Origin of the sequence: Actinopolymorpha rutila (assembly GCF_013407855.1) — a bacterium.
Lineage (GTDB): Bacteria > Actinomycetota > Actinomycetes > Propionibacteriales > Actinopolymorphaceae > Actinopolymorpha > Actinopolymorpha rutila.
The window spans coordinates 1-115,343 of sequence record NZ_JACBZH010000001.1; the positions used below are offsets into that span (position 1 = coordinate 1).

Genomic DNA, 115,343 nt, shown 5'->3' on the forward strand with positions numbered 1-115,343 from the left:
GTCTACGAGAAGTACGGCCGCTACAACGCCGCCCAGGTCGCCAACGTCATCACCTACCGGCCCAAGATGGCGATCCGCGACATGGCCAAGGCTCTCGGGCACAGCCCCGGTCAGCAGGACGCCTGGTCCAAGCAGGTCGACTCGTGGGGCACGACCGCCACGGTCGAGAGCGACATCCCCCCACCGGTGGTGTCGATGGCCGAGCAACTGCTGACGTTCCCGCGCCACCTCGGCATCCACTCCGGCGGCATGGTGCTCACCGACCGGCCGGTGGGCGAAGTCTGCCCGATCGAGCACGGCCGGATGGACGGCCGCACGGTGCTGCAGTGGGACAAGGACGACTGCGCGTGGATGGGCCTGGTGAAGTTCGACCTGCTCGGGCTGGGCATGCTCGCCGTCCTGCACTACACGATGGAGGGCGTCCGCGAGCACCTCGGCGAGGACTGGACGCTGGCCACCATTCCCAAGGAGGAGCCGGGCGTCTACGACATGCTCTGCCGGGCCGACTCGGTCGGGGTGTTCCAAGTGGAGAGCCGGGCGCAGATGGCGACCCTGCCCAGGCTGCGACCGCGCCGCTTCTACGACCTGGTGATCGAGATCGCCCTGATCCGCCCGGGCCCGATCCAGGGTGGCGCCGTCCACCCGTACATCCGCCGCAAGCTCGGCCAGGAGCCGCCGACACCGCCCCATCCCACGCTCGCCCCCGCGCTCGAACGCACCCTCGGCGTCCCGCTCTTCCAGGAACAGCTGATGCAGATCGCGATGGAGGTCGGCGGGTGCACCGGCGACGACGCCGACCTGCTGCGCCGGGCGATGGGCTCCAAGCGCGGGCTGGAGAAGATCTCCTCGCTTCGGCAGAAGCTGTACGCCGGGATGGCCGCGCGCGGGATCACCGGCGACACCGCCGACATGATCTACGAGAAGATCGAGGCGTTCGCCAACTTCGGGTTCGCCGAGAGCCACTCGATCAGCTTCGCGCTGCTCGTCTACGCGTCCTCGTGGTTCAAGCTGCACTACCCCGCGATGTTCCTGGCCGCGTTGCTGCGAGCCCAGCCGATGGGGTTCTACTCCCCGCAGAGCCTGGTGGCCGACGCGCGCCGGCACGGGGTCGAGGTACGCGGCGCCGACCTGCACCTGTCCGGGGTGCACGCCGACCTCGAGCTCCTCGACCCGAGTTCTCCGGCCGAGCTACCCAGCGGGGGGCCGACCGGGGATCCGGCGTGTGTGGAGACCTACCACCCGCCGGTCGGGGAGTTCGATCCTGAGGCGCCCATCGACGACGCCCGGCACCGGCGCGACGGGAGGCACGCCGTACGCCTCGGGCTGGCCGGCATCCGCTCGATCGGCGCCGACCTGGCCGGGCGGATCGTCGACGAGCGCACCGCGCATGGGCCGTTCGCCGACCAGGCCGACCTGGTCCGGCGGGTCGGCCTGACCTCGGTGCAGATGGAGGCAATGGCGACAGCGGGCGCGTTCGGGTGCTTCCGGATGTCCCGGCGGGAGGCGTTGTGGGTCGCCGGCAGCGCCGCCCAGGAACGCCCCGATCAGTTGCCGTCCGGTGGCACGTACGCCAAGCAGGGCAGCGGTCCGGCCGCGAAGCCCAAGCAGGGAAGGGTTCCCAGGCCCGCACGTGGCGGCGTCCCCGAACCCGCCGGGTCGTTACGCGAGGAGCGGCACGAGCAGGTCCCGCTGCTGCCCGACCTGAACCCCGCCGAACGCGTGATGGCCGACCTGTGGGCCACCGGCATCTCCCCCGACGACTACCCCACCCGGCACGTACGCGACAAGCTCGACGAGCTCGGCGTGATCCCGGCCGCTCGGCTGCGCACCACCGAACACGGCCGGCGCGTACTGGTCGGCGGCGTCGTCATCCACCGCCAGCGACCGGCGACCGCCGGCGGGGTCACGTTCCTCAACCTCGAGGACGAGACCGGGATGGTCAACGTCATCTGCCCGCAGGCGGTGTGGAACCGCCACCGCCGGGTCGCCCGCGACTCCCCCGCCCTGCTGATCCGGGGCCGCCTCGAACGCGTGGAGGGCGTGACCAACGTGGTGGCCGAGAAGTTCAGCCGGCTGCCGCTCACCATCGCCACGATGTCCCGCGACTTCCGCTGACGTCCCGCGACGTCCGCCGACGTGGGATCATCGCGGCCGTGCACCAGTTGACCTTCGACGCGCTCCTGTGTGACCTGGACGGCGTACTCCGGATCTGGGACGCCGAGGCCATGGCCGACCCCGAAGCCGCCAACGGCCTGCCCGCCGGAGCCCTGGCGGCGGCCGCGTTCGCACCCGACCGGCTGCTCCCCGCGATCACCGGCCTGGTCAGCGACGAGCAGTGGCGGGCAGGTGTGGTCGACGACCTCGCCGAACGCCACGGGGGACGCGCCCGGGCCCAGGCGGCGGTCGACGGGTGGTCGGCGCCCGTCGGCCGGGTCGACCCCGGGGTGCTCGACCTGCTCGTCGCGGCGCGTACACACGTTCCGGTCGTCCTGGTCAGCAACGCGACGACCCGGCTGGAACGCGACCTCGCCTCGCTCGGGCTCACCTCGCACCTGGACGCGGTGGTCAACACCTCGCGGATCGGGGTGGTGAAACCCGACCCGCGCGTCTTCCGGTACGCCGCGGCGGTGGTCGGCGTGGACCTCTCCCGCTGCCTGTTCGTCGACGACCAGCCCGGCAACGTCGAGGCGGCCCAAGCCCTCGGCATGCAGGGGCTCACCTACACCGGCCCGGACAGCCTGCGTGCGGCACTGGGCGACGCTGCCCAAGCCCGCAAGGGAGGTCAGCCGGGCGAGGCGAAGGTGGCCGCGCAGGTGCAGGTGCCCGGCTCGACCTCGGTGTAGCCGGCGTCGCGTACCGTCGCGGCGGCCACCTCGCCGTCGACGATGTGGCGCCACCGCTCCGGGGTCGCCGTCACGACCCGCAGCGGGAAGTTCGCGGTCGCCCACCCGGCGACGGTCTGCTCGTCGAGTTCGAGAAGCGCGAGGTGGGCGGCGTGCCCGACCTGGGCGCAGCCCTTTCCGGTCGACATCCGTACGCCCGGCGCGAGCACGATCGACAGCACCGGCCCACCGGCCTGCTCGGCGACCCCTGCCTCCTCGACCCCACCGAGCCGCTCAGCGTCGGCGTCCTCGGTGTCCTCGGCGTGCGCCAGGTCCAGCCCCTCCACCTGCAGCTTCGACACCTCCACCGGCGGCCGCGCCACGGGGTGCGGAGCCAGCGCGCGTACCTCCGCGCCGCCGGAACGGGCGGTGATCCCCGGCAGGCGTTCCACCTCGGTCCACCGGATCCCGCGTGCACGGCGTACGACCTTGCGGATCCGGCCGTCCATCCAGCGTTCGAGGTCGGCGTGCCACGGCCCGCCCGGAGCGCTGTCGCGGTCGGCCAGCAGTCGTACGACCGCCAGCGCCGACGCCGCCAGCGCGTCCTCGTGGGTCGGCATGCTCGCCTTCTCCACCCGGACCACCAGCGGCAGCGCCCACGGCTCGTCGTCGTCCCGCTCCGCCTGCCCGATCCACGCGAGGTTGCGCCAGTGTTCTCGCCACCAGTGCACCGCGGCCATCGGGTCGGGAGCCTCGTCAACCCCACCTTGCGCGGGCAGGCCGGACTCACTGGGCTGGACGGGTTCGGTCACCGGGCCAGTATCCGTGCGGCCGCGTGGCGCACGTCCGGGCGGGTACGTTGGAACGCCGAAACGCGCCGCCGACAAGGAGGTCTCGATGAGCGAGCAGCCGGACTTCGCGCCCATGCCCACCGACTGGCAACGCTGCCTGGCGATCGTCGCGCACCCCGACGACCTGGAGTACGGCGCGGCCGGTGCGATCGCCGGCTGGACCGCAGCCGGCCACGAGGTGAGCTACCTGCTGGTGACGCGAGGCGAGGCGGGCATCGACACCATGTCACCCGCGCAGGCCTTGCAGGTCCGCGAACGCGAGCAACGCGCCAGCGCCAAGGTCGTCGGGGTCGACAGTGTGGAGTTCCTGGACCACACCGACGGCGTCATCGAGGAGGGCACGCGCCTGCGCCGCGACCTCGCCCGGGCGATCCGCCGGCACCGGCCCGAACTCCTGCTCACGCTCAACCACCACGACGGCTGGGGAACGCCGGGCAGCTGGAACACCCCCGACCACCGCGCGGTCGGCCGGGCCGTGCTCGACGCCGCGGGCGACGCGGGCAACCGGTGGATCTTCCCCGAACTCGTCGACGAGGGCCACGAACCCTGGAACGGCGTCCGCTACGTCGCGGTGGCTTCCTCCCCGTACGCCTCGCACGCCGTCGACGTCACCGACACCCTCGACCGGGCGGTGGCCTCGCTCGCCGAGCACCGCGCCTACATCCGCGCGCTGGACGACCGGGATCCGGTGGAGTACGCCCGGGAGCACCTCACCAGCTACACGCAGGGCGCGGCGGAGCGGTTCGGCGGCCGGTCGGCGGTGTCGTTCGAACTGTTCAGCCGCTGACGGTTCAGCCGGGTCAGCCGCTGACCGGTCGGCCACCGACCTCACGGCGTACGGCGGACACGGCGGCGCTCACCCGGGCCGCGCGCGTCGACCCGGGCCCGGCCTCGGTGACGTACCCCACCAGATGCCGAAGGTGTGCCTCACCCACCTGGTCGGCGTCGATGCCCGCGCGGGCGAGGGCGGCGGCCAGGTCGGCCGGTACGTCCACCCGGCGCCGGCCTTCCGGCAGGACGAGCGTGCCCTCCCAGGACTCCGGCAACCAGTCCGAGTCCGGCGAGGCGTCCACACCGTCCGCACCGTCCGCACCGTCCGCACCGTCCGCACCGTCCGCACCGTCCGCAGCGTCCGCACCTCTCGCGGCCAGCAGACAGACCAATGTCACGTCGTCCAGGGTGAGAACGCGGACCCGCACTGCCCGGCACGTCAGCCGCGTCGACCCCACCGACGTCTCCGACGGTTGCGACTCGGTGAGCAGCAGCACGGCCGGCCGGTAGCTGTCGTACCCGCTGAGCCGGCGGTCCAGCACGTACGCCGTCGCGCCCGCGTGGTCGTGCCTGCGCCCGCGGACAGCGATCCGCGTGGACTCGTTCGTCGGTGTGGACCCGTTCACCCGCGTGGACTCCCTCATCGGCACGGTCCGGTCAGCGGCCGGCCCGCGTACGTCGAGTACCACAGCGGCCGGTAGCACCGCCATCGCTGCGGCACCAGGCCGCGCGGCGCGGCGGCGCGTTCGATCTCGCGCCGGATGTCGAGGTAGTACGCCAGCTCACCGGCATCCTCGGCGCGCAGCAGGTCCATCAGCGGCGTGTGTGACTGGTACACCTGTACGGACGGGAACACCGTGCAGTGCGGGAGCAGCGTGCGCAGGAAGTCGCGCATCAGCGGATACGGATCCAGGCCCACGACGTAGGTGAACGACGTCCGCAGTCCGGCCGCCCGCGCCCGGGCCAGCAGGCCCGGCATCTCCTCCGGTGTCAAGCTCGCCTTGCTCGCCTTCAGCAGGACGTCCCGCCGTGACGCGCACTCGGCGGTGAGGAACAGTAGGAACGGACCGATCTCGCGGGCGATCTCGTCGAACGCCTCCCGGCTGCGCAGGACCGAAGTGAGCAACCCGATCCGGGGCGTGAGGCCGTGTTCGGTGAGCACCCGGCGCACCGTCCGCAGGTGGTCGAGGGCGGCCTGTTCGGTGTGGAAGCAACCGGTGGAGATGGTCACCTCCGCCAGGTCACGAAGCGTCCCGCCGGGCGGCAACTGCGCGGCCAGCCCGGCCAGCAGGGCGGCGATCTCGTCCTCCAGCCGCAGCCGGGGATCGACCGCGTCCTCCAGCGTCGTGGGGCAGAACGCGCAACCGGTACAGCGGCTGCGCGCGTTCGGGTTGAGCGTGGCGGCCCGCCAGCGCCGGCCGTCCCAGCAGCGCAGGTATCCCGGCACCGCGTCGTCCACGGCCCGGCGTTCGACCCGGGCAAGCGTCCGGCCGTCGACGCACAGCCGGTCCTCGACGAGCTCGAACGGCGAGTCCGGGCGGCCCGCGGGTACGACGACCACGCGGGACTCCCGCTCCCCGGCCACCCGCACCAGCAGCCGGATCCGGGCGCCGAGCGGAGTGCGGATGCCGTACAGGTTGACCGCGACCAGGACCAGATCGTTCCAGGCCACGCCGTGCTCGCGGGCGAGGCCGTGCCACCTCGTCAGGGGCGGCGTGTCGACGAGTGCCGTCATGGCAGACCCATTTCCACCGACGCGCCGTGGCCGAACGCCGGTGGCGATTCGTGCGACAATTTCCGCCGCTCATGTGAGGAGTTCACCGTGCCCGACACTCGCAGCGTCCTGGTCACCGGAGCGACCGGCAACCAGGGCGGCGCCACACCGGTGTCGACCACTTCGAGACCAAGGCCGAGGTCGAACGCCACATCGCCCGGCTGGAGCTGCCCGCGACGGTCCTGCGGACGGTGTACGAACAACCTGCTGCACTTCGACGTGGCCGACGACGAGCGCGTCGTCAACCTGCCGTTGCGTCCGGACCGGCCGCTGCAACTGGTCGCCGCCGACGACATCGGCTGGTTCGCCGCCGACGCCTTCGACCACCCCGATGCCTACCTCGGCCGCCGGTTCGAACTCGCCGGAGACCAGCTCACCCTGCCCGAGATCGCGGCGGCGTTCGAGCAGGTGACCGGCGCCCGCACGCGTTACCACGCGGAGCCGATCACGTCGCGCATGTACGAGTGGTTCGCCGAGGCGGGCTACCAGGCCGACATCGCGGCACTTCGAGCGCGGCACCCGGACATGCTGACGTTCACGGAGTTCCTGACCCGGCACCTTCCGCGCTAGGCAGGCGGTCGGAACGCAGCCGTACGTCATCGCCGGTCGGCGGCCGGTCGCGGTGGGCCAGGCACCAGCGGACCAGCCACACCAGGATCGCGATCTGCACCAGCGGCGTCACCGTGTCGCGGATCCGGTCGGTCACGAAGCCGACCGCGGCCGGCAGGTCGACCACCCGGCCCGGCACGTACGCCGCGGCCATCATGGCCGTGCGGGCGAGCACCATCGAGTCGAGCCGGCCGGCGACGAGTCCGGCCAGCGGCGCCCAGGCGAGCAGGTCGTACCACGGCAGGCTGTACTGCGTGGTGAACACCCAGGCCAGGCAGAGTACGGCGGCCACCCGGACGGCCTCCGGTGTCGGATCTGACGTCGGATCCGACGTAGCGTCATCTGCCGTGCGCCCGCGCCCCCGCCCCCGCATCGCCTCCGCCACCGGCTCGCGCACCGCGGGCGGCACGACCCGCCACAACAACGCCGCGAGCAGCACGGTCGTCACCGCGGAGGCGACGGCGATCACCGCACGGGCGGCGGGCATCGGCAGCACGAACAGGTACAGCGGCCCGAACAGCAACCGCCACGGCGTACCCGACGACACGAAACTCGGCGCCGCCAGCACCCGGTCGAACACGTGCGGCCCGGCGAACACGTACGTCCCGACGAGCGTGAGCAGCGACCCCGCGCACAGTGCCGCCGTAGCCCGCGGAGACCGGCGCAGAGCCCACAGCAGCGCCAGGCCGTACAGCCCGACGGTGAGCTTCACCGCTCCGCCGAGGCCGACCAGCAGCCCGGCCGCGAACGGCGACCGGCGGACCACCACCAGCGCCGCCACCGCGAACACCACCGCCTGGGCGTCGTTGTGCCCGCCCGCGACGACCAGCCAGGCCAGGACAGGGTTGGCGAGGACGCACAGCACGGCGCGGGCCCGCGCCCGCGGCGTCCGCCCGGCCAGCCGTACCGCCAGCAGCCCCACGGCGACGAACGCCATCGAGTTCGTGACCTGCAGGCCGAGCACCGTGGCGTGCGTGGATCCGCCGCCCAGCCAGGCCGCCGCCTGCTGCAGCCAGGTGCCCACCGGGCCGTAGACGGAGGTCGCGGTCTGCCAGGGCCGTTCGGTCGCCGCGACCACCGGGTCGGCTCGGTGCAGCACGTACTCGGCCGGTGCGGTGAGGTACGGATCCCCGCCGCGCGCCGCGATCCGGCCGTACGCGGCGTACATCAGGACGTCTCCGGACGCCATCGGCGGCACCAGCGTCAACGCCGTCACCCCGGCGACCCCGAGCGCCATCAGCCGGCGCGGAGCCGGGGTCCACCCGGCGGACAGGGCGCGCAGACCGGCGTACACGCCGAGGGCACCCACGGCCAGCCCGGTCAGCGCGAGCGTGACCACCAGCCAGGGCGGGGGATGCGCGTCCCACCAGTACGGCGGCCGCCACGCCGCCCGCTGGGGCAGGGTGAGCGCGACGACGGACGGGCCGAGCAGCCCGGTGACGGTGAACAGCGCCAGGCTCGCGCCCAGGCTGACGACCGCGAACCGTCCTGCCCGGCTCGACCCACCGGCTCGGCTGGACCCGCCTGCCCGGCTCGACCCGCCGGCCCGGTCAGTTCGTACGTCGGTCACGACGAGGAAGCGTGGGAAGGGTCGGAAGGGGTACGACACCCCGCCGGGCCAGCGCCTCGGCGACGTGCAGCCACTGCCGGCCGCGGTGGAGCTGACCCCGCCAGTCGGCCCCGGTCACCCGGTGCTGGAAGTCGACCGGCACCTCCGCGACCCGGAAACCCCTGCGCAGCAGGTCGATCGTCATCCCCACCTCGACCCCGAACCCGCGGGCGAGCGGGCTGACGCCGTCCAGTGCGGGCCGGCTCAGGCACCGCTGCCCGCACAACGGCTGGGTGGCCTGCCACCCGGTCGCCCGGTCGATACCTGCGCGGGCGAGGCGGACGACGAAACCGTGCCCGCCACCGGGGCCGTCGGTCTGGGGCGGCATCACCGCGATGGTGACGTCGGCGGTTCCGTCCAGTACCGGGCGAACCAGCGACTCCGCCCGGGCCGCACTCTCGGCCAGGTCGGCGTCCAGGAACAGCAGGTGCCGCGGATCGGTGGGGTTCTCCCGCGCCTCGATCGCCGACACCGCCTGCGCACCGGTGGCCAGCGCGGCCGCCTTGCCGCGTGGACGGTGGTGGCCGACGACCACCGCACCGGCCTCCTGGGCGTGCGCAGCGGTGGCGTCCCGGGAGCCGTCGTCGACCACGACCACCAGGTCGACGGCGGTCACCTTCCCGGCCGCGCGAACGGTCGCGGCCACCCGTGCGGCCTCGTCGCGCGCGGGGATGACGACCGCTACCCGGGCCGCCTGCGGAGACGTAGGAACGGACACGGCACGAGCCTAGGGGGTGTTACGAAGTGGGCGCCGGTGAAGCGAGCGGCTGTCCGCGCGGGCAGGCGACGAAAAGTGAGTGCGCGGCGCGCGTCAGGTCCGGCTGGTGCCGGGCGTCAGGTCGAGCACGGCGTACACGGTGGTGGTGCGGTCGCCACGTCGTACGCCCCACCGGGCGGACAGGTCGTCGACGATCGCCAGCCCGCGACCGCCCAGCGCGGACGCCGGCAACTCCAACGGGCGCGGCTCGGTCGGCCCGCCCCCGTCGGTGACGCTCACCTCGAGCCGGTGCGGATGCCGCCTCCACGTCACCCGCAACGCACCGGCGGGAAGGGGACGCGCGTGCCGGAGGGCGTTGCCGACGAGTTCACTGAGCACGAGAACCGCGTCGTGCACCTCGTCGGACGCGATGCCGGCAGCACGGAGGTCGGCGGCCAGCCGTCGCCGTGCCGCCCGGGCGCTGGCGACCTCGAACGGCAGCACCAAGGCAGTGGAGCTCGTCGAACTCTCGACGGATACCACAGTCACGCCTTCTCCTTAGACCTCCGCTCGCCACACCTTTGTGCCGTGCCATCCCGCGTAGGCATGACGCTTTGCTTCCCGCACCGACGGGGGTGGAAACCCTCGCTCGCCCGGGCAAGGAGTTGTCCGGGCAAGCGCACGCGGGGTCACAGGCGGTGGTTTTCCGGATGTGGCCAGGGAAGACGGACGCTCGGACCACCACGCCGGACGATCGAACGGACGACTGTGGATGGCTGTGGACGGCTCCACCGATGCACCTGACGACGCCCGGTAACCTCGCCCACTGTGACGTGGGCGAACGGCAGGACCGTGCGAGCAGCGGGCATCCTACCCGCGCTGGCGCTCGCGCTCGCCACCATGGTTCCGGCGCTGACCTCGCCGACGTCGGCGGTCGCCGCGCCGAACCCCACGCCCACGCCCACGCGTACGCCCGCTCCTGGTCCTACTCCCACTCCCACCGACACCGCGGATCCGGGCGACGACGCCGGTGCGGGAAACGCGCCGGTCGACCCCAGCCGCTACCTGAACAACGACTGCCGCAACCAGTACGCGGGTCCCGCGTCGACCGCCGGGCAGCCCTGGGCACAGGACCGCCTCCAGCTTGACCGGCTGAACTCCTTCGCCACCGGGCGCGGCGTCACCGTCGCCGTGGTCGACACCGGCGTCGACTTCCGCAACCGCCAGCTCACACCCGCGCGCGCACCCCACGCGGCCAGCTTCGTCCAGGACGAGGACACCCCGATCCCGCCGTGGCGCGACTGCGCACCCAGCGGGCACGGCACCCTCGTCGCGGGCATCATCGCCGCCCGGCAGACGGCGGGGTCCGGCCTGCGCGGCGTAGCGCCACTCGCCGACATCCTGACCGTACGCGTCGCTCCCGGACCGGAGCAGGGTTCGGCCGCCGCGCTCGCCGACGGCATCCGCTACGCCGCCGACAACGGCGCCGACGTCATCAACGTGTCCGTCGTCACCGGCAACGAGTACGACCCGCTCGGGCAGGCCGTGCGCTACGCCCTGGACAAGGGCGTGGTGGTGGTCACCGCCGCGGGGAACACCGGGGGCAACCAGGGCAACGCCGAGCAGTGGCCGGCGGAGTTCGCGGCGGAGAAGGGGTACGAGGGCCTCATCGTGGTCGGCGCGGTCGACGAACAGGGCAAGGTCGCCGACTTCAGCACCACGTCGGTTCCGGTGTCCGTCGTCGCGCCCGGCACCAACCTCACCAGCACCGCCCCCGTGACGAACTACCAGCGAGGCCAGCAGGGGACGAGCTTCGCGGCGCCGTTCGTCTCCGGCCTCGCCGCCCTGCTGGTCGAGAAGTACCACCACCGACTGACGCCGGTGCAGGTCAAGCAGCTGATCGAGGACACCGCCGACCATCCGGGCCTGGACCTTCCGGACCGAAGCTACGGCTACGGGATGATCAATCCGTACGAGGCGCTGACGCAGCTGCTCCCCGAGGCGGGCACCACACGGCGGCCACAGACCGGTCCGGCGATCGCCCCGCTTCCCACGCCCGACGATGCCGACTCGACGCCGCGTACGGTCGCGCTCGGCGTCGGCGGGGCCTCGGTCGCCCTCACCCTGCTCGTACTCGCCGGGGTCGCGGTGGCCCGGCGGGGCCGGGCGCGCGGCTGGCGACCCGGCGCGGACGCGAACGCCGAACGATAGGTCCCGTTCCGAAGCCCCCGGCGGAACGCGCGGCTCATCCGCGCGTGGCCGGCAAGCGTCAGGGGAGCGGGTGGTCGGCCGAGCCCTTGACGTACGCCGTCTGGATCAACCGTGTGCCGAGGCGGCGGCTCACCAGCGTGCCGCGTCCGGGTGGCAGCGGTGCACCCCGCACGCCACCCCACAGCTGGCCTTCCTCCCTGGTGCCGGACATGATCAGGCCCGGGTTGCCCATGTCCCGGATGCGCTGGACGATCGGGTCGTACATCGCCCGGCCCGCGCCGCCGAAGCCACGGGCGAGGATCACGTGCAGGCCGATGTCGCGGGCCTGGCTCACCAGGTCGGTGATCGGCGCCAGCGGGTTGCCCGAGGAGGTGGCGACCAGCTCGTAGTCGTCGACGATGAGGTAGAGGTCCGAGCCCTTCCACCAGGTTCGGTTGCGCAGCTGCTCCGACGTCACGTCCGGACCGGGCAGCCGCTTGCGCAGCGCCGCACCGACGTCCTTGAGCAGCGACGTCGCGGCGTCGGAGGACGCGGCGAAACCGATCAGGTGGTCACCGCTCACCGCGTCCAGCAGCGCACGCCGGTAGTCGATGATGATCAACCGCGCCTCGCTGGGCGGGTGCCGGTCGACGATCCCGCGGGCGATGACCTCGAGCAGGTTGGACTTGCCGCACTCGTTGGCGCCCAACACCACGAGGTGCGGCTCCTCGTCGAGGTTGAGGTAGACCGGCGCCAGCTCGTCCTCGTCGATGCCGATGGGGACGCCCGGCCGCGGGTCGGCACCCGCCTGCGGCAGGCTCAGCAGCGGAAGCTCCTCCGGCAGCAGCCGCACCGGCGGCGCGGCCGGACCCTGCCAGGCGTCGGCGACCGCGGCGACCATCGCGTGCACGCCGTCGGCGACGTCCTCGGCGTCCTCCACCCCGTCGATGCGGGGCAGCGCGCCGAGGAAGTGCAGCTGCTCGGGTGAGAGTCCGCGCCCGGGGCGGTTGGCGGGGACGTTGGCGGCGGCCCTGCGGTCGATCTCGGAGTCGTACGGGTCGCCGACCTTGAGCTCCAGCCGGGTCTGGATGAGGTCCTTGATCGCCATCCGGAACTCCGACCACTTGTTCGCCGTGGCCACCACGTGGATGCCGAACCCGAGCCCTCGGGCGGCCAGCGTGGTGACGGCGGCCTCGACGGCCTCGTGGTCGGCCCGGACCGTGCCCCAGCCGTCGACGACGAGGAACACGTCGGAGGCGAACCGGTCGGGCTGGATCCTGCCCTGCCGGCGCATCCGGCGGTAGGTGGCGATCGAGTCGACGCCGGCGTCGGTGAAGGCGCGTTCGCGCTGCTCCAGCAGGGCGGTCAGCTCACCGACCGTACGCCGGATCGCGTCCGCGTCGAGCCGGGTGGCCACCCCGCCGACGTGCGGCAGCCCGAGCAGGGCCGACAGCGTGCCGCCGCCGAAGTCCAGGCAGTAGAACTGCACCTCGTCGGGCCGGTGGGTGAGGGAGTACGACGCGATCAGGCTGCGCAGCAGCGTGCTCTTTCCGGACTGCGGTCCGCCGACGATGCCGACGTGGCCACCCGCTCCGGCCAGGTCGAGCCACATCGGGTCCCGGCGCTGGTAGTAGGGCTTGTCCACCAGGGCGACCGGAGACTGCAGCCGCCCACGCCCCTCCCAGTCGACGCTCAGGCCGTTGTCGGGGCTGACCGTGAGCTGGCCGGGCAGGAGCGAGTCGAGGGTCGGCGGGGTGTCCAGCGGGGGGAGCCACACCTGGTGTGCGGCCCGGCCCATGGTCTTCAGCTGGTCGACCACCAGATCGATCAGCACCCGGGGCTCGGGCCGGTCCTGCTGGGCGTAAGCCGGCACCTCCGCGGGCTCCGGCTCGAGCTCCTCCGGCGCCTGCACGATCTCGGGCTCGACGTAGTCGGTGGTGTAGGCGGTGATCCGCGGCACCCAGCGCTTCTCGCCCGGCTTCGGCGGCGGCTTGCGTCCCGGTCCGGCAGCCGGCCCGGACGGCTCGTAGGTCCCGCCGACATAGGCGGCCTTGAAGCGGACCAGGCCTTCCGTACCGACCTTGAGGTAGCCGCCACCAGGCTCGCGGGGCAGCTCGTAGGCGTCGGGAACACCGAGCACGACCCGGCTCTCACCGGCCGAGAAGGTCCTTAGGCCGACGCGGTAGGACAGGTGCGTGTCCAGGCCGCGCAGCTTGCCCTCCTCCAGCCGCTGGGAGGCCAGCAGCAGGTGCACGCCGAGGCTTCGGCCCAGCCGTCCGATCATCACGAACAGCTCGATGAACTCCGGCTTCGCCGACAGCAGCTCGCTGAACTCGTCGACCACGATCCACAGCGACGGCATCGGCTCCAGCGGCTTGCCCTTGGCGCGGTCGTCCTCGTAGTCGCGCAGCGAGCCGTAGTTGCCGGCCTGCCGGAGCAGCTCCTGGCGACGGTTCATCTCACCGGCCAGGGCGTCCTGCATCCGGTCGACCAGGATCAGCTCGTCCTCGAGGTTGGTGATGACCGCGGAGACGTGCGGCAGGCTGTCCAGGCCGAGGAACGTCGCGCCGCCCTTGAAGTCGACGAGGACGAGGTTGAGCGCGTCGGGGGAGTGCGTGACGGCCAGGCCGAGCACGAACGTGCGCAGCACCTCGCTCTTGCCCGAACCGGTGGCGCCGATGACCAGTCCGTGCGGGCCCATACCGCCCTGGGCCGACTCCTTGATGTCCAGCTCCACCGGCTGACCGTCGGGGGTGAGCCCGAACGGGATGCGCAGCCGGTCGTGACGCGGACGCGGCTGCCAGATGACGTCGGGGTCGAGGTGGTTGGCGTCGGGGATGCCGAGCAGGCTCATCAGCTCCAGCTCGTACTGCGGCTTCTCCTCCTCCACCTCCGCCTGCTCCTCGATCACGCCGGTCGGCCCCACCAGCGCCGACCGCAGCGGGGCGAGCTGGCGGGCGAACGACTCGGCCTGGGCGACGGTCAGCTCGTCGGGCCGGCCGAGCAGGCTCTCCTTGCCGCCCGCGTCCGGGTCGTCGTCGGCACCCGCGGGGACGTGGAACACCTGGTCGGCGGTGACCCGCAGCCGCATCACGCCGTCACCGAACCGGCGGACGGCGTTGCCGGTGAGGTCGATCACCGTCACGCCCTGTGGCGGCGCGCTGAGGAACCGCGCGTCGGTGCTGGCGTGCCCGCCGTCGACCAGGACGACGACGTGCGGCTGGTCGGTGAGCGGCTTGCCGTTGGCGGAGAAGAACGGGCGGTTGGCCAGCTCGGGCGCCAGCAGGCGTTCGAGCTCGGCCAGCGACGAGGTGACCAGGCGCACCTGGCCGGCGCCGTCGGTGGCGGTGGGATGCAACGCGTGCGGCAGCCACTTGAGCCAGTCCCAGTCGGCCCGCCGATCCGGGGCCAGGCAGGACGCGACGACGAACTCGTGCGGCGCGTGGAAGGCCGCGAGGTGCGCGACCATCGCCCGGGCCAGGCCGCGGACGGCCTGCGGGTCGCCGTCCATGCGTACGTGCGCGAAGCCACGCAGGGACACCGCGACGGGCACGTCGGGAACGGTGCGGTAGGTGGCGATGAACCGGCGCAGGGCACCCGCGGCGACGGGTTCGAGATCCTCCACCGGCTTGGTCTCCGGCGCGATCAACTGCAGGACGAACCGCTGGACGCCCTTGGCGACGCGTACGTGGCCGAAGTCGCGGTCGGCGGGCCGGCGTTCCCACAGCCGCCGGCTCAGCGGCAGCACCCACAGGCTGTCGGGCTCGGGGTAGCGCCACTCCAGCGCCTCGCGCTGCCGGTTGGCGGCGGTGCGGACCCGTCGGCGGAGCTGGCCGAGGTAACGGAGGTAGTCGCGCCGGCTTCCGTCGACCTGGTGCTTGCGCTCGCCGTTCTTGCCACCGCTGCCGAGCTGGCTGATGTACATCCCCACCATGGACACGGCCATCGTGCCGCTCATCAGCAGCCGCATGGAGTTGTTGCCGGTGGAGCCGCTGGACAGCATGAACGCCATCACCGCGCCGCCGCCGAGCATGGGCAGGATGCCGAACATCTTCTGCATCGCCCCGCCGGGGGTGGCCTCGGGCAGCTCCGGTGGCGCCTCGAACAGCACCTCGCCCTTGGGCATCGCCGGTGGCTGCCGGCGACCGGGGCGACGGTAGAGCACCGTGCTCACTGCGCGGCCCCCTCTCAGCCGGACCGTCGGGTGCGGTGGATGTGCGGTGTCGGTGGATGTGCGGTGTCGATGGATGTGCGGTGTCGATCGGTGTCGATCGGTATCAGACAATGGCAGACAATACGACCCGGCACGGACAGGACCCTGGGCGTCGGCACCGGCCCACCGGTTTCAGGCTGCCCCAGCGCGATGAGGAGATCAACTGTGGACGCGAACAGCGGCGTGGAGCTCTGTCGCGTCACCGTCGTCGCCCCACGCACCCGGATGGACCTCGCCCTGCCCACCGACACCCCGCTGGCCGACCTGTTGCCGACCCTGCTGCGGTACGCCGGGGAGAACCCCGACGACCCGGCGTTCCTGCGCGGCGGGTGGGTGCTGCAGCGGCTCGGCGAGTCGTCGTTCGACCCGTCGCTGCACCTGTCCGGCCTGGGCGTACGCGACGGCGACGTGCTCCACCTGCGCCACCGCGAGGGGGCCATCCCGGAGTTCGCGTTCGACGACGTGGCCGACGCGGTCGCGGTGGCCACCCGGGAGCGGCGGGCCGCCTGGCAGCCGTCCGACGCGCGGACGACGGCCCTGTCGGTGGCCGGCACGTTCTTCGCTCTGGGCGCGCTGGTCGCGCTGGCCACCGGCCCCTCCTGGCTGCTCCAGTCGGTGGTCGCGCTGGTCGCCGCGGTCGGCCTGGTCGGCGGGGGTACGGCGATGTCGCGGGCCTTCGGCCAACCGGATGCCGGCGTGCTGATCGCCGCCGCGGGCGTCGGCTACGCGGGCGTCGGCGGCCTGCTCCTGCTCGGCGGCGACCACCGGCTCGGCGACTTCGGCGCGCCGCAGGCACTGGTCGGGTGCGCGCTGGTGCTCGTGCTGGCGACTGTCTCGGCGTTCGCGGTGGCGGCCGGCTGGGACGGCTTCCTCGGCGTAGCGGCGACCGCTCTGGTCGGGGCGCTCGCCGCGGCGGCGGTGCTGATCCTGTCCGCCTCGGCCGGTGTCGTGGCCGCCGCCACGGTGGCGCTCGCCCTGGGTGTGATGCCGTTCCTGCCGACGATCTGTGCCCGGCTCGCCCAGCTCCCGCTGCCCCAGCTGCCTACCAGTTCGGAGGACCTGCGCCGGCAGTCCGGCGTACTGCCGGGGCCGACCGTCCTGCAACAGGCCGTCGTCGCCGACCGGCTGGTGGCCGCGCTGGTCGCCGCCACCACCACGGTGTGCGCGGTGGGCGCTGTCCACCTCACCCGGCAGCCGGGCTGGTTCGGCACGGCGCTGGTCGGCGTCACCGGACTGGCGTTGTTCCTGCGCTCGCGTCACTTCCGTGGCCGTACGCACCGGCGGTGGCTGGTGTGCGGCGGGGTGGCCTGCGCCGCGCTGCTGGTCTGGCGACTGGCGACCGGCGGTTCCGGGGCCACCACGGTGCTCGCGGTGGGGATCCCGTGCCTGGTCGTGGCCGCCGCGCTGGGCGCCTGGGCGGTCAACGCCCCCGGCCGGCGGCTGTCGCCGTACTGGGCGCGCTACACCGACCTGTTCGAGGTGCTCGTCCTGCTCACGGTCGTGCCGCTGGCGTTCGGCGCGATGGGTGTTTACGACGCGATCATCGCCCTGCTGTCCTGACGGAGGTCCTGACAGCTCTGACGAGCGGACTCCCCGGCCCGGCGTCGCTCAGCGGCCGCCGAACAGCCGTTGCTCCATCCCGCTCAGCCCGAGCTGACCGAACGCCAGCTGGCCGGCGGCAGCCACCGCGACGACGTCCGACGGCATCTGGGTGAGCCAGGAGGCGCGGTCCCGGGCCAGGCCGAACCCACGCCGGGCCACGTCGGCGGCGGCCGGCTCCACCCGCTGCGCGATCAGCAGGTCCGAGGACCGCAGCCGCTGCTCGTCGGTGGGTTCGAGGTCGGTCTGCACCGACACGAACGTCTGCCAGTCACCCTGCTCCCACCGCGGCAGCGCCTGGTGGTCGCGGGTGGCGTCGATGACCAGGGAGGGCCGCGCCACGCTGCCGGTGGCGCTCACCCGGGCACCCGTCGGCAGCACGGTCAGCCAGGCCGGCCCGCGCGGAACGGCCGACACCAGCCGGCCCCACGCGGCCACCGCGTCGGTGACCACGGTGACGTGGGCGCCGACCGCGATCGCGCGGTAGGCGACGAGCTGGGCCAACTGGCCGCGGGACACCACACAGATGCGCACCGGGTCGCTGCGGAACAGTCGTACGACCAGCGCGCCGGCCTGCCCCGAACCCAGGACCAGCCCGGCCGGCGGCAGGGTGAGCGAGGTGTCGTCCAGGTCGTCCAGCCGGGTCTCGTGCGCCTGCACCTGGGGCAGGTGGGTCCGGTGCGTTCGGCGGCTCACCGGGCGCCGCCGCCCATCGGGATCGTGGCGATCAGGCCGGGCAACTGCTCGCCGTCCAGGCGTACGACCCCGATCCGCGCCCGGCCGCCCGCCTTGGTGAGCTGCCGGAACGCCGTGCGGGCGAGCTTGGCGTCGTCGGCGACGACGCGGACGAACGTGGTCGTACGAACGGTCCGGTCGGGCGCCCAGGTGAGCGCGAGCGACGCCACGGCGGACCGCACCTGCAACCCGGCCATCGCCGCCAGCAACCGGGACATCGACGGAATCCCCGCCCGCGGCCAGCTCCGCAGCCAGCCGCTGACGTGGGCGACTCCGTCGCAGCTCCAGCCGCGCCACGACTCGGTGGTACGGCGTTCGCGGCGGGCGCCGGTCGCGTGCTGCGGGTCGACGCCGAGGGTGAGGTCGAGGACCTCCCGTAGCTCCGCCTCGTCCAGCGGACGGCAGGGCAGCCCGGACGAGGACAGCACCTTGGTGGCCCAGCCGACGGTGGTTCGCAAAGCCCGGCTCACCGCTTCGACGTCGGAACCGTCCAGCGTCACCGACGTGCCGTCCCGGCCCGGCTCCAGCCGCAGCGCGATCCACCAGGACGTCGCCGCCGGTGTCGAACCACCGCTGATCTCGGCGTACGACGCACCGAGCTGGGCTGCGTAGGCACCCAACGTCGGCGCGGGCGCGGGGAGTGTGCGGACGAGCAGTTGCGCGGAGGCGAGCCGGACCCCTTCGGCGTCGCCGACGCTGGCCAGCGCACCCAACGGGACGCGGACGGGGTCGGCGGAGGCGATCAGGTCGTCACCGCGCGGGCCGAGTACGACGACGTAGCCGGTGCCGTCGTGGGCGACTCCGGCCGGGCGTTCACCGCGTCGGCCGGCAACCGCCGACAACTCGAACGCCGGCAGCCACTCCCGCAGCGGTGCGAGCCCCGGATCGTGCGGCGGGGCCGGTGCGGCCTGCGCGTTGCGCCGGCGAAAACGCGTCCACACGCCCAGCCAGCGCCACAGCGGCCGGCCGTTCCACCACACCGCGGTGCCGAGCGCGACGGCGAGGAACACCACTCCGCCGAGCACCAGCAGTACGCCACCGACGGCCACTCCGGCGGCGAGCAGACCCACCGCGACCTGCCACGCGACGAGCGTGGCGACGGGGAGGGCGCCCAGGTGGCGTCCGGGATAGGAACGGCGCAGCCGGCCCGGTCGCCGCGAACTGCCGGCCGAGCCTCCTCGCCGGTCGTCGCGGCCTCCTCGCCGGTCGCGCCTGCGGCCGTTCGCCGGGGACGATCCGGTGCGAGCGGTTGGTTGCGGGGTGCGGACAGCGGACACCGGACCCCTCCTCCCGTGGACCGAGGCACACCGTCGGGTGTCACCTGCGCGGGCTGCGCCGCTGTGGTCGCGGCTCGCCGGAATATCGTAGTGTCGCCGACTCGGGAACCGCCGGGGGCGGCGAGGCCGATCCACCTGCGACCGCAGTGCCCCACGAAGTATCCCGGCAAGCAGTGACCGCGCAGCGCCCTCCGCGAGGAACACCACCACGATGCAGACCCGACGCGACCAACTCCAGGCGTACCGCTACCTCGTACGCCGGGTGCTCGCGGCCATGCTCGGCAACGACCCGGAGGCGATCGAGCAGCCGATGCGCCGGGTCACCACCTCGACGTTCGCGGGCATCATGGTCGGCGCGCTGGCGTGCGCGGGAGTGGCGTTGTACGCCTGGCTGGGCAACAGCTCGTCCACCCGCTGGAAGAACGACGCGGCCTCCTCGGTGATCGTGGAGAAGGAGACCGGCGCGCTCTACCTCTACTTACCGCGGTCGGCCGTCGAGTCCGGCGGGTCCACGACGCAACAGCTCGGCCAGACACCTCAGTCGCCTCAGTCACCGCAGTCGCCGGGGCAGCCCGGGCAGGGCGACGACGCGAACATGATCCTGGTGCCGGTACGCAACACCACGTCCGCGCTGCTGATCCGGGGCAGCGGGATGAAGAAGGTGTCGGTGAGCCGGGAGTCGCTCGCCGGGATCCCACGCGGACCCGAGATCGGGATCGCGCAGGCGCCCACGTCGGTACCCCTGGCCACCAGCATCCGCTCCGCGCCGTGGGCGATGTGCGCGACGGCGGTCGCCGGTGTGGGTAGCGGGGGCGGCGACGCGGCGGGCACGCCGAGGGTCACGGTGCTGATCGGTACGCCGGAGAAGTCGGTCGGCGGCCGCCAGGTCGGTGATGCGGCCCTGCTGGTCCGCGGCCCGGACGGCGGCCACCACCTCGTCTGGCACGGGCGCAGGCTCGCCGTCGGCGAACGCCCGCTGGCGAGCCTGGGCTACTCCACCTCGGCCGCCGTACCCGTGAGCTCCGCGTGGCTGCGGGCGCTGCCGGCCGGACAGGATCTCGCCGGCCCCGTCGTACCCCGCCGCGGTGAGCCGAGCCCGGTCTCCCTCGGCGGCGAGTCCGCCACGATCGGCCAGCTCTTCCACACCCCTGACCCCGACCGCTACTACGTGATGACCGCCGACGGGTTCGCCCGGCTCAGCGAGGTACAGGCGAAGATCCTGCTCGGCACCGGTGCGGCCAGCGCCGGGGGCGGCCAGGCACAGAGCACGTTCACCGAGATCGCGTTCAGTGTCGTACTCGCGCACACCTCACCCACCGACGACGACCTGCAGGTGAAGGACCTCCCGCCGACACCGCCGCGGCTCGCGACCACGTCGAGCCCGGACGCCCCGCTGTGCCTGTGGTACGACAACGACCAGTCCGGCGACCGCGCCCGGATGCACCTCACCACCGGCGGAACCCTCCCGTCGGGCGCCGGCTCGGCCGGGTCGGCTGGGTCGGACCAGCCCCGGGTGCTCGTGCCGCCCGGCGGTGGCGCGCTGGCCGCGCTGCTCCCGGCTCCGGGCGTACGGCCCTCCGGCTACTACCTCGTCACCGAGTCCGGAGTGAAGTTCCCGGTGCCCGACACCGACACCCTGGCCCGGCTCGGCTACGCCGACGCGCACCCGCTGCCGGTGCCGCCGACGCTGCTGAACCTCATACCGCCCGGTCCCGCGCTGTCACAGCAGGGCGCCTACCGCTCCGAACACTTCGCCCCGGAGCCCGGCAAGTAGTGGAGCCGACCGTCCCGCGTGTGCCATGGGGACCGGATCGTGGATTCTTCCGCGGAAGAATCCGCGGGTGAGGAAACGCTGCCCCGGCAAGGGCGAGGTCCGGCTTTCGGCGCGGGCGGACGGGGTGACGTGTGTGAGGACCGGGTGGTCAGAACCCCTGTAGGGCTTCACACTTCCAGTTCCGGCCGGGCTTCCTTCCTGAAGTGGTGAGACCTACGGGGGCTGTGACACCCGTAGGTCTTCACACTTCGCCGCGCACCCGGGTTCGGACCGCTCCCGGCCGCATCGGCCTCCGGGCAACCTCGGCCTCCCGGAGCCCCCCGAGTACAGCGGCGCCTCGGGATCGTCGACAGGTTGCCGGACGGAGGAGTTATCCACAGCTGAAGATTTCCCGCTCCCGGCCAAACCTCGTTTCGCGTTAGCGTGTTCTCGCGTCGGGTGCCAACCCAGCCGACGATCTCCCGGCACCGCGGTTGACACGGGGACTGCGGTCGAGCGGACTCACGGACGCACGCGACATCCCGGATCGGCGCCACGAGGCGTCGGCCGACAACACCGCCCGGCACGACCGGGCTGACGGAGGAGGTAGGTGTGGGAGGAGCAGCGTCGCAAGACAGAGCTGCGATGGCCGAGGCCGCCCAGCGTGTGGGCGACTCGTTCGACGTCATCGTCGGCATCAAGGGCAAGCTGCAGGACTACAGCAGGGAAGCCGCCGGTCAGTGGGAAGGCAACGCCGCCACCACCTTCACCCGGGTGATGGGCACCTTCGACGAGAAGTTCCTGACCGTCTGCGACGCCCTGAACGACCTGCGGGAGAAGATGGGCGCCGCGCGCATGAGCTACGAGGCGACGGAGCAACAGCAGGAGGAAGGCGTCAACAAGATCGACCAGCTCCTCAACGGCCTGACCTGATCGCGGCCCTGATCCGACGCACTTCCGACGAAGTTCAGCACGCCCTACCTGCACGGGAGGTTCACGTTCATGAGTGATTTGACCAGATGGAACAGCCAGGCGCTGCTCGACCTCCAGGCCAACCTGCGGCTCGCCTACCGCGGCGTCGAGGACGAGACCAACGACCTGGAGAAGAGTCTCGAAGCCAAGCTCCAGGAGTGGGACGGCGACGCGAAGAGCGCCTACTGGGACGCGAAGGCCCAGTGGGAGAAGGCGATCCGGGAGCTCAACGGCGTCCTCGACCAGCTGCACGTCGCCGTTCAGAACGTCCACGACAACTACACCGCGACCGAGCGCAGCAACACCACGATCTTTCAGTAGGCCGCTCGTGTCGGCCGCCGTACGGCAGCGACGATTGTCCCGGTCACCGCACCAGGTGGCCGGGACCTTCGCTGTCCGGGCCGGCCTGGCTCCGCTCGGCACCTGAACCCGCCCGGCCGGTCGCACTGGTAGCCCCAGTCACATCGCTGCCGGTCGCGTCGCCGCCGGCAGCGGTCCGCCGGCCGTGCCGGCGTACGACCACCAGTGCCCACGCGGCCGAGCCGGCGAGGAGTACGCACCCGAGGCCGAGGAGCACGTAGCCGGTGGCGATCCGGCCGGTGTCCTGGCCGGCGTGCAGGACCAGCGCCGCAGCGATGACGACGGCCGCGGCGACCGTGACGATCCACCAGGCCGGGCCCCAGCGCACCGGTCGCGACCGGCTCGCTCGGCCGGCGCGACTCGCCCACCAGCCACCCAGCACGGCCGCCGCGAGGGTGCAGAATCCGAGCGCGGTGAACAGCACGAGGTTGGCGCCGTCGCTGGCCACCGCCTCGGCACGGTCCACTCCGGCCGGATCGGCGGCGAGCGCGGCGAAGACTCCCCGGCGAGGGCCGAGCGAGAAGACCGCGTAGACCACCGCGAGCACGATCTCGACGGCGAGCAGGACGACGAGCACCCGACCGAGGGTGTCCGGCCGCCCGGACACCGCTCTCGGTGGCTCCGCCGCGAAGGGCGGACCGCCGGTCGTCGCGGACGTCGCGGCCGGTGTGTCGGTCGCCGGGCGGTTCGGCGGGGTCCCTCGCCGCGGTGGAGTCTGCCAGGGTGCGGCGTCGACGGACCCCGACCACGGTGGCGACTCGGCCGGCGCTTCGGCCGGTCGTCGCCACGACGGCTGGATGTGGGACGGGCGCGCCTCCTCGGCCGGGTCGGACACCTCGCGCGCCCCGGGGTCGCCTGCCGGATCCCCTACCGGATTGCCCACCGGGTCGGACGAATCGGCCAGCGCCAACCCACACCGCGCACACGTCCGAGGGTTGTCGGGGTTGTCGTAGCCGCAACGTGCACAGCGCATCTACGGGAGCCTCGTCATCTCGTCGTGCCGCCGTCTTGCCGGACGGCCGCGAGCCTACCCGGACTTATGTGTTCGACGGGCCGAGGATCGCGAAGCCCTCATCCGGGCGTCCTCATCGGAACCACTCGTCGGGGACGCACAGCTCGGCGGCCGCACGCATGCAGCGTTCGGCGTCCTCGCCGATGGAACGCACCACCTCGTCGGCTCGGCGTTCGTCGCGCACCAGTCCGGCTGCCTGCCCGGCATAGACCACCGCGACGTCGTAGTCCTCCGCCTTCGTGGCCGTCGTCAACCCCTCCTTGACAGCGGCCAGCTTCTCGGCGGATTCCGGGTCGGACCCCTCCGCCCACTCGGCGAGCTCGGCCTCCCGTGGATGCCAGGTGCGGGCGAAGGAATTGTGCAGGGCCCGGCCCGGATAGCGTTCGGGCCAGTCGATCCCGCCCACGAGGTCGAACACCCTGGTGTGGATCGTGTCGGTCTCCTTGGCCGAGAGCACCGCCATCTTGGCCAGCAGCGGGCTGTGCGCCTCGGGGGTGGCGAGGAACGCCGTGCCGATCCAGCCCGCGGCCGCACCCGCCGCGAGCACCGCGGCCAGCCCGCGGCCGGTGCCGATCCCGCCACCGGCGAGGACGAAAACGTCGTCGTGCTCGAGCGCCTCGAGCACCCCCTGCAGCAGCGGCAGGGTCGCCACCTGACCGGCATGGTGGCCACCGGCCTCCGCACCCTGCACCACCACCACGTCGATTCCCGCGTCGACCGCCTTCCGCGCGTCGGCGACCGTGTTGACCTGCGAGGCGGCCAGGGCGCCTGCGCGATGAACCTGGTCGATGTAGGGGCTGGGATCACCGAACGACAGCGAGACGATCGCCGGCCGGGCGATCTCGATCTCGTCCATCACGCCGGGCTGGTTCGGCAGGGCCCACACCTGCACACCGACCCCCCACCGCTGCTGCCCCATCGAGGAGGCGGCGTCGAGCTGACCACGGACCCACTTCCGCGTCGCGCGGCTGCCCACCCCGACCATGCCGAGGCCGCCGGCCCCGCTGACGATGGACGCGAGCCGGCCGCTACCGGGCCCGGCCATCGGCGCGCCGACGATGGGATACCTCAGACCGAGGAAGCGGGAGAAGTTTGTCTGCAACATGGCGGACGACCTCCGAGGTGCCGGGTTGGGTTCGCGTCGCCAGTCTGCCGGGAACCTCCCCAAGGACCCGGGAGGACGCTCAGGCGTGCTGGGAACGCAGGAACGCGCCGAAGTGCGGGACGGTGAACGCCACCGAACCACGCTCCGCCGCGTACACCAGGCCCTTCTTGATCAGCCCGTCCCGCGCCGGCGACAGGCTCTGCGGCTTGCGGCCGAGCAGCGCCGCGACGTCCGCGGTGGGCACCGGACGGTCGGCGCGTTCGGCGCCGAGTTCGGCCATCGCCCGCATGTACTCCCGCTCGGCCGGAGTGGCGCGTTCGTACCGCGAGCCGAAGAAGCCGACCGCGAGCTCCGCCTCCGCCTCCGGTGCCGCGACCTTCACGTCGTCGGCGCAGATCGGACTGCGCGGCGCGACGTCCCAGGTGGCCTTGCCGAACGCCTGGACGAAGTACGGATAGCCGTCGGTGACGTCGTGCAGCGCGTCCAGCGCCGCGGATTCGAACTCCACGTCCTCGGTCTGCGCGGGAACGGTCAGCGCCCGGTCGGCGGCGTCGCGGTCGAGCCGGTCCACCGAGACGTAGCGGAAGAGGCGTTCGGCGTAGGACTTGCTCGCCGACAGCGCGGTCGGCAGGTGCGGCAGCCCGGCGCCGACCACCACGAACGCCACGCCGCGCTGGCTGATCTCGTGGCAGGCACCGCACAACGCGGCCAGCTCGGCGGACTGGATGTCCTGCATCTCGTCGACGAAGACCGCGACGCCCACGCCGAGATCGCGGGCGAGTTCACCGGCGGCGGTGAAGAGTTCGGTGAGGTCCAGCTCGAGGTCGCCGGAGTCGGCCCGGCCGCGGGTGGCGGGCACGTCGTACGGCGGCCGCCAGCGCACCCCCTTGCGGTCCTTCACCGTCGTCTCCAGCGCGAACGCCTTGAGTACGCCGAGGAAGTCGTCCACGCGTTCGGGGTCGCGGTGGCGGGGGGTGAGCTCCCGGCTGGCCGCGTGCAGCGCCTGCGCGAGCGGTAGCCGGATCGACCTGTCGGGACGGGCCTCGACCTTTCCGGTGCCCCACGCCCGGCCGAGGGCCAGCGAGCGGAGGGCGTTCAGCAGGACGGTCTTGCCCACGCCGCGCAGTCCGGACAGGACGAGGCTGCGTTCGGGCCGGCCCGCTGCGACGCGTTCGAGCACCACCTCGAACTGGCGTACCTCACGGTCGCGGCCGGCCAGCTCGGGAGGACGCTGGCCGGCGCCGGGTGCGTAGGGGTTGCGCACGGGGTCCACGCTCAGACTGTATGGGCTCGTCTAGCCGTGACCCTAGATTTGGTTAGAGGTCGCTAGTGGCGTGTCGCGGCCGGTGTGGGTCGACCGCGGCCGCCACTGCGGTCACCGCAGGACAGCGGTCAGGACCAGCGGGGCGAGCAGGATCGCCGCGAACAGCGCCAGGCCCTTCGGGTTGCCGAAGTTGACCGTCCACCCGATGCCGAGCCGCTTGGGCACGAACATCGCCGGGTCGTCGCGGTTGACGTAGATGCTGGCGGCGGTCCAGTACTTGTCGTCGTCCCGCTGCACCACCCCGGTGTCCTCCTCCGCCGTCCCCGCACCGGGCTCACCGTCCGCCGGGAGCCGGCTGCCACCCTGACCGGTCCGGATCGCCGACCCGATGACCATCGCGGTGCCCGCCAGGATAGGCAGCAGCACCACCCCGGCCGGCAGCCGCCCGCCGCCATCCCACATCCGCCAGGCGATCACCAGCATGGACACGTTGACCAGCGCGGACAGGACGAGAACGGCCTTGGCGGTCGCGACGATGAAGCCTCTGTGCTGGTGGGCCGAGGCGGCCGGCGCGGCCGCGTCGAGGTCGGGCCGGAACCGGATCGACGCCCACATCAGCCCCACCAGCAGCGCCGTCATCGCCACCTGGACGAACACCAGCGTGAACGCACTGACCACGGTGGTGGGCACGGTCCGGTCGGGTGCGCCGTCGAGATCCCAGTGCGTGACCAGGGTCGGCGGCAGGTCCGGATAGCGCAGGATGCCGAGGACCGCGGTCGCCACGCACAGGAGCACCGCGGGCGCCGCCCACAGCCAGGGGAAGCGCACCGGCTCCGTCCGCAGGGAGGTGTCGGCGGCGACGCCCTGCCGCAGGCCGGCGTACCAGCCCTCGCGTTCCTTCACTGCACTGATCTCCCGGCGAGCCCGCAGGAACGCCGGCAGCCACACCGCGACGACCGCGAACAGCGCGATGCCCTGCGCGACCGGGATCGGGAGGAGGTACGTCAGCGCGACGGTGGCCACCACGACGACGACCCCGGCGCCGAGGATCCACCGGCGATACCTTCGCAACTGCTCCGCGATGACGGGTGCGTCGACGTGCGCGGCCGGAACCCTGATCCCGAACGGCAGCGTCCGGCGGTTCATGGTGGGCAGCAGCCACAGCACCACCAGGCCGAGCACCGGCCCGAACAGGTTCACCAACATCAACTCGGCCATCACTCGGCCCCCTCGTGGTTCGGTCGGTCATTCGGTTCGTGGTTCGCTTCGCGGCTTGTTTCAGGGGTTGTTTCGGGGTTCGGCTTGAACGAGGTGAGCACCGATCGGCAGTGCTCGATCACCTCCGGGCCCCACACTCCCTGCGAGACCGCCTCGGCGAGCAGAGTGCGCAGCCGGGCCTCCCAGTCGTCGACGAAACCGGGTCCCGGTGGACCGGACTCCGGGTCACGGACGACGACCGCCCCGCTCTTGCGATTGAGCCGGAGCAATCCCTCGTGGCGGAGCAGGTCGTACGCCTTGTTGACGGTGTGGAAGTTGATGCCCAGGTCGACCCCGAGCTGGCGGGTGGACGGCAGTGGACTGCCTTCCCGCAGGTCGCCGGTGGCGATGGCCTCGACGACCCGGTCCCGGATCTGCTGGTAGATCGGGACCTCGCTGGCGAGGTCCAGGGTCACGATCATGTCACCTCCCGGCGCTCTGTTATAGAAGTTATAGAACAAAGCGCAATGTCGCGTCAACTCGATCCGAGGCGGAGCTTCAGGTGGGGGGCGGGGCGAGGGGCGGACGCGGGCGACGGACCCGGGCAGAGGGGCGAACCCCGGGCGAGAGGTGGCCGCCGGTCGAGCCCAGCGCGCCAACATGAAAGGCGTATCGGGTCGTATCGAGATGTCTAGTCGTTGCTAGTGCAGATCCTAGATTTCCCTAGAACCCACGAGAGAGCCGAAGAGACTGTTCGGCCGGCTTGAGCTGAACCACGGTTGAGGCCCGAGGCTGGGCGCCGTGCCCTACCTCTCCGCGTACCGGCCCCTGCTGACCGATCCCAGGCTGCGCCGCCTGCTGGGCGCGTTCGGCGTCAGCGACCTCGGCGACGGGATGAGCGTCGTCGCGGTCCCCCTCCTCGCCATCGAGATCGCCGCACCGGGCCAGGCGGGGATGCTGGTCGGCGCCTCGGTCGCCGCGTACGCCCTGCCCGGCGTCGTCGGCGCTCTTGCCTTCGGCCGATGGCTGCGACGCCTGCCGGCCGCGTCGCTGCTGCTCGCCGACTCCACTCTGCGGGCGGCATGCCTGTCGGCCGTGGCGCTCGCGTGGGCGTTCGGTGTTCTCCAGCCGGCGGGCTTGGTCGCCCTGCTCGGGCTCTCCTCGCTGCTGCACGCCTGGGGATCGGCGGGGAAGTTCACCCTGCTCGCGGAGTTGCTGCCGCCGGACCAGCGCCTGGCGGGCAACTCCCTGGCGAGCTCGACGAGTTCGCTGGCGATGATCGTGGGGCCGGCGGTCGCGGGCGTCGGCGCGGCGCTGGCCGGGCCCGGCTGGGTGATCGGCGCCGACGGGCTGTCGTTCGTCCTGCTGGCGATGGTGGTGTGGTCGGTCCACCGGGAGGTACGCCGTGACCCGCACAGGGCCCGGCCGGCAGACCCTGCCGGTACGCGCGGCTCGACGTCGGGGCTGCGCTTCCTGCGCGGGCGGCCCACCCTGCTCGGCCTGCTGGTGCTGACCTGGGCGTTCAACTTCCTGTTCGGCCCGGTGGAGGTGGCGCTCCCGCTGCACGTCACCGGCGGCGACAGCGGCCACACCGAACTGCTGGGCGCGTACTGGACGGCGTTCGGGATCGGGGCGGTGACCGGTGGACTCACCGTCGGCGCGTTGCGGCGGCTCTCGCCCGCGCCGGTGCTGCTGGCCATCGTCGGATGCTGGGGACTGATCCTGCTGCCGTTCGGGTTCGGTCCGCCGACCGCGGTCGAGCTGGTCTGCTTCGGGCTCGGCGGGATGATCTACGGACCGTTCCCCGCCGTGTCGTACACCCTGCTGCAGTCCCGGACGCCGGCCGTCGCGCTGTCCTCGGTGCTGGCGGCCCGGTCGGCGGTCCTGCTCACCGCGGCACCGGTGGGTACGGCCATCGGCGGCCCGCTCACCAGCGCCTTCCTGCCCGCGCACGTGCTCGCCGGATCCGGTGCCGCGACATTGCTGCTGGCCCTTGCCGCCGTACTGGCCTGGCGAGGCCGGAGGGTTCTCGACCGCCTCAGCGGGCCGGATCGACGTCCGCGACGGGAACCGGCGACTCCTCCACCCCGGCACCCGGCGGCTCCTCCGCAGCGACCGGCCGAGGAGGGCCGGCGGCCAGCCACGGCAGCGCACACCCCGCCACCAGCATCACCAGGGCGCTCGCGGTGAGCGTCACGGTGAACAGGTTGTTGGCCATCCCCTGGAAGAGGAACGCCAGCACCGCCACGCCGATGCCGAGTGGTTCGCCCGCGGCCGGGCGGCCGGCGGCGGACAGCCGACGTGCCCGCCGGATCACCGCCACCGCCACCGCGGCCAGGACGACGTTCAGGATCAGCGCACCGAGCAGGCCGAGGACGCCGTTCTCCGCACCGGCCAGCAGCACGGTGTTGTGTGCGTTGTTGCCGGCCACCCCGAACGTCGTCGTCCGGTAGGTGGCGGGATCGGCCGCGGTGAACGCGGCCTGTTCGCCCGGCCCGACCCCGGCCAGCGGGTAGTGGAGGAAGACCCGGAGCCCGGAGGTGTAGAGCGCCATCCGGTCGGTTCGGTCGTGCGCGATCCGCTCGAACGCCGGTGGCACCAGCACCAGGACGCCGACCAGGACCGCGGCACCACCGACCAGCCAGCGCAGCCGCCCGCGCAGCGCCACCAGGGCCGCCGCGGCGAGCACGGTGACCGCGAGCGAACTGCGGGTGTAGGTGAGGACCAGCGCCACCATCTGCACCAGGACCGCGGCCGACCACCACAGCCGGGTCCGGCGGTCCGCCGCGTCCAGCGCGATCCCGAGCGCAACCGGGATGGACAGCACCAGCAGGGCGCCGAGGAAGTTCGGGGACAGGTCCAGCGTCCCGGTCACCCGGCCCGGGATCTCGCCCACCAGGCTGGTGTTGCCCTCCGCCGGTTGCAGGCCGAACCCGCCGGGCAGGCCCACGAAGTACGCCACGATGCTGAACGCCGCCTCGAACGCGCCCACCCCGGCGAGCGCCCGGGCCACCACCCAGCGGGTGCGGTCCGGCGGTGACTGGGCGAGCACCACCAGGACCATCGCGACGTACAGCAACAGCCGCCCCGGTCCGCGGAACAGCAGGTCAACCGTTTCCGGCAGGGTGTCGGCGTTGACGAACGCGGACACCGACGCACCGGCGGCGAGCAGGCCCGCGCCGAGCACCAGGCCGCGGCCGAACGGTACCCGGCCGAGGGGGCCGCGCCGCCAGGCGTACGGCACCAGCAACGCCAGCCCGAGCAGGAAGAGCAGGTCGTCGACGCCGACCCCGGCCGCGATCGTCTGGTGCGGGGGCACGACCGTGAACACCGCGACGAGCAGCCCCAGCGCCGGCGGCCAGGAACGCAGCCGCGGTACGCGGCGCCACACCAGCACCGCCGTGACCACGGACGCCGCACCGAACGCCAGGGTGATCGCCGCCCTCATCGCCGGCCCACCTGACACGGGCAGTCCGGGCTGGCGGGGCCGGGCGGCAGACGGAATCCGTGCCGCGCGTCGGCGGGGATCAGGTCCTTGTCGAGCACGTTGTGACGAACGAAGTGGTCGACGCTTATGTCGACCGCACCCGGCTCCACCCGGACCGCGTGCACGGCGCCGACCACCATCAGGTCGTCGATGCGGACGTGCCGCGACCGACCGGACAGGCAGAGGGCGTCGCCGTTCTTCACCGTCACGGCGTAGTCGTGCGGCGACGCCCGCCCGCTGCGGAGATAGAGCCGCCCGTCGGACCACCAGGCGGCCTCGTGGGCGTAGTCGCCGGGCGGCTCGGCGTAGCCGGTGAGCGCGATCCCGCCGATCTTGACGAACCCGAAGTCGGGGTCGCCGGTCAGCCGGATCCGGTCCGGCCAGGGCGCACTCCAGGTGCGGTGTTCGGGCGTGGTCTCCCGCAGGGTCCACGGCCCGGTGACGGGCGTGTCGGTCGTGAGCACCACCGGCCGCAGGATGTTGGTGTAGACGTTGCGCCGGATCACCACGGGCCGCTCCGCGGTGCCCACGACGGTCGGGCAGTGCACGCCGGTGCCGAGGTAGGGAAGCTGGTCGCCGTACCCGGCCATCAGGATGTCGGTGCCCGGACGGGCCCGGCGCAGCGCCTCGGGCAACGTCGCCAGCGGCTGGTCGGGCAGCGTGCCGGGCATGCCGTCGTCGCCGATCCGGGAGTCGACGTACAACGTCTGCGGTGCGCCGGCGCTCGCCGGCGGGAGCGCGCGGTCGGCGGCCAGGCTCACCACGAGTACCGCGACCGCGGCCACGACGACGCGGAGGATGGTCCGGCGGGTCAGCATGGCTACCTCAGCCCCTCGCCCCTGTGGCCAGCGGCGCCGACGCGGCCAGCAGGTCGGCGTACACGTCGATCGTCGCGGCCGCCGTCACGTCCACGTCGTGTGTACGGGCAACGGCGTCGCCCGCGGCCACGAGCGCGGCGTGCCGGACCGGGTCGCGGACGGCCTCGCGCGCGCGGACCAGCGCCGAGGCCAGCGCGGACGGGTCCTCCGGCGGGCAGCTGAAGCCGGTCACGCCGTCGGTCACCGACTCGGCCAGCCCGCCCACGGCGGAGGCGACGGGTACGCAGCCGGCCGCCATCCCCTCCAGGGGGGCGAGGCCGAGTGCCTCCTCCCGCGAGGGGACGGCGAGGAGGTCGGCTCGGGCGAGCTCGCCGACCACGGAGCGCTGCGGCAGTGCTCCCGCGAAGTCGACCGGCAGGCGGGCGGCGTCGGCCTGGCGCCGCAGCCGCTCGCGTTCGGGGCCGTCGCCGACGACGCGCAGCCTCGGGACGGGGACACCTCGCCGGTGGAGTTCGGCCAGCGCCGCGAGGAGCACGTCGAGGCCCTTGCGGTGCACGAGGTTGGCGACGAAGAGGAGTTCGTACGGACGGGAACCGGCCCCGGCGGCCTCCGAGGCGGCCCGGGCCGCGGCCAGGTCGGCGTACCGGATTCCCGGCGAGACCGTGACGATGCGCTCGGCCGGACGGTGGAACCGGCGGGTGACCTCCCCGGCGAGAAAGCGGCTGTTGGCCACCACGAGGTCGGCGCGCTCGAACACGAACCGGCACACCCGGGCGTCGACCCACGAGCGCCCGGGCAGCCTGAGCACGTCCGACCCGTGGGCGAACAACACCAGCGGGGCGCGTAGCCGGGCGGCGAGCGGCCAGGCGAACGCACCGGACGGGTGCGCGATGTGTGCCTCGACGACGGTGCCGTGCTCGGCCGACCCGACGCGGTCCGTACGTCCGGAGCGGACGGTGGGTGTGGCGGCCCGGTCGGCGCGGGCGGCCCGGGCCACGCCGGCGAGCAGACTGGCGTACCGTGCCGGCGCGGACTGATGGTCGCGGACCGCGACGACCTCGACGTCGTGTCCCAGCCGCTCCAGCGCCTCCACCCGGTTGGCCACGAAGGACCCCCAGGCGGGCCGGCGCGGGCTCGGCCAGAGATTGGTGACGACGACGACGTGCAGCGGTGGCTCCTCGCTCGGGCGGGCGCCTGTGCGGGGTGCGCCGGACCGCTCGGACCCGATGCGACCGGCGACCTCGACCGCCTGATCCCCCCAGGCTCCAGGGCGTGTTTCGCGAATCCCTTAGGGTCGGTCCTCGCAGACCAGGACCTTGGGGTGTGTTGCGAAGGACTCGACGGTGCCGAACGATACCCTGCCGAACCCGGACGCCGATCCGGCTGCCGGTTCCCCTGTGGACAACGGCTCCGGTGTCGGTCCGGACGGCGAGCCCGCGCCGGTCCCTGCGGACCCGAGCGACGCGGACGCCCAGGACGCCCAGGACGAGGAGGCGGCCCGCCGCCGGCTCACCGGCCGGCTGGTCCGCGGCACGTTGTGGTCGATGCTCGGGATCGCCGCGCTCGGTGTCACCCGGCTGGTCTACACCGCGCTGATCGGCCGCACCGGCGATCCGGCCCGGCTGGCGGCCGTCAACTCCCAGGTGTCCCTGGCGTTCCTCGCGACGTTCGCCACCGCCGCCGCGACCGGCGCGGGTGCGGCGAAGTTCCTGCCGCTCACCGCCGCGCGGTCCGGGCCCGCCGCGGCCGCCGCCGTCCGTCGCCGGCTCACCCGGTGGACGGTCGCGGCGACCGTGGCCGTGGTCGTGGCACTGACCGGGTTCGGGCAGGTGTTCCTGCCGGACGCGGACCGGGCGGACGTGGCGTGGGTGTGCGCGCTGGTCACGGCGTACGGCGCGTACTCCTACACGAAGTCGGTGCTGTACGGCCACCACCTGCCGCACCGTTACGCCGTCCTCGAGGTGGCCGCCGACCTGGTGATCCTCGTCCTCACGGTGGCGGTGGTGTGGTGGGTGCCGGACCGGCTGCCGGGCCAGGCACCTGGCCTGCTGCTGGCGCCGCTGGTCGTGGGGTACGCCGCGTTCGCGGTGGCCGCGGCCCGGTCCGTGCCGCGCGTCCGGCCCGGCGAACTGCCCGCGCTGCGCGGTGAGCTCGGCGGCTTCGTTGCGTACACCGCGGTCGGCATCGCCGCGGGACAGGGCTTCTTCCAGGTGTCGATGATCGTGGCCCGGCACGCGACCAGCGACGCCGCGGCCGGCGCCTACGCCGCCGCCATGAGCCTCGTCGGCCCGGCGTTCTTCCTGCCGCGGGCGATGGGGATGGCGTTCTTCCCGGCCGCGGCGGAGGCGGTCGGGCGCGGCGACCAGGCGGCGCTGGCCCGGCACACCGACCTGGTCACCCGGCTGTTGCTGCTGACCACGCTGCCAGCGTTCGGGCTGGCGGCGATGCTCGGCGGCCCGGTGCTGGGGCTGGTGTTCGGACCGGCGTACGCCGACGGCGGTCCGGCCTTCGCGGTGCTCGTCCTGGCGGTGTTCTGGTACGTCGTGGCGGTGCCCTCGGTCAACGTGCTGTCCGCACAGAACCTCACGCTGGCCCGGATTCCCCCGCTGGCCTCGGCCGGAGGTGTCGTCGTCGGGGTGGCGACCTGGCTGGCCGTCGGCACACACTGGGGCGCGGTCGGGGTGGCCGCCGGGTACCTCGCGGGGATGTCGGTCCAGGCCGGGGTGCCGTTGGTGGTCGCGTTCACCCGGCTCCGGCTGCGGTGGGGTACGCGCCTGCCGCGCTACGCCGCCGGGCTGGCCGCCGGGGTAGGCTCGTCCACAGTCGCGGTGATCACTCCCCGTCCTGGTGTGATAGCCGTGTGCGCCGCCGGGTTCCTCCTTGCGTTCGGGCTGCTCAACGCCGGCGAGCTTGCCGGTACGGTTCGACGCGTCCAGGAACTGCGTTCGGCCACCGCTCGGCGCTGACCGCGGACCCCATCGGGCGCGCATCACCCGTCAGCAAGGGGTACCCGGCACTCGACGGCACGATCAGCCGACTGGCATTCTGATCGGCGCACATTGGTCGGTGGTTCCGGCACGGGAGGGAATGTGACGACACCGCGGCACGTCCAGGCTCGGATCGCGCCCGCTCCCGTCCTTCCCGAGGCCGACCGGTCGCGGCGCACCCACATCTGCGGCGTGCCCGTCGACATCCTCACCATGGAGGAGACGCTGGCCGCGGCCAGCGAGCTCATCGAGTCCGGACGTCCGCACCAGCACGTCGCGATCAACGCCGCGAAGGTGGTGGCCGCCCGACGTGACCCGCGGCTGCGGCAGATCATCGAGTCCTGCGCGCTCGCCAACGCCGACGGCCAGTCCATCGTCTGGGCCAGCCGGCTGCTCCGGCCCCGGCTACCCGAACGCGTCGCCGGGATCGACTTCATGCTGCGGATGTGGGAGGTCGCCGCGAACCGCGGCTACCGCGTCTACCTGCTGGGCGCCAAGCCGTCGACGGTGCAGAAGGCCGCCGACGCCGCCCGCGCGCAGGGGGTCACGGTGGTCGGCGCCCGCAGCGGTTACTGGACCCCGGCCGAGGAGCCCGCGGTGGTGGCCGAGGTCGCCGGCTCCCAGCCCGACCTGCTGTTCGTCGGGCTGCCCACGCCGCGCAAGGAGGAGTTCCTGCACCGCCACCTGGACGGTCTGCGGACTCCGCTGGCCGTCGGCGTGGGCGGCTCGTTCGACGTCGTGGCCGGAGAGGTGACCCGCGCGCCGGAGTGGATGCAGCGCACCGGCCTGGAGTGGGTCCACCGGATGCGGCAGGAGCCGCGCCGGCTGGTCCGGCGCTACGCCGAGGGGAACCTGAAGTTCGTGGCGATGGTGGTACGGGACGCCGCCGACCGGCTCCGCCGCGGCCCCTGCCGAGCCGACCGCCAACGCAACTCCACGCGCTGAGCGCGCCACCCACCGACCGCCACCGTGCCGACCTCCGACGTGCCGACCTCCACCGAAGCCGGCCTTCCCACCGCCGCCAGTGCCGGCAACACCTCCGCGGGCGCCGGGCACACCTCGACCCCGGGGACCACCGCGGACGGACACGTCCACTGGCTCTCCTGGGCGCGGATCGTGGCTATCGTCGCCGTCGTCACCGTGCACGTGTGCGCCCACCTCACCCTGGAGTGGGGGACCGTCGGCGCGAAGCTGTGGCACTTCGGCAACCTCGCCGAGTCGGCCGGCCGGTTCGCCGTACCCCTGTTCGTCATGGTGTCCGGAGCCACCCTGCTGCCGCCGCGGCCCGGGGAACGGCTGCGCGACTACTACCGCCGCCGGGCCGCCCGAATCGCGATCCCGCTGGTCGGCTGGACCGCGGGTTACCTCGTCCTCGACGCCTGGCTGCACGGGCGGGCGATCACGTCGTACACCTTCGTGCAGGGATTCGCGTGGGGCCGGCCGTACTACCACCTCTACTTCCTGTACGTCGTCGCCGGTCTCTACCTCGTCACGCCGTTCCTGCGGGCGTTCGTCGCCACCGCTGACCGCCGGCTGCTGGTCGCCGGGACCGCCGTGTGTCTCGGCCTGGCCACCGCCGACAAGGCGCAGCACCTGCTGATGGGTGGCGGCGGGTTCAACGCGTTCTCGTACTTCGTGCCGTTCCTCGGCTACTACCTCCTCGGGTACGTCGTCGCCACCGCCCGGCCACGCCGTCCCCGGCGGGTCGTGCTCGCCTGGTCGGCGGGTGCGTACGCCGCGGCGGTGCTGGTGACGGCGGCGGTCACCTGGTGGCTGTTCGGCCTGGTGGGGCCACAGAACGGCCGTCCGCTGTACGACTACTACGCGCCGACCGTGCTGGTGGCGTCGGTGGCGATGGCGTACGGATTGCGCGCGGTGTTCGGCGACCGGGCGCCGAACCCGGCACGCGCCCGGCTGGTACGCCGCCTCGCCGACCTGACGTTCGGCGTCTTCCTGCTGCATCCGATCCCGCTGGAGCTGCTGGTCCGCCGGCACCAGCCCGCGTTCGCCTCGGACTACGCCGACATGGCCTTCCACGTGGGAGTCGTGCTGGCGCTGGTGGCCGGCTGCGGACTGGTCACGCTCGTACTCCGCCGCGTGCCGGTGGTCCGCCGACTCTTCTGACCGGCTGACAGTCGGGTCTGACGGACAGGTCCAACGGTCGGGATCCATCCCGGAGCAAGCTTGCATCCGCGATCTACGGCCACCACCCTCGATAACCGGACGACCGGGCCACTCCGGCGCGTTGTCCACAAGGCGACGATTCGCAGCAACCGCAGCGCCGCGTGCTCGCGTACCGTAGTCGACGCATTTACCCGCAGTTCGTCAACAGCCCGCGCGACGGTCGCCCGGGCAGGCACGTTCGGGAGCGACCGGTGGACAACCGCAACGCGCGCATCGCAGCGGTCATCGCTGCCGTGGTGGCCGTGCTGTCGGTCGTGGCGTTGATGGTGAGCACCTACCTCGGCGGTGACCGTGACACTCCGGCCGCCGAGCCGACCGCGACGACCGGCAACGTCGACGGCCCGCCGGCACCCGCCGGACCGGAGATCCCGACACCGACCCCGACCGTGCTCGACGAGGGCTCGGACCACTCCGATGACCCCTACACGCCGAACGCGAAGACGAAGGCCACGCTGATCCGGATCAGCACGCGGTTCCTCGCCGAGTGGAAGCGGCCCGGCACCCCGGCCGAGCGCACCGCCCGACTGCGTCCGTACGCCACCGAGTGGCTCACCACCCGGCTGGCCAGAATCGACCCGGCCGACCTGCCCACCGCGTCGGTGAAGGGGAAGCCCGCGATCGTGGCCGCCACGCCCTACGCCGCGGCCACCAGCACGCTCTTCGACAACGGCATCCGCATTCGCTGCAACCTCGTGCTCGACACCACCGGGTGGCGGGTCTCGGAGGTCCTGCCCGACTCCGACACCCCGGTGCCGAGCCCGACGCCGACCACGTCACCCTCGACGAAGCCAGGGAAGCCGGCGAAGCCCGCAGCTACGCCCAGCCCCAGCCCCAGCACGACGAAGCGCGCCGGAGCGCCCTGATGCCGGCACCGGTCGTCGTCGCCGCCCGCACAGCCGGCCGCCGGCTCGCCCGAGCCGCGGCCACCAGGGTCGGACGCCGCACCGCCGACTCCGCCGTCCGGCGGGGAACCGGCGGGCGGATCGGGCACGCGCCGCGCCGCCGCACGCTCTACGTCGCGCTCGGTGTGGCCGTCCTGCTGCTTCCGGTGCTGATCCTCGGCCTGGTCGGCTCGCTCGGCCTGGCGTTGTTCGCGCCGCTGGGCTCGACCGACACCGACACCTCGGTGCCGTGCGGGCCGACCGGCGTGGTCGCCGGCGCGGCCGGACCGGGCACCTCCGGCTCGGGTGCGGGTTCGCACGTCAGCGTGGTGGCCCGCGACCCGTCGGAGCTCGACCCGGACCAGATCGACAACACCAGGTCGATCATCGCCGCGGGCAAGCAGTCCCGGGTGCCGGAGTACGGCTGGGTGGTCGCCCTGGCCACCGCGCTGCAGGAGTCGGGGCTGCGCAACCTCACCTACGGCGACCGGGACTCCGTCGGCCTGTTCCAGCAGCGGGCGGGGTGGGGCTCCGTCCAGGACCGCACCAACCCGATGGTGTCCGCCACGATGTTCTACACCGGTGGGCACGGCGGCCAGCACGGCCTGCTGGACATCCGGGGCTGGCAGAACATGACGGTCACCGACGCCGCCCAGGCGGTGCAGGTGTCGGCGTTCCCCAGCGCGTACGCCGACGACGAACCCCTCGCCCGCGCCCTGGTGGCGAAGTACGGCGGCGGTGGCAACGGGCCCGGCGACTGCGGTTTCCCGCCCGGCACCACCTGCCCGCCCACACCGTGGCCGGCGTCGGAGGCAGGACTCACCCCGGACGGGCTGAAGGTGATCCGCTGCCTGCACCAGCAGTTCCCGCAGTTCAGGACGATGTACGGCGTGGGCGAGCGCCCGGCCGGCGGTGACGGCGACCACGCCCACGGCCGCGCGGTGGACGCGATGCTGCCGTTCCCCGACTACAAGTCCCAGGCGGCGAAGGCGTTCGGCTGGCAGGTGGCCAACTGGGTGCGCGCCAACCAGGCCCGGCTGGGCGTGCACTACATCATCTTCGACAAGAGGATCTGGTCGATCAACCGCGACAAGGAGGGCTGGCGCGACTACACCAACTACTCCGGATGTACGAGCGACACCTGCCTGCACTACGACCACATCCACGTGTCGGTGTTCGGCAACGCCGCCGCCCTGCCCGCCACCGGGGCGTGGGTGCTGCCGGTCGCGCCAGGGTCCTACCACCTCACCGCGCGGTTCGGCCAGTGCAGCAGCCACTGGCAGAACTGCCACACCGGGCTCGACTTCGCCGCACCGACGGGCACACCTGTCCGGGCGGCCGCGGCGGGAACGGTCATCTTCGCCGGCCGCAACGGTCCTTACGGCAACATGATCAAGATCGACAACGGCAACGGCGTCCAGACCATGTACGCGCACCAGAGCAGGTTCGCCCCCAACGTGCTGGGGTCGCGGGTCATCCCGGGCCAGATGATCGGCGAGGTCGGCTCGACCGGAAACACCACCGGACCCCACCTGCACTTCGAGGTCCGGGTCAACGGCCAACTCCAGGACCCGGAGGTGTGGCTGTCCGGGCACGGAGTCCCGCCGTGATCCGGCCTCGTTCGGCAGAGCATCCGGCAGGGCGGTCGGCAGGGATCCGGCAAGGTTGCACATCCGCGCCGAGGAACTACTGTTCGCGAAGGACACACCACGGATGCCGAACACGCGTCGGCGCGTGCGAGGCCGTGAGCGTCATGATGGAGGGCGAGCGCTTCGGGAGGGGGCGAGCGAGGTGACGACAAGCTCCGGTGCGGGCTCGTCCGCGCCCGATCGGCCCGACCGCTCCGGCGCGAACTCCCCGGACGAGGGTGCGCCGAAGGCCGCGCCGCCGACCGCCGCGGTGCCGGATCTGCCGGATCTGGACCTGCCGGATCCGGACCTGCCGGACGTGGAGTTCGCCGGCTCGGAGTTCCCCGACGCCGAGTCCGTCGGCGCGCGCGGCACGAACCACGGCGGCACCGACTACAGCGGTACCGACTACGACGACGCGCCGCTCCCCGGCGGGGCGGAGTTCGCCGACGCGGACACCACGACGCCGAACTCCTCGGTCCCACCGGCCACCGACGGCGCCGGCCGGCCCGCGGGCCTTCGACTGGAGCCGGCGACGGCGTTCGGCGTGGAGGGATACGATCCCGCCGATCCGTGGAACGCCGTTCTGTGCGTGGAGAACGAGACCGTGGCGACCGTCCTTCCACTGACCCCGAGGAGCCTGGACCACCTGCTCGCCGGCCTGGTCGCCGTCCGCGACGCGCAACACGCCGCCCTCGGCGCCGAGCCCGCGCCGGTCCTCGACGACGAGACCGGCGCGTTACCCGAGGAACGCCGGAGCGCCCTCCGCCAGGTCGGCAACGCCGCCAGGCTCGCGACCGGCAGCGCGTCGGTCGCCCGCCTGTGGAACGACGCCGGCCGAGGCAGGATGGTGATCATCGGCGGTGCCGTGATGTTCGTCCTGATCGGATTCCTCGCGTCCCTCTTCACTCGTTAGCGTGCTCAGGCCCCCGCAGGGAGCAAGCCCCCACCGCAGGGAGAAAGTTGTGAGTGACCAGCAGCCCCACGACGACGACATGCCAACCGGCGACGCCACGTCGGGCGAGCGACCGGCGTCGTTCCACGGGTCGCACAACGGCTCCGGGAACGGTTCCGGAAACGGCTCGGGAAGCGGCTCCGACGATGCCGGTAGCGGTTCGGAGCGCGCGGGGGAGCGCCACGGCGAGCAACGCCCGGAGAGCGTGTTCGACGTCGACCCCGGTGCCTACGAGGAACACATCGGGGTCGGGCGTCCCTACCAACGCCCGCCGCAACCCCAACCCGACGACGACACCTCCGGGTCGGGCTACGGATCGGGCTACGGCTCGGGACAGGACGAGCCCCCGTCACAGTGGTTCTTCACTTCGGTGCCTTCGTGGGCGCAGCAGCGCGATGACGAGGGACGAGACCAGTACCCAGCCGGCGACGACGCCGAGAGTGCCTCGGGCGCCGGGTCCGCGTCGGAACCATCGGAGCCGGCGGAACCCGTGGCCGCCGATGATTCGTACGCCGTCGGCGACGGTGGGCGGCCGGGCACGCAGGAGGATCACGGCGGCGAGTACGACGACTACGCCGACGAGTCGGAGCACGACGGAGCCGCGGAGCGCTCCGAGGAAGCCGGCACCGGCGCGACGGTCGACTCGGGCGGGGCGGCCGAGCCGACGACCACGGTCCCGGTGACGAACGACCCGGCCACAACGGACCCGGTCGCTTCCGACCCGGCCACAGCCGGCCCGGCGGACGACACCGGTTCCGGCACTGGTTCCGACACCTCGCGGCAGTCGTACACGGGGGAGGCCGCGACGAGCGCTCCGGCTCGGGGCGACGACACCGGCTTCAGCCTCGGCTTCGGGCCGATCTCCTCCCAGCCGCCGTCGCGCTGGTCGCCGCCGGCCAGGAGCCAGGGCGGCAGGCGAGGCGCAACCGAGCCGGCCGGAACCGAGCCGGCCGGAACCGAGCCGGCCGGAACCGAGCCGGCCGGAACCGAGCCGGCCGGCACCGGCTCCGAACGTTCACAGCGACCGGCCGCGTCCCAGGGGCGAGCCGCACAGGCGGGATCGACGTACGAGCCCGCGCGGTCCGGGGCGTCGACGCCGGCCGAACCCCACGGCGGCGCACGGTCGGCGCCCGCCTCGACGGCACCGCCGTCTCCGGCCGCAAGGCGCCGAGGCGAGGAGTCCCCGACCACCAACGGCAACGGCAACGGCTCCGACCAGAGCACTCCGGTGGACCAGGGCTGGAGCCAGCCACGGCACAGCGCCGAGGCCGACCGGAGCGGGTCCGAGCGCCTCACCAACGAACGCCGTGCCACCGAACGCCGTGCCACCGAACGCCCGGGTGAGCTCCGCCCCGCCGAGCAACGACCGGGCGACCATGCGCGCGGCGGTCCCGACAGCGGTTCGGCCGCCACGGTTCAGGGAGTCAGCAGGTTCGGCCGTCCGGGCCGCAGCGACAGCCCGGCGCGCGCAAAGGAGCTGGTGCTCGACGTGCCGCCGATCGGTGACGACGAGGACGAGGCGTTCATCCGCGACCTGTCCACCCAGCGCCGCCGTCCGGTGCCGCGCTTCGGCTGGCAGGGCGCGTTGTACCGCCTCACCCGGATCAACGCCGGCCCGAGCCGGCGGGACCGCCAGGACATGGACCTGCGCGAACGCCTCAACCGCCAGCTTCGGCGTACCCGCGGCTACTGCGGCTACATCGGCATCGCCTCGGAGAAGGGTGGCGTCGGCAAGACCACGCTGGCCGCGCTGCTGGCCGCCGAGATTGCCGAGGGGCGCCGGGAGTCGGTCGGCGTGGCCGACCTCAACCCCGACCTCGGGACGCTGCCGGACCGGTTGGGCGTCCGGCCCACCCATTCGATCCGTGACCTGCTCGCCCATGTCGAAGAGATTCCGTGGCGCTACCACGTGCACGACTTCATGGAGAAGGTCCCGGAGATGAACGTCCGGGTGCTGGCCGCCTCCACCGACCGCAAGATCCGGCACCAGCTGAGCATGGCCGACGTCGAACTCCTCGCCGAGTTGTTCGCGCCGTTCTTCTCGTTCGCGATCCTCGACAACGGCACGCACATCACCCACGAGGCGATGCTCGGCACGCTGCGCGTCGCGCACGGAATGGTGCTGGTCACCGACAACACCAAGGACGGCGCCAACCTCGCCCGCAAGACGCTGCAGTTCCTCAGCGACAACGGGTTCCCGGACATGCGGCGGCGGGTGGTGCTCGCTGTGGTGGCGAAGGAGACGGCGAGCCCGGTGAAGGTGCGCGCGATCGAGCGCGCGTTCGCCGACCACGTGCGCGAGATCGTCGTGGTGCCGTACGACCCCTCTCTGGACGGCGGCGGCAAGATCCCGTTCCGCGATCCGAACGCCGTCAACAAGATGTTGCGCCCACAGACCCGGGAGGCCGTCCGCCGGCTGGCCGCCATCCTGATCGACGACCTCGTGTCCTGAATGGGCGGCCGGCAGGCGCCCGGGCCCGGCCGGTGGGTCGGCATCGACCTGGGTACGACGTTCTCGGCGGTGGCCCGGGTCGACGACTTCGGCCGGGCCGACGTGCTGCCCAACCGGGACGGCGAGCGCACCACGCCCTCGGTGGTGTTCTTCGACGGGGAGCAACCTCTCGTCGGGACGATGGCGCGCCGGTCGGTGGCGACGTCGCCGCTGGACGCGGTGCGCTTCGTCAAGCGGGCGATGGGTGATCCGGCCTGGCGGTTCGAGACGTCCGGGGGCACCGGCTACGGCCCGGAGGAGATCTCCGCGCTGATCCTCAAACGCCTCAAAGAGGACGCCGAACGCGCGCTGGCCGGCGAGGTGACCGACGCGGTGATCACGGTGCCGGCGTACTTCGACGACGCGGCCCGGCGGGCGACGATCGCCGCGGGAACGATCGCCGGGCTGACCGTACGCCGGGTCGTCAACGAACCCACCGCGGCAGCGCTCGCCGCCGGGCTGGTCACCGGTCCCGGCACTGCCGACGGCGGCCCTGCTGACGGCGGCTGGACCGGGTCCCTGCTGGTGTACGACCTCGGCGGCGGCACCTTCGACGTCACCGCGCTGCGGGTCGAGCCCGGCGCGGTGCACGTGCTCGCCACCGCCGGCGACCGCAACCTCGGCGGCTTCGACTTCGACAACGCGCTCATGCAGCTCCTGGACGAACGCTTCCGCGCGGCGGGCGGGCCGAGCCTGCTGGCCGACGACGCCACCGAGGTGGACCTTCGTGAGCGTGCCGAGCTTGTCAAGCACACCTTGACAAGCGTCGACCAGGCGATCGCCCACCTGGCCGCGGACGGATTCGCGCACTCCGTCACCGTGACGCGGGACGACTTCGAACACCTCACCTCCGCATTGCTCAGCCGTACCCGCGACACCGCCGAGCAGGTGGTCGAGGAGGCCGGCCTGACCTGGCCGGCGGTGGACCGGCTGGTGCTGGCCGGTGGTTCGACCCGGATGCCGATGGTGCGCCGGATGCTGACCGAGATCTCCGGCCGGGCGCCGGACGCGACCGCCAACCCCGACGAGGTGGTGGCCCTCGGCGCCGCCCGGATGGCACACCTGCTGGAGCAGGCCGAACGCCCACCCGAGCCCGCGCCGCGAGGACGCTCTTCCCGGCTCCGGTCGAGGGCCCGGTTCGGACTCCGGCAGCGGGAACGCACCGAGGAGTCCGAACGGTCCACGACGGGCTCAACGGGATCGTCAGGGTCGACAGGCATCCGGATCGCCGTGCACGACGTGACGTCACGCGGCCTCGGTCAGATCGTCTTCGCGCGTGACACCGACGTTCTGGTCAACCACGTGATCATCCCGCGCAACTCACCGATTCCGGCGGAGGAGTCGTCGGTCTTTTACACACGGTACGAACGGCAAGGTGAACTCGGTGTCAGCATCACCGAGGGGGACGACACCGATCCAGCGCATGTCCGCGTTCTCGGCGACCAGCCCATCCGGGTGGTGCAGTATCCGAAAGGTGCGCCGTTCGAGACCACGCTCGCCTACGACGCGAACCAGATCATCTTCGTTCACGTGCGCGACCTGACCACCGGTGAACTGGTCGGCACCTTCGAGATCGAGCACGTGCTCAACCCGAACGCCGATCGGGTCGCCGCCTCGACTGCGCGGATCCGGTCGATCGCGCCGCTCTAGTACAGACCCTGGTACTCACCGACCGCCGGGTATCAGGCGTTCGTCGTCCTTCCGGCGCCCGGCGCGTTCCAGGCGCGCGGCGACCCGGGCCGTCGCCCTGCTGTCGGTGGCGTGCGGGCGGGCACGCAGCCAGTCCGCGACCTGGTCACCCGCGACCAGGTGCACCACCGCTCGGGTGGCGTTGTCGCGTGAGCTGACCAGAGCGATCTCCAGCGGAGCGTCTGGCCGAGCCGACCCCCACAGCGCCACCACCACTCCGAGGTCCACGTCGCTCAACCAGGGCACGTCCCCGGCCGCCGCCAGGAGTTCGCCCAGAGGGCGAAGCCGGGCCGCCAACTGCGGGGCGTCACCGTCCAGTCCGTAGGCGTCGATGTGGTCGGCGCCCCGGTCGACGGAGGTGAGGGCGAGCGAACCCTCCCAGGTGCGGGACTCGACGACGTACACCCCACCCGGTCCGGCGACAAGGTGCTCGGCGACAAGCCCACCGGGCAGGGCGAGTCCGTCGGCCACCGTCCAGTCGCCGGGCAACGAGGCCAGCATCGCCGCGGTCCGATGCGCTCCACGGGAGGCGAGCGCGACCGTACTCGCGGCTGCGGCCGGCACGTGCCGGACCGCCCCACGGCGGAAGGTCAACCGCCCGCGCGAACGGAGGACGACGAAGACCACCGCCACCGCGAACCCGCCGACCGGAACCGCGGACGGCGCGAGGAAGCTCAGGAAGCTCGCCACCACGAGGACGGCATGGGCGCCCACCGCCGTCGACAACCGGGCAAACCTCCGGCCAGTCCCTGTGGGCACCCACACAGCCAGGGTCACCACGCCGAGGAACGTCCAGAACACCGTGCCCAGCCACAGCGGCACATCGGTACCCAGCCCCGCACCGGCGACCTGGGTCACCCGCGACGTGACCAGGCAGGCGAGCAGCAGGGACAGGATGGTCAGCGCGCCGTCGCGACTTCGGCGTCCCCACCAGACGAATCCCGCCGCCACGAGGCCTGCCGCCGCCAGCGCGATCGTCGCACCGTCACCGAGAGCCAGGACAACCACGAGGAACAGCCCCATCGCGACCAGGACGCGGCGGAACACGCGAGAGCCGGCCGTCACGTCACCTCGGCTCGCCGGGAGGTGGCGGTGGCTTGCTGCCAGGGTTCTTCAGCGCCTCGAGCACTTCCTCGTGCCGGCCCTCGGCCTGGTTCCAGTCCTCGATCCGGCGCTGCTCCACGGCCTCGTCCCGGCGCCTGCGCAGTGCCGGCGCCTGCGCCCTGGTCACGGTCATCCGGCCCTGGTCACCGGCGAAGGTCTGCGTCCGGCCGGCCTGCGTCGTCATCCGCCCACCGGCGACGGCACCCTGCATCCGGCCCCGGCGTACCTCCGTACGCCACTGCCGCGATCCGCGTTCGTAGCCGAGGCCCTCGGCCGCCTCCGCGCCGGCCATCGCACCGGAGCGGGCACCGCTGCGTACACCGCGCTGCATGAGGTAGGCACCGCCGACCGCGGCCCGCGTGCGGGCGGTCGCGCCCGTGTCGGCCGGCACCACGCCTGCCTGCGCGGCCTCCTGTACGACCTGCGGCGCGAGCGCACCGGTGCGCAGCGCGGAAAGGATCTTCCAGATCGCGGCGGTGGCCACGAGCATCAGGAAGATCTTGATCACCATGCCGCCCTGGGCGACCTGCAGGATGTTCAGCACCGCGAGCAGCAGCGCCAGCACCAAACCGAACACGCAGCGCAGGAACACCGCCTGCACCATCACGCCGGCCATCATCCGCACGATCCGCCGTGCCGGTGGGAACGCCGCGATCGCCCCGATCACCGGCAGGAAGATCCAGGCCATCAGGAACACCGCGTGCCAGAAGATGGTGAGCAGGGCCAGCAGGCCGACGAAGACGAACGCGATCAGGTTGACGAACAACGCTGCGATCGCGGTGGCCATCCGCCCGGTCGGCTGGGTGCCCTCCCAGAACTCGTAGTTCTGCGGGTAGACCTGCGCGATCTTGTACTGCACGCCCTTCCACAGGAAGTAGTTCTGGCCGGTGTCGACGCGTTTACCGTCGGCCTCGTCGATGGTCTGGTTGCGCGACAGCGACTGCGCCACCACCTGCTGGACGGCGAGGTTGATCTTCGGTCTGTCCTGCCCGGGTGCGACCGGCCGGTCGTCACAGCGGTACTCGATGCTGGTGACGCCCTTGGGGCGTTGGTAGGCGGGAGCCTGGCTGTTCGGACAGTAGTTCTGGGAGCCGACCTTGAGGTCGTCCACCTTGAGCTGGCGTTCGGTACCGAACTGGCCGTTGACCCAGGGCTGGAACAACAGCACCTCGTAGAGCATGCAGGACGAGACCCGTTTGCCGAGGTTGTACGTCAGCGCGCGGGGGGTGTCCTGCGGCGGCCGCATGCCCTGGGAATCGCCCTGGGACCGTGCCTGGCTCGGCGTGGCCACCGTCGGCAGGTAACACGCGCTGGACGCGTCGGTGTTGCGGTTGATGATGGCGAGGTCCATCACCGCGGAGTTGAACTCCGAGGTGTACTTGTCCACCGCTCCGGTCAGCTTGACGTAGTTGTTCCCGGTGAGGATGGCGGTGATGGCCACCACGATCAGGGCGGAGCTGATCACGCCCGCGTAGGTCTCCCGGGAGTCGGCGCGGCGATGGATGCGGGTCAGCACCCACAGGCCGCTGACCGCCACCGCGAGTGCGATCGCGGGTACGCCGATCCTGTCGTTGAGGTTGGTGAGCAGGCTCTGCTGGGCGTCGTAGAACGTCTCGAACGGCGCTTCGTTGCTGGCCAGCTGCTTCATCCCGATGGTGAGGCCGCCGAAGAAGCCGCCGAAGGAGAACAGCATCTGCGCGATGCCGGTGGCCGAGGCGTCCATCACCGAACACTGCGTCTCGAAGTTGTCCTCCGGGTGGGAGGTGTCGAACTTCTGCGTGCCGTCGCGGACCTCGGTCTTGAGGGCCTTGGGGGTGTACGACCACAGCAGCCCGCGCGGACCGGCGACCTCGAACAGCGTGTGGTCGGAGGGGTTGGCCTGCCGGCCGCGCTTCTGCTTGTCCGGGTCGGCGCCGGGCTCGACGTCCTCCTTGGCGATGACCGGGATCCACGCCGTCATCCCGGAGCCGCCGTGCTCGGGACCGGCGTTGGTGATGTTGCCGCTGCCGAACGGACAGTCCCACGGCGCGGCACTCGCCGGCCGCATCGCGACCGTGACCCCGAAGACCGTTCCGGCCACCACGCCGAACGCGGCGAGCAGCCGGCCGGCGCGTAGCCACCGCTCCCGCCAGGCGCGCCGACGAGACCCGTCGGCGGGACCGGCTGGGCCGGCTGGACCGGCGGGCCGAGTCGGCTCGGCCGAGGATGCGGGGACGGCGAGCAGGAACTCCCCGCGGTCGGCACGGGTCCGGGCACACCGCCTGCGGGCCGACGCCCGACGGGGCGCCGGTGGCGTGACCGATTCCTTGCGGACTCTCATCTGCCCGGTGTAGTCCCAACTGTCCCGGCTGTCACCACTGTCATCGCTTCCCCCGTGTGCCCGGCCGTCCTCGCCGCCGGTGTGTTCAGGTTGTGGCTGGTTCGTGGCGCGTTGGTGCGCCCTAGCCACGATAGGCGTCCACGTCGCCTTTGTGCGTGCGGAGACCCCCGGATGTGGACATTCGGTGCCGGGTGCGCCGAACAGTCGCCGGCCACCCGGCTCACCCGTCGGCGGGAGCCCGGATGCCTCCCGGGAGGGATGGCCTCCGCCCGCGCCGCGACGAGAGTCGTGGGTGCAGAACGATGCGGCGGGACCGCCGCTCCGACCGTGACGCTCCCGCCGCCCCACCCGCTTTCCACCAGCCCTCCGCCAGCGGGCTGCGCGCGGCCCTCTGAGAGTCGTGAAAGGTGTGTGTGTGCCCGATGAGTACCGCCACGTCCTCGGAAGGGACCCTGCGCCGGCCCGCGTTCGACTGGCCGCGGCACGCGCCGACGGTGGCGCTGGTCCCGTTCGCCGCCTACACCGCGGCCGCCCTGGCGTGGTTCGCCGGCGGGCCCTATCCGTTCGCCCGGCCGGCCAACCCGGAGAGCAACTTCCCGGACCACTGGCTGGCCGGCATCGACCCGGCCGTGGTCGAGGGAGCCACCGCGGGAGCGGGCGCGGTGGTGGTCGCGACCCTGCTGCTGATGCGGTCGCGGGTGACCGCCGGCCGGCCGGTGCTGCTGGCGGTCGGCTGGGCGGTCTCGGCGTTCCTCACCCTCGTGCTGCCGGGGTCGGAGGCGCTCGTCGGCATTCCCGGGTTCAACCTGCTCACGCTCTTCCGGCTGGCCTGGCCGACGCTGCACCTGCTGGTGCTGGCGTACGCCGGGGTCGCGCTGGCCGTGGCCACCCTCGGCTACCAGCGGGCGACCCGGGACGCCTGCGTGCACTGCGGACGCGACGACAAGCGCTGGTCCGGCTGGACGAAAGCCCGCTGGACGCGGGTCGGCCGGGCCACCGCGCTGACCGCGTTCGCCGCTCCGTTCGGGTACGCCGTCCCACGGGTGCTGTGGGCGGCCGGCATCCCCGTCGGCACGACCCCGGAGTTCCTCGACAAGATCAACGCCGCGAACCCCGGGCACGGCACCGCCATCATGGAACTCAGCCTCGCCGCGATGGCGGTCACCGGCGGCGTACTCTGCCTCGGCCTCACCCAACGGTGGGGCGAGGTCTGGCCGTGGTGGGTCGTCGGGCTGGCCGGGCGGCGGGTCCCGCGGTGGTTCCCCGTCTGTCTGGCCGGTGCCTGCGGCGCGGGCCTGTTCGGGTACGCGACCATGCTGGTGCCGGGCCTGGTGCGGTTCCTGGTGGGCCGGCCGGTGACGTTCGACGACACGGACGTTCGCATGACCCTGGCCTCGAGGTGCCGGCGTTCTCGCTGCTGCTGTGGAGTACGTCCGTGCTGGCGTCCGTGGTCGCGTACAACTACCGAACCCGTGGCCGGTGCCGGCACTGCGGGCGGATGTCAGGATGACGCTCATGGCCACGACGTTCGTCCTCGTGCACGGCTCCAACGGCAACGCCTCCAACTGGTCGTCCCTGCAGCGCGAGCTCGCCCTGCTCGGCCACCGCAGCCTGGCGGTGGACCTGCCCGGGCACGGCTTCGGTGCGACCTTCCCGGCGGCCTACCAGGCGCCGCAGGACCTGGCCGCCCTTGCCGCGGCTCCGTCGGCGATGGCGGGCGTCACCCTGGCCGACAACGTGGACCACGTCACCGGCGTCCTGCGGCAGGCCGCCGAGCACGGGCCGGTGATCCTGGTCGGGCACAGCCGGGGCGGGGTCACGCTGACCGCGGTCGGAAACGCCGTGCCGGACCTCCTCGACCGGATCGTCTACGTGTCCGCGTGGTGCTGCGTCGACCTGACCCCGGGCGAGTACATGCAGGGTCCGGAGTACGCGAGCAGCGCGCTCGGCGACACCATGGGCCTGCTCGTCGGCGACCCGGCGGCGCTGGGCGCGATCCGGATGAACTGGCGTACGGCCGAGCCCGGACTGCTGTCCGCGCTGCGCACGGCGATGCTGGCCGACGGCACCGAGGACGAGCTGCACTGGTTCCTGAACACCCTGGAGCCGGACGAGAGCCTGGACGCGGGCGGCCCGGACGACCGCACCCGGGCCGCGACATGGGGCCGGATCCCGCGTACGTACGTCCGGCTCACCGAGGACCGCTCGATCCCGGTCGCGCTGCAGGACCGGTTCATCGCCGAGGCGGACGCCCTCACCCCGGACAACCCGTTCCAGGTGCACTCGCTGGACAGCAGCCACGTCGGTTTCCTGATCCGGCCCCGGCAGGCCGCGAAGATCCTCGCCGGCCTGACTGAGGACGGGTCGGGCAACGGGTCGGGCAACGAGGGGTAGTGCGGTGAGAAGGGGGCAGCGGTGAGGACGACGGTCACGGCCGGTACGACGGCCCGGCTGCGGGCGTGGGGCCGGGCCCTGTTGTTCCTGCTCGTGGGCACCGGCGGCGCCATTTCGGTCGGGCTGTGCGCGTGGTTCCTCACCCTGCCGGTCACGCTGAACCTCGAACCGGCGTGGACCCGCGCCATCCTGGTCGTCGTCACGGCGGTGGTCCTCGCGCTGGCCATGGGCCTGCTCATCCCGGCCCGCCGTACCGAGGTCGTCCTGGCCGAGACGCTGCTCGGCGCGCGGTTCCCCGACGGGTGGCACCGGCAGCAGCAGGCCGGGCGGCTCGAACGCGTCCGTACGTCGCTGTGGTTCACCGCGCACCTGCTGGGCGGCGCGGCCGTGCTCCTCGCCGGCGTGGTGGCGGTTCCGGTCGGGGTCGGGGTGGCCGGCGCGCCGTGGACGGGAACCGCGGGAACCCGTCCGCTCGGCGTGCCGGTGCTTCCCGTGCTCGGCACTGGGTCGGACCTGGTGGTGGTCGCCGTCGGCGCCGCAGCCGTCGTGGTCGGCGCGGCGGTCGTGGTCGGCCTGCCCCTGGTGGCCACCTGGCCGGCGGAGGTGATGCTGGGCCCGTCACCGCGGGAGCTGATGGCGATCACCGCGACGCAGGCCGCCCGGGCCGCCGAGCGCAACCGGGTCGCCCGCGACCTGCACGACTCGGTGGGCCACAACCTGAGCATCATCTCGGTGCTGGCCACTGCCGCCGTACGTACGCCGGAGGAGAGCGCGGTACGGGCGTACTGCGAGGACATCGCCGGGGTCGCGCGGTCCGCGCTCACCGACCTCGACGAGGCACTGCGCGTCCTGCGCGCCGGGACCGACCCCGACCACGGATCCGACGGCGGTTCCGGCCCGGACACCAGGTCCGGCGGAGGGGACACCGACGCCCGTACCCTCGCCGACCTGGACACGCTGCTGGAGCGGCTGCGGTCGGCCGGGCGGCGGATCGACGGGAGCGTACCCGCGGCGGTCGGCTCGGTACCGGAGCCGGTGAGCCGCGAGGGCTACCGCATCGTCGCCGAGGCGCTGACCAACGCCGCCCGCCACGGCACCGACGACCCCACCGAACTCACGCTCACCCTCGCCGGGGACCGGCTGAGGATCGAGGTGGCCAACCGGGTCGGCTCGGCCGGCCGCGGGCGCCGGGACGGCGGGCGCGGCCTGGTCGGCATCCGGGAACGCGTGAGCCTGCTCGGCGGCACCCTCGCCGTCGGACCCGACCACGATGCCGCGGGGTGGTGGCGGCTGCACGCCGAACTCCCCGGAGCCGCGGCCCGCACCCGTCCCGGCGCCCGCCCCGGCCCCGGCACCGAACCCGGCACCGAACCCGAACCAGACCCCGAACCCGACTCGGCACCGACCTCGACCACCAAACCGGCACCGGAGCAGACCAGATGAGCACGAACATCAGCGTTCTCGTGGCCGACGACGAGCCGATGATCCGGCACGGCCTCGCGGCGATCCTCGCGCCCGAACCCGACATCGCCGTCGTCGGCGAGGCCGGCGACGGCGCCGAGGCGGTCTCGGCGGCCGGTCGGCACCTGCCGAACGTCGTCCTGATGGACATCCGGATGCCCCGGGTGGACGGCATCGAGGCGACGCGGACCATCACCGCCCGCTGGCCCGACCGGGTGAAGGTGCTGGTGCTCACGACGTTCGCCGACGACGACTACGTGACCCGGGCGATGCTGGCCGGCGCCTCCGGCTTCCTGCTCAAGCGGTCGTCGGGTGAGGAGATCACCCAGGCCATCCGCACCGTGCACGGCGGTGAGTCGCTGCTGTTCCCGGCGAAGGTGCGCGCGATGTTCGGGTCGGCCGGAGCGGCCCACGACGCGCATCCGGGGTTCCACAAGCTCACCGCCCGGGAGGCGGAGATCCTGACCCTCGTCGCGGACGGGCTGTCCAACGCCGAGATCGCCCGCCGGCTCTACGTCAGCGTGGAGACGGTGAAGACGCACGTCGCCTCGGTGCTCACCAAGCTGGAGGTACGCGACCGTACCCAGGCGGTGGTGCGGGCCTACCGCGACCGGTTCATCACGCCCTGACGCCGACCCTCGCGCGCCCGGCACCCCTATCCGGCGAAGATCGGCAACCACCGTACGATCTGCGTTCGTGTCGTGCAGTGTGCCGAGATCTGTGAGCGTCACCGCCCGCCGGGACCAGTCCCCGGCGCGCCGTTACGTGCTCGCCTTGCTGGCCGTCCACGCACACGACGTCGCCGACGTGCTGTGTCGCTGACTCCAGCCTCCGACCTCCTCAGTGCACCTGGGGCAGGCGTCGCGCGCCGGCGTCACACCAGCCGCCGTACACCGCCGCACGCCGTCCCGGGTGCTCGTGTCCTCACCGGGCCGCCCGCTCCGGCTCCCGAGCCGACCGGCCTCCGGTACCTTCCGAAGGGCTCTCCATGCGTCACGTTCCACCTCTCCTCACCCGGGCCGCGGCTGTCGGCGTCGCCCTGGCCACTCTCACCGCCGCCGCCGCGTGCGGTTCGTCCGGCGGTGACGACAACGCCGGCGGCAGCGCGAGCGGCGGCAGGTTCGATCCCGCGAAGTGCCAGGGCGGCACGCTGTCGGTCCTGAACCAGAAGGACATCACCCACCTCGACCCGGCCCGCCTCTACACCTCCGGCGGCGGCAACATCCCCTCGCTGCTGTTCCGTACGCTCACCACCCGCAACCGCGCGGCCGGCGCCGAGGGCGCGAAGGTCGTCCCCGACCTCGCCACCAACACCGGTGTCGCCAGCGACGACGCGAAGACCTGGACCTACACGCTGCGGGACAACCTGAAGTTCAGCGACGGGTCGAAGATCACCTCCCAGGACGTGAAGTACGGCATCGAGCGGTCGTTCGCGCCCGAGCTTCCGGGCGGTGCGCCGTACCTCCGCGACTGGCTGGCCGGCGCCGCCGACTACCAGGGCGTCTACAAGGACCCCGCCGGGATCAAGGCGATCGAGACCCCGGACGCGAAGACGATCGTGTTCCACCTGCGCAAGCCGGAGGGCGACTTCCCGTTCCTCGCCACCGCGACGCAGTTCGCCCCGGTGCCGAAGGCCAAGGACACCGGCGTGAAGTACGAGAACAAGCCGGTGTCCAGCGGGCCGTACCAGGTGGAGTCGTACCAGAAGAACAAGAAGCTGGTACTCACCCGCAACCCGCACTGGTCGCGTTCGGTGGACAAGAACCGCCTCGCCTGCCCGGACCGGGTGGAGATCACCTCCGGCCTGGACGCCGCGGTGATCAACCAGCGGATCTTCACCGGCGCCGGCAAGGACGCGAACGCCGTCACCACCGACACCGACCTCGGCCCGTCCGAGCTCGCCCGCCTCGGCAACGACCCCGAGCTGGACAAGCGGGTCGCCAAGGGCCACTTCCCGTTCCTGTACTACATCGCGTTCAACGTCAAGCAGAAGCCGTTCGACGACCCGAAGATCCGGCAGGCGATCTCCTACGCGGTGAGCCGTACGTCGGTGATCAACGCCGTCGGCGGCACCGCGCTCGCCGACCCGGCCACGACGTTCCTGCCGGCGCAGAAGTCGATGGGCTACCAGAAGTACGACTACTTCCCGGCCGGCAAGGCCGGCGACCCGACCAAGGCCAAGCAGCTGCTCGCACAGGCGGGTCACCCGAACGGCCTCACCGTGCCGCTCACCTACGTCTCCGACTCCAAGGACGGGACCGGACCGGGCGCGGCCACCGCGATCCAGGACGCACTGAAGAAGGCCGGCATCACCGTCAAGCCGCAGGGCCTGGAGACCGACGCGTTCTACGAGCAGACCGGGGACCCGAAGAAGGAGCCCGGGATGATGCTGTTCGGCTGGGGCGCGGACTGGCCGTCGGGGTTCCCGTTCCTGCAGCCGATCTTCGACGGCCGGCAGATCCCGCCGCAGGGCAATTACAACCTCGCGCAGTATGACGACCCGAAGGTGAACGCGGAGTTCGACGAGATCGCGAAGATCACCGACCCGACGCAGGCGGCGAAGCGCTACGGCCAGCTCGACGCCCAGCTGGGCAAGGAGGCGTTGACAGTCCCGCTCTACACCACCAAGGACCTGGTGATGTACGGCAAGAACGTCAGGAACGCCTTCGTCAGCGACTGGACCGGCAAGTACGACGTCACGATGCTGTCGGTGAAGTGAGCAGCCCGGTGAGCAGTAAGTGAGCGCCACCGTCTCCACACCGCCGCCCGCGTCCGGTCCCGAACCGGACGCGGGGGCGGCGGCGCCCGCGGGCTCCGGCGGCGGGCGCGGCAGGCTCGGCGGCCGGGGCGTCTGGCGCCGGTTCACGTCGAGCCGGGCCGCGGTCGTCGCGGCGGCCGTGGTGGGGTTGCTCGTCCTGGTCGCGGTGTTCGCGCCGCTGCTGGCCGCCCTGGAGGGGCAGGACCCGACGACGTTCCACGACGCGCTGATCGACTCCGGCCGCGGCGGCGTACCGCTCGGCTCGTTCGGCGGGATCAGCGCCGACCACTGGCTCGGCGTGGAGCCCACCACCGGACGCGACCTGTTCGCCCGGGTCGTCTACGGCGCCCGGGTCTCCCTCGGTGTGGCGATCGGCGCAACCGTGCTGCAGGTGCTGATCGGCGTCACGGTCGGGCTGGCCGCGGGCGTGGGCGGACGGCTGCTGGACAGCCTGCTCGGCCGGTTCATCGACCTGATCCTGGCCTTCCCCGGGCTGGTGTTCTCCATCGCGCTGCTGGCGATCGTGCCGTCGTCGTTCCCGCGTCCGGTGCTGCTGGTGGTCGTGCTCGGCGTCCTCGGCTGGGCCGGGGTGGCCCGGATCGTGCGCGGCCAGACGCTGACGCTGCGGGAGACCGACTACGTCGCGGCCGCCCGGCTGGCCGGGGTGCACCCGGTGCGGGTGGCGCGCCGGGAGATCCTGCCCGGGCTGGCCGCTCCGGTACTGACGTACGCCGCACTGCTGCTGCCCGGCAACGTCGTGGCCGAGGCGGCGCTGTCGTTCCTCGGCATCGGCGTACGCCCGCCGACGTCGTCGTGGGGGCAGATGCTGTCCACGGCGACGACGTGGTTTCGCGGCGACCCGACGTACGTGCTGATCCCGGCCGCACTGTTGTTCGTCACCGTGCTGGCGTTCACCCTCGCCGGCGACGGCCTGCGGACGGCGCTCGACCCGCGGGCCAGGGCACGGGTGCAGGGACGGGGACGGGGGCGGGCCTCGTGACCGGTTACCTGCTGCGCCGGCTGGCGGGCGCCCTGGTGGTGCTGCTCGTCCTGTCCGCCGTGGTCTACACGATCTTCTACCTCACGCCGGGCAACCCGGCACTGCTGGCCTGCGGCAAGGGATGTACCCCGGACCACCTGAAGGTCGTCGAGGCCCAGATGGGCGTCGACCAGCCGATCTGGGTGCAGTACTGGCACTTCCTGCAGGGCCTGCTGGTCGGCCGCGACTTCAGCGCCGGACCCACCGTCGACCACTGCCCGGCACCCTGCCTGGGCTACTCGTTCCAGACCGACGAGCCCGTGCTGGCGCTGCTGTTCGACCGGCTGCCGGTGACGCTGTCGCTCACCCTCGGCTCGCTGGTGATCTGGCTGGTCGTCGGCGTCGCCGCGGGCGTGGTGTCCGCGCTGCGCCGGGGCCGCACCGCCGACCGGCTGGTGACGGTGACCACCCTCGCCGGGATGTCCGCGCCGACGTTCCTGGTGGGCATCCTGCTGCTGATGCTGGTGTGCGCGTACCTGCGCTGGCTGCCGTTCCCGTCGTACGTCCCGCTGCACGAGGACCCGGCGGCCTGGGTGACCAACCTGGTGCTGCCGTGGGTGACGCTGGCGATCGTCCAGGCCGCCGTCTACACCCGGATCACCCGCACCGCGATCCTGGAGACGCTGGCCGAGGACCACATCCGCACCGGCCGGGCGTACGGCCTGACCGAACGCTCGATCGTGGGCCGGCACGCCCTGCGCAGCGCGCTCACCCCGCTGGTGACGCTGGTCGCGCTCGACCTCGGCGCCCTGCTCGGCGGTGCGGCGATCACCGAGAGCGTGTTCGGACTGCCCGGGCTCGGCCAGCTGCTGGTCGACTCGGTGCGGGTGGTCGACCTGCCGGTGGTGGTGGGGCTCACCCTGCTGTCCGGCTTCTTCATCGTGCTGGCCAACGCGGTCGCCGACCTGTTGTACGCGGTGGCCGACCCGCGGGTCAGCCTGGGCGAGGACCGGCTGGGCCGGAGGGGCGCATGACCGACAACGACGACCTCCTACGGCCGGTGGTGTCCGTACGCGACCTGCGGATCGGATTTCCCGGCGCGACCGCGGCCGGTGCTCCGCTCGCCGTCGACGGGCTGTCGTTCGACCTGCCGCCCGGCGGCGGGCTCGGCCTGGTCGGCGAGTCCGGCTCGGGGAAGACCGTCACCGCGCTGACGCTGCTCGGGCTGCACCGGGGCACCGACGCGCAGGTGTCGGGTGAGGTCGAGGTCGCCGGCGTCCCGGTCCTTTCCGCGCCGGAGGAGAAGGTACGCCGGATGCGGGGCGCGGAGGTCGCGATGATCTTCCAGGACCCGCTGTCAGCGTTCGACCCGTACTACCGCGTCGGGGACCAGATCGGCGAGGTCTACCGGCTGCACACCGGCGCCGGCCGGCGGGCCGCCCGCGAGCGCGCCGTCGAGGTGCTCGACCGGGTGCACATCCCCGACCCGCACCGCCGGGTGGACGCGTACCCGCACGAACTCTCCGGCGGTATGCGGCAACGGGCGCTGATCGCGATGGCGCTGGCCTGCGAGCCGCGGGTGCTGGTCGCCGACGAACCCACCACCGCGCTCGACGTCACCGTCCAGGCGCAGATCCTCGACCTGCTGGCCGAGCTACGGGCCGACACCGGGATGGCGCTGATCCTGGTGACGCACGACCTCGGCGTGGTGGCCGGCAGCGTCGACGACGTGCTGGTGATGAGCGCCGGTCGGGAGGTCGAACGCGGGCCCACGGCGCGGGTGCTGGGCGCGCCCTCCGCGGCGTACACGCGTCGGCTGCTGGCGGCCGTGCCCCGGGTGGACGTGGCACCGGACCGCGCGCGGGCGGGATCCACGGAGAGCGGGGAAAGCGGGGAGAGCGCCGGGGCCTCGAGGGTTACGGCGGGCGAGGGCGAACGCGACGCCGCTGACGACGTGGTGATGACGCTGCGCGGCGTGCACCGCGACTTCCCCGGTCGGCGCGGCCGGGCCGGGCGGCGGGAAGTCGTGCACGCCGTCGCGGGAGTCGACCTGGACCTGCGGCGCGGCGAGGTGCTCGGCGTGGTCGGGGAGAGCGGCAGCGGAAAGACGACGCTGGCCCGGATGATGGTCGGCCTGCTGCGGCCGTCCGCCGGTGACGTACTGCTGGGCGGCACCGACCTGGCGAAGCTGTCCGGACGGCGGCTGCGCGAGCGGCGCCGCGAGGTGGCGATGGTGTTCCAGGACCCGGCGTCCTCACTCAATCCCAGGCATACGGTCGGCGACAGCATCGCCGAGCCGCTGCGGGTCCGGGGCGCCCGGCGGTCGGAGATCGGCGCGACGGTCGCGGACCTGCTCACCCGGGTGGGCCTGGACCCGCACCGGGCCGGTGACTACCCGCACGAGTTCTCCGGCGGCCAGCGGCAGCGGATCGGGATCGCCCGGGCCCTCGGCGGTCGTCCCTCGGTGCTGGTCTGCGACGAGCCGGTGTCGGCGCTGGACGTGACGACGCAGGCGCAGGTGCTGGAGCTGATCGACGAACTACGGGCGGAGTACGGCTTCGCGGTGGTGTTCGTCAGCCACGACCTCGCCGTCGTTCGCCAGGTCAGCGACCGGGTGGCGGTGATGCGCCGAGGCGAGGTGGTCGAACTCGCCGACGCCGAGGTGTTGTACGAGGACCCGCGGCACGAGTACACCCGCGCACTCCTGGCGGCCGTACCCGTCCTGGACCCCGAACTCGCCCGGGTCCGCCGCGCCGAACGCCGTCAGCTCGCCCGTCCCGGGCGCTGAACCCCGACCGGCACGGGACCCGGTCCGGCGCTCTCGGACCGCGCCCCTCGAGCGTGAGCCCGGGTCCGGGGCGGAGTCCTAGGAGTCGACCCGGCTCAGGTCGGTGAGGAACTCCTCCTCCTCGGCCGGGTCGTCGTCGCCCGGGCCGACCACATGCCGGGTCGACGCGGCCGCGGCCTCGTCCACCAGCACCGACGCCTCGTCCACCCAGCGCCACTCGTCCACGTCGGGCGAGGGGTCGATCGCCTTGAACCGCGCCTCCAGGTGCGGGTTGGACTGGATCGCCGCGGCGAACTCGAAGAACGCCCGGTCCACCTCGACGCTCGCCAACTCCGCGTCCACGTCGCGCATCACGCACTCGCCGTCCCGCATCGACTTCAGCGTCTCGATCATCGACCGCTCCGCCGGCGCTCGGTTCAGCAGCGGGAGCGTCTGCGCCGCGTCGGCGTCGGAGTGGTGCCGGAACGCGAACACGGTGTGGATCTGGTTCGTCCCGGCGGCCTTGGCGTCCAGGTCCTCGGACTCGATCCGGGCCAGGTCGCCCGCCTGTTGGGTGATGAGCACGATCCCGATGTTGAAGGCGCGGCCCTGCTTCAGCACGAAGCTGATCAGGTCCCGGCCCTCGCCGGTGCTCGCCACGCTGTACGCCTCGTCCACGAACAGCAGCTGCGGCCGCCAGCCCTTGACCGGGTGGCGTTCGGTCGTCTCCTCCAGCATCTGGAAACCGAGCCGGGTGACGAGGTAGATGATGCCGCGGGCGATGTTGGCCGAGGAGCTGTTGCCGTGCGCCCGGGGCAGGCCGCGCAGGGTGATGATCGTGCGCCGCTTGCCGCTGTCGTCGACCACGGCGCTGGCCTCGCGGGCGAACGCGACCCGGGCGTAGGGGTTCTTGCGCAGGTCCTCCAGCACCGCGGCCGCGAACCGCAGGTCGCGTACCTCCGTGTCGGCCACGCCCGCGTCCTTCACCCGGTCGAACTCGTCGACGACCAACTGCAGGACGTTCCACGTGGTCGGCCGGGGCACCGCGCGCTCGACCTCGGTCCGGGCGGCACCAGGGTGCGCGGCGCGGTAGGCGGCCACCTCCCGGTCGTACTCGTTGAGCGTCCGCGAGAACGCCTCCACGACGTACCCGCTGATCCGGCTCCACGCGACCTCGCCGAGGAAGATCTCCAGCATCGCCTGGGCGTGCATCCGGCCCTCGGTGACCGTCGACGCGGTGAGCAGCGGGTCGAGGTTGCCGGCCCGTCCGCGCAGCGGGTCGATGATCTCGGTGTCCCGCCAGTACTCCTCGTTGATCGGCTGGAACGGGCACCCCGGGCGGCCCAGACACCCCTCGCCGGCGTGCCGCATGAACTCCGGGTCGAGCACCTGCGAGCCGAACGCCAGGAAGTACGCCATCCGGGCCGCGTCGATCTTCGGGTCGATGAACACGCACCGGACGCCGGCCTCGGACTCGTAGTGGAAGACCTTCAGCGCCAGCGTCGTCTTCCCGCCGCCGGACGCGCCGACCAGGACGACCCCGGCGCCGTTCTCCCGGGCGATCGCGGAGTGGGCGGAGTAGTGCACGGGGTTGTGGCCGTCACGGGTACGGCCGACCAGCATCCCCTCCCAGCCCTTGGCGATCCCGTCCCGGCCGACGACCGCACGGTCGCCGACGTGGGTGGCGGTGGTGAGCAGGGCGACGCCGAGCTGGTCCAGCTCCTGCAGCCGGCGGAACGGCGCGATCCGGCCCACCGGCGAACGGTCGCCGTCGCCGGGCAGCATGTTGTAGAGCAGGCGGTACTGCAGTCGCTTGGGTCGCAGCACCGTCGCGTCCAGCGTCTTGGCGAACAGCCGCTCGATCCGCTTGCGGCGGTTCTCCAGCTCCTCCGGCGTGGACGCGGCGATGGTGAGCAGCAGCTGGGACTCCATGCCGGGGAACGGCCGGCTGTCCTGCTCGTCGACGAGGTGGTTGGCGCGTTCGACCTGCTCCACCAGCAGGGAGTCGATCCGGGCACTGGCGCGGTCCATGTCGCGCGCCTCGTCCTCGAGGTTGTCCCGGATCTTCTTGCCGCGCTCACGGAACTCCTCCGGCGGCAGCAGCACGCCGCGCCAGGAAACCACCACCGGGAAGTCCAGCCGCTTCAGGGTCCGCCCCCACGCGCGGTTCTTCGCGAACCGGATGGCGTCCGGCCAGCCGGTGGCGACCAGGGTGGTGAGGTAGGTCTTGCGGTCCTCGCCGGTGTCGTCGTCGATGACGCTCACCTCGAGCCGGCTCTTGTGGTTGGGCGCCCGGAAGTCGGCGGCCAGCTCGAACTCGTGCGCACCCCAAGGTCGCCGGTCGATCGCGCCGTCCTCGGGGATCGGCAGATGCCCGAACAGGCAGGTACGGACGATGCGGACCAGGTCGCGGCGCATCAGCGGCTGGGTGGCCACCCCGGCGTCGACCGCGACCGCGTACACCTCGTCGGCACGTTCGTGCCACTCGGCGACGACGTTCGGGTCGAAGTACTCGTCGTGCACGCCGGTGGCCTGGTCGGCGATCGCGGCCACCGCCGCCGAGGCCGAGCCGCGGCCGTCGCCGAGCTGACCGATCCGCATCAGGAAGACCACGTCGTACTGCGAACCCAGCCGGTCGTTCGACGTCGCCCGGGCCGCCTCGCGGCGGATCAGCCTTCGGTAGTTGTCGGTCGGCCGCCAGGAGCGTTCGACCAGGTCCAGCGCCCAGCCGGTGAGGTCGGGGCGGCGCGGGACCAGCATCACCTGGAACTGCGGGCGGTGGAACTCCCGGCCGAGCTGGTGCATCAGGTTGGGCAGCTTCAGCGCCTCGGGTACGAGCTCGTCACTGGAGATGTGCTCGTCGGTGGTGGTGTCGACGAAGAACCCCGTCCAGACCGAGCGGCCCCAGACGAAGATGACGTCGTCGCCGTAGCGGTAGGGGAGGCGTTCCCGCTCCGCACGCGGCTCCTTCGGCTTCTTCCGCGCCGCGTCCTCGTCACCCCCGCCGACGTTGAACACGAAGATGGCCACCGCGCCGAGGCCGACGACGGCGAGCGCGAGGAGAGGAAGGAGGTAGTAGAGCGGATTCATCGTCGGTGACCCCTACTCACGGACTGGGTCGGATGCCGGGTCGGATACCGGGTCTGGATACCGCGTCGGTTGCCGGATCGGAAACGGTCGACGACGCGGACGGGTCCGGTTCCTCGTCGTACGGGTCGTACGGGTCGTGCTGGTAGTACGGGTCGTACGGGTCGGCGGGGCACGGTCGCAGCAACCGCTCAGAGCGTTGCGCCCGGGCCCGCGCCAGCGCCTGGTGCCAGCGTGGGTGCACCGGCCGCCACAGGATGACCCGCCAGTGCACGATCTCCGGCTCGACGTCCTCGGCGAGTCCGTGGATGCGGCGCGGCTGCAGGAAGAGGTAGTCGACCGCGACCAGGATGTTCTGTTCGGTGGTCAGGCCGTTGCGCCACCGTCTCGGCCAGAGTACGTACAGAGTCACCGCGATGGCGAGGCAGCCGAGGATCGTCCAGACGTTCAGCGCCAGCCCGGGCACCACCGGCGCGGCCAGCATCACCCCGCCGAGCAGGCCGAGGAACGCGATGCCGCCCGTCACCAGGGCACGCAGGTCGATGCCGCCGAGGATGGTCAGCGGCACGCCGTCGGCGAGGTTCCACAACTTCTTGCGCCGACGTTCGAGGTCGGTGTGGTCGTACGCGACGTACTGTCCGGGTGGGTCCGCCATCGCTCACCTCCTCCGGGTCGCTCGCGGGACACTCGTCGACGCGGTGGGCGGGCACGGGCACCTGGTGCCTGCTCCAGCCCGCTCGGCACGCCCGACTGTCTGCCGGCGTGCCGTGCTCAGCCGCCGATCTGCCGGCCGATCGCGCTCAGCAGTGAGGCGATCCCGGACGCACCACCGATCAGCAGCGCGGCGAACGCCACCACGCCCATGTTCTGGATCGCCTCGCGGAAGTTGTCACCCCGCCGGATCGCGAACATGATCTTGAACCCGATGATGATGATGGCCACGGTCAGGGCACCGATGGCCACCCCGGCCAGCAATCGTTCGATTCGGCCGAAGAGCGCGTCGAGCTGGGAACCCCCCGACGCGAGAATCCAGATTCCGGTCACCTCGGCTCACCTCCCTCGTTCCTTGGTGACGTACGTCTGCGACGCCCGTCGTTGTTGACGCTCCGTGGACCTGGGTCGTCCTTGGCTGCCCGGGTGACACACGCGGCGCGTGCACTGTAGTGAACTCGCCACCCGAGCGCGCGCGAACACGTCTATCCACCCTTGACGTCGGGGATACCTCCCTGGATGTCGCGCACCGCCCATTCCTGGGTCGGGCTGCTCGCCTGCGTGGTCTTCTCCAACTGGAGCCGGTAGGCGCGGGTCTCGGTCGCCTTGGATCCCTCACCCGGCGTCTGCCAGACCACCCACACCCAGGCCTGCGTGGTCTGCCCGGTCTTCCATTCGTACGGCGTGGACGGATCGGCGCCCTTCGGCAGGAACACCCTGGCTTCCTGGATGGTCGGCGAGACCAGGACGCGGTTGAGGCCGGCCCTGGTGCGAGCGGTGGCGTTCGGCGTCACCAACCGCTGCAGCGCCGGCCCGTCGGACGCGCCCCACGCGGTGAAGAACTGCTCGAAGAACTGTCCCTGGGTGAGCGCCTCGCTCAGCCGGGAGTCCGTCGCCGACGGCGGCTTGACCTCCGGGGCGGCCGCGAGGTTGGGCTGGGGCATCTCGCCGATGTCGCCGACGATCCGCATGCCGTTGGCGTTGGCCAGGTCGGCGACGTAGACGGGGACGGTGACGATCCGGCTGCTGCCGGACTCGGTCAGCACTCGTACGGTCATCATCCTGGCGTTGCCCTGCAGGCCGGGTACGTCGATGGGCTCGGAGTCACCGGTCCACGTCGAGTCGGCGACGCTCTGGGAACCCTCGCCGTTCCATCCGCAGCGGGGGTCGGTGCCGCTCGAGACATATCGCGCCAGTTGTCGCTCGCGCGCGTCGTTGGCGCCCGGCGTGGGGTCGTGGGTGAAGCAGAGCCGCGCGTAGTCGGCGGCGAACTGGCCTGCCTCGGCGGTCGGGAACGCGGTGAGGCGGTAACGAGCGAGGTCGGCCCCGCTCAGCCGGGGGTTGTTGTCCCGTCCGGTGGAGATCCCGAGCGCGAACGCGGCGTACGCGACGACGCCGAGGGCCATCAGACAGGCGGTGACGACGAGCGCGACCCGCAGCCCGGCGTGAGCGGCGCGGCCACCGGAGAAGCGGCCTCCGGGTGCCGGCACGTCGAAGTCGCCGCGGTTTCGCCGGCTCCGCTTCGAGGCGGTCGGGACGGGTGCCGGTGCGGACCTGGTCCGCGCGGGCTTCTGGGCGTTCTTCTGGGCGTTCTTCTGGGCGTTCTTCTGGGCGGCCTTGGCCTGGGCGGCCCGGCTCTTCCGCTCCTGGCGTTCGCGGTGCTTGCGCTGGCGTCTGCTTTCGGGCTTGGCAGGCGCGTCGTCGAGTTCGCCGAGGTCAGTGGCGGCCCAGGCCGGGTCGTCGACGTCAGGCTCAGGTGGCTCCGACCGCGACTCGTCCCGCCGGTTGCGGGCCTCCTCCCTCACCCGCCTGGACACCGCCGGACCGGAGTCACCGGTGACGGCGTGGCCGTTGGTAGGCGTGGTCGGTTCGTTCGGCCCGGCCGGCGGCGCCGCGGACGAGCGTGCCGGGGAAGAGCCAGCGGTCTCCGGCAGATCCGAGGTCGGCTGAGCTTCCCGCGCCGGCTGGGGCTCCTGGTCCGGCCGGGGCTCCTCGCCCGACTGGCGCTCCTGGACCGGCTGGGCCGACTGCCCCGGCTCTGGCGTGGGAGCACGCTCGGGTCGCGACGCCGGGGCCGATTTCGGCCTACCGGAAGCACGGAGGTCGTCGGCGTCCTGGGCGGCAGCCCGCTCGGCGGATTCCGGCTCGACGGCAGCCTGCTCGGCGGCGTCCTCGCCGGGCGACGCCTCGTCGACCGAGGCGTCGTCCGTCGCCTCCGGCGCATCGGAGACGTTGCCGCCCCGCTGCCAGGAGAACCGCATCCGCGCCAGCGGTGTAGTCGGTTCGTTCGGTTCTGTCATGACCCTACTGTTCTCGGCTACTTGCCCGTAGTAGTCACGATAGGCGTCCATGACCCCCTAATGCCTGCCGGTGGGGGCCACGATGTCCGAACGCGGGTCATCCGTTATCGGGCGTTCGAGCGTTTCTCCACGATGCGGGAGACCAGCCGTGTCAGCTACTCGCCGAGTATCCAAACATGTACGAAGCGGACATACGGCCGGCCGCAGGACCTCGCGACGTCAGTGGCCGAGGAGGGATCGGGCGATCGTGGTCGCGGGGCGGGTGGCGTCGGCGCGCAGGACGGCGAGCCGGTCGAGGTAGGACTGGTCCGGCCCCTGGAGCGCCTTGCGTACGGCCGCCACCACGTTCTGCCGCAACTCGTCCCGGTCCGCGGCGCCGTCGGCGGGACCCGGCAGCGTGGCGGCCACGGGTTGGCCCACCCGGTCGGCGAACGCCGTCACCTTCGGGTCGTACGACAACGCCACGAACGGCCGGCCGGCTCCGGCGGCCGCGATCAGCGCGTGCAGCCGCATGCCGAGTACGGCGGTGGCGCCGGCCACCGCGTCCAGCGCGGCCTGGTGCTCGTCGCCGGCGGGCCCGGCGTCGGCCACCTCGGCACCGTCGCCGAGGTCGCGGGCCAGGTCACGGGCCAGGTCGGCGTCCTGGCCGGCGTGGAACGGCACGAGTACGACGTCGGCGTCGGCCGCGAGTTCGGCCAGCGCCGAACGCACCGCGGGCAACCAGTGCTCCGAGCCCGCCCACGGCCGGAGTGCGACCGCCAGCCGGGGCCGCTCGCCGCCGAGCGAGGGCACGTGACCCGCCGACAGGTCGACACCGAGAACCGGGTCGGGTACGAGGTCGACGTCCCGGACGCCGAGCCGTTCGGCCAGCGCCACCGAGGCGGCGTCTCGCAACGCGACGTACCGCGACGCCCGCAGCGCGGCCCCGGTCAGGGCGCGGTTGACCGGCCGCCGCACCGGACCAAGTCCCTGCGCGTACACGAACACCGGCGTACCCACCGCCCGCGCGGCCAACATGGTGCCGGCGTAGAACGCGACCGGCCGGGCGCTGGTGACGTCCTGGAGCAGGCTGCCGCCACCGGCGACCAGCGCGGCGCTTCCGCGCAGGGCGGCCAGCACGGCCCGGACGTCGGTGCGCGACACCGCGTCCACCCCGTGCGTGCGCCGGGTGTGGTCCGGGTCGCCGGAGATCACCACGAACGTGGGCTCGGCTTCTCCCGTCGAGGTCGCAGCGGATACCCCCGCCAGGGACTCCGCCGCGAACGCCGACCGCAGCGCCGCGATCTCGGCCGCGAGGATCGCCTCGTCCCCCGCGTTGCCGAACCCGAAGTAACCGAGCAGCGCGATTCTCATCCGCGTACGTCCTCCTGCCTCGTGGGCGCAACGCGTGCACCCGACTGCCCCGACTGCCCCGATCGCCTCGACTGGCCGGCCCGCCTCGCCCCCGACTTCGACCGCTTACCGCCCGACCTCGGCCGGGCGGTAAGCCAGGCGAGTACCGCCGCCGCGAGGGCGCCGAGCACGAGCCCGCACGCGCAGGCGTACACCGTGCGCAGCAGGGCCGCCGCCACCGGCGTGTGGAAGTGACCGAACGTGTCCACCGTGCTGGCCGTACCGACCGCGGCGACCACCGCCGCCACCCAGCCGACACCGAACCGGCCGCCGCGCGCCGTCAGCAGCAGCGCGACCACCAGCGCAGGCAGCCCGAGGAACGCCTCCTTGAACCGCGGCCGGATGTACAACGCCTCGTCGAGGGTGTCACGGAGCGAGAGTTCGAAGCCGGGCGCGGCACCGGAGTTGCCCGAACGCAGCAGCAGGTAACCGATCAGGGCGAGCGCCACCGCGGTGACGAGGATGTGCCGCGGCCGCACCGCCCGGATCGCCCGGGTCAGCCGCCTTCCCCACGGCGGTGCCGGTGCACCCGCGCCGGCACCGTGCAGAGAGGCTCGGCGCCTACGGGCGTACAGCAGCAGCGCATACACCGCGACCAGCACCGGCGGGCCCACCAGCAGCGCCTTCACCCCGATGAACGGCGCCAGGCCGACCATGGAAAGGCTCCGGGCGCCGAAGGCGGCGACCACGACTCCGGTGGTCACCGCGACCCACACCCCGAGGGCGTACGCCGAGAGCGCCCGGCCCCAGCCCTCACGCCGAGCCCCTCTCGGCGACTCCCCCCACCCCGCCAACCCTGTCAACTCCACCAGCCGGACCGGACCGGCCGCCGACCTCATCGCCGCCAGGACGGACAGGACCGCGCCGGCGGACCCGACCACGAACGTCACGAGTTGCCAGGGCAGCAGCCGGTCGGTGACCAGGGCCGCGAGCCCGGCGACCCCGGTCAGCGCGACTCCGGCGGCGGTGATCGTCGCGGCCATCCGGCGCCGCGCCATCGAGCCGAGCCACCAGAACGCGGCCATCGCGAGCAGCACCAGCCCGCCGGCGAGAACCAGCGCCCGTGCCCACAGCTCGGGTTCCACGGCGGCCAGCGCCTCGGGCGTGCCGAGGTGCAGCCCGACGGGAAAGTCGCGGGTCAGCGGCGGGACGAGGTCCAGGACGGTGGACAGCGGCAGCTGCGACCGCGGATCGGTGCCCGAGGCGCGCAGGATTACCAACCGGACACCGCGTTCCTTCTCGGCGCGGTGGGCGCGCACCACCATGCCCTGCCGGTCGTAGTCGGTGGTGACGGAGATGACGTGGGTGCGGATCAGCCGGCCGGGCAGCCGACTGGCGTACGCCACGTCGCCGGCCGGGGAGTACATGTCGGGGAGCGCGAGGTCGAAGTCGCGCGAACGCAGGAACTCGGTGAACCCGTTCAGGTCGGCAACGCTTCCGCCCGCGAAGGGCAGTGGACCGAGCGCGAGAACCGTCCGGCTTCCCGCCATCGACGCCGCCTGGTCGAGTTCGGCCTCCAGCCAGGTCCGGCCGGACGTCACCCGGGCGGGCAGCGCCAGCACCACGTGGAACCCGGCCTGCCACAGCAACCTCAGCCGGCCCAGGTCGTAGCCGACCGGGACGTCGTCCAGGTCACGCGCTCCGGCGACGCGGAGATAGGGCACCATGTCCGGCGTGGTCGCGGTGCTCACGCGGTCACCGAAGCGGGTGGTCAGTGCCTCGACGGCCCGCGCGAATGTCCCGTCCGGGTCGTACGGACGGCCCCGGATGACGATGGCCTGGCCGGGTCGTTCCATCGCGGCCGGGATCTCGCCCCGCCCGGCGCGGCGTACGTCGACCGGTGTGAGGTCACCGGACTCGACGTAGTCGCGCACCGACCGCATGCCGACCACCAGCGCCCCGACTCCGCTGCTGCGTACCCGCTTCAGCACGTCGGACATCCCCGAGGTGCCTTGGCCGTCGGTCCAGTTGCCCACGGAGGAGTCGACGGCGGCGACGTTCACCGCGTTCGAACGGTGTTCGGCGAGGATCCGCGTCCCCAGCCCGGGCAGCACGAGCATGACCGCGAGTAAGCAGCCGAGCGCGACCCGGGCTGGTTTCACGGGGAACCTCATACCGGATCTCGGTGAGCGCCGGACCGACGCGCCTCCTCGGCCACGTCCACCGGGGGCATCTCGTGCGGTACGGCGTCCGACGTCGGTCCAGGCGTGGCCCTCGCCGCGTGCCTCGGCGTGTACGCCGGTTCCCGCTCCGGTGTCGACCCGGCCGTCGACCCGGGCCCGGAGCCGTCGGCCGATCCCGCGCTCGCCGCCCCGTCCGGAGACGGAGTGGAATCCGGCGCGCCACCGGACCGGCGCAGCCGCCCGCGTACCAGTCGCACCACGTCACCGACGTCGGAGGGCCGGGGCATCAGGGCGAGCAGTCGGGCGCCGGTCACCTGGCGGTAGCAGCCGAGCAGGACCCCGGCCGTCCCGGCGTAGGCGATCACCGACGCCAGCGCCGCGCCCTCGATGCCGAGCAGCGGGATCAGGGCCAGGTCGGCAGCCACCGTGAGGATCGCGCCCACGCCGGTACCCACCGACACCAGGCCCGGCCGTCCGCGTCCCTTCAGGTCGGCGGCGAGGATCCGGGCCAGCGCGAGCGGCAGCATCGAGGCGAGCAGGAGGAGCAGTGCCGTGGTGCCCCGGCGGTACGTCGGGCCGAAGAACAGCCCGAGCACCAGCGGCGCCACCGCCGCGAGGACGACGACAGCCGCCAGCGTGGTCAGCAGGGTGATCCGCGAGGTGCGTTCCGTGGTCGCGGTGTCCCGCGGGTCGGTCTGGGCGGAGACGTGCGGGAACAGCATCGACGACGCGGCCGTCGACGGCTGGCCGACGACCTCCGCGACCCGGGTGGCGACGAAGTAGACGCCGGCGAGGTCGAGCCGGAGCAACGCCGGCACCAACAACAGGTCCAGCCGCAGGTTGAGGAACGTCAGCACGTTGCCGAGCTGCCCCGCCAGGCCGAGCCGCATCGCGTCCCGGGAGAACTCCCGGTCGAACCTCGGCCGGATCGACCCGGTCGCGCGGCGCAACACGACCAGGGCGACGAGCGCGGGTACGGCGATGCCGAGCCCGGTCGCGAGGACGTAGCCCTCCGCGGTCCGGCTGACCACGGCGAGGATGAGCACCGTGCACCCGAACGTCGCGGCACTGCGGGCCACGTCGGCAAAGACGTACGCCCCGCGGCGATGCAGGCCGAGCAGCAGCGCACCGACCACCTCGTACCCCACCGTGGCCAGCGCGATCACCGCGGCGGCGCCGATCAGCAGCGGCACCTGCCGGCCCACCACGAGCGGGCCGACGACGACGCCGGCTCCGGCGGTGAGCACCGCACCGACCACGAGCGCCCCCAGGGTGAGCCCGAGGACGGCACCGACGACGGCTCGCTGCTCGCCGGGACGGCGGCCGAGGAAGTAGACGGCGGAGATGTTCAGGCCGCCGTTGGCGACAATGGCGATCGCCCAGCCGAGAGTGAGGCCGACCCCGGAGACGCCGAGCGCGGCCGGGTCGAGCAGTCGGGCCGCGACCACACCGGCCAGGAACTGCGCGACCACGGACGCCAGTCGGGCCGCGGTCAGCGCGACCATGGCCGAACCCAGGTTCCCCCGCTGGGGTGCGGCGTGGCGCACCGCTGGTCCTCCGAAGTGTGTGGTGAGGTGGGAGGCCGCCGGCACCACGTCGAGTGCATTGCTGCGTCGACTGCCAGGCGGCCTCTTCTGCCTGGTCACCCTAGGCTGCCTTCGTGTGCGGCACTGCCCACGGGTCCCGCGGCGGCGCCGTCCGTACGGATTCACGGACGGCTCGGACACATGTTGAGACTGTCGTTGCGCCTGGCGTGGGTACCGGCGTCGGCACTCCCGGAGACGGGAGTCGACCGCGAACTACTTCAGCAGGCGGGACAACCTACGGTCCGCGAGCGGCTTGCCGCCGGTCTGGCAGGTGGGGCAGTACTGCAGGCTCGAGTCGGCGAACGACACCTCGCGCACCGTGTCGCCGCACACCGGGCACGGCTGCCCGGTACGCCCGTGCACCGCGAGGTTGGTCTTCTTCTCCGCCTTGAGGTCCTTGGCGGCCAGCCCCCGCGCACGGACCGCGGCATCGGTGAGCACCGAACGAACCGCGGCGTACAACGTGGCGGTCTCGGCGCCGGAGAGGCCGTTCGCCGGCTTGAACGGCGAGAGCCGCGCGGCGTGCAGGATCTCGTCCGAATAGGCGTTGCCGATGCCGGCGATGCGCGCCTGGTCGGTCAGGATGCCCTTGAGCTGGGCCCGACCGGCGGCCTTGAGGACGTCGCCCAGGGCCTGCTCGGTGAACTCGTCGGCCAGCGGGTCCGGGCCGAGGCGGGAGACGCCGGGTACGAGTGCGGGGTCGGTGACGACGTAGGTCGCCAGTCGCTTCTGGGTGCCGGCCTCGGTGAGGTCGAACCCCATGCCGTCGCCGAGGTGCACGCGTACCGCCAGCGGGCCCTTGCCCGGACGCGGCGGCTTTTCCGCCAGCGAGGTGCTCCACCGCAGCCAGCCGGCCCGGGCCAGGTGGACGATCAGGTGCAGGTCGCCGGCAACCTCGGCACTGCCCTCCGTGCTCCCCTGCGCGCGCATGGTGAGGTCCAGGAACTTGCCGTACCTGCCGACCGCCGCGATCGTCCGGCCGGCGAGGTCGGTGATGGGCGGCTGGAACGTCTTGAGCGCGCTGATCGCCACCGCGTCCACGCGCGTCACCGTGCGGCCGACGGCCTCCTCGCGCAGGAACTCGGCCAGCGCCTCCACCTCGGGCAACTCGGGCATGCCCACATCCTGCCCCGGGTGGCAGGTTCCGGACCAGTCGATCTGTGCCCGTGGAACCGTCCCGGGGTATGCGAGGCGGAGAAATCGCGGCATGATCGACGCATGTCCGACGTCACCCCGCTGCCGGTTCACGGCGAGGTCTTCCTCGACGTACGCGGAGACGACCGCACCCTGCGGGTCAACTGGCACCCGCAGGTGGGATCCGACGGGCTGGTCGTCCTGTCGCTGTGGCGGGACGACACCTGCGTCGGGTCGTTCCGGCTGCGGCCGCGAGACGCGCACCTGCTGTCCGACCTCCTCGCCCGCGGTACGCAGCTCCCTTCGCACGACAGCCACACCGACTCCCACGACGCCTACGACAGCTCCTACGACGATGCCGACGACGACACCGAGACGATCGTGCGAATCGGGTCCGGCGACCGGCGCCCGCGGGACCCGTCCTACCTGCCGCGGGCGTTTCCCACCCACCGCGGCTCCTCGGTCCGCCCACCGAACGCCGGCGGGCTGGACAGCCGCAGCGCCTGATCGAGCCGGGCGAGGTACTCCGCGCGCGGGATCTCGATCGCACCCAGCGACGCCAGGTGCGGCGTTCGCCACTGCAGGTCGAGCAGGCGCAGCTCGGGGTCCGGCTCCTTGGCGAGGAGGTCGACCAGGCCGACCAGGGCGACCTTCGAGGCGTCCCGGACCCGGTGGAACATCGACTCGCCCGCGAACAACCCGCCGATCACCAGTCCGTACAACCCCCCGGCGAGCTGGCCCTCGGGAGTCCACGCCTCCACCGAGTGCGCCCAGCCGAGCTCGTGCAGCCGGACGTACGCGGCGGTGATCTCCGGGGTGATCCAGCCGCCCGGCCGACCGGGGTCGGCGCAGGCCTCGATGACGTCGGGAAACACCGTGTCCACCCGGACGGTGAACCGCGCGCACGACTGCCGCAGCGACCGCGACACCCGCAGGCCGGTCACCGGGAGGATGCCCCGCTGGGCCGGCGACCACCATGCGGTCGGCGCCGAGCGCCGGACCGGCATCGGGAAGATCCCCTTGCGGTACGCGGCGAGGATCGTCGCCGGGTCCAGGTCGGCGCCCTGACCCACGAGGTCCTCGTCACCGGCGAGGTCGGGTGTGGGGAACTCCCAACGGGAGGGCGGCAGATCGGTGGGCACGCACCCATCCTGCCCAAGCCGGCGGCTGCCCGCTCGGGCGACGTCGGCTCGGGGTTCCGTCCAGGCCCCCGCCGGGCGCGGTCGCGAGCCCGTCGCACGGGGACGGAAGGGGGCGAGATCCGACCAGCCGCGCGGAACCCGGCATCAGGACGTATCGTTTCGTCAGATCGCTCGTCCAGGACGGAGCCGGCCAGGGGCTCACCGGCCAGCGCTCCCGTCGATCGGATCCGTACAGATCTCCTACAGATCTCTCGTCGAATGGACAGGTGGACCATGGCCGTAGGAAAGATGGTCGCGCGCAGCCTGGGGCCGATGGCCCGCCAGGTGACACCTCGGGCCGCGGCGGGACTGTTCCGCAACGTCCTGGACGCCGCCATCGACGGCCGCGGCCGGTTCCCCGGTGCGCTGGCGGTCGCCGACCGGCACCTGGCCCGCGCCGAGGGCGACCACACCAGGGCCGCCGACGAGGTGGTCGAGCAGCACGTCCGGCTGGCCGGCGCACAGGGGTTCGTGACCAGCCTCGGCGGGTTCGCGATCCTTCCGCTCGCCCTGCCGGCCAACATCACCGGACTCGCCGCACTCCAGGCCAGGATGGTCGCGGCGATCGCCCACCTGCGCGGGTACGACCTCAGCGACCCCCGCATCCGGACGGCGGTCACCGCCTGCCTGCTCGGCGACGAGGCGGTGACCGAACTCGTCCGCAAGGGCTCGCTTCCGTCCACTCCGCTGGCGATCGCGACCGCTCCGGTGCACGACGCGGAGCTCGACCACCGGGTGGCGACCGAGCTCGGCGCGATCCTCGCCGCCCAGGTCGGCGGCAAGCGGCTCAGCCTCACCGTGGGCCGGCGGATCCCGCTCCTCGGCGGCGGAGTCGGCGCCGTCGTGGACGCCGTGGCGACGTACCGCGTGGGCCGGTACGCGCAGAGTGAGCTTCCACCTCGACGTTCGGCATAACGTCAAGCGTTCGGCATTCCGAACAAAGTCCGGAATCGGAAAGCGTCTTCCACCCGCTCCACCTAGGCCATACGCTGCGGAAACGCTTCGACGAAACCCCTGCGCGCCGTCGAAGCAAGCCGGGCGTGCGCGGCCTCGTCGTCGACTCCGCAGGCGCCTGTTCTCATCGATGCTCGTCTCACGAAACGAGGTGAACATGGCGCCCAACCGACGCACGTTTCTCGCGGCGGCCTCTGGACTCCTTGGCACCGCACTTCTCGGCACCTCAGGTTGTGGCACCCGGGGTTCCTACCTCACTCCCGAAGGCACCCTGAGCCTCTGGTACTGGAACCGTTCGATCAGCGACACACTGCTGGCGAAGACGCCCAAGGCGACCGGCGTCAAGCTGACCGCGCAGAAGATCGGCGGCGACTTCAAGTCGAAGTTCCTCACCAGCCTGGCCGGCAAGGCCTACATCCCCGACATCGTCGGCCTGAACGAGGACGTCGCGACGTACTTCCCCGACGCCGACCAGTTCGTCGACCTGTTCGACGTCGGCGCCAAGGACGTCGAGTCGGAGTTCCTCGACTGGAAGTGGCAGCGCGGGGTCAGCCCCGACGGCCGGATGGTCGGCTTCCCGATGGACACCGGGCCCACGGCGCTCTTCTACCGGCACGACCTGTTCGACAAGGCCGGGCTGCCCAGTGAGCCCGACCAGGTGGCCGCACAGATGTCCACCTGGGAGAAGTACCTCGAGGCCGGCTCGACCCTGGTCAAGAAGCTGCCGAAGACGTACATGATGCCCAACGTCGACATGGTCTACAACCAGGCGCTGGCCCAGCAGGGCAAGCGCTACATGGACGAGAAGAACCACTTCATCGGCAACGGGCCGCAGGTGCGCCAGCCCTGGGACCTCGCGGTGGACGCGTACCACCGCAAGATCACCTCCAACACCAACGACTGGACCAGTGACTGGAACGCCGCCATGAGCACCGGCCGGGTCGCGTCGTTCGTCGGCGCGGTCTGGATGGGCCAGGTCCTCACCGACGCGGCGTCGGGCACGTCCGGCAAGTGGCGGGTCTGCCGGGCACCCGGCGGCGCCGGCAACAGCGGCGGCTCGTTCCTCGGCATCCCGAAGTCGTGCCGCGACCCCGAGGCCGCGTTCAAGGTGATCAAGTACCTCCAGTCACCGGAGAACCAGCTGATCTACGGGCTGAACGAGATGCAGCTCTACCCCTCCGCGATCGCCTCGCTGGAGGACCGGCGGGCACAGGTGAAGGACAAGTTCTACGGCGGTCAGGTCATCAACGAGGTCTTCGCCACCTCGGCGAAGAGCGTCAAGCCGGTCTACCTCAGTCCGTACGACAACGTCGTCGGGCCGGCGTTCTCCGACCAGATCACCAACATCTGGAGTGCCGGCAAGAACCCGGACCGGGCGTGGAAGGACGCGCTCGCCGAAGCCGACCGACAGCTCTCCCACCTGGGGTTGATCTGACATGACCACCACGACGCCGATCACCGCCCCGGCACAGGCTCCGGAGGATCGCCGCTCGACCGGCACCCACGCGGGCCGCACGAAGTCCGAGCTGCTGTCGCTCTACCTCGCGATCTCGCCCTTCTACATCCTGTTCGCGATCTTCGGGTTGTTCCCGATCGGGTTCTCGCTCTACCTGTCGTTCCAGAGCTGGGACGGCATCGGACCGATGAAGTTCGTCGGGCTCGCGCAGTACCAGTTCATGCTGTCGGACCCGATCTTCTGGAAGTCGATCGTCAACACCTTCCAGATCTGGTTCATCTCCACGATCCCGATGCTGTTCTTCGCGCTCGTCATCGCGTTCATGCTGAACCAGCAGATCCGCGGCCGCAGCGCCTACCGCATCGCGTACTTCATTCCCAACGTCACCTCGATCGTGGCCATCGCGATCATCTTCGGCTCGATCTTCAGCAACAACTTCGGTCTGCTGAACGCCGCACTGGAGGGCATGCACCTCAACACGGTGGAGTGGCTGAACACACCGTGGGGCATCAAGGTCGCCATCGCCGCCATGGTGATCTGGCGATGGACCGGCTACAACGCGATCATCTATCTCGCGGGTCTGCAGGCGATCCCGACCGAGTTGTACGAGGCCGCCAGGGTGGACGGCGCGAGCCTGTGGCAGGTCTTCTTCCGGATCACGGTGCCGCTGCTGCGCCCGATCATCCTGTTCACCGTCATCACCTCCACCATCGGCGGCATGCAGTTGTTCACCGAGCCGCAGGTGCTCGTCGGCAACGGCGGCGGCCCGGGCTCGGAGGGCTCGACGATGGTGCTCTACCTCTACCAACAGGCGTTCATCAACAACCAGTTCGGCTACGGCGCCGCGATCGGCTGGGGCCTGTTCGTCATCATGATTCTGTTCTCGCTGATCAACTGGCGGCTGGTGCAGGGCGCCGGTAACCGGGGTTCGCGGAAGGGAGTGCGCGCATGAACGCCGTAGCCGCCCGGCGCGTGTGGTCCGTCGTCACCCACGTACTGCTGCTTCTCGGCGTCGCCGTCTCGATCTTCCCGTTCTACTGGATGTTCGTGATGGCCAGCCGGACGACGCAGGACATCTTCAAGTTCCCGCCGGAACTGCTGCCGGGCACTCACCTGCTGGAGAACTTCGGCAAGGTCTTCGACAGCGTTGACCTGCTCGGCTCCACCGCCAACACCATCTTCGTGGCGGTGGTGACGACGGTGCTGGTGTTGTTCTTCGACTCGATCGCGGCGTTCGCGTTCGCGAAGTTCGAGTTCCCGGCCAAGAACCTGTTGTTCGTGGTGCTGCTGGTGACGTTCATGATTCCGTCCCAGCTGTCCACGGTGCCGTCGTTCGTCATCATGGCGAACTTCGGCTGGGTGGGTTCGTTCCAGGCGCTGATCGTGCCGGGCGCGGTGAACGCGTTCGGCATCTTCCTGCTCCGGCAGTACGCCCAGGGCGCGGTGAGTGCCGAGCTTCTGGACGCCGCCCGGATCGACGGCTGCAACTTCTGGCGGCAGTACTGGCACGTGGCGGTTCCGCTGCTGCGGCCGGCGCTGGCGTTCCTCGGGATCTTCACGTTCATCAACGCCTGGAACGACTACTTCTGGCCGTTGGTGGTGCTGATCGACCCGGGCCGCCAGACGCTGCAGGTCGCGCTGTCGCAGCTGAACGGCCTCTACAACACCGACTACAGCATGGTGATGGCCGGCACGCTGCTCGCGGTGATCCCACTGATCATCGTGTTCTTCCTCGGCGCCCGGCAGTTCCTCGCCGACCTCGCGGCCGGTGCTGTCAAGCAGTAGTTGACATGTAGTGCGCAGGTAGGGAAACGACGGTCCGCGGAGCGGCCGGCGACAATGACGTCGCCGGCCGCTCCCGTCTGTGTCGACGGGCGGGCGAGGGGCCTTCGCCGCGGCTATCCTCGACCGGTGAAGAGGCGCGGATCGAGCAGGCGGGGTGCGGGCGCCATGCTCCCGCGCGGTGTCCGCGCACTCCTTCCGGTGCTGGGCGCGAACGGCGGAGTGGGGCGTTCGGCACTGGCCGGGCTGCTCGCCCAGGTGCTCGCGCCGACCACTCGCACCGTGCTGGTCGACACGGTTCCCCGGGGTGCCTCGCCGTGGGCGGACTGGCTCGGCCTCGGTGTCGCCCGCGGTGATGCCCGAGACGTCGACCGGGACGAGGCGGTCGGCCTGCCCGGAGCACTCGTACCTCCCGGTCGTCCCCTCGACCCTGCCGCGGTGCGGGACGCGGCACTGCGTCGATCCGTCCCCGAGCGCCGGCGCCGCCGCGGCGACGACCTGCCCGACCTCGGCGCGGACGCGGCCGACGGACCGGGGTACGACGTGCTCACCGACGCCCGCCCGTGGACCCGGCCGCCGGTCGCGGTGCCCGAGGACCCGCGGTGGTACGCCCACCTGCTGGAGACCGGCGGCTGGTTCGCCGGGGTGGTGGACACCTCGGCTCCGGTCGCGCTGGCGCACGTCGCCGCCCGCAACGCCGCCCGGCCTTCGGCCCTGGACGAGTGGGCCCGCCGGCCCGACGCGGTGCCCGTGCTGGTCACCTCGGCGAGCGGGTTCGGCGCGGCCGCCCTGGCCCGGCTGGTCCAGGTGCTCGAACACGACGGCCTGTCCGTCGACCGGATGGTGGCCGCGGTGGTCGAGGTCACCGGCACCGACCCGCCGAGGTGGATGGACGGCGAGCTCGCGCCGGTACGCGAACGCCTCGCCGCCGTCGTACGCGTACCCCACGACAAGGCGATCCGCGCGGACGGGCTGGCCCGGCTGGGCGACCTCGCGCCGGGCACCCTCGCCGCGGCCCAGGAGATCGTGACCAGGGCGGCGGAGTTGGTGCGCCCGGGCCCCGCGGCGGAGACGTCGGCACTGGGCGGGCCGAGCGGCCCGCGTGGCCCGAGTGGTGAAGCCGCCCCGGCAGCTCCGGCGGTGGCCCCGGGCCGGGCGCCGGCGCCGCCCGCACGACATCGGGGACCGGATGATCCTGACACCCAGCAGTCCGGCTGGGTGCCCAGGCGGTAACGGGTCTGAGCCCGGGTAGCTCAGCCGAGCCAGCCGGGCCGCACCAGCCCGGCCTCGTACGCGAACACCACCAGCTGTGCCCGGTCACGCGCGCCCAGCTTGATCATCGCCCGGCTGACGTGCGTCTTCGCGGTGGCCGGGCTGACCACGAGCCGGGCGGCGATCTCGTCGTTGGACAGTCCCTCGGCCACCAGGGCGAGCACCTCGCGCTCGCGTTCGGTCAGCGCCGCCAGGTCGGCGCCGCGTACCGGCTCCTTCGACCGGTTGGCGAACTCCGCGATCAGCCGCCGGGTGACCCCCGGCGACAGCAGTGCGTCCCCGGAGGCCACCGCGCGTACACCGCGCAGCAGTTCCACCGGCTCGGTGTCCTTGACCAGGAACCCGCTCGCGCCCGTGCGCAGCGCCTCGAAGACGTACTCGTCCAGGTCGAAGGTGGTGAGGATGACCACGTGCACGCCGGCGAGTTCGGGTTCGGCGACGATCCGGCGGGTGGCCTCCAGCCCGTCCACGTCGGGCATCCGGATGTCCATCAGGATGACGTCCGGACGCTTCGCCAGCGCGTGCTCCACCGCCTGGGCGCCGTCGGCGGCCTCGGCGACCACCTCGATGTCGGGCTCGGCGGCCAGCAGGGCCCGGAAACCGGCGCGGACCAGCGCCTGGTCGTCGGCGAGCAGGACCGAGATCATGGTGCTCCCTCCCGCGGCAACTCCGCGTACACCCGGAAACCTCCGCCGGGCAATGGTCCTACGCTCAGCCGCCCGCCGAGCGCACCGACGCGTTCGCGCATGCCGGGCAGGCCACTGCCGCCACTGGCACCCGCATCGCTTCCTTCGCCTCCGCCGGTCGGCGTACCGCACCCGTCGTCGGTCACCTCGACCGTCACGGTCCGGTCGGCGTACGCGACGCGCACCACCGCCGAGCGGGCGCCCGCGTGCCGCAGGACGTTTGTGAGCGCCTCCTGCACGATCCGGTACGCCGCGGTGTCGACGCTGGACGGCAGCGGCTCCGGCGTACCCTCCACGTCCACCCGGACGTCGAGCCCGGCCGCCTGCGTGCGCGCCACCAGCTCGGTCAACCGGCGCAGGCTCGGGGCGGGCTGACGCGGGCCGGGTTCGTCGACCTGGCGCAGGACGCCGAGCACCGACCTGAGCTCGACCAGCGCCTCCTTGCTGGCCTGCTTGATCGCGGTCAGCGCGGTCCTGGCCTGCTCGGGCTGGGCGTCCATCAGGTGCAGCGCCACCCCGGCCTGCACGTTGATCAGCGAGATGTTGTGCGCGACCACGTCGTGCAGCTCGCGGGCGATCCGCACGCGTTCCTCGCTGAGCCGGCCCGCGGCCTCGGCGGCCTTGGCCCGCCGGCTCTCCTCGACGCGTTCCTCGCGGATGCGGTTGAGCTCCGAGCCGATCAGCACCGCCAGCAGCCAGCCGGCGACCACGATCGCCGCGACGATGCCGGGACCCTCGCCGGAGGCCCATCGGTAGGCGATGTGGCCGAAGTACACCACGCCGGCGGTCAGCCAGGCCGCCCAGCGGTGGCCGTACCGCACCGCCTCGAACAGCGCCACGATCGCGGAGGCGAAGAACGGGCCGTACGGATAGCCGATCAGGATGTAGGCGAACGACACCGCCATCACGAAGTACAGCACCGCGACGGTCCGGACCCGACGGAAGACGAGTGCGGCCGGGCCGAGGAGCAGCAGCACGATCGCCAGCGCGTCGACCGGCCTGGTGGCCGGCTGGTTGTGGGCGGCGCCGAGCGTTCCGCCGACCTGGAGGAACGCCAGCACGATCGGCAGCTTCACCGGCCACGACCCGACCGCGCGCCAGGACCACCGGGCGGTGGGCCGGTCGCGCGGCTGCTTGGCGGGCGGGAAGGTCACGAGGGAACGCTAGGTCACCAGGGCACCGGTCGGCATCCGTCCGGCGCGGGCGGCTTGCCTACGACGCGGGGAGTACAACGTCCACCGGCGGCCCCGATCGCACCCTGCTACCCCTTCTGCCGTACTTCTGCCTCGGGCTGGGACTCGGCCGCCGCCAGCAGCTTCCAGAAGTCCGCGACCCGGAGCGAACCGGGCGGATCGCCCGCCCGGGCCGCCTCGTTGGCGAGCCGGCGGGCGAGCTCGTTGGCCGGGGTGGGTACGCCGTGCAGACGGCCGAGCAGCACGATCTCGCCGTTCAGATGATCGGCCTCGATCGCCCCGGTCGACCTGGCCAGGCTCTGCCAGGACGAACTACCGGTGCGGGACTGCCCGTTGACCGGGCGGACCTGGATCAGGTCACCCCGCCGGGCCCGGTCCTCCGCGAACGACATGAACTCGATGCCGGCCGCCTCGAGCACCGCCGAGCCCTCCGCGCGCAGCCGCTCGACGATCTCCCGCGGGTCGCCGCCCTCGGCGTCGCCGGAGCGGCCGCACAGCGCGTCGATGGCGTTGCCGAGGTTGCCGAGCAGCTTGACGTACTTCCCGCGCATGATGTCCGGGCGCGGCTCGCAGGCGAACGTCGCGGACCGGAACGCCGCCGCGATCCGCTCGGCAGTCTCGTCCACCCCGCGCGGGAAGCGGCCCAGGTCGAGGATCCCGGTCACCGGCGCGGACTGCGCCTGCACCACACCGGGCGTCAGGTGGGTCGCGGGGAACATCACGTGCACGCCGTAGACGTTGGCGAAGTGCCGCAGGACGGTGGGCTCGTTGGCCACGCCGTTCTGCACGCACACCACCGGCGTCGCGGGGTCGGCCACGGTGGCGAGGGCGCGTACGGCGGCCTCGGTGTCGGTGCTCTTCATCGCGAGCAGCACGACATCGCCCGGGCGCCAGTCGATCTCGTCCGGCCCGGAGACCGCGGGGATGGGCACCGTCTCGCTGCCGTCGGGCGACTCCACCCGCAGGCCGCCGGCCCTGATCGCGGCCAGGTGCGCACCGCGGGCGATCAGCACGACCTCGTGCCCGGCGGCGTGCAGCCGGGCACCCAGTACGCCGCCGATCGCGCCCGCGCCGTACACGACGAACCGGCGCACGTCGCCGGCGTGCCCAGGCGAGGCGGTCTGCGACGCGGCCGCGTCCGCGGCGGCAGAGGAGGAGGACGAGGGAGAGGAACCGGTGTTGCCGGGGTGATCCGAAGCCACGGACCGAGCCTGCCAGCACCCTGCCCCGATCGCCAGCCGGTGTCCGCCCGTCAGCCGCGGGCCGGTTTCCGCGACGGCGTACTCCCTACGGTGATCAGCCGCCCGGCACCCAGCGACCCCACGGCGGGCAGGTCGACCACCCGGACGGAGCGGTCGGCCGCGAGCCGCCGGACCCGCACCGGTGGGAGCTGGTCGCGCCCGCGCGCGAACACGAGGTACGACACCGGCGTGTTCGGCGGCAGGTCACCCGAGCGCACCTGTCCGAGGCTCGCGGTCGCGCAGCCGGAGTACCACCCGACCTCGGGCTGGTAACCGGTCACCACCACACACCGCCCGGCCGGCCCGGCGACCCCCGCGGAGTCGCCGACCGCCCCGCCGGACTCCGCCGCCAGCGCCGCGGCCGCCGCCACCAGCGACTCCCGCTCGCTGGTCACGTCGCGCAGCGGTCCGCGCGCGACGAGCACACCGGTCACCGGCATCGTCGCCACCGCACCGGCGGCGAGCGCGCCGAGCAGCAGCCGGGTGCGGGCGCGGGACCACCTGTGGGCCAACTCGGCCAGTACGGCAACGCCGGCCAGCGTCAGCAGGAACACCGACAAGAACACGAACCTCGGCTCGCCGTGCGCGGCCAGTCCGATCGAGACGACGAGCGTGACGGCGGCGAGCACCACGAACACCGTCCGGCGGTCCTCCGGCCGCGGTCGGCGCCGGGCCAGCCGCCATGCCGCGAGCGCTCCCGCCACCAGACCGGCGGCCATCACCACCCCACCCCAGGGCCCGGCAAGTTTCACGGGGAACATGCGCAGGTAGAACAGCAGGCCGCCGAGCCCCTCCGGGTGGCCGGCGTCGGCGGATGCCCGCACCATGCCGAACGGCGACCCGGTCCGGCGTTCGGCGGTGACGAGGTGCGGCGCCAGCCCCACCGCCAGCACCGCGGCCGCGCCGAGCAGGCCGCGCCACCTGGCCAGCCAGGCTCGTGGCCCCCAGACCACCGCGGCGGCGAGGGCCAGGGAGAGGGCGCCCGCCAGCGCGCCGTACCGCAGGTAGAACGCACCGAGCGCGAACCCGGCCGCGGCCGGCAGCCACCGGTCGCGGCCGCCGGCTCGCTGGGATCCGGTACGCCGGACCAGCACCGTGTTGCCTTCCTGGGCGCGCACCAGGCAGTACGCCGCTCCGGCCAGGAGCCCGGCGGTCCCGACATCGGTGAGGAACTCCGGGACCCGGCGCACGAACCCCGGCCCGGACAGCACGAGCAGGGCGACCACGACGCCGCGCGCCGGCCCGAGCAGTCCGATCCCGACCCAGCAGAACAGCCCGAACGCCAGCAACGCGAGCAGCAACCCCACGGCCCGGACGGACGCCACGCTCTCGTGCACCGCGAGTGCGGCGTAGCCGAGCGCCGGCAGTCCGGGCGCGCGGTGATCACCCCACTGCGCGCTCGGTGCTCCCGTCAGCCAGGACCGCGCCTCGGTCGCGTAGACCGCCTCGTCGTGCCCGAGATAGGGGATCGACGATTGGAGTGCCGCCCAGACGGCGGCGGTGAGCGCGAGGACGCCGAGTACGAAAGCCCAGGTCGGAGGCCTGCGTGCGAGCCGGTCCAGGCGCATTGTCCGTATTGCAGAACGCGATTTCATTATTTGAGACATACCTTCGGCCGTTCCCGACAACCGTTACTGTGACTTCCGGTCACGAGTGCCAGCAGGAGACTCGTCCACCACGGCCCACGGCGCGACCCGCGCCGGCCGACGTGGTGGCCGGGACTCGCCAGCCCCGGCTTGCTGGCCGGCAACCCTCCTCCGCGGTGGGGTGCCCCGGGTGAGGACCAGGTCGCGCCGACCGGTGCGGCAAGCGCGGGACCCCAACGCCCACGGGTCCCCGAGACCCGTGAGGTGTGCTGTGAGCCTTCTGAGTGCCGTGGCCGTCAGGGCCGAACGCCGTACCCCCGACATCCCGCTCCCGTCCCCGGCCATCCGGGTGACGTCCGGTGCCGTTCGTTCCGCTCCTGCGGCGCACGTGGGTGCCGCTCCGCTGCTGCCCGTGGTGGGAGGTGACCTCCCGGTGCCGCTGGTCACCGGCGAGACCAGGGCGTACGCCAACCTCGACTACGCCGCGAGCGCGCCGTGTCTGTCCGACGTGGCCGCGCACCTGGCGCAGGTAGCGCCGTACTACGCGAGCGTGCACCGGGGTGCGGGATACGCGTCCCGGGTCAGCACCGCGCGCTACGAACATGCTCGTGCCCAGGTCGCGGCGTTCGTGGGAGCACGCGCCGACGACGTGGTCGTGTTCACCCGCAACACCACCGACGCGCTGAACCTGCTGGCCCGGTGCGTGCCCGGCCGCACCGAGGACGGCGCAGAAGGCAACGAGAGCGAGGGCAGCACGACCGCCCCCGACGCGGGTGACGTGCTCTTCCTCGACATCGAGCACCACGCCAACCTGCTTCCGTGGCGGCGCGGCCGGCACCGGTGCGTGGTCGCCGGTACGACGCAGCGAGCCACTCTGGTCGCCCTGCGGGCCGAACTCGCCGCCCGCCCGGCCGCGCTGGTCGCCATCACCGGCGCGTCCAACGTCACCGGCGAGGTGCTTCCCCTGGCCGAGATCGTCGCCGCCGCGCACCAGGCCGGCGCCCGCGTCGTCCTGGACGCCGCCCAGCTGGCACCGCACCGGCGGATCGACCTGACCGCCAGCGGCGTCGACTACGTGGCATTCTCCGGGCACAAGCTCTACGCGCCGCTCGGGTCCGGGGCCCTCGTCGGCCGCCGCGACTGGCTGGACGCGGCCCCGGCGTACCTCCCCGGCGGCGGTGCCGTGCGGGAGGTCACACTCACCGGCACCACCTGGGCAGATGCCCCGCAACGCCACGAGGGCGGCACGCCCAACGTGCTCGGCGCCGCGGCACTCGGCCAGGCCTGCGAGACCCTGGCCGCACTCCCCGACGGCGCGCTGGCCGCGCACGAGGAGGCGCTGCGAGCCCGCCTGGTCGCGCGGCTGGACGCCCTTCCCGGCGTACACCGGCACCGGATCTGGCGGGACAGCCCGGACGCGATCGGCGTGGTGGCGTTCAGCGTCGACGGCTACCACCCCGGACTCGTCGCGGCGTACCTCTCCGCCGAGCACGGCATCGGCGTCCGCGACGGGAAGTTCTGCGCACACCCGCTGCTGTCCCGCCTGGGCGCTCCCGACGGGACGCTGCGGGCGAGCTTCGGCGTGGGCAGCAAGCTGGCCGACGTCGACCGGCTCGCCGACGCGGTCGAGGACCTGCTGGTGGCCGGTCCGCGGTGGGAGTACGCCGTGGTCGACGGGCGCTGGGAGCCGGTGGGTGACACCCGGCCGGTGCCGGAGTGGGCCGGCACGACGACCGACGGCGCTGACGGCGCCGCGTCCCTGGGCGGGTTCGCCGGCACCGGCGGCGGGTCTCCGTGCGAGCACGAGGCCCGGCCGTGACCGATCGTCTGCTGCCCCTGCTCGACGTCTTCTGGAACGGACGCCGGGGCGACCACTTCGACCAGCGGTGTCGGTGCCCCGCTGGTCCGCCCGCCTGACCTGACCGAAAGGCACCTGCCCGGTACGGGCGTGGGACCAGCGGTTCGAGCAACCCCTCGTCGGCTCGACTCGTTCTCCGGAGACTCCCATGTCCGCGACATCCCTGAACTTCAGCGACACCTCCGTCCCCTTCACCGCCGGCCGTCACGCGGGCGGCCGGTTCACCGTCGACGTACCCAGCGTCGCCTCCGCCGCCGCGCTGGTGCGCCGGGTCGCCGCCGAGCCGCGACTGTGGCAGGACCGGCTGCGCTTCGGCCACGGCGACGAACGCTGGTACGCCCGCCTCGACGTCGACCCCGACCACGAGGTGTGGCTGATCGCCTGGCTGCCCGGACAGGACACCGGCCTGCACGACCACGGCGAGGCGCTCGGCGCGTTCACGGTGGTGCGCGGTGCACTGACCGAGACCACCGTCACCCCGGCCGACGGCGCGACGATCGGCCGTACGACGGTCAGCGGTACGGCCGGCGCCTTGGCCGGTGGCCGGATCAGCCCCGGCACCGTCGTACGTCCCACCCGCCGGCACTTCGCCGCGGGTCAGGTCCGCGGCTTCGGGTATGAGCACGTCCACGACGTCGCCAACACCGGTGACGTGCCCGCCGTCAGCATCCACGCGTACGCGCCCGAACTCACCGCCATGACGAGGTACGCCGTGGTGGACCGGCGGCTGACCGTCCTTTCCTCCGAGCGCGCAGGAGTCGACTGGTGACCACATCCGTACGCCCGACGCCCGAGCGGGACGCGCCCGTACGCCGCACGATCGACGACGTCCTCGCGCAGGCGCGCGCCCGGCTGACCCGGCTCGGTCCGGAGCAGGCGTACGACCGGGTGCGGGCCGGCGCGGTGCTGGTCGACATCCGCCCCAGCGAGCAGCGGGCGCGGGAGGGCCACGTCGAGGGTGCGGTGCCCGGTGCGCTGGTGGTCGAGCGGAACGTCCTGGAGTGGCGGTTCGACCCGGCCAGTGACGCCCGGCTGCCGCAGGCGACGGGGTACGACGTGGAGGTCCTCGTCCTGTGCTCGGAGGGCTACACGTCCAGCCTCGCGGCGGTCGCGCTGCAGGATCTCGGCCTGCACCGCGCGACCGACGTCGCGGGCGGGTTCGTGGCCTGGGCCGCCGCCGGCCTGCCCACCCGATCCGGCTGACCGAGCCGAAGTTCCTGGTCACCGGCGGATTCTTCCGCGGAAGAATCCGACGAGACTCAGCTGGTACGAAGGACCGCCCACAGGTCGGCGCCGCGGCGAAGGCCGAGCGCCAGGCCGGGCCGCCAGCCGGGCGGATCGGTCTCGGTGAGCAGGGAGTACGCGATGGTGGGGCTGAACTCGCCCGCCCGCACGGTCGCGCCGACACCGCACTGCCCGTCGGACTCACCGGGCGGGCGTGCCCACACCTGCATATCCAGCCCGTCCGCGCCGCCGAGCCGTGGCGCCTGTCCGACCCGCTGACCCGGCGGGTTGCACCACTGCGCGTCATCCGTCGGCCGTCCGTTGCGGCTGGTGTCGACGAGGAACCGCGAGGAGATTCCCATCGGACCCAGCGCGTCGTTGATCGCGTGGCCGTAGTCGACGTTCGCGTCCGTGGACCGGTAGTTGGAGACGTTCAGCGCGAAGCCGCGGGCGTTCGCCACGTGTGCCCGGCGCAACCGCTCGGCCATCACCTCCGGCGGCACCCAGGCCGCGTGCCCGGCGTCGACGTACACCCAGGTGCCGGGCGAGACGGCGCGGAACCGGTCCACCGCGTACGCGATCAGCCGGTCGTACTGCCGCTGCCACGCCGCGGGCAGGCAGGTCTGCCCGGCCAGCGCGTCGGGTTCGAGGATCACCACCGCCGGGCGGGAGCCGATCCCGGCGGCCAGCCCGTCGACCCAGGACCGGTACGCCGCGGGTCCGGGCGCGCCGCCCGCGCTGTAGCCGCCGCAGTCGCGACGCGGGATGTTGTACGCCACCAGGACCGGCAGCCGGTGTGCCCGCGCGGCGGCCGCGGCGTACTCCCGTGCCGAGGCGGCGTCGTTCCAGTCGCCCAGGAACCACCTGGCGACCGGGCGCTGCGCGATCCCCTCCGCGATCAGCGACCGGCGCGGATCGTGGGGGTTGTCGCGGACCCAGGCCGTGGGCTGGCCGTGCGGGTCGACGTAGAAGCCGTTGGTACGCGAGACCGGGTTGTCCGTCGTGGGGTGCGCGGCCATCGGCCAGGTGGGCCCCGTCGAGGACGGCTCCGGGTCCACCGGGCTGTTCACCACCGCGGTGACCGCCGCCACCGCCAGGATCGCCCCCGCGCCCACCATGCGCCGCGTGCGCCGGCCCGCCTGGAACGGCGCGAGCACCGGCCGCAGCGTCCACCTCAGCCGAGCTACCAGGGCACGCCACCACACCGGGTCCGAGATGTCTCGAAGGCCCATGCCGCTCCCCTCGCCGAGCGGGGCGCACGACTCGCACGACCTCGTACGCACGGCTCGTCGGCGCCACGACCGCAACGGTGGCCAACAGCCGCCAACGTAACTCCGACCGACCGGCCCGGGCGCCCGTCTCCGACGGAGAGGGGAGGCAGGTTCACCCGAACGGGGGAGCCGCCGTCACCCGCGCCGCGCGCCTCTCGCCGGCCGGGCCTTCGTCACGACAGCACCCCACAGGGCGAGCCCGCTGATCACGATCCGCGGCCCGCCCGGCCTCCCGGGGCGACTGGCGCGCCTGCCGAACAGCCCGAACAGGCCGAGCCCGCGGACCTCCACCTCGACGTCGTCCGGGACGACGATCGTGGTCCCGCCCCCACAGGGTGATGGCGCGGATCCGGGTCTCCTGGGCGGTCAGGCGTGCCTCGGTCAGGTCGATCCGGCCCTCCGCCGCGGCCGCGCGCACCCGGTCGCGGTCCTCGTCGGAGGCGCGTACCTGGTACCCGGTCTCCTCGGCGTGTTCGAAAGCTCTGGCCTTCTCAGCGTCCCCATTCCCTCGCACCACTGTCAGGCGGTCACCTTAGGTCCTACGCCTGAACGCGAAAGGCGATGGATCAGGCGCGCTCGGCCGCCACCTGGGCGCGGACGGCGGGGATCACCTCCGCGGCGAACTTCCGCCACTGCTCCGGGTCCTCCGCCCACAGCACGAACGTGTCGAACCCGAGCCCCACGGCGAGGTCGGTGAGCTCGTCCACCCACTGGTCGGCGGGCCCGTGCAGGAGGCCCTCGGACCGTCCGGCGGTGAGTGTTCCGGCGACGTTGAGAACCCGGCGTACGTCGGCCGGCCGGCGCCCGGCGGCCAGCGCGGCCTCGTCGATCCGGGCCGCCCCCTCGGCCAGCGCACCGACGTCACCGTCGCGGAGGGAGGGCAGCCACCCGTCGGCGGACCGGCCGGTCAGCGCGAGCGCACGCGGACCGTAGACACCGAGCCAGATGCCGATCGGGTGCGCGGGCACGGGACCGGAGGAGGCCCCGGTGAGCCGGTGGAAGCGGCCCTCGAAGCGCAGGTCGCGCCGCCCGCTCCACAGCAGCCGGATCACCTCGATCGCCTCGCCGAGACCGGTGATCGCCTCGCCGGGGCTGCGGCGGGTGCCGCCGTACGCCTCGATCGCGTCCCAGAACGCGCCGCTGCCCAGGCCGAGCTCGCACCGCCCGCCGCTGAGCACGTCCAGACTGGCCGCGGCCTTGGCGAGCACGGCGGGCGGGCGCAGGGCGAGGTTGGCCACGTCGGGGAAGACGCGGATCCGCTCGGTGCGGGCGGCGATCATCGCCAGCAACGTCCAGGTCTCGACATAGTGGCGCTGGTACGGGTGGTCCTGGACGCCGATGCAGTCGAACCCGGCCCGCTCCAGCTCCCGGGCGGTGTCGAGCAGCGGGTCGGCGGCGTTCGGCACCAGGAAGTATCCGAACGCCAACTCCCGTCCGTAGTCGGGCATCCCACCACCTCCCCGGACGATCCCCGGCGACCCGGACCCGACCTGGCCCGGCGCGGCCCGACCTGGCCCGGCGTCGCCTACGTGGTCACGGCGAGCGGCGCGGCTAGTTCGGCAGGTTCGCCTCGATCGTCTCCACCAGCTTGGGGTCGTCGGGTTCGGTGCCGGGGCGGAACCGCGCGACGATCTTGCCGTCCGGTGAGATCACGAACTTCTCGAAGTTCCACTGGATGTCGCCGGCCTCGCCCTCGGCGTCGGGCACGGCGGTCAGCTCGTCGTAGATCGGGTGCCGGTCGGGTCCGTTGACCTCGACCTTCTCGTACATCGGGAACGTCACGCCGTACGTCGCCGAGCAGAACTCCTGGATCTCCTCGGCGGTGCCGGGCTCCTGCCCGCCGAACTGGTTGCACGGGAAACCGACGACCGCGAACCCACGGTCGGCGTACTGCTCGTGCAGCCGCTCCAGGCCGGTGTACTGCGGAGTCAGGCCGCACTTGGACGCGACGTTGACGACCAGCAGGGCACGCCCGGCCAGGTCGGCCAGGGATCCGGGTGCGCCGGCCAGCGTTCGTACGGGGGTGTCGTAGATGCTCACGCGTGGTCCTTCCGTCGAGGGTGGCTCCCGCCGTACCCCCATCAAACCCCAGGACGCCAACCGGCTGGACGCCGCGACCGATCCGGCCGCATGTCACGTACGCCCGACCGGCCTCGTCTACCGTCGATTCGCGACGACGTGACGCCTGGGACAGGCGTGACGGTGGGACAGGAGAGGCGGACATGGCCACGGTGCACGATCCGGCGAGCCCAGGTGAATCCGAGCCCGAGCCGCAGTCCGACCCGCAGTCCGGGGATACGGACGGGGGCACGAACGGCCCCGGCGACCCGACGGCGGTCTTCGACGAGCAGCGGGACCTGCTGTTCGGCGTCGCCTACCGCGTGCTCGGCCGGGCGGTCGACGCCGAGGACGCGGTCCAGGACGCCTGGCTGCGGTGGCGCGAGGTGGACCACGCGAGCGTGCGAGATCCCCGCGCGTACCTCGTCCGGGTGGTGACCCACCTCGCCGTCGACCGGCTGCGCAGCGCCCAGCACCGGCGCGAGGCCTACGTCGGGCCGTGGCTGCCCGAGCCGATCCTCACCGCGCCCGACATCGCCGACGACGTGGCGCTGGCCGACTCGGTGTCGTTCGGGATGCTGGTGGTGCTGGAAACGCTGTCTCCGCTGGAACGCGCGGTGTTCGTGCTGCGGGAGGCGTTCGGGTTCTCCCACGCCGAGATCGCCGGCACGCTCGGCCGCTCGGAGGACGCCGTACGCCAACTCGCCCGGCGGGCTCGCCAGCACGTGGAGGCACGCCGGCCGAGGTTCGAGACCGACCGGAGCACCCAGCGGGACGCCACCGAACGTTTCCTCGCGGCCGCCAACTCCGGTGACCTGGCCGGCCTGATGAACCTCCTCGCTCCCGACGTCACCCTGCACAGCGACGGCGGCGGGCTGGCCAAGGCGGCCCTGCGCGTCATCGAGGGTGCGGACAAGGTGGCCCGGTTCCTGGCCGGCATCGCCCAGAAGCCGCCGCCCGAGCCGCGCACCTACCTCGCCTCCGTCAACGGGCGGTTGGCGCTGGTGGTCACCTCGCGCGGGGAGCCGCACAGCGTGTTCTCGCTGGACGTCGTGGACGGCCGGGTGACCACCATCCACGTGCAGGTCAACCCGGACAAACTGCACGGCCTGCACGACATCGCCCGGGTGGGCGACCCGGTCGGCCCCTTGCCCTGAGGGACCGTGTCACGTCGCGTCGGCGCACCCCGTCGTGCTGATGACCGCCCGGGGAGTCACGCGGGCGGCATCTCGACGGAGGGGAACCATGACGCAACGGACCGACCACGCCGAACCTGCGAACCTCACCGTGATCGGTGGCGGCCTGGGTGGGCTGGTGGCCGCGGTCGCCGCGGCCGAGCAGGGTGCCCGGGTCCGGCTGCTCGAGGCGCACCGGACGCTGGGCGGCCGGGCGCGCTCGACGAGCCTGCCGTACGTCGCGAACGAGGGCCCGCACGCCCTCTACAGCGACGGCGCCCACTGGTCGTGGCTGGCCGAACGAGGGCTGACCGCCCTGGCTCGTCCGGCGCCGCTGGGTGCGACGTTCCGCCTTCGGTTCCGCCACGAGGGCCGGCTGCGCGCCCTTCCGCCCCGGGGCGTCCTCGCCGCCGCGGCCCACCGGCGCCTGCGGGCACCCGTCGACCAGGACTTCACCACCTGGGCGACCGGCCGGTTCGGTGACCGGGCCGCGGCAGCGGTGGCCGCCACCACCGGCGTGACGACGTACGACTTCGACCCGGGGAGACTGTCCGCGGCGTACGTCTGGGAACGGTTCCAGCGACTCGTCCGGCCCGGGCAGCCGGCCGCGCGCTACGTCGTCGGCGGCTGGCAGGCGCTGGTCGACCGGCTCGCGGCCAGGGCCCGCGACCTCGGCGTCACGATCGAGACCGGCGCCCGGATCGACGCCGTACCCACGCGAACTCCGGTGATCGTGGCCACCTCGCTGCCCGCGGCCCGGCGACTGCTCCGCGACCCCACGCTGACCTGGGAGAGCGGCCGGACGGTGCTCCTCGACCTGGGCCTGCGGGAGCGGCGAGGTGACCCGTTCATCGTGTTCGACCTGGACGAGGCGGGCTTCGTCGAACGCGTCACCGTCCCCGACCCCTCCCTCGCCCCGGCGGGGCACTCGCTGGTCCAGGCCCAGCTGCCGCTGCGGCCGGAGGAGTCGAAGGCGGCCGGCCTCGGCCGACTGGAGACGACGCTCGACCTGGCACTGCCCGGCTGGCGGGACCGGGTGACGTGGCGCCGCGACGCGGTGGCGTCCGGGCGTACGGGTGCGGTGGACCTGCCCGGGACGAGCTGGCGGGACCGGCCGGCGATCGACCGCGGTGACGGAGTCTTCCTCGTCGGCGACCAGGTGGCCGCACCCGGCATGCTCGGAGAGGTGACGATGGCCAGCGCGCGGAGGGCGGCCGAACTGGCTCTCGCTCAGCTCCGCCCGGGGGGCGAAACACGCCCGAGCAGCCCGCGTTCGAACGCGACTGCCACCGCGGCGGCCCGGTCGTTCACGCCGAGCTTGCCGTAGATGTGCAGCAGGTGCGTCTTGACGGTCGCCTCGCTGATGAACAGCCCGGCGGCGGCCTCGCGGTTGGTCGAGCCGCGCGCGATCAGGCCGAGCACCTCCAGCTCCCGCTGGCTCAGCGGCTCCACCGCCGGCCGGCGGACCTGGCCGAGCAGCCGGGTCGCCACCGTGGGGGACAGCACGGCCTCGCCGCGCGCGGCCGCCACCACCGCACGGAACAGTTCCTCGCGGGGCGCGTCCTTGAGGAGGTAACCCGTCGCGCCCGCCTCGATCGCGGTCACCACGTCGCTGTCGGTGTCGTACGTCGTGAGCACCAGTACCCGGGCCGGCGTACCCGCCTCGGCCAGGCGGGTGATCGCCGTGACCCCGTCCATCACCGGCATCCGCAGGTCCATCAGAACGACGTCCGGCGCCAGCTCAGCCACCAGGCGCACCGCCTCGGCACCGTCCGCCGCCTCGCCCAGCACCTCGAACCTCGGATCGGCGCCGAACATCCCGTGCAGGCCGTCGCGGACGACGGGATGGTCGTCGACGATCAGCACCCGGATCGGATCGGAGGGCGGGGTCGGCGGGGTCGGTGGGGTCGGTGGGGTTGGCGAGGTCCGCGAGGTCCGCGATGTCATGGCGTACCACCGGCGTCGATCGCGGGTACGACGGCCGACAGGGCGGTGCCGGCACCCGGCTCGGACTCCACCTCGAACCGGCCGGCCAGCCGCTGCACCCGTTGCCGCATCGCGGTCAGGCCGTAGTGGCCGGGGCCGGGGTCAGAGGCGGGGTCGGAGACGGGGTCGGAACCGAGGTCGGCGGGGGTGTCTGCGTTCACGGCGAGCCCACCGGTTCGGTCCGGCACCGGGCCGCCGACCTGCACCGGCACCTGCCCGGCAACAGGGGCCGGCACCGACCCGGCGTACAGGGCCGGGACGAACCCGATCCCGTCGTCGCGGACGTCCAGCGACACGACGTCCTCCATGTAGGACAGGGTCAGCCCGACCCGCGTCGCCCGGGCGTGCTTGGCGACGTTCGTCAGCGCCTCCTGCGCGGTCCGCAGCAACGCCACCTCCACCTCCGGGTGCAGGGGGCGGGCGGTGCCGGTGGTGGTGACCTCGGCGGCCACGCCGTGCAGCGACGACCAGCGCCCGGCGACCTCGGCAAGGGCCTCGGGCAGCCGGGCGGTCTCCAGCGCCTCCGGCCGGATCGCCCGCACCGAGCGCCGTGCCTCCGACAGACTCTCCCGGGCCAGCCGGGCGGCGTTGTCCAGGTGCCGCCGCCACGCCTCGACGTCCGCACCGGCGCCGGTGGGTCCGGCCAGGGCCGCCGCCTCCAGTTGGGTGATGATGCCGGTCAGCCCCTGGGCGAGGGTGTCGTGGATCTCCCTCGCCATCCGCTGACGTTCGTCCAGGATCCCGGCCTCGCGCGCCTGGGTGAGCAGCTGGGCGTGCAGCCCGGCGTTCTCGGCGAGCGCGTCCTGCAGTCGCTGGTTGGCCTCGGCGAGCTCGGCGACGGTCCGCCGGCGTTCCTCGTGCTCGCGTTCGTTGACCATGGCGAAGAAGGTGACCGTGCCGGCGATGCCGACGTTGACCACCAGGAGCACGCCGAGCGCCGCGAGGTAGTCCGGATCCAACCGGGGCATCCCGCCGCCGGCCTGGGACGCGGCGGCGATCAGCCCGGTCGCGGCGATCCCGGCGTACCTCCAGCGGCCGCGCAGGAACGCGCCCGCGTGGACGTATCCGACCCAGACGAAGATCCCGAACCACGGGCTCTGGACCACCAGCGCTGCGGACAGTACGACGAACCCGGCGAAGTAGATGCGGCCGTACTCCGGTCGTTCGGCCAGAGTCGGGCGCCGGGTCAGCCACACGTAGACCCACGCGGCGGCCAGGACGGCGAGCCCGACCGAGATCCGCAACGCCGGCCAGGAGCCACCCGCCTGGATCGCGGTGGGCACCAGGGACACGGCCAGCAGGGCGTAAGGGAGGGCGGAGTAGACCGGGCTCTCCAGGCTCTCCCACGACCGAAGGCTGGACCGCCACGAGGCCATCGGACCGCCTCCTTCCCTGATCACGGCGCTGCCGGTGGAGGATCCACCGGTGGGCCGCGCCTGCCGCGTCCCCGTGAACGTCGCCGGCGTCATTCCCACCGGAACACCCGGGCGGCCACCGCGGCCGCGACCGCGGCGATCGCCGCCATTATCGCCAGCTGGAGCACCTGCGGGCCGCCGCCGGTCCAGGCATCCTGCAGCGCCTGCACCCCCGGAGGCGCGTACTGACCGAGTGTCACCACCAGGTCGGGCAGCAGGTACCGCGGCAGGAACACCCCGCCGAGGAACATGCACACGAAGTAGATCGGCATCGCGATCGCGGCGACCGCGCGGGTCGTCGACGCGGTGGCCGCCGCCAGCGTCCCCAGCGCGAACATCGATCCCCCACCGACCAGCAGGGCGGCGGCGAACCCGAGCGGATGGCGCGGCATCGGCACATCGAAGGCGAGGTGCCCGACGACCATCAGCAGGCCGACGGCTACCAGCGCCACGACGGCGTTCACCACGAGCTGGGCGGCGAGCAGGTTGCGCGGGTGCACCGGGGTGGTCGACAGCCGGCACAGGATGCCCTTCTCGCGGTAGCCCGCCAGCCGGGTCGGCATCGTGTTCACCCCGAGCAGGGCGAGCACCAGAACGATCAGCGAGGGCATGAAGACGTCCACGAACCGCATGCCGCCGAACATGTCGTCCGGCCGGCGCAGCGCGGGGATCAGGCCGAGGACGACGAGGAGCAGGGTGGGGAAGGCGATGGTAAGGACCGCCATCCCGGTCTCACGGAGGAACAGCCTCGCCTCCACGGCGGTGAGCTTGGCCAGGCCGGACGGGGCAGACAGGACGGACATGGTGGTTCTCTTTCCGGTGCGGGGGTCAGTTCGAGAGGGTGCGGCCGGTGAGCTCGACGAACGCGTCGTCCAGGCTGGCCTGCTCCACCCGAAGGTCGTGGGCCACGACCTGCCGCCGGGCCAGGGTGGAGGTGACGGAGGCCAGGACGTCACCGGTCCCGGTGACGACCACCTGGTCGCCCGTCCGGCTCACACCGGTGACCTCCACCAGCTCGGCGAACACGTCGTCGGGCAGCGGAGTCGACGGCCGGAACCTGATCCGCTGCTCACCGCCCGCGCGGGTCGCCAGTCCGGCCGGGGTGTCCACCGCGACCACCCGGCCCGAGTCGATCACCGCCAGCCGGTCGCAGAGGCGTTCGGCCTCGGCCATGAAGTGGGTGACCAGCACGATCGTGACGCCGCTGTCGCGGACCTGCTCGATCAGGTTCCAGGTGTCCCGGCGCGCCTGTGGGTCCAGACCGGTGGTCAGCTCGTCGAGGATGGCGACCTCGGGGTTGCCGATCAAGGCCAGCGCGATGGAGACCCGCTGCTTCTGCCCGCCGGACAGCTTCGCGAAGGCGGTGTTCTGCTGGTCGATCAGCCCCAGCCGCTCGGTCAGCTCCCGCCAGTCCGCCGGTGCGCGGTAGAAGGAGGCGTACAGCTCCAGCGCCTCCCGCACCCGCAGCTGACCAGGCAGCTCGCTCTCCTGGAGCTGGCAGCCGAGGCGTTCGCGGAGCGCGACGCGGTCGCGTTCGCGGCGCGGGTCGAGCCCGAGCACCCGCAGGTCGCCCGCGTCGGCGGTCCGCAGCCCGCTCACGCACTCGACGGTGGTGGTCTTGCCCGCTCCGTTGGGGCCGAGGATGCCGAAGATCTCACCGGCCTCCACCGTCAGTGACACGTCGTCGACCGCGACCTTCTCGCCGTACCGCTTGTGCAGGTGGGACACCTCGATGACCGGCATGGCGCCGCCCTTTCGTCGTACGGCCGGACGCTCGGCCGGGTGGTTCCGTGGTTCGTTCCGCGAGTGGTTTCGCGGGTAGTTCCGGTGGCCTCGAGTCTGGCCGTCATACGGGGCCTGGCGGATCGCCCGACCGGCCACACCTGCGATCAACCGATCGGTTGATGGCGAGTACGGAACGGCTGGTCGGCCGCGGGTCAGTCGTGGATCGGCCGCGGACCGCCCGTGGGTCGGCCGTCGATTGGCCGTGGATTGGCTCGGGCGTACGATCCCTGATCATGGCGATCACCCGAGCCAAACTCGCCTGGGACACCCTCCTCGACGTCGAGGGCACCGGTCCGCTGCACGAACGCCTGACCCGGGCGCTGCGGCACGCGATCCGGACCGGCCGGCTCGGGCCCGGCAGTGCGCTGCCACCCAGCCGGGCCCTCGCGGTCGACCTGGGCTGTTCGCGGTGGGTGATCACCCAGGCGTACGAACAACTCGTGGCGGAGGGCTACCTCACCGCCCGGACCGGCTCGGCCACCGTCGTCCGCGCGGACGCGCCCGCCGGTACGCCGAACGCCGCGCCGGGGACGCCGAACGGCTCGGCCGGGCCGAGCGGATCGGCCGGTTCACGCCCGTACGGCAACCGAACCGTCCAGCCGACCGCCGGGCCGAGCGCCCAGCCGAGCGGTCAGGGTCAGGCGACCGGTCCGGTCAGGGCATCGGTCGGCACGCCCTACGACCTGGCTCCGGGCCTGCCCGACCTGCGCGAGTTCCCCCGCCGCCGCTGGGCGGAGGCCGTACGCACCCAGCTGTCCACCGTGTCGTACACCGATCTCGGCTATCCGCCGCCCGGCGGCACGCCGCAGCTACGCCAGGTGCTCGCCGACTACCTCCGCCGCTGCCGCGGTGCGCATCCGCGGGCCGGTGACCTGCTGGTCACCGCCGGCGTCACCGACGGGGTGACCCAGCTGGGCCGGCTGCTCCGCGCCGAGGGTCACACCCACATCGGCGTCGAGGACCCGGGCTGGACGCGGCTGCGGGAGGCACTGGAGAGGGTTGGCCTGGAACCCGTCGGGATTCCCGTCGACGCCGACGGCCTGCGGGTGGACGAGCTCGCCCGGGACCCGCGGGTGCGTGCGGTGGTGGTCACGCCGGCCCACCAGTTCCCCGCCGGGGTGGTGCTCGGTCCGCGCCGCCGGGGCGCGCTGCTGGCCTGGGCACGGCAGGCCGACGGGATCGTGCTCGAGGACGACTACGACGCGGAGTTCCGCTACGACCGGCGGCCGGTGGGCACCCTGCAGGGAGCCGACCCGGACCGGGTCGCGCTGCTCGGCTCGCTGTCGAAGACGCTGTCGCCTGCGATCGGGATCGGCTGGCTCCTTCCGCCGGGCCGCTGGGCCGCCGCGCTCCGCGAGACACCCGAGCACCGCACGTCCGGTCCGCCGGTGATCGACCAGCTCGCACTGGCGTCGTTCGTGGAGACCGGTGGGTACGACCGGCATCTGCGCGCGGCCCGGCGCCGCTACCGCCACCGCCGGGACGCCCTGGTCGCCGCACTCGGGGCGAGCCTGCCCCGGTGCGAACTGTCCGGCGTCGCCGCCGGTCTGCACCTCGTCCTCCACCTCGAAGCCGAGACCTCCGTCGCGGCTGTCGTGGCCCGCGCCGCCGCACGCGGCGTCCGCGTCGCCGACCTCGACGGCTACCGGCTCCGCCCGGACCCGGCCCGGCCGGCCCTCGTACTCGGGTACGGCAACCTGCCCGACAACGCCGTCGCCACCGCCGTCGAGCGGCTCACCGACGCGGTCCGCGCCGCCGCCGGCAAGGGAGAATGACTCCGTGACGAAGATGCCGCGCAGCTTCCCCCGCGACGAGTTCCAGGGCGTCTTCTGGGCCACCAAGCGGGCCCTCGCCGAGGCAGCCGACGTGGCCTACCGCGCACACGGCGTCCGCGACGGCCAGCAGTTCCTGCTCCGGGAGCTGTGGAAGGAGGACGGGCTCGCCCCCGGTGAGCTCGCCCGCCGGCTCGGCCTGGCCACCCCGACCGTGACCCGGGCCGCGATCCGGATGGAGGCCGCGGGCCTGGTCACCCGCGAACCCGACCTGCGCGACCGCCGGCTGGTCCGCATCCACCTCACCGAACGCGGCCGCGAGCTCGAGGCGGTCCTGGACGCGGAGACGCGGGCGCTGTCGGACCGGGCGCTGGCCGGGTTCGACGAGGACGACCGAGCGGCGCTGATCCGGGCGCTGGACCGGATCCGGGGCAACCTCGGCTCCTGAGCCGGCCGAGCGTTCGGGCGTCACGTCAGGGGCAGCGCACGACCTGTCCGGCGTACGCCAGTCCGCCGCCGAACCCGAACAGCAGCGCCGGCGCACCCGTCGGCACCTCGCCGCGTTCGACCAGCTTGGACAGCGCCAGCGGCACGCTCGCCGCGGAGGTGTTGCCCGACTCCACCAGGTCGCGGGCGAGCACGGCGTTCGTCGCGCCGAGCTGGCGGACGAGCGGCTCGATGATGCGCAGGTTGGCCTGGTGGGGTACGACCGCGGCGAGGTCCGCCGGGTCGACACCGGCCCGCGCGCACACCTCGCGGGCGATCGGCGCCAACTTCGTGGTCGCCCACCGGAACACCGACTGGCCCTCCTGGCTGAACACCGCCGGCTGACCCTCGATGCGTACCGCGTCGCCCAGCTCCGGCGCCGAACCCCACACGACCGGGCCGATCCCCGGCTCCTCCGAGCCGGTCACCACCGCGGCCCCCGCGCCGTCGCCGACCAGGATGCAGGTCGACCGGTCGGCCCAGTCGGTGACCTCCGACAGCTTCTCCGACCCGATCACGAGCGCGGTGCGCGCCGCACCGGCCCGGATGGCGTGGTCGGCGGTGGCCAGCGCGTAGCAGAACCCCGAGCAGGCGGTGTTGATGTCGTACGCAGCCGGTGCGGCGATCCCCAGCCGGGCGGCGACCCGGGCCGCCATGCTCGGCGACCGGTCGACCGCCGTGCAGGTGGCGACCACGACCAGGTCGACGTCGCCCGCGGTGTGCCCACTGGCCGACAGCGCCTTCTCGGCCGCGGCGGCCGCCATCTCGTCCACCGTTTCGGTCTCGGCGATGTGCCGGGTACGAATGCCGACCCTGCTCTGGATCCACTCGTCGTTGGTGTCGACGAGCCGGGCGATGTCGTCGTTGGTGAGTACCTTCGGGGGCTGGTAGTGGCCCATGGCCACGATCTGCGAACCGCTCATCGGAGTCCTTCGCGTCGTCGGGTAGTTCCCAGGACGGCTGCCAACCGCCGCGCCCAGGCCAGCAGAGTCTCGTCGGCGCCGGGGCGGGCCACGCACTGCACGCCGACCGGCAAGCCGTCGACCAGGCCGGCCGGCACGCTCACCGCCGGCAGCCGCGCCTGCGTCCACGGCAGAGTCATCAGCGGGCTTCCGGTGGAGTCCAGACCTTCCGGGGCGGGTCCGGTCGCAGCGGGAGCGATCCACCCGTCGATCCCCTCCGCGTCCATGCGCCGCACCAGGTCGTCGGCGAAGTGCCGGCGCCGCGCCAGCGCGTCCGCGTAGTCGGCGTCGGACACCTGCCGGCCGACGGCGATCGCGGCAGCTGTCAGCGGGTGGTAGCGGTCGGCGTACGTCGCGAACCAGCGCTCGTGCACCCGCGCGAACTCGAAGCCGTTGATCGTGCGGTTGCGCCGGTTGACCTCGTCCATCTCGTCCTGGTCGTCCAGCAGCCGGACGTGCCGTACGACATGGCCGGCGGCGATCAGCGTGTCCACCTGCGCGGCGAACGCCTGCCGCGCCGCCGTGGTCGCCTGCCGCAGGTAGGCGTCGCCGGGTACGCCGAGCACGGGCAGGGCCTCCGACGTTCCGTCGCCCTCCGGCAGACCGGCGTCCGGTCCGGCCACCAGGTCGGGGCACCAGTCCGTGCACAGGACGGCGGCCGCACGGGCCGCGGTGGCGACGTCGACGGCGAGGATGCCCACCGTGTCGAACGTGGGTGCGTTCGACACCAGTCCGTCCGCCGGGATCCGGCCGTGGCCGGGCTTGAAGCCGACGATCCCGCAGTACGCCGCCGGCCGCAGTACCGAGCCCACGGTCTGCGTACCCAGCGCCAGCGGGACCAGCCCGGCCGCCACCGCCGCCGCGGACCCGCTGCTCGACCCGCCCGGCGTGTGACCTGGCCGGTGCGGGTTCCGGGTGGGCCCTGGCGCCACGGACGCGAACTCCGCGGTCACCGTCTTGCCCGCCACCACCGCACCGGCGTTCCGGAGCCGGGTGACCGCAGCGCCCTCGGGACCGCCCAGCACCTCCGGCGGCAGCCGCGATCCGGCAGCCGTGGGCAGTCCGTCGACGTGGAAGATGTCCTTCACCCCGACCGGAACGCCGAACAACGCCGGGCGACCGGAACCGTGACCTGAGCGGGAGCGGTCCTGCATGGAAAGGTCGCGTTGCTCGCGGAGCTCGTGGAGCTCACGCCGGACGCGTTCACGCCGGCCGGGTTCGGCAACGAACGCGTGCAACTCGGAGGCGGCGTCGATCCGCGCGCACAGGGAGTCGGTGGACGCTGGATCGTCCGGGTCCAGGGCATGCCGGTCCAGCCCTGCCCGCATCTGCGCCATCTCCCCACAGTGCCACACATTCCACACCCGGCCCCGTCGAGCCCGGCTGGGCGAACGCCGAGGCCCGCCAGCCGGATCCCGTCACGCCCGTCGTCACCTCGCGCGGTTGTCACCGGCCGGGTAGGAGCACCGCATCGACGCCCTCTTGTCGTCCTGCTCGCCGGCGCCGGCCGGGACGTGCGTATGGGTCGCCGCCCACCTCGAAGCGCGATGGCAGGTGGCTACGGACGGCCGGCAGTCGTCGGGTGGATCACCGACTGGTTCGGGGCACGCGGCTGTCCGGATCGGGACGCTGTGCGCGTTTCGCCCCGAATCACGGGACCCACCGGCCGCGTCCGGTCGGCCGTGGGGGCCGCGGTCGCCAGGTCCGCCCGACCGGAAACGCGCCGACCTCCGGTTGCGCCGGAACGGAGGAGAAGAAAACGATAAGAAGACTCCGGACGGGCCAGGACCCGAATTCGGAGGGCGTGGGCCCGCAACCCGGCCGGCGCCGAACAACGAAAAACTCTCCCGGTCGAAGGGACCGGGAGAGTTCGAAGCTGGTGCGCGAGGGGGGAGTTGAACCCCCACGCCCTTGCGGGCACAGGAACCTGAATCCTGCGCGTCTGCCTATTCCGCCACTCGCGCGCACTGCTGCACTTCGTCACACCGCGCAGCGGTGATCTGGAGCGCCTAGAGGCTAGCACGGGCCTACTGGCGACGTGGTCCCCAGCTCGCCACACTTGGTCCGATCGGTAGCACGCGGCCGACCGGGGGGCGCCTGCGTGTAGAACGTCACCTGGACCTGTGGCGGGTCTCCGGCAGCTCCCCGGACGGTTCCGTGACGGACCGGCGACGGCTCCGGTCGTACGCCCGAGAACCCACAGGAGGTGGTTGGAGTCAGCCCCACCCTGGAACGACAGTTACGATCGACGCGAACATGGCCGGCGCCGGTACGGGAAGGAGGTACCTGTGGGAGTCTTTCGACGCTTTGAGCGCGGCCTGGAAGGTCTCGTGACGGGAACCTTCGCGCGCGTTTTCCGCTCGGCTGTCCAGCCGGTCGAGATCGCCTCCGCGCTGCAGCGGGAGCTCGACAACTCCGCTCAGGTACTGTCCCGTGACTCCAGCCTGGTCCCCAACGACTTCGTGGTCGAGCTGTCACCAAGCGACCACGAACGGCTAGCACCGTACGAGCAGACCCTCAGCAAGGAGCTCGCCGAGGTGGTGAGCCGGCACGCCAGCAACCAGAGCTACGCGTTCACCGGCCCGGTCACCGTCTCGTTCGACCGCCAGGACGGTCTGTCCACCGGACGGTTCCGGGTCCGCAGCAGCGCCGTCGCCCAGGTGACACCCGGGCGCCGTCAACCCCGGCCGGACCGTCGGCAGGGCCCCGGTGGCCCGCCGCGCGGACCGGGTCAGGGCCCAGGTCAGAGACCGGGGCAGGGCCAGGGCCAGGGCCAGGGTGGGCCGGGGTACGCATCGTCGGGTAACGGCGGCCCCGGTCAGCGCCGGGCACCCGCGCCCGCTCCGTACCTCGAGGTCAACGGCCAGCGGCACCCGCTCGAGCCGCCGGGCGCCGTGCTGGGCCGGGGCACCGAGGCCGACCTTCGCATCACCGACCCGGGAGTCTCCCGCCGGCACGCCGAGATCCGTGTCGTACAGGAAGGCCCCCGCTACACCGTCACCATCCACGACCTCGGCTCCACCAACGGGATCGTGGTCAACGGGCAGCGCGTCGACTACGCGCCGCTTCGGGAGGGCAGTCAGATCCTGCTCGGCAACACGCTCCTCGTCCTGCGTCACCCGGACGGAGCGCAGCGGTAGTGTCCGAACTCACCCTCACCATCATCAAGCTGGGCTTCCTCGCGGTGCTCTGGCTGTTCGTACTGTCCGCCGTCTCGGTGATCCGTTCGGACCTGTTCGGCACCCGGGTCAGCGGATCGGCCAAGTCCGACCGGCCGCAGAAGAAGCCGGCCAAGCCCGCCAAGCCACCGCGGCGCAAGCGAGGGGAGCCCACGACGGCGGTGGTGGTCCAGGGGACGAGTTCGGGACTGCAGGTGCCGCTGGGCGACTCGCCGCTGGTGATCGGCCGGGGCGGGGAGTGCGAACTGCAGATCGACGACGAGTACGTCTCCACCCGGCACGCCGTGCTGCGACCGCAGTCCGGCTCGTGGTACGCCGAGGACCTCGGTTCCACCAACGGCACCTTCGTGGGAGAGTCGCGCATTCACGGCCCGACCGCGGTCGGGCCCGGCATTCCTGTCCGCGTCGGCAAGACGATCATCGAGCTGTACAAGTAGGCGCGCCACGATGACCTGCGAGGTTGTACGGATGAGCGGAGCGACGGCCGGGCTGCCCGGTGCCGTCCGGCGGGTCGGCCGTGTCCGGTCCCGCCGCGTCCACCTTCCGACCTCTCCCGGCCAAGAGAAGGCAGGATGACGCTCGCGCTCCGGTACGCCGCCCGCACCGACGTCGGTCTCGGTCCGAAGAAGCGGAACGAGGACTCCGGGTACGCCGGTCCCTACCTCCTCGCGGTCGCCGACGGAATGGGCGGCGCGGTCGGCGGCGACGTCGCCAGTGCCATCACGATCACCACGGTGCGTGACCTCGACGTCGCCGAGCACGCCGACCCCGACCAGGAGCTCACCCGGGTCGCGGGCGAGGCCAACTCGCGCATCGCCGCCCGGATCGAGACCGAGCCCCACCTGGAGGGCATGGGCACGACGCTGACGGCGATCCTGTTCGACGGGATCGTCGCCCACGTCGCCCACATCGGCGACTCGCGCGCCTACCTCCTGCGCGGTGGCCGGCTGCGGATGCTCACCCACGACCACACGTTCGTGCAGAGCCTGGTCGACGAGGGCCGGATCACCCCGGAGGAGGCCGAGTACCACCCGCACCGGTCGCTCATCATCCGGGTACTCGAGGGCCGCCAGGACGCCCGTCCGGACATCCAGCCGATCGAGGTCGACCCGGGCGACCGGTTCCTGGTCTGCTCCGACGGCCTGGACAACGCCGGCATCAAGGACCCCGCCATCGCGGAGATCCTCGGCCGCGCGGCCACGCCGGAGGAGGCCGCGACCAACCTGGTCGAGGCGGCCCTGGACCACGGCAGCCCCGACAACGTGACCTGCGTGGTGGCCGACGTCGTCGACCCCGACCGCGACGGCGGACATGGTGCGGCCGCGGGCGCGATCGCCCTGGTCGGCGCGGTGGCGGCGGTCGACCCGGAGGTGAGTTCGGGCGGCAACAGCGTCACCTCCTCCCACCCCACCTCCACCCACCAGGTCGTGGACGACGAGGACGAAGACCTCGACGTCCGGACCGCCGACGTCGGCGCCGGTGTGCCCGGCGACGCCGACCGCGAGGAGGAGCTGCGCTACGCGCCGCGCCCTCCGCGCCGCCGGTTCCGCTGGCTGGTCCGCGGCCTGTGCATCCTCGCCGTGCTGGCGTTGCTCGTGGTCGGCGTCCGGTGGGCGTACGACTGGACCCAGCGGCAGTACTACGTCGGCGCCTATCCCACCGACGCGGCGGACCACGGCGACACAGGCACGCCCGCCCGGGTGGCGATCTTCCGCGGGATCTCCCAGCAGATCCCCGGCCTGCGGGTGTCCCAGCTCTACGAGCTCGAGCCGCTGGCGCTGGCCAAGCTCCCGCAGTACCACCGCGAGCGAGTCTCCAGCACGATCGCGGCCAACGACCTCGGCGAGGCCCGGGCCATCGTCTCGATGCTGTCCGACGTCGCCCGCCGCTGCTCCGCCCAGGGCACTGCCAAGCCCACCCCCACTCCGACGCCCCGGCCCACCGGCAAGGCCACGGGCCGGCCGAGCCCCACGAAGACGCCGAAAGCAAACGCCGCCATGCCCTCACCGTCCGTCACCGAGACCCCGGCACAGTCCCGCGCGGCCGGCGCGCCCGACATCCCCCTCGAGTGTGACGGCGGCGAAGCCCCGACTCCGACCCCGACAGGTACGAAGTGAGCGACACACAGCAGGCCAACTCCGTGCAGCCCCGCAAGCGCCGCGGCGCGGAGCTGGTCCTGCTCGTCCTCGCGCTCGGAGTCGGCGTCGGTGCGTACGCCATCGTCGGCGTCGCGGTGACCGGCCACGTCTCCCCGCAGATCGTGTCGTACGCCCTCGGCCTCGTCCTGCTGGTCGGCATCGCGCACCTCGTGGTCAGGTTCCGCGCGCCGTACGCCGACCCGATCCTGCTGCCCTGCGTCGTCCTGCTCAACAGCCTCGGCCTGGCGCTGATCCACCGGCTCGACCTGTCCAAGGTCAAGGCGGCCCAGGACGCCGGCGAGGCGATGCCCCGCGTCGACGCTCCTGCCCAGCTCACCTGGACCGCGGTGGGTGTGGCGGCGTTCATCGCCATGTTGCTGCTGGTCCGCGACCACCGCTGGCTGCAGCGGGCGACCTACACCGCGCTGTTCGGCGGTGTCGCGCTGCTGCTCCTCCCGCTGGTGCCCGGAATCGGCGTGCGCTTCCAGGGCGCGCAGATCTGGGTGCGCTTCGCCGGGCTGTCGTTCCAGCCGGGCGAGGTGGCGAAGATGCTGCTGATCGTCTTCTTCGCCGGCTACCTCGTGGTCAAGAAGGAGGCGCTGGCGCTGGCCGGGCGGCGGTTCCTCGCCATCGACCTGCCCCGCGGCCGCGACCTGGGCCCGATCGTGTCCGCCTGGCTGATCAGCCTGGCCATCCTGGTCTTCCAGCGCGACCTGGGCACCGCGGTGCTGTTCTTCGGCGTCTTCGTGGTCATGTTGTACGTCGCGACCGAACGCCCCGGCTGGCTGTTCCTCGGCGGCACGATGTTCGTCGGCGGCGCGTGGTTCGCCTACATCGCCGCCACTCAGCTCCACATCTCGCAGTTCACCCACATCGCCAACCGCGTCAACGCCTGGTTGCACCCGTTCGACCCGGCCAACGCCGACGGCGCGTACCAGATCGTCCAGTCGCTGTACGGCTTCGCCTACGGCGGCCTGCTCGGCCGCGGGCTCGGTGAGGGCCACCCCACGCTGGTGCCACTGGCCAAGAGCGACTTCATCGCCGCGGTGATCGGCGAGGAGCTCGGCCTGACCGGGCTGATGGCGATCCTGCTGCTGTACGGCGTGATCGTCGAACGCGGCCTGCGCACCGCCCTGGTCTGCCGCGACCAGTACGGCAAGCTGCTCGCCACCGGCATCGCCACGGTCTTCGCCATCCAGGTGTTCGTGGTGATCGGCGGCGTGACCAAGCTGATCCCGCTGACCGGCCTCACCACGCCGTTCCTGTCCTACGGAGGTTCCTCGCTGGTTGCCAACTGGGCGCTGGTCGCCCTGATGCTCCGGATCAGCGACTTCGCGCGAAGGCCGGCCGCCGTGCTGCCTCCCGCGCCGACCGAAGATGCCCTGACCCAGGTAGTGGTGGTACGCCGGTGATGTCTCGATGAACCGTTCGATCCGCCGGATCGCGGTGGCCTTCATGGTGCTGTTCCTTGCCCTGCTGGCCAACGCCAACTACATCCAGGTCTTCCAGGCCTCAGACCTCAACGACCGCTCCGACAACAAGCGGGTCACGCTGGACGAGTACGCCCGGGAGCGGGGCCCGATCCTCGTCGGGGGCACCCAGGTCGCCTACTCCGTGAAGACCAAGGACGACCTGGTCTACCTCCGCAGGTACCGCGACCCGCAGTTGTACGGCCACCTCACCGGCTACTACTCCTACGTCCTCGGCCGGCGCGGCCTGGAGAAGGCGGAGAACTCCGTCCTGTCCGGGACCGACGACCGGCTGTTCGTCCGCCGGATCGTGGACCTGATCACCAACCGCAAGCCGCAGGGCGGCAGCGTCCTGCTGACGATCAACCCGAAGGCGCAGCAGGCGGCCTACGACGCGCTGGGCAACAAGCGCGGCGCCGTGGTCGCGATCGAGCCGTCGACCGGCAAGATCCTGGCGATGGTGAGCAAGCCGACGTACGACCCCAACCAGCTCTCCTCCCACAACGCCAACTCGATCCTGAAGGCGGCCAACAAGCTGCAGGACGACTCCAGCAACCCGATGGAGAACCGCGCGGCACAGCGCCGTTACCCGCCGGGCTCGACGTTCAAGCTGGTCACCGCGGCGGCGGCCCTGTCGAGTGGGCGCTTCAACCCCAACACCCAACTCCCCGCGCCGGCCGTGCTGGACCTCCCGCTGACCACGTTCAACATGAAGAACTGGCAGAACGGCCTGTGCGGGCCCGCTCCGCAGGTCACCCTCACCGAGGCCCTGGCCACCTCCTGCAACACCGCGTTCGCCGGACTCGGACTCAAGGTCGGCGACAAGGCGTTGCGCCAGCAGGCGGAGAAGTTCGGCTTCGGCCAGGAGTACCTCCAGGACCTCAACGCCTCCACCAGCGTGTTCCCCTCGGAGCTGAACCCCCCGCAGCTCGCACAGAGCTCGATCGGCCAGTACGACGTCGCCGCCACGCCGCTGCAGATGGCGATGGTCTCCGCCGGCATCGCCAACGGCGGCAAGGTGATGCAGCCCTACGTCGTGGCCAAGGTGAGCGGGCCGGACCTGAAGACCCTCGAGGTGACCGAGCCCCAGACGCTGTCCCAGGCGGTGTCCGGGGACGTCGCCGGGCAGCTGACCAAGATGATGGTCAACGTCGTGGACCACGGCACCGGTGCGCCGGTGAAGATCGACGGGGTGTCGGTGGCCGGCAAGACGGGAACGGCTCAGACCACGCCCGACAAACCGCCGTACGCCTGGTTCACGTCGTTCGCGCCGGCGAACGCCCCCCAGGTCGCGGTGGCCGTGGTCATCGAGCACGCCAACGTGGGGCGCAACGAGATTTCCGGCGGACAGCTGGCGGCCCCGGTGGCCAAGGCCGTGATGCGGGCGGTGATCGGGCGATGACGCCGCGACACCGTGTGAAGAGAGGTACGTCATGACGGAGGCGCGATTCCTCGGCGGCCGCTACGAGCTCGGCGAGGTGCTCGGGCACGGCGGCATGGCCGAGGTGAGGATCGGCGTCGACCGCCGACTCGGCCGCACGGTCGCGGTGAAGACGCTGCGCCCCGACCTCGCCACCGACCCGATCTTCCAGGCGAGGTTCCGGCGCGAGGCGCAGTCCGCGGCGGCGCTCAACCAGCCGACCATCGTCGCCGTCTACGACACCGGCGAGGAGAAGGCGGACGGCATCTCGGTGCCGTACATCGTCATGGAGTACGTCGAGGGACGGACCCTGCGCGACGTGCTCCGCGAGGGCCGGCGGATCCTCCCCGAGCGGGCGCTGGAGATCACCGCGGACGTGCTGGAGGCACTGGAGTACAGCCACCGCGCGGGCATCATCCACCGCGACATCAAGCCCGGCAACGTCATGCTGACGCCGAGCGGCGACGTCAAGGTGATGGACTTCGGCATCGCCCGCGCGGTCGCCGACGCCTCGGCCACGATGACCCAGACCGCGGCCGTCATCGGCACCGCGCAGTACCTCTCCCCGGAGCAGGCGCGCGGTGAGTCGGTCGACGCCCGCAGCGACATCTACTCCACCGGCTGCCTGCTGTACGAACTCCTCACCGGCCGGCCGCCGTTCGTCGGCGACTCGCCGGTCTCCGTGGCCTACCAGCACGTCCGGGAGGAGCCTCGGCCAGCGTCGATGCTCGACCCGGAGGTGCCGCCGATCGCCGACGCGATCACCCTCAAGGCGCTGCAGAAGAAGCCGCACGACCGGTACCAGTCCGCGGCGGAGATGCGGCAGGACATCGAACGCGGGCTGTCCGGCCAGGAACTCATCGCGCCGATGCTCGCCGCCGATGCGACCGCGCGCTTCCTGCCGCCGGACGAGCCGGACACCCCGACGAACCACGAACGCGCGGCCGCCTACGCCGAGGACGACGAGCAGAACCCACAGCGCGGCCGGAGGGCGGCGTACATCCTGCTCGCCATCGCCATCGTGTTCGTGCTCGGCGTCGCGGCGTTCATCGGCCTGCAGAGCCTGGGCAAGAACTCCGCGAACACCGTCTCCACCCCGACGCTGCAGGGAAAGACGCTGACCGAGGCGCAGGCCGTGCTCGCGCGGAGCCAGCTTCGGCTCGGCAAGGTCACCCAGCAGGCCAGCAAGGACGTCACGAAGGGGCAGATCGTCTCCCAGAACCCCACGCCGGGCGCCTCCGCCAAGGTCGACAGCGCCGTGGACGTCGCGGTGTCCAGTGGACAGGGCGATGTCACCATCCCCGCGGTGGTGGGCAAGAAGGTCTCCGCGGCCCGCGCGATGCTGGAGAAGGAAGGCCTGAACGTCGTCAGCCGCGAGGACTCCAACGCCAGCGGTGACGCCAACTCGGTCAGTCGCGTCAACCCGGACGAGGGGTCGGTCGTCAAGGCCGGCAGCACCGTCACGCTGTACCACGCGAGCGGGCTGGTGTCCGTCCCGCGCGTCGTGGGGGACAGCGTGGCGGTTGCGGAGGCCCGGCTCGCCGACGCGGGGTTCCGGGTGAGCAAGCGCTACGACACCACGTCGCAGGCACAGGCGGGCACGGTCGTCCGGCAGGTGCCGGGCGCCGGACAACGACGGGAACCCGACACGACGGTCACGATCGTGATCGCCCGGGCGCCGGCCGGCCAGCCCAAGCCGCAGCCGAAGCCCAAGCCCACCAAGACCAAGGAGCCGTCGCCGACTCCGACCCCGACTCCGACCCAGCCGGAGCCGACTCCGACCCAGACCGAGAGTCCGAAGCCGACGCCCACGGACACCCCGCCGCCGGAACCCCAGCCGACGCCCACCACGCCGGCACCTCAGGGTGACGCCGCGAAGACCCCACCGCCTCCGCCACCCGCGGCCTGATTCGTCGGCTGCCCGACCGCCCGGCGACGGGCGCGGGGGAGTCAGGTCAGGCGAGGAGGAGGTACGCATCGGCCGGTCCGGCTCACGAGCGGCTGACCACCGGCGCGAGCCCGGCCGACCGTTCCACCGCGTCCGCCTCGCCACAGGTGACCAGCCAGTTGGCCAGCAACCGGTGGCCTCCCTCGGTGAGGACCGACTCGGGGTGGAACTGCACTCCCTCGCAGTCGAACTCGCGGTGCTTGAGCGCCATCAGTACGCCGGAGTCGGTTCGGGCGGTGACCTCGAACTCCGGCGGCACCGAGCCGGGTTCGACCGCCAGGGAGTGGTAGCGGGTCGCGGTGAAGGGGTCCGGCAGCCCGGCCAGAACCCCTGCGCCCTCGTGGTGGACCAGGCTGGTCTTGCCGTGCAGGAGTTCGGGAGCGCGGGAGACCACCCCGCCGTACGCGACGGCGATCGCCTGCAGACCGAGACACACCCCGAACACCGGAACCCGCCCGGCCGCCCGGCGCACCAGGTCGACACAGACGCCGGCGTGCTCCGGGGTGCCCGGCCCGGGGGAGAGCAGGACACCGGCATAGCCGTCGATCTCGGACAGCTCCACCTCGTCGTTGCGGCGTACGTCGCACTCGACTCCGAGCTGGTAGAGGTACTGCACCAGGTTGAAGACGAAGGAGTCGTAGTTGTCGACGACGAGGATGCGGGTGCTCACCGGACCATTGTGCTGCGCGCCCCGTCCGAACGTCCCGCCGCCCGTCGACTACCGCACCGGTCAGCGGGAGGCCGCGTCCCCGCTGACGTCGCGTTCGGCGGCGTAGTCGAGGTTGAGCGGCCCGTCGAACGCCGGCATCCGCAGGTTCGTCGACCGAGTGAGCTTCCACCCCAGGCGGTACCTCGGGTCGGTGACGTAGGCGAGGTAGGTGTTGATCGCGGGCGAGTCCCCGATCGCCTGGATCATGCCGCCCACGTCGCCGACCGCCTCGATGCGGTACGGCGGCGGGTAGGGGACACCGTGGAGTACGACCGAGTTACCGACGCAGCGGATCGCGGAGGTGGAGATCACCCGCTGTCCCTGGATCGTCATCGCCTCGGCGCCACCGGCCCACATCGCGTTCACCACGGCCTGGATGTCCTGCTGGTGGACGACCAGGGCGTCGGGGTCGGTGTCGTTGGTACGGGCGCTGGGTGGAGCGTCGTCCAGCACGACGGTGACCCCCGGGCCCCGGACCGGAGTCAGCCCGGCGACGGGCGCGAGCCGGTCGACCTTCTTCTGGGCCGCGTCGGACCGGTCGTTGCGCAGCTGTCGGGCCAGGAGCTCGTCGACCTGCGCCCGGAGCTTGCTCACGCGTTCGCCGAGCTGCTTGTTGGTCTGCAGCTGGGTCCGCGCGAGGTCGGCCAGGTCGGTCTGGCGTTCGGCCCGCAGGTCGGTGCCGTCGGCGCTCACCGCGCTGGTCACTCCAAGAAACCCGGCCAGCGCGAACGTCAGTGCTGCCAGCAACCGGGACGGGCGCAGCCGGCGACGGCGCCGGGTGTCCTTGCCGTCGGTGCTGTCGGTGCTGTCCTTGCTGTCCTTGCTGTCCGCCGACTCGGAGGTCGACGAGTCGGGCAGTTGGTCAGCCACGTGCCCTCCGTCGTCGTCGCGCCCTGAGTGTTGACTACGCTAACCGACGTCCGTGTCCGACCAGTGTCCAGTCAGCGTCCCCCGTCAGGGTCCCGCCCTTGTGAGCCGGCTCCAGCCGGCGTCGGCCATGCCGGCCGGCTCGGACGTCTTACTACGAAAGGTGGCAAGGTGCCCGAATCACACGGCCGGAAGAAGCAGGTTTACACCCCTCCCCGCGGCGGCACCGCGAAGGGCGAGGGAAGCAGGCACGCCGGACGGTGGGTGGTGCCGGTCATGCTGACCTGTTTCCTGGTCGGCCTGGCCTGGATCGTCACCTTCTACCTCGCCGGTACCGAGATTCCCGGCATGCGCGATCTGCACAACTGGAACATCCTGATCGGGATGGGTCTGATCGCCACCGGGTTCGTCGTCTCTACTCAGTGGCGCTGACTTCCCCTCGTCCTGCGATGGCCGCGCGATCACTGCTCGGTGACCCATTGGTGTCGCGCGAACGGCTTACACCCGTGTAGTTCATCCACACCGCCATCCCCAGGCTGTGGACAACTTCCCTGTGGATCGGCACCTGTGGAGCCGCCGCCGACCGCCCCACCCGCCGAGACTGTGCGAGTACGCCGATCCGGCGAGACTCCCGCGCGGGCTCAGGCCACTCGGCAACGACGAGTAAACCTGAGAAAGCTGCAGGTCAGCGGCTTGATCTGTACCGCGGACCAGGCGTCCACACGCTGTCCCCAGCTATTCGGGAGTTGTCCCCAACATCCACAGGCAGCCTGGGGATATCCCCGGTGATCGCCCGGGGGTTTTCCACAGCTGTGGACTGTGGAGAAGGCGGGCCAGAGGTGTGAGCGCCTCGCCACGACGACGGACGCCGGACCTGGGTGCCAAGCGTCAGCCAGAGCTACGGGAGGTCAGGCGAGGCCGGCGTTGATCTGCGCGGTTCGCCACAGGATCAGCGCGATCGAGGCGAGCAGCACACCCGCGAAGCCGAGGCCCTGCACGAGGTCACGGCGTTCCCGCGGCGCGTACGCGAGTACCGCACCCAGCACCAGCCCGGCGACGAACCCGCCGAGGTGGCCCTGCCAGGACAGGAAGTGCCGGAAGACGACGTTCAGCACGACGTTCATGAGCAGGATCCCGAGGAACCAGCTCATGTCGGCCCGCATCCGCCGGGCCATCATCACGGTCGCGCCGAACAGTCCGAAGATCGCGCCGGACGCACCGAGGATCGGCGTCAACGGCGAGGTGAAGGCGTACGCGACGGCGCTGCCGGCCAGCGCCGCGACGAGGTAGAGCGCGGTGAACCGCAACCGGCCGAGCAGCCGCTCCAGCGGTGGACCGAGCACCCACAGGGAGAACATGTTGATCGCCAGGTGCCAGATCTCGACGTGCAGGAACGCCGACGTCAGCAGCCGCCAGTAGGCGCCGCCGGCCACGCCGAAGGACTCACCGACCGCGTCGGCGAAGAAGAACCTGTTGCCGACCAGGGAGAGTTCCTGCTCCACCGACCGGCCGACCACCACCGTCGCCAGGAAGACCAGGAGGTTGAGCCCGATCAGCACCTTGGTGACGAGCCCGTCGCGGCCGCGGACGATACCGCCGAACCGCGTGCGGGCGGCCGGGGTGGACCGGGCTCCTTCGCGCACGCACTCCACACACTGGAAACCAACGGCCGCCTGCCGCTGGCAGTCCGGGCAGATCGGCCGTTCGCAGCGCTGGCAACGGATGTAGGTCTCGCGCTGGGGGTGGCGGTAACAGGTCGGCACGGGCGGGTGCCCGGAGGACTGGCTGGCCTCCGGGCCTTCGTCCGGCCCTGGCTGGTCGGTCATCGCTGCTCGGCCCAGGTCGTCGGGGGTCAGGCCTCGCGGCGCTCGATGTCGACCGACTCCAGGATGACCGGCTCGAGCGGCCGGTCCATCTGCCCGGTGGGCACGGAGTTGATCTCGTCCAGCACCGTCCGGCTGGCCTGGTCCTCGACCTCACCGAAGATCGTGTGCCGGCCGTTGAGGTGCGGCGTCGGACCGGCGGTGATGAAGAACTGCGAGCCGTTGGTGTTGGGGCCGGCGTTCGCCATCGCCAGGAGGTAGGGACGGTCGAAGCGCAGATCGGGGTGGATCTCGTCGCCGAAGCGGTAACCCGGACCGCCGGTGCCGGTGCCGAGAGGGCAGCCACCCTGGGTCATGAAGCCCTCGATGATCCGGTGGAACGTGAGGCCGTCGTAGAAGCGGTCGGAGGACTTCTCCCCGGTCTCGGGGTTGACCCACTCGCGGGTACCCTCCGCCAGGCCGACGAAGTTCTGCACCGTCTTGGGCGCGTGATCGGGGAACAGCCGGATCACCACATTGCCCTTCGAGGTCCGAAGTGTGGCGAACGTCTCTTCACTCACCGGTACGTCCTCTCTCCGCTCGTGTTGCCGTAGCGGCGATCCTTTCACGGCAACGAGTGGAATGCTTGCGGGGTGCCCCCGCGACATGAACGTGCCGACCGGGCATGATCGGAGGCACCGTGGGAAAGGCATCCCGACACATCCCCGCCGCGTGGTGCACGGGGACTCGAGAAGAAGCCGCACGCCGCACGTGTGGACAAGGAGGCGCAACCAGATGGGACGCCAGAAGAAGCGAGCGGGCCTGGCCCCGGAGCTCCGCGATCGGGTCGCTCCGGCCGCCGACTACACCCGCGAACGACTCACCCCCGCCGTTGACAGTGCGCGCCAGCGACTCGTACCCGCTGTCGAGTCCGCCCGCGAACGCGTCATCCCCGCCGTCGAGTCCGCCCGCGAACGCGTCGCGCCGGCCGTGGAGAGCGCCCGCGAGCGGATGAGCCCGGCTGTGGAGAACGCCCGGGGACGCCTCGGCCCCGCCGTCGAGAACGCCCGGTCCCACCTCGGCCCGGCCGTCGAAAATGCCCGGACGCACCTCGGCCCCGCCGTGGAGAACGCCCGGACGCACCTCGGCCCGGCGGTCGAGGAGGCCCGGGAGAAGGTCACCCCCGCTGTCGAGCACGCCCGCCAGGTCTTCGTCGACGACGTCGCGCCGCGGGTGAGCGAGGCGGTCGTGCACGCGCTCGAGGTCAGCGAGCCCTACCGCGACGAGGCCGTACGCCGTGGCACCGCCGCCTACGCCGCCCTGCGAGGCGAGGTCGAGGTGGCCAAGCCGCACCGCAAGCGCAAGTGGGGCCTGCTCCTGCTCGTCGGTGCGCTCGGCGGCGCCGCCATCGCCGCCTACCGCGCCCTCAAGGGGAGCAGCCAGCAGCAGTGGCAGCCGATGCCGTCGGCGGCGCCGCCGCAGACCTCGGCTCCGGCGAGCCCGCCCGCGCCCGGCCAGACGCCGGAGACGGTCGCCGGGTCCGGTGCGCCCAAGCACGCGTCGTCCGAGTCGGCCGACACCGTGGGCGCCAGCCCGGGCGAGGCGGTCGCCGACCGCACTCCCACGCCGCCGATCCCGACCACGCCGGACGCACCGGCCGAGCACGTCGAGACGCCGGAGGCCGCCGAGGACAACGACCGCGACGGCCGGCACTCCGGCTGACGTACCCCTCGGCAACCTGGCAGCACAGACACCACGCGGCACCAGCACCTCTGCGCCGGCAGCGCGATCTCACCCGCATCCAGCGGGCCGAGCGTCGCGCTGCCGGCGTTCCGCGTCCCCGAGCCGTCTCGGGGCCGGTGTCCGGCGTTCGACCGGCCCGCGGTTGCCAGCGTGCTCGGCGTGCTCAGCGGGCGAGCCGGCCGAGCAACGCGGACGCCGCGGTGATGCCCACGCCGGCGGCCACGGCGAGCACCGCGAAGTCCAGCGCCAGGTGCGCGGGCGTACCCACCAGCAGTCCACGTAGCGCGTCCACCTGGTAGCTCAACGGGTTGGCGAGGGCGATCCAGCGCAGCCAGCCCGGCATCAGCGCCACCGGGTAGAGCGCGTTCGAGGCGAAGAACAACGGCATGGTCAGCGCCTGCCCGATTCCCATCAGCCGGTCGCGGTTGAGCACCAGCCCGGCGATGGTGAGGGACAGACAGCAGAAGAACGCCGCGCCGAGCATCAGGGCGGCGAACGCGCCCAGGATGCGCAGCGGGTTCGCGGTCAGGTCCACCCCGAGCACCGCCGCGAGAAGCAGCACGATCACCGCCTGTACACAGGCTCGCACCCCCGCCGCGAACGCCTTGCCGCTGACCAGCGCGGCCCGCGGGGTCGGGGTGACCAGCAGCTTGGCGAGCACGCCCGCGTCGCGCTCCCAGATGATCTGGATGCCGTAGAAGATCGCGATGAACAACGCCGACTGGGCCAGGATCCCCGGTGCCAGGAAGTCCAGGTAGGGCACCTGGCCGGTGGGGATGACGTGCAACCGGCTGAACGTCGTACCGAAGACGGTGAGCCACAGCGCCGGCTGCACCGCGCGGGTGACCAGCTCCGTCCGGTCGTGACGCAGCTTCTGCAGTTCGAGCAGGCACAGGGTCACCACCCGGCTCGGCAGCCGCCACGGGACGCGTTCCCGGATGGGCTGGTCAACCGAGCCGCCGGGCCGTGCGACGCGTGCTTCGGACGCCACGGAAGTCACCGCCCTCCTCGCCGTCGCCGGTTCCGTCGCCGAACACGTCGCCGGAGTGGTGCCGGAAGACCGCCTCCAGCGTGGCGCCCGGCCCGAGCGCGGCCTTCAGCTCCGCCGGTGCACCGACCGCGCGCAGCCGGCCGAGGTGCATCAGCGCGATCCGGTCGCACTCCTGCTCGGCCTCGTCCATGTAGTGGGTGGTGACCAGCACCGTCATGCCGGTGTCGGCGCGCAACTCCTGGACGCGCTCCCAGACCGTCCCGCGCGCGATCGGGTCCAGGCCGATGGTGGGTTCGTCGAGCACCAGCAGCTGCGGGCGGCTGACCAGTGCCTGGGCGAGCTCGAGCCGGCGGATCATGCCGCCGGAGTACGTCGAGGCGAGCCGGTCGGCCGCGTCGGACAGGCCCATCACGGTGAGCGCGTCGTCGACCTGGCGGCGTCGTTCGCTCCGCGGCACGTCGAACAGCCGGGCGAACAGCGTGACGTTCTCCCGCCCGGTGAGGGCCGCGTCCGCGGACAGCTGCTGGGGCACGTAGCCGAGCAGCCGGCGGACCGCCATCTTCGACCGGCGTACGTCGCGTCCGAAGACGTGCACCTGGCCGTCCTGGATCGGCAGCAGCGTGGTGAGCAGCCGGATCGTGGTGGTCTTGCCCGCTCCGTTGGGGCCGAGCAGTCCGAACACCTCACCGCGGCGTACGTCGAGATCGACCTCGTCGACGGCCAGGTGCTCCTTGAAGCGGTACGACAGGCCGCGCAGACACGCCGCCGGCGCCTCGGTGGACCCGTCGTACAGACCTGTGGAAAGAGTTGTGGACAGGCCGCAGGGCGGCCCTGTGGACAGGCCGTCGGACGGCCCGGTGGGACCGACGCTCATCCTGCCAGCCTAGCTCTGGGCCGGTCCGGTCGTGAGCCGACGAACGACCTGGGTCAGGGCTCTCCAAAGGGCCGGTGACCTGCGGCTTTCTCAGACAGGACGGACCCTAGGAGAGGACGTCCTTGCGGAGGAACGTCCACCACGCCAACGCCAGGAAGATCCCCGTGTACGCCAGGGACGACAGGGTGCCCTTGGCCAGGTCCTCCCACTGCAGGGGATCGGTGAACAGCCCGCGCCAGGCGGCGGCGTAGTGCATCGGGAGTACGGAACGAATCGCGCCGAGCGCCTCTACCGCGTCCAGAATGTTCGCGACGATCACCACGAGGACCGCCCCGCCCACCGCGACCAGCGGCGCGTCGGTGCGCACCGAGAACCAGAACGCCAGCGCCGCCACCAGCAGCAGACAGACCGCCAGGTAGCCGACCATCACCGCGATTCGCCACAGCGCGTCCACCGGAGGCAGTTCGTCGCCACGCGGGGTACGCAACGGGTGCCAGCCGAACGCCGCGCTGCCCACGGCCAGGGCGGTGACGGTGAGGACCAGCAGCGCGACCACCGAGGTGGCGAGGCCGACCGCCAGCTTCACCCCGAGCAGCCGGGCGCGGGAGACGGGCACCGCGAGCAGGTATCGGAGGCTTCCCCACCCGGCCTCGCCGGCCACCGCGTCGCCGCACACCAGCGCGACGATCAGGGTGAGCAGCAGGGCCGCCGCGGTGGCCAGGGTGAACACCGTGAAGTTGACGCCGCCGAAGGTCGCCAGCGCACCGAACGACGGCAGCCCGCCGCTGTCTCCGGACCCCCAGGTGAACGCCGC

At 72.5% G+C, this 115,343-nt stretch carries 96 protein-coding genes, 1 tRNA gene, 1 pseudogene and 1 riboswitch (1 of these 99 running past the window's edge); of the genes and pseudogenes, 47 read left to right on the top strand and 51 right to left on the bottom strand.

Annotated features, from left to right (window positions below):
- Both F4554_RS00005 and F4554_RS00010 read left to right on the top strand, forming a co-directional pair.
- Window positions 1-2,115: helix-hairpin-helix domain-containing protein (locus tag F4554_RS00005; protein ID WP_476494852.1), on the top strand; the 2,115-nt coding region annotated here is incomplete at its 5' end.
- Between the two features lie 38 nt (window positions 2,116-2,153).
- Window positions 2,154-2,843 carry an HAD-IA family hydrolase gene (locus F4554_RS00010; RefSeq protein WP_202889075.1) on the top strand — a complete coding sequence of 230 codons (690 nt, stop codon included), beginning with the start codon at window positions 2,154-2,156 and terminating at the stop codon, window positions 2,841-2,843.
- Here F4554_RS00010 and F4554_RS33350 read toward each other — a convergent pair.
- Window positions 2,783-3,634, bottom strand: a complete 852-nt coding sequence (locus F4554_RS33350) for a peptidyl-tRNA hydrolase (RefSeq protein ID WP_202889076.1) — start codon at window positions 3,632-3,634, stop codon at window positions 2,783-2,785. The genes F4554_RS00010 and F4554_RS33350 overlap by 61 nt on opposite strands.
- A gap of 85 nt (window positions 3,635-3,719) precedes the next feature.
- Here F4554_RS33350 and F4554_RS00020 point away from each other — a divergent pair, with 85 nt between their 5' ends.
- The gene (locus F4554_RS00020) at window positions 3,720-4,460 is read left to right on the top strand and encodes a PIG-L deacetylase family protein (protein WP_179785444.1); all 741 of its coding nucleotides are present in this window, start codon (window positions 3,720-3,722) and stop codon (window positions 4,458-4,460) included.
- Window positions 4,461-4,473: 13 nt separating this feature from the next.
- On the opposite strand, the gene F4554_RS00025 is transcribed toward F4554_RS00020, so the two are convergent.
- Complete coding sequence (locus tag F4554_RS00025; RefSeq protein ID WP_179785445.1) at window positions 4,474-5,088, bottom strand: hypothetical protein; 615 nt, start codon at window positions 5,086-5,088, stop codon at window positions 4,474-4,476.
- Entirely contained in the window at window positions 5,085-6,179 is a 1,095-nt protein-coding gene (locus tag F4554_RS00030) for a hypothetical protein (protein ID WP_202889077.1), read from the bottom strand. The genes F4554_RS00025 and F4554_RS00030 overlap by 4 nt, the downstream gene beginning before the upstream one ends.
- A gap of 87 nt (window positions 6,180-6,266) precedes the next feature.
- Between F4554_RS00030 and F4554_RS33355 the strand changes: the two genes are divergently transcribed.
- The gene (locus F4554_RS33355) at window positions 6,267-6,788 is read left to right on the top strand and encodes an NmrA family NAD(P)-binding protein (protein WP_179785446.1); all 522 of its coding nucleotides are present in this window, start codon (window positions 6,267-6,269) and stop codon (window positions 6,786-6,788) included.
- Here F4554_RS33355 and F4554_RS00040 read toward each other — a convergent pair.
- The 3 genes from F4554_RS00040 to F4554_RS00050 form a co-directional block, all read right to left on the bottom strand.
- Window positions 6,754-8,397 carry an MptA/MptB family glycosyltransferase gene (locus F4554_RS00040; RefSeq protein WP_179785447.1) on the bottom strand — a complete coding sequence of 548 codons (1,644 nt, stop codon included), beginning with the start codon at window positions 8,395-8,397 and terminating at the stop codon, window positions 6,754-6,756. The genes F4554_RS33355 and F4554_RS00040 overlap by 35 nt on opposite strands.
- A complete protein-coding gene (locus F4554_RS00045) occupies window positions 8,378-9,154 on the bottom strand; it encodes a glycosyltransferase (protein WP_179785448.1) in 777 nt (258 codons plus the stop codon). Before F4554_RS00045 ends, F4554_RS00040 begins: the two co-directional genes overlap by 20 nt.
- Window positions 9,155-9,247: 93 nt before the next feature.
- Complete coding sequence (locus F4554_RS00050; RefSeq protein ID WP_179785449.1) at window positions 9,248-9,682, bottom strand: ATP-binding protein; 435 nt, start codon at window positions 9,680-9,682, stop codon at window positions 9,248-9,250.
- A 279-nt stretch (window positions 9,683-9,961) separates the two neighbouring features.
- On the opposite strand from F4554_RS00050, the gene F4554_RS00055 reads away from it, so the two are divergent.
- Complete coding sequence (locus F4554_RS00055; protein WP_179785450.1) at window positions 9,962-11,344, top strand: S8 family serine peptidase; 1,383 nt, start codon at window positions 9,962-9,964, stop codon at window positions 11,342-11,344.
- Window positions 11,345-11,402: 58 nt separating this feature from the next.
- Here F4554_RS00055 and eccCa read toward each other — a convergent pair whose 3' ends face one another.
- The gene (gene eccCa / locus F4554_RS00060; RefSeq protein ID WP_179785451.1) at window positions 11,403-15,497 is read right to left on the bottom strand and encodes a type VII secretion protein EccCa; all 4,095 of its coding nucleotides are present in this window, start codon (window positions 15,495-15,497) and stop codon (window positions 11,403-11,405) included.
- Window positions 15,498-15,701: 204 nt separating this feature from the next.
- Between eccCa and eccD the strand changes: the two genes are divergently transcribed.
- The gene (eccD, locus tag F4554_RS00065; RefSeq protein WP_179785452.1) at window positions 15,702-17,096 is read left to right on the top strand and encodes a type VII secretion integral membrane protein EccD; all 1,395 of its coding nucleotides are present in this window, start codon (window positions 15,702-15,704) and stop codon (window positions 17,094-17,096) included.
- 48 nt (window positions 17,097-17,144) lie between these two features.
- On the opposite strand, the gene F4554_RS00070 is transcribed toward eccD, so the two are convergent.
- Together F4554_RS00070 and F4554_RS33360 are read right to left on the bottom strand one after the other, a co-directional pair.
- Window positions 17,145-17,831, bottom strand: coding sequence for a hypothetical protein (locus F4554_RS00070; protein WP_179785453.1), 687 nt, complete (start codon window positions 17,829-17,831; stop codon window positions 17,145-17,147).
- A complete protein-coding gene (locus tag F4554_RS33360) occupies window positions 17,828-19,147 on the bottom strand; it encodes a type VII secretion protein EccE (RefSeq protein ID WP_179785454.1) in 1,320 nt (439 codons plus the stop codon). The genes F4554_RS00070 and F4554_RS33360 overlap by 4 nt, the downstream gene beginning before the upstream one ends.
- Window positions 19,148-19,358: 211 nt before the next feature.
- Here F4554_RS33360 and eccB point away from each other — a divergent pair, with 211 nt between their 5' ends.
- The 3 genes from eccB to F4554_RS00090 all read left to right on the top strand — a co-directional run bounded on the left by eccB (window position 19,359) and on the right by F4554_RS00090 (window position 22,193).
- Window positions 19,359-20,921, top strand: a complete 1,563-nt coding sequence (gene eccB / locus F4554_RS00080; protein ID WP_179785455.1) for a type VII secretion protein EccB — start codon at window positions 19,359-19,361, stop codon at window positions 20,919-20,921.
- Between the two features lie 624 nt (window positions 20,922-21,545).
- A complete protein-coding gene (locus tag F4554_RS00085) occupies window positions 21,546-21,833 on the top strand; it encodes a WXG100 family type VII secretion target (protein ID WP_092651384.1) in 288 nt (95 codons plus the stop codon).
- A 69-nt stretch (window positions 21,834-21,902) separates the two neighbouring features.
- A complete protein-coding gene (locus F4554_RS00090; RefSeq protein WP_179785456.1) occupies window positions 21,903-22,193 on the top strand; it encodes a WXG100 family type VII secretion target in 291 nt (96 codons plus the stop codon).
- A 43-nt stretch (window positions 22,194-22,236) separates the two neighbouring features.
- On the opposite strand, the gene F4554_RS00095 is transcribed toward F4554_RS00090, so the two are convergent.
- The 5 genes from F4554_RS00095 to F4554_RS00115 all read right to left on the bottom strand — a co-directional run bounded on the left by F4554_RS00095 (window position 22,237) and on the right by F4554_RS00115 (window position 27,292).
- Entirely contained in the window at window positions 22,237-23,205 is a 969-nt protein-coding gene (locus F4554_RS00095; protein ID WP_179785457.1) for a hypothetical protein, read from the bottom strand.
- A gap of 112 nt (window positions 23,206-23,317) precedes the next feature.
- Window positions 23,318-24,349: an NAD(P)H-dependent flavin oxidoreductase gene (locus F4554_RS00100; protein ID WP_179785458.1), complete on the bottom strand. Its 1,032-nt coding sequence runs from the start codon at window positions 24,347-24,349 to the stop codon at window positions 23,318-23,320.
- 79 nt (window positions 24,350-24,428) lie between these two features.
- Window positions 24,429-25,622, bottom strand: a complete 1,194-nt coding sequence (locus tag F4554_RS00105; RefSeq protein WP_179785459.1) for an AAA family ATPase — start codon at window positions 25,620-25,622, stop codon at window positions 24,429-24,431.
- A gap of 102 nt (window positions 25,623-25,724) precedes the next feature.
- Window positions 25,725-26,831: a DUF1648 domain-containing protein gene (locus F4554_RS00110; RefSeq protein WP_179785460.1), complete on the bottom strand. Its 1,107-nt coding sequence runs from the start codon at window positions 26,829-26,831 to the stop codon at window positions 25,725-25,727.
- Window positions 26,831-27,292 carry a GntR family transcriptional regulator gene (locus F4554_RS00115; RefSeq protein ID WP_179785461.1) on the bottom strand — a complete coding sequence of 154 codons (462 nt, stop codon included), beginning with the start codon at window positions 27,290-27,292 and terminating at the stop codon, window positions 26,831-26,833. The genes F4554_RS00110 and F4554_RS00115 overlap by 1 nt, the downstream gene beginning before the upstream one ends.
- A gap of 319 nt (window positions 27,293-27,611) precedes the next feature.
- Here F4554_RS00115 and F4554_RS00120 point away from each other — a divergent pair, with 319 nt between their 5' ends.
- Window positions 27,612-29,000 carry an MFS transporter gene (locus F4554_RS00120; RefSeq protein WP_337795799.1) on the top strand — a complete coding sequence of 463 codons (1,389 nt, stop codon included), beginning with the start codon at window positions 27,612-27,614 and terminating at the stop codon, window positions 28,998-29,000.
- A gap of 181 nt (window positions 29,001-29,181) precedes the next feature.
- Here the strand turns inward: F4554_RS00120 and F4554_RS33365 are convergent.
- From F4554_RS33365 to F4554_RS00130, 3 genes and pseudogenes are all read right to left on the bottom strand, one after another.
- Window positions 29,182-30,258, bottom strand: a pseudogene (locus F4554_RS33365) (O-antigen ligase family protein); the annotation flags it as partial.
- The gene (locus F4554_RS00125) at window positions 30,255-31,115 is read right to left on the bottom strand and encodes a hypothetical protein (protein WP_179785462.1); all 861 of its coding nucleotides are present in this window, start codon (window positions 31,113-31,115) and stop codon (window positions 30,255-30,257) included. The pseudogene F4554_RS33365 and the gene F4554_RS00125, both read right to left, overlap by 4 nt.
- 7 nt (window positions 31,116-31,122) lie before the next feature.
- Window positions 31,123-32,220 carry a glycosyltransferase gene (locus tag F4554_RS00130; RefSeq protein WP_179785463.1) on the bottom strand — a complete coding sequence of 366 codons (1,098 nt, stop codon included), beginning with the start codon at window positions 32,218-32,220 and terminating at the stop codon, window positions 31,123-31,125.
- A gap of 238 nt (window positions 32,221-32,458) precedes the next feature.
- Between F4554_RS00130 and F4554_RS00135 the strand changes: the two genes are divergently transcribed.
- The 8 genes from F4554_RS00135 (at window position 32,459) to F4554_RS00170 (ending at window position 43,891) form a co-directional block, all read left to right on the top strand.
- Window positions 32,459-34,081 (top strand): lipopolysaccharide biosynthesis protein, encoded by a 1,623-nt coding sequence (locus F4554_RS00135; RefSeq protein WP_179785464.1) that lies wholly within the window; start codon window positions 32,459-32,461, stop codon window positions 34,079-34,081.
- Between the two features lie 123 nt (window positions 34,082-34,204).
- Window positions 34,205-35,047, top strand: coding sequence for a WecB/TagA/CpsF family glycosyltransferase (locus F4554_RS00140; RefSeq protein ID WP_202889078.1), 843 nt, complete (start codon window positions 34,205-34,207; stop codon window positions 35,045-35,047).
- A gap of 39 nt (window positions 35,048-35,086) precedes the next feature.
- Window positions 35,087-36,226: an acyltransferase family protein gene (locus F4554_RS00145; RefSeq protein WP_179785465.1), complete on the top strand. Its 1,140-nt coding sequence runs from the start codon at window positions 35,087-35,089 to the stop codon at window positions 36,224-36,226.
- Window positions 36,227-36,477: 251 nt separating this feature from the next.
- Window positions 36,478-37,149: a hypothetical protein gene (locus F4554_RS00150; protein ID WP_179785466.1), complete on the top strand. Its 672-nt coding sequence runs from the start codon at window positions 36,478-36,480 to the stop codon at window positions 37,147-37,149.
- Complete coding sequence (locus F4554_RS00155) at window positions 37,149-38,777, top strand: M23 family metallopeptidase (RefSeq protein ID WP_179785467.1); 1,629 nt, start codon at window positions 37,149-37,151, stop codon at window positions 38,775-38,777. Before F4554_RS00150 ends, F4554_RS00155 begins: the two co-directional genes overlap by 1 nt.
- Before the next feature lie 181 nt (window positions 38,778-38,958).
- A complete protein-coding gene (locus F4554_RS00160; RefSeq protein WP_179785468.1) occupies window positions 38,959-39,711 on the top strand; it encodes a hypothetical protein in 753 nt (250 codons plus the stop codon).
- Window positions 39,712-39,760: 49 nt separating this feature from the next.
- Window positions 39,761-42,202 carry a nucleotide-binding protein gene (locus F4554_RS33370; RefSeq protein ID WP_179785469.1) on the top strand — a complete coding sequence of 814 codons (2,442 nt, stop codon included), beginning with the start codon at window positions 39,761-39,763 and terminating at the stop codon, window positions 42,200-42,202.
- Window positions 42,203-43,891 (top strand): Hsp70 family protein, encoded by a 1,689-nt coding sequence (locus F4554_RS00170; RefSeq protein ID WP_179785470.1) that lies wholly within the window; start codon window positions 42,203-42,205, stop codon window positions 43,889-43,891.
- Between the two features lie 15 nt (window positions 43,892-43,906).
- Here F4554_RS00170 and F4554_RS00175 read toward each other — a convergent pair whose 3' ends face one another.
- From F4554_RS00175 to F4554_RS00190, 4 genes are all read right to left on the bottom strand, one after another.
- Complete coding sequence (locus tag F4554_RS00175) at window positions 43,907-44,995, bottom strand: nuclease-related domain-containing protein (protein WP_179785471.1); 1,089 nt, start codon at window positions 44,993-44,995, stop codon at window positions 43,907-43,909.
- A 1-nt stretch (window position 44,996) separates the two neighbouring features.
- Window positions 44,997-47,354: a hypothetical protein gene (locus tag F4554_RS00180; protein ID WP_179785472.1), complete on the bottom strand. Its 2,358-nt coding sequence runs from the start codon at window positions 47,352-47,354 to the stop codon at window positions 44,997-44,999.
- 556 nt (window positions 47,355-47,910) lie between these two features.
- On the bottom strand, window positions 47,911-48,147 hold the full coding sequence (locus F4554_RS00185) for a hypothetical protein (RefSeq protein WP_179785473.1): 237 nt from the start codon (window positions 48,145-48,147) through the stop codon (window positions 47,911-47,913).
- A gap of 102 nt (window positions 48,148-48,249) precedes the next feature.
- Window positions 48,250-48,519 carry a hypothetical protein gene (locus tag F4554_RS00190; protein WP_179785474.1) on the bottom strand — a complete coding sequence of 90 codons (270 nt, stop codon included), beginning with the start codon at window positions 48,517-48,519 and terminating at the stop codon, window positions 48,250-48,252.
- Window positions 48,520-48,869: 350 nt separating this feature from the next.
- Here F4554_RS00190 and F4554_RS00195 point away from each other — a divergent pair, with 350 nt between their 5' ends.
- The 8 genes from F4554_RS00195 to F4554_RS00225 all read left to right on the top strand — a co-directional run bounded on the left by F4554_RS00195 (window position 48,870) and on the right by F4554_RS00225 (window position 57,734).
- Complete coding sequence (locus F4554_RS00195; RefSeq protein ID WP_179785475.1) at window positions 48,870-49,748, top strand: alpha/beta fold hydrolase; 879 nt, start codon at window positions 48,870-48,872, stop codon at window positions 49,746-49,748.
- Window positions 49,749-49,769: 21 nt separating this feature from the next.
- Window positions 49,770-51,191, top strand: coding sequence for a histidine kinase (locus tag F4554_RS33375; protein WP_179785476.1), 1,422 nt, complete (start codon window positions 49,770-49,772; stop codon window positions 51,189-51,191).
- A complete protein-coding gene (locus tag F4554_RS00205) occupies window positions 51,188-51,838 on the top strand; it encodes a response regulator transcription factor (protein WP_179785477.1) in 651 nt (216 codons plus the stop codon). Before F4554_RS33375 ends, F4554_RS00205 begins: the two co-directional genes overlap by 4 nt.
- Before the next feature lie 67 nt (window positions 51,839-51,905).
- Window positions 51,906-52,031, top strand: coding sequence for a hypothetical protein (locus F4554_RS32815; protein WP_272955864.1), 126 nt, complete (start codon window positions 51,906-51,908; stop codon window positions 52,029-52,031).
- A gap of 166 nt (window positions 52,032-52,197) precedes the next feature.
- Window positions 52,198-53,928 (top strand): ABC transporter substrate-binding protein, encoded by a 1,731-nt coding sequence (locus tag F4554_RS00210; protein WP_179785478.1) that lies wholly within the window; start codon window positions 52,198-52,200, stop codon window positions 53,926-53,928.
- A gap of 19 nt (window positions 53,929-53,947) precedes the next feature.
- Window positions 53,948-54,967, top strand: a complete 1,020-nt coding sequence (locus tag F4554_RS00215) for an ABC transporter permease subunit (RefSeq protein ID WP_179785479.1) — start codon at window positions 53,948-53,950, stop codon at window positions 54,965-54,967.
- Window positions 54,964-55,980 (top strand): ABC transporter permease subunit, encoded by a 1,017-nt coding sequence (locus F4554_RS00220; protein ID WP_179785480.1) that lies wholly within the window; start codon window positions 54,964-54,966, stop codon window positions 55,978-55,980. Before F4554_RS00215 ends, F4554_RS00220 begins: the two co-directional genes overlap by 4 nt.
- Entirely contained in the window at window positions 55,977-57,734 is a 1,758-nt protein-coding gene (locus F4554_RS00225) for a dipeptide ABC transporter ATP-binding protein (protein WP_179785481.1), read from the top strand. The genes F4554_RS00220 and F4554_RS00225 overlap by 4 nt, the downstream gene beginning before the upstream one ends.
- A 78-nt stretch (window positions 57,735-57,812) precedes the next feature.
- Here F4554_RS00225 and F4554_RS00230 read toward each other — a convergent pair whose 3' ends face one another.
- The 8 genes from F4554_RS00230 to F4554_RS00265 all read right to left on the bottom strand — a co-directional run bounded on the left by F4554_RS00230 (window position 57,813) and on the right by F4554_RS00265 (window position 70,028).
- The gene (locus F4554_RS00230; protein WP_179785482.1) at window positions 57,813-60,803 is read right to left on the bottom strand and encodes an ATP-binding protein; all 2,991 of its coding nucleotides are present in this window, start codon (window positions 60,801-60,803) and stop codon (window positions 57,813-57,815) included.
- A gap of 16 nt (window positions 60,804-60,819) precedes the next feature.
- Window positions 60,820-61,455 (bottom strand): PrgI family protein, encoded by a 636-nt coding sequence (locus tag F4554_RS00235; RefSeq protein ID WP_179785483.1) that lies wholly within the window; start codon window positions 61,453-61,455, stop codon window positions 60,820-60,822.
- A gap of 116 nt (window positions 61,456-61,571) precedes the next feature.
- Complete coding sequence (locus F4554_RS00240) at window positions 61,572-61,844, bottom strand: hypothetical protein (protein WP_179785484.1); 273 nt, start codon at window positions 61,842-61,844, stop codon at window positions 61,572-61,574.
- Between the two features lie 152 nt (window positions 61,845-61,996).
- A complete protein-coding gene (locus F4554_RS00245) occupies window positions 61,997-63,811 on the bottom strand; it encodes a conjugal transfer protein (RefSeq protein WP_179785485.1) in 1,815 nt (604 codons plus the stop codon).
- A gap of 219 nt (window positions 63,812-64,030) precedes the next feature.
- Window positions 64,031-65,164, bottom strand: a complete 1,134-nt coding sequence (csaB, locus tag F4554_RS00250) for a polysaccharide pyruvyl transferase CsaB (RefSeq protein ID WP_179785486.1) — start codon at window positions 65,162-65,164, stop codon at window positions 64,031-64,033.
- Window positions 65,161-67,305, bottom strand: coding sequence for a DUF5693 family protein (locus tag F4554_RS00255; protein ID WP_179785487.1), 2,145 nt, complete (start codon window positions 67,303-67,305; stop codon window positions 65,161-65,163). Before F4554_RS00255 ends, csaB begins: the two co-directional genes overlap by 4 nt.
- An 8-nt stretch (window positions 67,306-67,313) precedes the next feature.
- Window positions 67,314-68,873: an oligosaccharide flippase family protein gene (locus F4554_RS00260; RefSeq protein ID WP_179785488.1), complete on the bottom strand. Its 1,560-nt coding sequence runs from the start codon at window positions 68,871-68,873 to the stop codon at window positions 67,314-67,316.
- A 252-nt stretch (window positions 68,874-69,125) separates the two neighbouring features.
- Window positions 69,126-70,028, bottom strand: a complete 903-nt coding sequence (locus tag F4554_RS00265) for an Fpg/Nei family DNA glycosylase (protein ID WP_179785489.1) — start codon at window positions 70,026-70,028, stop codon at window positions 69,126-69,128.
- A 102-nt stretch (window positions 70,029-70,130) separates the two neighbouring features.
- Here F4554_RS00265 and F4554_RS00270 point away from each other — a divergent pair, with 102 nt between their 5' ends.
- Window positions 70,131-70,553 (top strand): hypothetical protein, encoded by a 423-nt coding sequence (locus F4554_RS00270; RefSeq protein WP_179785490.1) that lies wholly within the window; start codon window positions 70,131-70,133, stop codon window positions 70,551-70,553.
- On the opposite strand, the gene aat is transcribed toward F4554_RS00270, so the two are convergent.
- Window positions 70,469-71,188 (bottom strand): leucyl/phenylalanyl-tRNA--protein transferase, encoded by a 720-nt coding sequence (gene aat / locus F4554_RS00275; protein ID WP_179785491.1) that lies wholly within the window; start codon window positions 71,186-71,188, stop codon window positions 70,469-70,471. The two genes, F4554_RS00270 and aat, sit on opposite strands and share 85 nt — an antisense overlap.
- Window positions 71,189-71,461: 273 nt before the next feature.
- Between aat and F4554_RS00280 the strand changes: the two genes are divergently transcribed.
- The 5 genes from F4554_RS00280 to F4554_RS00300 all read left to right on the top strand — a co-directional run bounded on the left by F4554_RS00280 (window position 71,462) and on the right by F4554_RS00300 (window position 76,652).
- Entirely contained in the window at window positions 71,462-72,142 is a 681-nt protein-coding gene (locus F4554_RS00280; protein WP_238341171.1) for an EcsC family protein, read from the top strand.
- A gap of 196 nt (window positions 72,143-72,338) precedes the next feature.
- Window positions 72,339-73,616 (top strand): ABC transporter substrate-binding protein, encoded by a 1,278-nt coding sequence (locus F4554_RS00285; protein WP_179785492.1) that lies wholly within the window; start codon window positions 72,339-72,341, stop codon window positions 73,614-73,616.
- Window position 73,617: 1 nt separating this feature from the next.
- Window positions 73,618-74,589 (top strand): carbohydrate ABC transporter permease, encoded by a 972-nt coding sequence (locus F4554_RS00290; protein WP_179785493.1) that lies wholly within the window; start codon window positions 73,618-73,620, stop codon window positions 74,587-74,589.
- Window positions 74,586-75,422 carry a carbohydrate ABC transporter permease gene (locus F4554_RS00295; protein WP_179785494.1) on the top strand — a complete coding sequence of 279 codons (837 nt, stop codon included), beginning with the start codon at window positions 74,586-74,588 and terminating at the stop codon, window positions 75,420-75,422. Before F4554_RS00290 ends, F4554_RS00295 begins: the two co-directional genes overlap by 4 nt.
- A gap of 126 nt (window positions 75,423-75,548) precedes the next feature.
- Window positions 75,549-76,652 carry a hypothetical protein gene (locus tag F4554_RS00300; RefSeq protein ID WP_179785495.1) on the top strand — a complete coding sequence of 368 codons (1,104 nt, stop codon included), beginning with the start codon at window positions 75,549-75,551 and terminating at the stop codon, window positions 76,650-76,652.
- A 20-nt stretch (window positions 76,653-76,672) separates the two neighbouring features.
- Here F4554_RS00300 and F4554_RS00305 read toward each other — a convergent pair whose 3' ends face one another.
- From F4554_RS00305 to F4554_RS00320, 4 genes are all read right to left on the bottom strand, one after another.
- A complete protein-coding gene (locus F4554_RS00305) occupies window positions 76,673-77,338 on the bottom strand; it encodes a response regulator (RefSeq protein ID WP_179785496.1) in 666 nt (221 codons plus the stop codon).
- Window positions 77,335-78,531: a histidine kinase gene (locus tag F4554_RS00310; RefSeq protein WP_202889079.1), complete on the bottom strand. Its 1,197-nt coding sequence runs from the start codon at window positions 78,529-78,531 to the stop codon at window positions 77,335-77,337. Before F4554_RS00310 ends, F4554_RS00305 begins: the two co-directional genes overlap by 4 nt.
- Before the next feature lie 107 nt (window positions 78,532-78,638).
- Window positions 78,639-79,772: a ketopantoate reductase family protein gene (locus F4554_RS00315; protein WP_337795800.1), complete on the bottom strand. Its 1,134-nt coding sequence runs from the start codon at window positions 79,770-79,772 to the stop codon at window positions 78,639-78,641.
- Between the two features lie 50 nt (window positions 79,773-79,822).
- Complete coding sequence (locus tag F4554_RS00320; protein WP_179785497.1) at window positions 79,823-81,379, bottom strand: glycosyltransferase; 1,557 nt, start codon at window positions 81,377-81,379, stop codon at window positions 79,823-79,825.
- Window positions 81,380-81,521: 142 nt separating this feature from the next.
- A riboswitch (SAM riboswitch) is annotated at window positions 81,522-81,629 on the top strand.
- 39 nt (window positions 81,630-81,668) lie between these two features.
- Here F4554_RS00320 and F4554_RS00325 point away from each other — a divergent pair.
- The 3 genes from F4554_RS00325 to F4554_RS00335 all read left to right on the top strand — a co-directional run bounded on the left by F4554_RS00325 (window position 81,669) and on the right by F4554_RS00335 (window position 84,458).
- Window positions 81,669-83,216 carry an aminotransferase class V-fold PLP-dependent enzyme gene (locus F4554_RS00325; protein WP_337795801.1) on the top strand — a complete coding sequence of 516 codons (1,548 nt, stop codon included), beginning with the start codon at window positions 81,669-81,671 and terminating at the stop codon, window positions 83,214-83,216.
- 187 nt (window positions 83,217-83,403) lie between these two features.
- Window positions 83,404-84,024 carry a cysteine dioxygenase gene (locus F4554_RS00330; RefSeq protein ID WP_179785498.1) on the top strand — a complete coding sequence of 207 codons (621 nt, stop codon included), beginning with the start codon at window positions 83,404-83,406 and terminating at the stop codon, window positions 84,022-84,024.
- Window positions 84,021-84,458 (top strand): rhodanese-like domain-containing protein, encoded by a 438-nt coding sequence (locus tag F4554_RS00335; protein ID WP_337795802.1) that lies wholly within the window; start codon window positions 84,021-84,023, stop codon window positions 84,456-84,458. Before F4554_RS00330 ends, F4554_RS00335 begins: the two co-directional genes overlap by 4 nt.
- Window positions 84,459-84,514: 56 nt before the next feature.
- Here F4554_RS00335 and F4554_RS00340 read toward each other — a convergent pair whose 3' ends face one another.
- The 3 genes from F4554_RS00340 to F4554_RS00350 all read right to left on the bottom strand — a co-directional run bounded on the left by F4554_RS00340 (window position 84,515) and on the right by F4554_RS00350 (window position 87,790).
- Window positions 84,515-85,711 carry a glycoside hydrolase family 6 protein gene (locus F4554_RS00340; protein WP_179785499.1) on the bottom strand — a complete coding sequence of 399 codons (1,197 nt, stop codon included), beginning with the start codon at window positions 85,709-85,711 and terminating at the stop codon, window positions 84,515-84,517.
- 605 nt (window positions 85,712-86,316) lie between these two features.
- On the bottom strand, window positions 86,317-87,198 hold the full coding sequence (locus F4554_RS00345) for an LLM class flavin-dependent oxidoreductase (RefSeq protein WP_179785500.1): 882 nt from the start codon (window positions 87,196-87,198) through the stop codon (window positions 86,317-86,319).
- Window positions 87,199-87,301: 103 nt separating this feature from the next.
- On the bottom strand, window positions 87,302-87,790 hold the full coding sequence (locus F4554_RS00350; RefSeq protein WP_179785501.1) for a glutathione peroxidase: 489 nt from the start codon (window positions 87,788-87,790) through the stop codon (window positions 87,302-87,304).
- A 182-nt stretch (window positions 87,791-87,972) separates the two neighbouring features.
- Between F4554_RS00350 and sigJ the strand changes: the two genes are divergently transcribed.
- Together sigJ and F4554_RS00360 are read left to right on the top strand one after the other, a co-directional pair.
- On the top strand, window positions 87,973-88,965 hold the full coding sequence (sigJ, locus tag F4554_RS00355; RefSeq protein WP_179785502.1) for an RNA polymerase sigma factor SigJ: 993 nt from the start codon (window positions 87,973-87,975) through the stop codon (window positions 88,963-88,965).
- An 88-nt stretch (window positions 88,966-89,053) separates the two neighbouring features.
- Complete coding sequence (locus F4554_RS00360) at window positions 89,054-90,310, top strand: NAD(P)-binding protein (RefSeq protein ID WP_179785503.1); 1,257 nt, start codon at window positions 89,054-89,056, stop codon at window positions 90,308-90,310.
- On the opposite strand, the gene F4554_RS00365 is transcribed toward F4554_RS00360, so the two are convergent.
- The 4 genes from F4554_RS00365 to F4554_RS00385 form a co-directional block, all read right to left on the bottom strand.
- Entirely contained in the window at window positions 90,214-90,930 is a 717-nt protein-coding gene (locus F4554_RS00365; RefSeq protein ID WP_179785504.1) for a response regulator, read from the bottom strand. The genes F4554_RS00360 and F4554_RS00365 overlap by 97 nt on opposite strands.
- Window positions 90,927-92,345 carry a sensor histidine kinase gene (locus F4554_RS00375; protein WP_202889081.1) on the bottom strand — a complete coding sequence of 473 codons (1,419 nt, stop codon included), beginning with the start codon at window positions 92,343-92,345 and terminating at the stop codon, window positions 90,927-90,929. Before F4554_RS00375 ends, F4554_RS00365 begins: the two co-directional genes overlap by 4 nt.
- 89 nt (window positions 92,346-92,434) lie before the next feature.
- A complete protein-coding gene (locus tag F4554_RS00380; protein WP_179785505.1) occupies window positions 92,435-93,187 on the bottom strand; it encodes an ABC transporter permease in 753 nt (250 codons plus the stop codon).
- 25 nt (window positions 93,188-93,212) lie between these two features.
- The gene (locus tag F4554_RS00385; protein WP_179785506.1) at window positions 93,213-94,127 is read right to left on the bottom strand and encodes an ABC transporter ATP-binding protein; all 915 of its coding nucleotides are present in this window, start codon (window positions 94,125-94,127) and stop codon (window positions 93,213-93,215) included.
- Window positions 94,128-94,402: 275 nt separating this feature from the next.
- On the opposite strand from F4554_RS00385, the gene pdxR reads away from it, so the two are divergent.
- Complete coding sequence (gene pdxR, locus F4554_RS00390; RefSeq protein WP_179785507.1) at window positions 94,403-95,944, top strand: MocR-like pyridoxine biosynthesis transcription factor PdxR; 1,542 nt, start codon at window positions 94,403-94,405, stop codon at window positions 95,942-95,944.
- A gap of 13 nt (window positions 95,945-95,957) precedes the next feature.
- Window positions 95,958-96,389: a MarR family winged helix-turn-helix transcriptional regulator gene (locus tag F4554_RS00395; RefSeq protein ID WP_202889553.1), complete on the top strand. Its 432-nt coding sequence runs from the start codon at window positions 95,958-95,960 to the stop codon at window positions 96,387-96,389.
- 25 nt (window positions 96,390-96,414) lie between these two features.
- Here F4554_RS00395 and F4554_RS00400 read toward each other — a convergent pair whose 3' ends face one another.
- The 3 genes from F4554_RS00400 to F4554_RS00410 all read right to left on the bottom strand — a co-directional run bounded on the left by F4554_RS00400 (window position 96,415) and on the right by F4554_RS00410 (window position 99,353).
- Window positions 96,415-97,350 (bottom strand): beta-ketoacyl-ACP synthase III, encoded by a 936-nt coding sequence (locus F4554_RS00400; protein ID WP_179785509.1) that lies wholly within the window; start codon window positions 97,348-97,350, stop codon window positions 96,415-96,417.
- Window positions 97,347-98,726: an amidase gene (locus F4554_RS00405; protein ID WP_202889082.1), complete on the bottom strand. Its 1,380-nt coding sequence runs from the start codon at window positions 98,724-98,726 to the stop codon at window positions 97,347-97,349. Before F4554_RS00405 ends, F4554_RS00400 begins: the two co-directional genes overlap by 4 nt.
- Window positions 98,727-99,266: 540 nt before the next feature.
- Window positions 99,267-99,353, bottom strand: a tRNA-Leu gene (locus F4554_RS00410).
- A 366-nt stretch (window positions 99,354-99,719) separates the two neighbouring features.
- On the opposite strand from F4554_RS00410, the gene F4554_RS00415 reads away from it, so the two are divergent.
- From F4554_RS00415 to pknB, 6 genes are all read left to right on the top strand, one after another.
- Window positions 99,720-100,529: an FhaA domain-containing protein gene (locus tag F4554_RS00415; RefSeq protein WP_420360712.1), complete on the top strand. Its 810-nt coding sequence runs from the start codon at window positions 99,720-99,722 to the stop codon at window positions 100,527-100,529.
- Window positions 100,529-101,005: an FHA domain-containing protein FhaB/FipA gene (locus F4554_RS00420; RefSeq protein ID WP_179785511.1), complete on the top strand. Its 477-nt coding sequence runs from the start codon at window positions 100,529-100,531 to the stop codon at window positions 101,003-101,005. The genes F4554_RS00415 and F4554_RS00420 overlap by 1 nt, the downstream gene beginning before the upstream one ends.
- A gap of 135 nt (window positions 101,006-101,140) precedes the next feature.
- Window positions 101,141-102,685 carry a PP2C family protein-serine/threonine phosphatase gene (locus F4554_RS00425; RefSeq protein ID WP_179785512.1) on the top strand — a complete coding sequence of 515 codons (1,545 nt, stop codon included), beginning with the start codon at window positions 101,141-101,143 and terminating at the stop codon, window positions 102,683-102,685.
- A complete protein-coding gene (locus F4554_RS00430; protein WP_179785513.1) occupies window positions 102,682-104,118 on the top strand; it encodes an FtsW/RodA/SpoVE family cell cycle protein in 1,437 nt (478 codons plus the stop codon). The genes F4554_RS00425 and F4554_RS00430 overlap by 4 nt, the downstream gene beginning before the upstream one ends.
- Window positions 104,119-104,125: 7 nt before the next feature.
- Window positions 104,126-105,577 (top strand): peptidoglycan D,D-transpeptidase FtsI family protein, encoded by a 1,452-nt coding sequence (locus tag F4554_RS00435; RefSeq protein ID WP_179785514.1) that lies wholly within the window; start codon window positions 104,126-104,128, stop codon window positions 105,575-105,577.
- Between the two features lie 31 nt (window positions 105,578-105,608).
- A complete protein-coding gene (gene pknB, locus F4554_RS00440; protein WP_179785515.1) occupies window positions 105,609-107,504 on the top strand; it encodes a Stk1 family PASTA domain-containing Ser/Thr kinase in 1,896 nt (631 codons plus the stop codon).
- Between the two features lie 82 nt (window positions 107,505-107,586).
- Here the strand turns inward: pknB and F4554_RS00445 are convergent, their stop codons facing one another.
- Both F4554_RS00445 and F4554_RS00450 read right to left on the bottom strand, forming a co-directional pair.
- On the bottom strand, window positions 107,587-108,213 hold the full coding sequence (locus F4554_RS00445) for an aminodeoxychorismate/anthranilate synthase component II (RefSeq protein ID WP_179785516.1): 627 nt from the start codon (window positions 108,211-108,213) through the stop codon (window positions 107,587-107,589).
- Between the two features lie 60 nt (window positions 108,214-108,273).
- On the bottom strand, window positions 108,274-109,122 hold the full coding sequence (locus tag F4554_RS00450; RefSeq protein WP_337795803.1) for a DUF881 domain-containing protein: 849 nt from the start codon (window positions 109,120-109,122) through the stop codon (window positions 108,274-108,276).
- Between the two features lie 168 nt (window positions 109,123-109,290).
- Here F4554_RS00450 and F4554_RS00455 point away from each other — a divergent pair, with 168 nt between their 5' ends.
- On the top strand, window positions 109,291-109,551 hold the full coding sequence (locus F4554_RS00455; RefSeq protein ID WP_179785517.1) for a cell division protein CrgA: 261 nt from the start codon (window positions 109,291-109,293) through the stop codon (window positions 109,549-109,551).
- 476 nt (window positions 109,552-110,027) lie between these two features.
- Here the strand turns inward: F4554_RS00455 and F4554_RS00460 are convergent, their stop codons facing one another.
- Both F4554_RS00460 and F4554_RS00465 read right to left on the bottom strand, forming a co-directional pair.
- Window positions 110,028-110,945, bottom strand: a complete 918-nt coding sequence (locus F4554_RS00460; protein WP_179785518.1) for a rhomboid family intramembrane serine protease — start codon at window positions 110,943-110,945, stop codon at window positions 110,028-110,030.
- 26 nt (window positions 110,946-110,971) lie between these two features.
- On the bottom strand, window positions 110,972-111,502 hold the full coding sequence (locus F4554_RS00465; RefSeq protein WP_337795804.1) for a peptidylprolyl isomerase: 531 nt from the start codon (window positions 111,500-111,502) through the stop codon (window positions 110,972-110,974).
- A 214-nt stretch (window positions 111,503-111,716) separates the two neighbouring features.
- Here F4554_RS00465 and F4554_RS00470 point away from each other — a divergent pair, with 214 nt between their 5' ends.
- Window positions 111,717-112,643 (top strand): DUF5324 family protein, encoded by a 927-nt coding sequence (locus F4554_RS00470; RefSeq protein ID WP_179785520.1) that lies wholly within the window; start codon window positions 111,717-111,719, stop codon window positions 112,641-112,643.
- Between the two features lie 184 nt (window positions 112,644-112,827).
- Here the strand turns inward: F4554_RS00470 and F4554_RS00475 are convergent, their stop codons facing one another.
- The 3 genes from F4554_RS00475 to F4554_RS00485 form a co-directional block, all read right to left on the bottom strand.
- Window positions 112,828-113,655 (bottom strand): ABC transporter permease, encoded by an 828-nt coding sequence (locus F4554_RS00475; protein ID WP_179785521.1) that lies wholly within the window; start codon window positions 113,653-113,655, stop codon window positions 112,828-112,830.
- Window positions 113,612-114,529, bottom strand: a complete 918-nt coding sequence (locus F4554_RS00480; protein ID WP_179785522.1) for an ATP-binding cassette domain-containing protein — start codon at window positions 114,527-114,529, stop codon at window positions 113,612-113,614. Before F4554_RS00480 ends, F4554_RS00475 begins: the two co-directional genes overlap by 44 nt.
- Window positions 114,530-114,635: 106 nt before the next feature.
- Window positions 114,636-115,343, bottom strand: the 3' portion of a protein-coding gene (locus F4554_RS00485) for an ABC transporter permease (protein ID WP_337795805.1). Its footprint extends 243 nt past the window's final position; the window shows 708 of its 951 coding nt (coding positions 244-951); the start codon falls outside the window, past its right edge — the gene reads right to left on this strand; its stop codon occupies window positions 114,636-114,638.

Bases quoted from the DNA above. Each gene is read 5' to 3' on its own strand.
- F4554_RS00100 (WP_179785458.1), bottom strand. From the start codon at position 24,349: ATGTTGCAGACAAACTTCTCCCGCTTCCTCGGTCTGAGGTATCCCATC.
- F4554_RS00205 (WP_179785477.1), top strand. From the start codon at position 51,188: ATGAGCACGAACATCAGCGTTCTCGTGGCCGACGACGAGCCGATGATC.
- pdxR (WP_179785507.1), top strand. From the start codon at position 94,403: ATGGCGATCACCCGAGCCAAACTCGCCTGGGACACCCTCCTCGACGTC.
- F4554_RS00295 (WP_179785494.1), top strand. From the start codon at position 74,586: ATGAACGCCGTAGCCGCCCGGCGCGTGTGGTCCGTCGTCACCCACGTA.
- F4554_RS00435 (WP_179785514.1), top strand. From the start codon at position 104,126: ATGAACCGTTCGATCCGCCGGATCGCGGTGGCCTTCATGGTGCTGTTC.
- F4554_RS00330 (WP_179785498.1), top strand. From the start codon at position 83,404: ATGTCCGCGACATCCCTGAACTTCAGCGACACCTCCGTCCCCTTCACC.
- F4554_RS00405 (WP_202889082.1), bottom strand. From the start codon at position 98,726: ATGGCGCAGATGCGGGCAGGGCTGGACCGGCATGCCCTGGACCCGGAC.
- F4554_RS00375 (WP_202889081.1), bottom strand. From the start codon at position 92,345: ATGGCCTCGTGGCGGTCCAGCCTTCGGTCGTGGGAGAGCCTGGAGAGC.
- F4554_RS00090 (WP_179785456.1), top strand. From the start codon at position 21,903: ATGAGTGATTTGACCAGATGGAACAGCCAGGCGCTGCTCGACCTCCAG.
- F4554_RS00110 (WP_179785460.1), bottom strand. From the start codon at position 26,831: ATGGCCGAGTTGATGTTGGTGAACCTGTTCGGGCCGGTGCTCGGCCTG.
- F4554_RS00230 (WP_179785482.1), bottom strand. From the start codon at position 60,803: ATGAATCCGCTCTACTACCTCCTTCCTCTCCTCGCGCTCGCCGTCGTC.
- F4554_RS00460 (WP_179785518.1), bottom strand. From the start codon at position 110,945: ATGACCGACCAGCCAGGGCCGGACGAAGGCCCGGAGGCCAGCCAGTCC.
- F4554_RS00020 (WP_179785444.1), top strand. From the start codon at position 3,720: ATGAGCGAGCAGCCGGACTTCGCGCCCATGCCCACCGACTGGCAACGC.
- sigJ (WP_179785502.1), top strand. From the start codon at position 87,973: ATGGCCACGGTGCACGATCCGGCGAGCCCAGGTGAATCCGAGCCCGAG.
- F4554_RS00030 (WP_202889077.1), bottom strand. From the start codon at position 6,179: ATGACGGCACTCGTCGACACGCCGCCCCTGACGAGGTGGCACGGCCTC.
- F4554_RS00185 (WP_179785473.1), bottom strand. From the start codon at position 48,147: ATGCCGACGAGCGCCTCCGACCCCGGCAGCACGAGGGTGAGGAACGCC.
- F4554_RS00345 (WP_179785500.1), bottom strand. From the start codon at position 87,198: ATGCCCGACTACGGACGGGAGTTGGCGTTCGGATACTTCCTGGTGCCG.
- F4554_RS00365 (WP_179785504.1), bottom strand. From the start codon at position 90,930: ATGACATCGCGGACCTCGCGGACCTCGCCAACCCCACCGACCCCACCG.
- F4554_RS00115 (WP_179785461.1), bottom strand. From the start codon at position 27,292: ATGATCGTGACCCTGGACCTCGCCAGCGAGGTCCCGATCTACCAGCAG.
- csaB (WP_179785486.1), bottom strand. From the start codon at position 65,164: ATGAGAATCGCGCTGCTCGGTTACTTCGGGTTCGGCAACGCGGGGGAC.
- F4554_RS00400 (WP_179785509.1), bottom strand. From the start codon at position 97,350: ATGAGCGGTTCGCAGATCGTGGCCATGGGCCACTACCAGCCCCCGAAG.
- F4554_RS00380 (WP_179785505.1), bottom strand. From the start codon at position 93,187: ATGTCCGTCCTGTCTGCCCCGTCCGGCCTGGCCAAGCTCACCGCCGTG.
- F4554_RS00290 (WP_179785493.1), top strand. From the start codon at position 73,618: ATGACCACCACGACGCCGATCACCGCCCCGGCACAGGCTCCGGAGGAT.
- F4554_RS00155 (WP_179785467.1), top strand. From the start codon at position 37,149: ATGCCGGCACCGGTCGTCGTCGCCGCCCGCACAGCCGGCCGCCGGCTC.
- F4554_RS00225 (WP_179785481.1), top strand. From the start codon at position 55,977: ATGACCGACAACGACGACCTCCTACGGCCGGTGGTGTCCGTACGCGAC.
- F4554_RS00280 (WP_238341171.1), top strand. From the start codon at position 71,462: ATGGCCGTAGGAAAGATGGTCGCGCGCAGCCTGGGGCCGATGGCCCGC.
- F4554_RS00285 (WP_179785492.1), top strand. From the start codon at position 72,339: ATGGCGCCCAACCGACGCACGTTTCTCGCGGCGGCCTCTGGACTCCTT.
- pknB (WP_179785515.1), top strand. From the start codon at position 105,609: ATGACGGAGGCGCGATTCCTCGGCGGCCGCTACGAGCTCGGCGAGGTG.
- F4554_RS00395 (WP_202889553.1), top strand. From the start codon at position 95,958: ATGCCGCGCAGCTTCCCCCGCGACGAGTTCCAGGGCGTCTTCTGGGCC.
- F4554_RS00270 (WP_179785490.1), top strand. From the start codon at position 70,131: ATGTCCGACGTCACCCCGCTGCCGGTTCACGGCGAGGTCTTCCTCGAC.
- F4554_RS00480 (WP_179785522.1), bottom strand. From the start codon at position 114,529: ATGAGCGTCGGTCCCACCGGGCCGTCCGACGGCCTGTCCACAGGGCCG.
- F4554_RS00125 (WP_179785462.1), bottom strand. From the start codon at position 31,115: ATGCTGACCCGCCGGACCATCCTCCGCGTCGTCGTGGCCGCGGTCGCG.
- F4554_RS00085 (WP_092651384.1), top strand. From the start codon at position 21,546: ATGGCCGAGGCCGCCCAGCGTGTGGGCGACTCGTTCGACGTCATCGTC.
- F4554_RS00305 (WP_179785496.1), bottom strand. From the start codon at position 77,338: ATGATCTCGGTCCTGCTCGCCGACGACCAGGCGCTGGTCCGCGCCGGT.
- F4554_RS00195 (WP_179785475.1), top strand. From the start codon at position 48,870: ATGGCCACGACGTTCGTCCTCGTGCACGGCTCCAACGGCAACGCCTCC.
- F4554_RS00025 (WP_179785445.1), bottom strand. From the start codon at position 5,088: ATGAGGGAGTCCACGCGGGTGAACGGGTCCACACCGACGAACGAGTCC.
- F4554_RS00470 (WP_179785520.1), top strand. From the start codon at position 111,717: ATGGGACGCCAGAAGAAGCGAGCGGGCCTGGCCCCGGAGCTCCGCGAT.
- F4554_RS00180 (WP_179785472.1), bottom strand. From the start codon at position 47,354: ATGAGAGTCCGCAAGGAATCGGTCACGCCACCGGCGCCCCGTCGGGCG.
- F4554_RS00235 (WP_179785483.1), bottom strand. From the start codon at position 61,455: ATGGCGGACCCACCCGGACAGTACGTCGCGTACGACCACACCGACCTC.
- eccB (WP_179785455.1), top strand. From the start codon at position 19,359: ATGCAGACCCGACGCGACCAACTCCAGGCGTACCGCTACCTCGTACGC.
- F4554_RS00170 (WP_179785470.1), top strand. From the start codon at position 42,203: ATGGGCGGCCGGCAGGCGCCCGGGCCCGGCCGGTGGGTCGGCATCGAC.
- F4554_RS00245 (WP_179785485.1), bottom strand. From the start codon at position 63,811: ATGACAGAACCGAACGAACCGACTACACCGCTGGCGCGGATGCGGTTC.
- F4554_RS00425 (WP_179785512.1), top strand. From the start codon at position 101,141: ATGACGCTCGCGCTCCGGTACGCCGCCCGCACCGACGTCGGTCTCGGT.
- F4554_RS00360 (WP_179785503.1), top strand. From the start codon at position 89,054: ATGACGCAACGGACCGACCACGCCGAACCTGCGAACCTCACCGTGATC.
- F4554_RS00385 (WP_179785506.1), bottom strand. From the start codon at position 94,127: ATGCCGGTCATCGAGGTGTCCCACCTGCACAAGCGGTACGGCGAGAAG.
- F4554_RS00265 (WP_179785489.1), bottom strand. From the start codon at position 70,028: ATGCCCGAGTTGCCCGAGGTGGAGGCGCTGGCCGAGTTCCTGCGCGAG.
- F4554_RS00095 (WP_179785457.1), bottom strand. From the start codon at position 23,205: ATGCGCTGTGCACGTTGCGGCTACGACAACCCCGACAACCCTCGGACG.
- F4554_RS00210 (WP_179785478.1), top strand. From the start codon at position 52,198: ATGCGTCACGTTCCACCTCTCCTCACCCGGGCCGCGGCTGTCGGCGTC.
- F4554_RS00320 (WP_179785497.1), bottom strand. From the start codon at position 81,379: ATGCGCCTGGACCGGCTCGCACGCAGGCCTCCGACCTGGGCTTTCGTA.
- F4554_RS00340 (WP_179785499.1), bottom strand. From the start codon at position 85,711: ATGGGCCTTCGAGACATCTCGGACCCGGTGTGGTGGCGTGCCCTGGTA.